Below are 115343 nucleotides of genomic sequence, written 5' to 3'. Positions count from 1 at the left end.
CGCCGAGGCCATGGCTTTGTTGACGAAGAGGGATCGTCACGATAGTTCCCTCTTGATACAGTCTGGTCACGTTCGTCGGCTCTTACTGCCCAAGATAGCGCCTTGCAGCTTGTTCATAGCTCTCTCGGTTGGGGTTTGTAGGCGAGACACCGCGAATCTTGTTGAGGCCGCCGTTCTCTTGTCCGGCTTGTGGGTTCTCGTCGTAGCCGCCACCGTGATGCTGCCCAGTACGCAGATCAAAGCCCTTGAGATCACATTCGCCTTCGAATCGGAACGGGCGCCCACCGAAATACCCTCTTCGACGGGATCCCTTCCTTATCACTGCTCGACCCGAGCCGCGACGCTCGTTCGCACGATGCAGTGGTTCTTCCCCTTCGGGCGCTGATAGCTGGAGCCGGCCTGCTCGAACGTGGTGCGGGTGGCGTTGTACAGGAACGACGCGGACACCTTTTTGCCCGAGGTGTCCTGGGGATAGCTCTCCACGGTTCCGCCACCGGTGGTCGGGATCAGATCGAGCGCACCCTCGACCGCGATCCGCGCGACGCCGCGGCGGCGGTAGAGGCGGTCGACGAAGACGCACGTGATTCGCCAGTCGGGGAAGGATGATCCCTCGGCTTCGACCTCCTTGCGGTGGGCGATACCGGGGAGCTCGTCCGGGCTGCCGTACTGAGCCCATCCGACGGCCTTCTCGCCGTCGAAAACGAGGGCTGCATGCGCGCGGCCGGTCTCGACCAGGTCGCGTTTGAAGGCGCGAGTACGTTCGGCGGATTGCTCCTGGCCGGCGACGGGTGCCGAATGCGTCGGCCGGTGGAACCAGGTGCACCAACAACCACCAAACCTACCGCCGTTGTGCCGTTCGACCAACTCGGCGAACGCGTCCCAGGTCTCGGTGCTCAACGCCCGGATCTCGTACGCGCTCTCGGAGTCGCTCACCTCGCCCGCCACCTCCATCTGATCGTCGCCGACGCTCCACGCGCTGCCCACTGCATCATCGACCTGGCTGTCGAGCGCACAGTCTTCGGACTCGATCGCTCGAAGACGCGCCATCTCTATCGGCACCCTGGGACGCGCGCCGGCACGCGGGAGCAAGAGACCTCGTGGCCTGGAGCCCCGTGCAGGGTCGAGCGCACGAGCGCACGAGCTCACCGCGGCCGTCCGCTTCCTTCACACCGCCCAGTCCTTCAACGGTCCGTGGCGAGCAGTCAGCCGAAACTGCTCGTTCACCCCGCATGCTCAGGGGCACGACGCGTGTCTACCTCACCGCGGCAGCCCGGCGAGCACGGACCGCCCGGGATGAGCCGTGAACCTTTTCTGCTCGGGGAGCCAATACGGGTGTGACTGCTGACAACGAAGTGATCCGGCGCTCGTGGGACAGCCCGCGGATGTTCGGAGAGCTCTTCACCCGCCACGGGCCGGTCGTACACGGCTATCTGAAGCGTCGTGCGGGCCCGGATGTGGCGGAGGAGGTGCTGTCGGAGACGTTCCTGACCGCGTTCCAGCAGCGCGCCACATTCGACACGACGTGGGAATCGGCCCGTCCCTGGCTGCTCGGGATCGCGACCCGGCTGTTGCACGCGCACGGCCGTCGGGAGGCCCGGCATCTGCGCGTCCAAGCGCGCGCGGCGGAGCGGGAGGACCACGACGGCGGCATAGCAAGGGCCGGCGAGCGGGCCGACGCGGTCACCGCCGTCGCCGCGATCCGGGACGCGATCGCCCGTCTCTCGGTCGCGGACCGCGACACCCTCCTGCTGCACGCGTGGGGCGACCTGAACCAGGAGCAGACCGCCGCAGCCCTGCAGGTTCCGCTGGGCACCGTGAAGTCCCGATTGAACCGAGCACGAAGAACGCTGCGCGCGTCCGTCGCCGCGAGCACGACCGATGAGAACACGACCGATGAGAAGGAGGCCCACCGTGGACGAGTTGACGTTGCTGCGGGAGCTTGACCAGGACTCCACCGTCCTCACCGACGGTGCGAAGAGCGACGACCGTGACGCGAGGGCGTTGCTGCGGGCGTCGGACGCCCTGGCGGCGGCGATCGATCGCGAGGAGGCCGGGCGTCGTCCGCAGCACCACGTGCGGCGCGGCAGCCGGTTCCGGCGAGCAGTGTGGGGAACCACTGTGACCGTCTGCGCGGTCGCGGCGGCGACCGGGCTGTTCTTCGGCGACGTGATCGGTGTGGCCGGGCTTCGGCCCGGTGCGACGGCGGAAGCCGCCGAGGTACTGCAGCGCTCCGCGATCGAGGCCATCAGGACCGCCGACCCGCAGGTCGGCCCGGACCAGTACCTGCGGGTCACCACCATCGAGGTGCAAACCGATCGGCAGGGCCGGTTCCGGTGGGCTGAGCGCAGCCGGCACGCCCTGTACCTGCGGGGTGGTCACGAATCCGGCTGGCAGTACGTCACCTGGCCGCAGACGCCGACCGACTTCGCCGACGCCGCCAGTGAACGGGCCGCGCTCCGCCAGCATCGAGCCGACCTCGCTGCCCGCGGCAGCACCCTCCCCCGGCTCTCCCACGCCGACCCCAGCCAGCCCGACTTCAACAGCGGGCTCGAGGAGATCCGTGCGTTGCCGGCCGATCCGCGGATGGCGCTCAACGCGATCTATCGCACCCACCTCGGCCAGGGCCCCACGCCCGACGAGGAGGCGTTCTACACGGTCGGCGACATGCTCCGCACTGCCCAGGTCCCGGCCGCGACCCGCGCGACGCTCTACCGTGCAGCAGCCCTCATCCCCGGCGTCCACATCACCGACCGTGCCACCACTCTCGACGGCCGGACCGGCGTCGCCATCGGCCGCTCGTACCCCAACGGCACGACCCGCGACGAACTCATCATCGACTCCACCACCGGCACCTTCATCGGGGAGGAGACCGTCATGACCCGGGCGTCTGGAGGCTACCCCGTGGGGGCGATCACCTACTCGGCCTCGATCACGACCGACGTCGTCGACTCCGGCCCGAACTTCCCCATCATTCCCCTCGGGGCCTCCGGATGATTCCGAGCACCTCCGCCACCATCCCCACAGCGATCGACCACACGCACACCTACTGGATCCCCATCACGATCCCCGAGGAGCCGGTCCAGTCCGCCGGCGAACCCGGAGGCTCCTTCGACCTGCTCGAACGTCCCCAGCGACCCTCTCGAGCGGCTGGACGAGAACCGTCCGACCCCCTCGGCATGGTGAGTGCTGATTGCTAGCATTCTGCAACATGAAAACGCTGTACCTGAGGAATGTGCCGGACGACGTGGTGGCCCGGCTTCAGGTGCTGGCGGACCGCGACGGCACCTCGGTCGGCGCCGTCGCGGTCCGAGAGTTGGCCGACGTCTCCCGCCGCGCAGGGAATCGCGCGCTGCTCGAGGCGCTTCCCGACCTGGGCGTCGACCCCGTCGAGATCATCGGGGACATCGAACGGGAACGCATCGACCGGTGATCGTCGTCGATGCCTCGACCGCCCTCTCCGGGCTGCTCGCCGCTGGGCCGGCGCGGCAGTGGCTCGCTTCGGAGCAACTCCATGCGCCGCACCTGATCGACTCCGAAGTCGCCAGCGGCCTGCGCCGTCGTGTCAGGGCACGCCTCCTCACCGCCGAACAGGGCTGGGCGACGCTCGACACCTGGCGCCGGATCGGGATCACGCGCTATCCCGTTCCCGGCCTCGTCGAGCGCATCTGGCAACTCCGCGACAACCTCTCCAGCTACGACGCCGGGTACGTCGCGCTGGCCGAGGCCCTCGAGTGCCCCCTCGTCACCGCCGATGCCCGAATCAGCGGTGCTCCCGGACTGCGCTGCTCGGTCACCGTCGTCCCCCGGTAGCCGGACGGCACCTTCGCCACCCCGGCGCGACCTGTCGACTACCGCGAAGCGGCACGACTGCTGCTCTGTACGGCTCGGACGGGGCGTCTCGTCAGGATCACCCGCGCAGGTGATGCCGCCTCCGCGTGCCCGGCCTACGTTGACCGACGAGCTCAACAGTGCAGTTGATCCCGAGGAGAACCACAATGCAGAGTCACGAGAATCGGGTGGCCGTCGTCACCGGCGCCGCAGGCGGGATCGGGCAGGAGGCCGCGGTCCGCTTGGCTGAGCGCGGCGCTCGACTCGTGCTCATCGACATCGCATCATGCGACGAAACAGTCGGCCTGCTCAACGCAGCAGATGTGCACGTCGAACAGTTCGACATCGGCGACAGCGAAGCCTGGCACGGGGTGGCCGACCGCGTGCGGGAGCGTTTCGGTCGGGTCGACATTCTGGTCAACAATGCGGGAATATACCCCAAGGCGACCTGGGACGACCTCACCTACGAGTTGTGGTCTCGAATACTCCGAGTGAATCTCGATTCGCAGTTTCTTGCCGCGAAGGCATTCGTGCCGTTCATGAAAGAGAACGGCTGGGGCGCGATCATCAACCTCACGTCGAACTCGATCTCCACCAACCTGCAGGGGATCGTGCCATACGCCGCGAGCAAGATGGGGATCATCGGCTTCACTCGCGGCCTGTCGAACGAATTAGGACAGTTCGGGATCACCGTCAACGCGATCGGTCCCGCGCTCACCCGAACCCCCGGCACGAGCGCCACGCCTGAGGAGTTCATGGAGAAGATCGCCGCCGGCCAGGCGATCAAACGTGTCGCCGTGCCATACGACATCGTCGGTCCCATTCTCTTTCTCAGCAGCGAAGACGGGCGATTCGTGACCGGACAGACCGTGATCGTCGACGGCGGCATGATGAAGAACTGATCACGCGAACGAGTCGATCCGTAGCAGAAAAGCAGTCAATCCAAACTAAGACCGGCGAATCGGCCGGTCACGCGATGCAAAGGTGCCCGCACATGAGTTCGTCCGCTCTTCCTTCCGTCCCACTGCTCTCGGGTGGCGCACTGGCCGACCCCACATCGGCAGCCGCCCCGAGCTGGGGAACCCCACAGCGGGGTCTCCTCTTCTTCATCGCACTCGCGGCGGTCGGCGGCGGGATGGCGCAACTGGTCCCTGCCGTTCTCACGCTGTCGATCAAGGCCAATGCGATCGATCCTGCGCATGCCACGACCGTGCTGTCGATCGCCTCGGCGATCGGTGCGGCGTTCTCCATCGTCGCGCTGCCCGCGTTCGGGCGGATCAGCGACCGCAGCCTGTCCCGGTTCGGGCGTCGCCGTCCCCTGCTGGTGACCTCGGCGATCCTCATGGCGCTGGGCGCCGTGCTGACACTGCTCGCCACATCGACACTCGTCCTGACCATCGCGTCGACGCTGACGATGGTCGGGTTCAGTGCGGGCGCGGTGGCCGTGACGGCGATCATCCCCGATCAACTCGCTCCGACCAGCCGCGGCCCTGCGTCGGCGATCGTCGGACTCAGTCTTCCGCTCGGTGCAGTACTCGGTCTGTTCATCGCGCAGGCCGTTTCGGGAATGCTGGCGGCGATGATCCTGCTCCCCGCCTCGGTGGGCGTGCTCGGAGCACTCGTCCTGGCCATCGTGCTGCATGACCGGCGTCAGAATGCCGCCGATCGGAGCCCATTCGGGGTGACGGCATTCTTCAGCACGTTCTGGGTCAGCCCACTGACCCATCCTTCGTTCGCCTCGGCCTGGATCAGCCGTATTCTCATCTTCTTCGGCGTCGGCTGCGTGCAGGCATACCAGGCCTTCTATCTGCTGCTGGTACTCCACTTCAGCGTCGCTGAAGTGCCAGGAGCGATCTTCCTCTCGATTCTCGTCCTCACCGGAACCGCACTCGTCTTCGCGCCGATCGCCGCAAAGATCTCGGACCGGGTGAAGCGACGCAAACCCTTCGTCGTCGCGGCAGCCGTGATCTTCGCAACAGGTCTCATCCTGGTGGCCACGGCGACGTCGTACCCGTCGTTCCTGCTCGCGATGGCGGTCGTCGGATTCGGTCAGGGGATCTACTTCGCGGTGGACCTCGCGCTGATCACGCAGATTCTGCCCGACCCGCAGAACCCGGCGAAAGACCTCGGCATCATGAATCTCGCGACCGTTCTGCCGGCTGCCGTCGTGCCCGCCATCGCGCCCGCGGTCTTGGCGATCGGAGCGTCCGCTGCCACCCCGCAGAACTTCCCGGCGCTCTTCATCCTCGGTGCCGTCGCAGGCCTGGTCGGCGCCGCATTCATCCTTCCGATCAAGGGCGTCAGATAGCGCCGGCATCCGCCGGCCGCCGCCCGGATCAGCGGCGCCCCCCGGAGTCACTGATCGGTCCGGGAGGATGGACCCGTGTCCACCGTGCGGCGTTTCGACCATGTCGGCATCACGGTCGCAGACCTCGGCGCGATGACGGCGTTCTTCGTCGGGCTCGGCTTCGAGGTCGAGGGCGAGCGGATGTTCATGGAGGGCGAGTTCCTGGACACGGTCATCGGTATCCCGGACTCCCGCACCCAGATCGTCATGCTCAGGCCGCCCGACGGAGGGACCCGGCTGGAACTCTCCACCTTCGTCCGGCCCGACCACCAGCCCGGATCGCCCTCCGCGATGGCCACCGAGCTGGGCCTGCGCAACGTGGCCTTCGAGGTCGACGACCTGCAGGCGGCGATCGACCGGCTGGCCGCGGACGGCTACGGGCTGGTCGGCGGCATCGGCGAGTACGAACAGCTGTGGCGCATGGCCTACGTGCGCGGTCCGGAGGGGATCATCGTGTCCCTGGCCGAGCGGATCGGTTGACATGCCTCCCGGAGAACCGGACGGTTCCCCCTCCGGCACGATGGGGAGCGTGCTGATCCTTCGGGGCGCGAGCCTGGCCGTCGCCCTGCTGATCGAGCTGGCGTTGCTGGCGGCGCTGGCCATCGTGGCCGCCCGGCTGGAGGCGCCGGTCGCGGTGCGGGTGCTCGTCGCGATCGCGCTGCCCGCCGCCGTGCTGGTGGTGTGGGGGGCGTTCTTCGCGCCGAGGGCAGCGCGTCGGCTGGATCCGGGGCCGCGGCTGGTGCTGGAGTGCGTGCTCTTCGGCCTGGGTGCCGTCGCGCTCGCCGTGAGCGGGCTGCCGGCGGTCGCGGTCGTGTTCGCCGTGATCGTCGCCGCGAGCCTCGGCGGCAGGATCGCCCTGCGCCAGTTCTGAGCGTTGCGTCGGGCAGCGGGGTCTGACCCGGTTCGAGTCATCTGTCCATGCGCGCGCGTGGGCAGGAGTCGCGGATCTGGGCAGTCGGGTCGGCGGTGCCGGACAGCCGCCGCTCAGGAGTCCTTGACGCGGAGGGGGCCCTTCACGAGCTTGGCGGGTGCGGCCTGCGCGACCGGCTTGATGGTGACCAGGTCCAGGTTCACGTGCGCGGGCAGCTCGACGGCGTGCACGATCGACTCCGCCACGTCGTCGGGGCTGAGCGGATCGGGGACGTCCGCGTAGACGGCGTCGGCGCGGTCGCGGTCGCCGCCGAACCGGTTCAGCGAGAACTCCTCGCTGTGCACCAGTCCGGGCGCCACCTCGATCACCCGGATCGGCTCGCCCGCCAATTCCAGTCGCAGCACCGCGACCAGTGCCGCCTCCGCGAACTTGGCGGCGTTGTACCCGCCGCCGCCCTCGTACGGCACGTGGCCGGCGATGGAGGTGATGGTCACGATGTCGGCGACGCCGCCGGACCGGGCGCCGTCGCGCAGCAGCGGCAGCAGTGCGCTCGTGACCAGTTTGGTCGCGATCACGTTCGCCTCGAACATCCACCGCCAGTCGTCGGCGCTGCCCGCCTCGACCGAGTCCAGGCCGCGCGCTCCCCCGGCGTTGTTGACGAGCGCCGTCAGCGGGCCGCCGGCGGCCACCTCGTCGACCAGGCGGGCGACGTCCGCGTCGATCGTCAGGTCGGCGACGACGAAGTCGCAGCCGGTCTCGGCGGCGAGCGCGGCGAGCCGCTGCTGCCGCCGGGCTACGGCGACCACCTGCCAGCCGTGGTCGCGGAACCGGCGCACCGTGGCCGCTCCGATGCCCGTGCTCGCTCCGGTGACGACGACGCGTCGATCGCGCATGGTGCCCTCCTCCGCATGAGGGTCGACAGTCAACCAGCCGACGACGGGACGCGACCGCCGAAGCCGCCCGCCCGAACCTCGCCGGGGCCCGACCGCGCCAGGGTTACGCGGTGTTGCGGCCGCCATTGTCCGTCGGACTGGACGCTCCTACCGTCGCCCCATGACCTCCGACTGGAAATTCGAGACCGAGCAGATCCACGCGGGCGCAGCGCCCGACCCGGTGACCAACGCCCGCGCGACGCCCATCTACAAGACGACCTCGTACGTCTTCAACTCCGCCGAGCACGCGAAGAACCTGTTCGCGCTGGCCGAGTTCGGCAACATCTACAACCGCATCCAGAACCCCACGCAGGCCGTGGTGGAGGAGCGGCTCGCGGCGCTGGAAGGCGGGACCGCGGCGCTGCTACTCGCCTCCGGCCAGGCGGCCGAGACGTACGCGGTGCTGAACATAGCGAAGGCCGGCGACCACATCGTCTCCTCCAGCAGCATCTACGGCGGCACATACAACCTGTTCAAGTACTCGCTCGCGAAGCTGGGCATCGAGACCACCTTCGTCACCGACCAGGACGACCCGGAGGCGTGGCGCGCGGCGGTGCAGCCGAACACCAAGCTGTTCTTCGCCGAGACGATCGGCAACCCGCAGATCAACATCCTGGACATCGAGGCCGTCGCCGGCGTCGCGCACGAGCACGGCGTGCCGCTGATCGTCGACAACACGATCGCGACGCCGTATCTGATCCGGCCCTTCGAGCACGGCGCCGACATCGTGGTGCACTCCGCGACCAAGTTCCTGGGCGGTCATGGCATCGTCGTCGCCGGCGCGATCGTGGACGGCGGCAAGTTCGAGTGGTCCAAGAACGTGGAGAAGTTCCCCGACCTGACCGAGCCCGACCCCTCCTACCACGGCGCCAGCTATACCACCGCGGTCGGCGACGGCATCGCCTACATCATCAAGGCGCGGGTGCAGCTGCTGCGCGACCTGGGGGCCGCGGTCTCGCCCGACACGGCGTTCGCGCTCATCCAGGGCATCGAGACGCTGTCGCTGCGCATCGAGCGGCACGTGCAGAACGCGCAGGAGATCGCGGAGTGGCTGGAGGCGCACGAGGACGTCGCCAGCGTCAACTACGCGGGCCTGCCGTCCAGCCCCTGGTATGCGGCGGCGAACCGCTACGCGCCGAAGGGTGTGGGTGCGGTGGTCAGCTTCGAGCTGAAGGGCGGCGTCGACGCCGGCCGCCGGTTCGTGGAGAGCCTGACGCTGTTCAGCCACCTGGCGAACATCGGCGACGTGCGGTCGCTCGTGATCCACCCGGCGTCGACGACGCATTCGCAGCTGACTCCGGAGCAGCAGCTGACCACGGGCGTGACGCCCGGCCTGGTGCGCCTGTCGGTGGGCCTGGAGCACGTGGACGACCTGAAAGCCGACCTGGAGTCGGGCCTGGCCGCCGCGCGGGCCTTCCAGTCGGTCACGGCCTGACCGCCCGCTTCGCCGGCTGCGTTCGTCACAGTGGGCCGCGACTCCGATCGCGCGGTCGATACTGAGCGAACCATGCCGCCGCTCCCGAACCCCGCCCACCCCCTCCGGCAGCACCTCCACCTTCCCCTTCGCGCGGTACTTGTGGCCGGCCGCGGTACGCATACCTACCGCGCGAAGGCACAGGTACCGCGCGGAGGAGATGTGGGCGCCCCTGAGCCCACGCTGACGTTGGGAACGACGGGCCGGGTCGCAACGCGCGCCCAGGTGGACTACTCAACCCACATCCGGCGCCTGACCTCGGAAACGGGAGGCCGGGTCGCAACGCGTGCCCAGGCGGATTACCTGACCGAGGCCCGGCAGCCGACCTCGGGAACGGGAGGCTGGGCCCCCGCGCGGGCCCAGCCGGACTGCCCACGACTCACGCCGCAGCAGCGGCGACGTGACAAATAAATGGATTGGCAGACCTCGGAGGATTCGCAGGCGGCGCGGTGGATCTCGGATGCGGATGTGTCGTCACTCGCGGGTCTGCCGCCCGCGACGGGGGCGTGGCGGGACGGGGATCCGATCGGCCGGCGGCGGTTCGCGGGGATCGGCCCGCTGACGCTGGAGAGCGGCGTCGTGCTGCCGGCGGTGCGGATCGCGTACGAGACGTGGGGTGAGCGGGCGAAGGACGGTCGGAACGCCGTCCTGGTGCTGCATGCGCTGACCGGCGACGCGCATCTGACGGGTCCGGCGGGGCCGGGGCATCCGACGGCCGGCTGGTGGGAGGGGATGGTCGGGCCGGGTGCGCCGATCGACACGGACCGGTGGTACGTGGTCGCGCCGAACATCCTGGGCGGCTGTCAGGGCACGACCGGGCCGGCGTCGCTCGGGCCGGGACTCGCGGAGTGGGGTGGGCGCTTCCCCTACCTGACGCTGCGCGATCAGGTGTCGGCGCAGGTGGCGTTCACGGATGCGCTCGGCATCCAGAGGTGGGCCGCCGTGCTCGGCGGTTCGATGGGCGGCATGCACGCCCTGGAGTGGGCGATCGGCTCGCCGGAGCGGGTGGAGCGCATCGGCGTGCTGGCGGCGCCCGCGTCGTCGAGCGCGGACCAGATCGCGTTGAACTCGGTGCAGACCGAGGCGGTGCGGGCGGATCCGCGGTTCCGCGGCGGCGACTACTACGGAGCGACGGCCGGCGACGGACCCCATCGCGGCCTGGCGCTCGCGCGGCGGATGGCGCTGCTCAACTACCGCAGTGCCGGCGAGCTGAACGCCCGCTTCGCGCGGTCGTGGCAGAGCGGTATCTCGCCCCTGGGCGACGACGGGCGGTTCGCGGTGGAGTCGTACCTCGACTTCCACGGGAACCGCTTCACCCGCCGGTTCGACGCGAACAGCTATGTGCGGCTGGTCGACGCCATGAGTTCGCACGACGTGGGCCGCGACCGCGGTGGGGTCGCGACGGCCCTCGGCACGGTGACGGCGCCGATGCTGGTGCTGGGCATCGACTCCGACCGCCTCTATCCGGTGGCGGACCAGGAACTGATCGCGGCGGCCGTGCCCTCCGCGATCGACGGGCCGGCCCCGGTCGTGCTGCGCTCGGACTACGGCCACGACGGATTCCTGATCGAACGCGCCGCCGTGGGCGCACAGATCGCACGGCTGCTCGCCGTCTGAGTCGCTGCAGCGGCGGTGGCGCGTCGTCGGCGCCGCCTCGGCCAAACCTTCAACCTGAGGCGCCGAACCTTCAACCTCACCCGGCGCGGCACCCCCTCTCCGGGGCACACCGTATGGAACCATGACGACTCGCGCGGGCAGTCGCCGGCGTCGCCGCCTTCCGCCCATCGGACTCAATGGACCGTATCCTCCGCCAGCGCGACCGCCTGCTGCAGGTCAGCGCGCGCCTGATCGGCCTGACCTCCACGGCGGTGGCGCTGCTGCTGCTCGCCCTGCCGGGCGTGCTGCCGACCGGGTTGCTGCTGCTCACGCTGCCGCTGTTCGCGGCGCTCGCGGGGGCGCAGTTCCGGATGGGGATGACGAAGGCGCTCGCCTGGCCGGTCGTCATCGTGGGGGTGGGCCTCGCCCTGCTGATCCTGCTGCGCCTGGAGGGCGGCGGCGTGTTCGGCGGGTGGCCGGGTGCGGCGCCAAGCAGCGCGGCGATGGTCGGCATCGCCGACGCGATGCAGGTCCTGGCGGCCGGCGCGATCGGGTCGGCGAGCATCCTGCTCACGATCAACCTCGGCCGCATGCTGCTGCTGCTCGGGATGTTCGGGCTCACCCTGATCGTGGTGGTGTCGGTGTTCGCGGGCGACCCCGGCGAGTTGACGGTGCAGGTGCTGTCGACCATCGCCGGGTGGGCCGGTCTGGTTGCGATCGGCTCGGTGCTCTCGGCCGGCCTGCTGCAGGCGGCGCGGCGCATCTCCAGCATCGGCCGCGCCCACCGCAACGAGCGGCACGCCAGCGAGACGGAGGCACAGCGCCGGCAGGGCGCGCGACTGCTGCACGACACGGTGCTGGCCACCCTGACACTGCTCGCCCACTCCGGGGTCGGCGTCGCGACCGGCGCACTGCGGAGCCAGGCCGGCGACGACGCGCGCCTGCTGCGCCAGCTGCGCCTCTCCGCGGTCCCGATGGGCAGTGCGACGGGCGGAGCGACGGGAGGCGCCCCCGTCGCCGAGATCGAACGCGACCAGGCGCCGGCGATCGACCCGCTGGAGTCGGTGAAGACCCGCTTCTCCCGATTGGGCCTCGACGTCAGCTGGCACGGCGCCGGCACGGTGCGGCTCTCCGGGCGCCGCGAGGACGCCTTTCTGGGCGCGCTGTCGGAGTGCCTGGAGAACGTGCGCCGCCACTCCGGGGTCGGCGAGGCGCACGTGACCGTCACCGACGACACCACCATGGTGCGGGCGCTCGTGACGGACAACGGCATCGGCTTCGATCCGTCTGCGGTGGCGTCCGGCCGCCTGGGCTACGAGGAGTCGGTGGTGGGCCGGCTGCGGGAGGTGGGCGGCAACGCCCGCGTGTTCTCGGCGCAGGGCTCCGGCACCACCGTCGTGCTGGAGGTACCGCGGTGACCGTCGCGGAACACGCGCCGAACACCGGTCCCACCCGCGTGCAGCACCGGCACCTGGGCCTCGCGGATGCCCCCGTGCGGCGCGGCCTCGTGCCGCTGCGACTTCCCGGCGAGCACGGACCGGTCACGGTCTCCAGCCTGGGTACCGGCTTCCTCGGCCTGGCCGCAACCAGCCTGGCCGTGCTGCTGCTGTTGTTCGACGTGGTGCACTTCGCCCTGGAGTTCCGCGGCTACCCCTCGGCCGGACCGGCGGTGCTCGCCTCCGCCGCGTGGCTGCTGCTCGCGGGCCTGCTGGTCGCACTGGCACTGGCGTCGCGCGCCGCCGGCGACAAGCTGTCGCCGCTCACCGGCTCCCTGCTGCTCGCCGGCCTGGCCGTGGTCGTCGCGCTCGACATCGCGGCGGTGCTGCCCCGCGGCGACCTGGGCCGCGACCTGACCGCCGCCCCCGCGGTCGGCCTGGTGCTGCTGGCGATGGTCGGGGTGCGCTCCGCGCGCAGCGTCATGGTCGCCGGCAGCGTGCTCGGCGTCGTGATCGTCGTGGGCGGATTCGCATCCTGGGTCGGCCGCGCGATCCCGCCGGTCGGGCTGGAGTCGCTGGCCTCCACCGCCTGCCGCGCCGCGCTGCCACCGATCGTCGCCGCCGTGATCGTCGCCGTCTTCCGTCGCATCGTCGCCCGCGAGCTGGAGCGCACCCTGGTGCAGTCCACGGTCTCCGCGCCCCGCTACGCGGTCGGCATGCTGGCCTCGGAGGAGCTGGCCCGCCTCGACCTGGCCGCCGAGCAGCTGCTGGACGACGTGGCCACCGGGCGCAGCCGGCTGCCGCTGAACCCCGCCTCCGCCCAGGCGGCCGCGTCGCTCGCAACCGAGCTGCGCCTGCACCTGATCGAGGGCCGGCGGCAGACCTGGCTGTACCACGCGATCAGCGAGTCCGACGTGCTGGGGCGCCTGGTCTCCCTCTCCGACCCCGACTCCGTCGCCGGGCTGCTCGACGCCCGCCAGCGCGACGGGCTGCTGCAGACGGTCTGGCTGCTGCTCGGCGACAGCCCCGACCGGTCCAGGCGCAGCGCGACCCGGGTGACGATCGAGGTGACGGTGGGCTCGGCGCAGCCGGTCGGCGGCGACGCAGAGAAGCGGATGCACATCCCGATCACCCTGACGACCACCGGAATACCGCGGAACCGGGTGGACCCGGGCACCTGGAACGCGGTGCGCAAGGTGGGGAGCTACACCGACCTGCAGCGCGGCGGCAGCCTCGCGCTCTCGATCGACTGCACGGTGGAGCGCCCAGTGGAGTGGTGACGCGTCGAGTGGTGACGCGTCGGGCAGTGCGGCTCGGGTCGTGACCGCGCGGGGGACAGTCGATCCGCGACACGGGGGCCGTGTCGAACAGAATTCTGTCCCCCGCGTGCGACAGTGACCCCCGTGACCGATCTGTCCACCCGCACCCCAATCCGACTCGCCCTGGTCGACGACCACCGCATGCTGCTCGGCGCCCTGACCGAGTGGATCCGCAACGCTGCGGACGACATCCAGCTCGTGGCGGCCGTCACCACGTTCCCGGAACTGCTGTCCCATCCGGGCTTCCCGGTGGACGTGGTCCTGCTCGACCTGGATCTGAAGGACAACACCCCGGTGTCGCTGAAGCTCGCTCAGCTGAAGCAGACCGGTGTGTCCACCGTGCTGATGAGTACCTACTCCGAGCCGGGCATCGTCCGTGAGGCGCTCGCCTCCGGGGCGCTCGGCTACCTCGTGAAGAGCGAGGACCCGGGGATGATCGTCGACGCGATCCGCTCCGCGAACCGGGGCGAGTCGTACATCTCCGCCGAACTGGACCTGGCGATCAACTCCGGCGACGTCGGCGGTTCGCCGAAGCTGTCGGCGCAGGAGCGGCGAGTGATGGCGCTCTACGGCGGCGGGGAGCCCGTCAAGACGGTCGCGTACGAGCTGGGCATCTCGGAGGAGACGGCCAAGTCGTACCTGAAGCGCATCCGGGAGAAGTACCGCGTGGCCGGCTTCGACGTGGGCACCAAGGTGGCGCTGCGCAAGCGCGCGATCCAGGACGGCATCCTGCTGCAGACCGACTGAGCCGGGGAGCCGACCGGACGAGCGCCGGCCCACTCAGCGGGCGGTCTGCACGCGCGGGCCCGACCCGGCCGATCGACCGATCGTGCGGTGGGCCGCGATGGTGGCCGGTGCGGGCGGCAGGGTGAGCAGGGCCAGCAGGCACCAGCCGAGCAGCACGAACTCGCCCAGGTCGCGCAGGTCGAGCACCACCAGCCACAGCGGGTCGAGCGAGGTCACCTTGCTGTAGTTCCACGGGTAGATCAGTTGCGTCAGCACGTCCAGGAGAGGGACGAGCACCATCGGCGTGCGGAACCGCCGGGGCGCGGCCAGCATGCCGAGGACCACCGGGGCGACGAACCACGTGAAGTACTGCGGTGAGCCGACTTTGTTCAGCGCCACCGCAGCGGTGACGAGCGCGAGCGCCGTCAGGGCGATCACGGTGGGCGGATCCGCGCGCCGGCGCACCGCAAGCAGGCCGAGGAGGAGGACGACGAGTACGCCGGCCGCGAGCACCGCCGTCATCACCGCCGCCGCCTGCGCAACTCCGGCGCCCTGAACCTGCCAGGTGAGCAGCGCCCGGTCGTAGTAGACGGAGGTGCCGCCGATGCCGAGCGCGGCGTCCCACAGCCAGAGCGCCGTGACCGGCGCCTCGATCTGCAGGCCGCGGCCGGTCTGCTCGCCGATGAACGAGAAGATCTGGCTGCGGGCGCCGGCCGCCAGCGCGGCGACCACGATCACGGCGCTGGTCGTCGCCGCGGCGGTGATGACGATCGCCCGGCGCCGCGCCGCCATCACCATGCCCAGCACCAGGGCAGCCGGCCACACCTTGATCCACGCCGCGACCGTGAACAGCACCGCGGCCACCCCCGGCCGGCGCACCACGTGCAGCACCCCGGCGAGCGCGAACGGCAGCGCGATGGAGTCGATGCGCCCGAGCGCGATCGGCCCGAGGCACGCCGTGGTGAGCAGCCACCACCACGCCACCGCCCGACTGGTGCGGGCCAGCAGCACCAGGGCGGCCGCATCGAGCACCGCGACGAGCAGCAGCCAGACGACCGGGTAGGCGGCGTCGCCGAGCACCGCGGCGAGCATCATCGGCGGCAGGGCGCCGATCGGATAGACCCAGTCGGCGTTCACCCCGACGAGCACACCGTTCGTCTGCCAGAAATCGATCCAGTAGCGGTAGACCCCGGTCACATCGCCCATGGCGTTCAGGTCCGTGTCGAACAGGTTGATCGCCGAGAGCACCGCGTGCACGGCGACGAACGCGACGGTCAGACCTACCGGTCCGGTGACGACGCTGCTCCCCCGGCCCGACGTCACGTCAGCGACGGTAGCCGAGGACCCGACCCCGACGGACCGGGACGGAGCGGAGCGGAGCCGGTCGACCGCGCCGTCCGCTGACGAAGAGGCGCTGATGGAACCCCCGTTCGGGGGCTTACCGAAGTCGCCCCCCGTTCCCTAGCGTTCGTTTCGACCTGGTCACCCGCCAGGTCTCGCTCGGTCACCCCCCCGAGCGTTCGGCCCGGCACCCACCGGGCACTCCCCACCCAGGAGATCCCCCCTTGCTCACCTCCCCCTCGTTCGGCGCGCCCGCGCGCACCCGCCGCCTCGGTGTCGCCCTCTCCGTCTCCGTCGTCGTCGCGACCGTCGTCGCCATGATCGGGACCGTCGCCGTCGTCGCGGCGTCACCCGCCTCCGCCGCCCCGGAGATCCAGTCGTTCACGATCGGCGACACCCCGGTGGCCCTGACTCAGCCCACGGATCCGGGGATGGGCGCGCTGGCCCCGTCCGCCGATGCCGCGGAGAACGGCATGTTCGGCCCCCAGGCCGACTGGCCCCTCATCCCGCTTCACGCCGCGTTGAGCCGTGACGGGCGCATCGTCAGCTATGGCACCCCGACCGGTGGCACGACGCAGAACGGGTTCAACTTCGACGACTGGAATCCCGCAGACGGGCTCGGGGCCGCCTCCCACGTGACGACCGAGTCGATGGACCACTACGACAGCTTCTGCAGTGCGCTCGTCACGCTCCCGGACGGCCGGATGCTGATGGCGAGCGGCAACTCCTACCGGACGACGATGGTCTACAACCCGAGCACGCGGACCCAGACCATGGGGTCCGAACTGAACTACTACCGGTGGTACACCACCGCGCTGCGGCTCACCGACGACCGGATCCTGCTGCTCGGTGGCGCCAACCCCGGCGACGTCGGCAGGAACGCGACTCCGGACCAGCCCTCCGGTATCTCGATCACGCCGGAGATCGGTGACGGGACCGGCGCGTGGACCCAGCTGCTCGGTGCCACGAGCGAGAACCTGTTCGGCAACACCGACGGTCACTGGTGGTACCCGCGCGCCTTCGTCGGCCCGAACGGAGGCGTCGTCGGCCTGTCCGGAGACCGCATCTGGTCCCTTGACCCCACTGGTGCCGGCAGCGTGCAGGAAACCGGCTCCCTCCCGTTCAACCCGCGCACCTCGGGCTCGCAGGTCATGTACGCACCGGGCAAGGTCCTTGTCGCCGGCGGCGGCTCGGCCGGGCCCGCCGACAAGATCATGGGTAACGCGGACGCGGCCGTCGTCGACTTCAACGGCGCCAAGCCGACTGTCACCTCCATCGCACCGATGGGCTCGGCCAGGACCTGGCTGAACCTCACCGTGCTGCCGAACGGCGAGGTGCTCGCCAACGGCGGCACCCGGTACGGCACGGCCGCCGGCGACGACAACTCCGTGAAGCAAGCCGAGATCTGGAACCCGACGACCGGGCAGTGGCGCACCGCCGCCACGGCCCAGCGGACGCGCACCTACCACTCGACCTCGCTGGTCCTCCCGAGCGGTGCGGTGTTCACCGGAGGCGGCGGCGCCGGGGAGTACACCGGCAGCGGCGGCGTCTACGGCCCGGAGAACAACCTGAACGCCGAGTTGTACTACCCCTCGTACCTGTTCGCGAAGAACGGCGACGGGACGGTGCAGTGGGCGTCCCGACCCGCGATCACCTCGATCTCGGGCTCTGCGACGTACGGAGGCGCAGTCAATCTGGGCATCGGGGACGGCCGGGCGATCGCGTCGGCGTCGCTGATCAGCACGGCGTCGGTCACGCACTCGCAGAACACCGATCAGCGCCGCATCCCGCTCGCGATTTCTCAGAACGGCGGGACCGTCACCGCGTCCCTGCCGGCATCCGTGAACGCGATGCCTCCCGGTGACTACGAGTTGACCGTCGTGGACGGCAAGGGCGTCCCGTCGGCCGCTCAGATGATCTCGATCCGCCTGAACGCAGCCGGCCTGGTGACCCTCGCGGCCGCAGCGACGCCTGCGGCGACCGGGGCCGGCACCGATCCGGTTCCGGCTCCCGTGGCGGGCACTGGCGCAGGGACCGGCCCCGGAACCGGTGCGGGCACGGGTACCGGCACGAGCACAGGCACGGGTGCCAGCAGCGCACCCGGCGCGCCCACGGCGGTCACGCTGAAGAAGGGCAGCTCGATCGGGCTGCAGTCCGTGGCTCGCTCCGGCTACCGGGTGGCGCACGTGAAGGCGAAGGTGTCGGTGAAGAAGGCCGGCGCCAAGAGCTCCAAGGCGGTGAGGCGGTCCACCTCGTGGATCGTCAAGCCCGGCCTCGGTTCCACGAAGGGCTACTCGTTCGAGTCCCTCGACAAACCCGGCTACTACCTTGCGGCACCGAAGAAGGGCGGGGGCGCGCTGACTCTCGTCAAGAAGAGCAAGTCGGCCGCGTTCGGGAAGCGCACCACGTTCTCGTCGATCAAGGGCGTGACGGGCCATGACGTCTCGTTCCGTCTCACCGCGGCGCCCACCCTGTACCTCCGGATCGATGGGACACGGTTGCTGGTGAAGACGCTCAGCGAGACGGGCAGCAGCCTCAAGGCGTCGACCTTCACCGTCAAGAAGGGGCTGGCGTCGAAGAAGTGACCCGACCGGCGGGGTCCGGGGCGCTCGCGCCTCGGACCCCGCCTTCCGGTCAGTAGCCGGAGAACGCGTCGACTCGAATGCGACGGACGCCGCAGGCCTTCAGCACGCGTCGGGCGCGGGCGACGAAGCCGGGCGAGCCGGCGATGTAGGCGATCCGCCGGGCCGGTTCGGAGAGCACGCCGCGCAGCGTCTCGGCGTCGAAGCGCTCGGCCAGGTGCCAGTGGTCCGGCAGCCCCACGTCGGCCAGGGTGTGCGCCTGCGGTGTCACGAGCAGCACCCGGGCGCCGCTGGCGGTCAGTACATCCGCGTACGGCAGCTCGTCGGGCGAGGGCAGCCGATCCACCAGCAGCACGTCCCGCGGCGGGGCGCCCCCGGCGACGAGCGCCGCCTCGGCCTGCAGCTGGCTGACGAACGGGGTGATGCCGATACCGCTCGCGACGAGCAGCAGCGGGATGCTGCGGTCCTTCGGTAGCGTGAACGCGCCGCCGACCGTGGTGGCGCGCAGCGGGCTGCCGAGGGGCAGGGCGTCGAGCGCCTGCTTGAACGAGCTGAGCGGCTCCCGCGTGCGCAGCGCCACCTTCACTTCGCCGGAGGGGTCGCCGGGGGCGGAGACGATCGTCAGGGTGCGCCGGATGCCCCGCCGGTCGGCTCCGGCGTGCGGCAGTTGCAGTTCCAGGTACTGGCCGGCTGTGTGGGCGAGGGGCCGCTCGGGCGTGAAGGCGAACTCGGTGCTGGTGGCGGTGAGCGGGCGTCGGCCGGCGAACCGCAGCCGCGCGGCCAGCGGCCGGGCCAGCAGCAGGGAGAGCACGTTGCCGACGAGGATCGCGAGCTCCGGGCTGGGCCCGAAGGTGCCGAGCCGGAAAGGCGCCAAGTAGGGCAGGGCGATGACGACGGCGACCACGGCCATCTCGACCACGCGCTGCCAGGTGCGCACCGGCAGGGTGAACGGCTCCGTCAGCATGAAGCCTACCGCGAAGACCAACGGTGTGCTGACGAGCGCGGTCGCCAGGGCGTCGTTCGGCGCGGCGCCGAACGCGACCTGGCCGACGACCTCCAGCACGGTCGCGACGGCGACGAACAGCAGGCCGGGGCCGACCATGCGGAGGCGGACCAGGATGAGCAGCGCGAACACGGCCACGAACGGCAGCAGGAACAGGGTCGCCACCCACCACGCGCTCGCCCCGAGCCCCGTGACTCCGACCACGAACATGCCCGTCGCCGCTGGGTTCAGCACGTGCCGGCCGCCGAGCACCAGCAGGTATTTGGAGGCTCCCGCGACCAGAGCCGCCGCGGCGACGGCCAGCAGGTCGCCGGCCGCGGTCGTCGGGAACACGATGAAGAACAGCAGCAGACCGGTGATCAGCGCGGAGGAGGAGTGGGCAGGGGTCCGGGCCAGCGCGCCGAAGAGCTTGCTGGCCAGCCAGCTCACACCGACCGCGACGACCAGGGTGGCGAGCAGCGCGGCGGGCGTCTGCCCGATCAGGTGGGTCAGCGAGCCGACGATCGCGAGCACGGCGAGCGCGGCGAGGCTGAGCAGCACCAGGCGGTACATCGGCAACCGGCCGAGGGCCCGGTCCAGGCGCGCGACCGCGCTCATCGGACAGCGCCCAGCCGAACGGCGCCCGTCCGAACAGGGCTCATCGGCACGGCGCTCATCGGAACGGTGCTCATTCGAAGAGCGCTCCGCCCAGGTCGCCGGAGGCGGTCGCCCGGCCATCGGTCAGCATCCGCACCGCTCCGGTGGCGGCGTGCTGCGACGGGCCGTCGACGGAGGCGCCGAGCAGACCGCCGAGCGAACCGCCGAGCAGCGCATCGTCCAGCACCGAATCCGTGTCGAGGAAGAAGAGCGCGGTCGCAAGGGCGTCGGCCACGAGTGCGGTCGGCGCGGCGGCCCAGGCGGCGGCCACTTCGGTGACGGGGGCGCCGGTGCGCCCGTCGAGCACATGGTGCAGCCGACCTCGACCGTCGGGCGCGTCCCAGGACCGGCGGGTGACGGCGGAAGCGCAGAGCGCTCCGTCGCGCAACTCCATCACGCCGATCGCCATGCTCGGATCGTACGGATGCTCCAGCGCCACCCGCACCGGGGCGCCGACGACGCGCAGGTCCCCGCCCGCATCGACCAGCACCGACTCGTGCCCGGCTGCCACCAGCACGGCGACGACCAGGTCGACCAGCTGGCCCTTGCCGGCGGATCCCACATCGATGAGCGCCGGGGCCGTCAGCGTGACCCGGTCGCCGTCGATCCGCAGCACCTCCGCAGCCGGCGGCGCGCGGAAGCCGGGCCGCGGCGTGAGTCGGTAGGCGCCGTCGTAGCCGAGGTGTTCCAGCGGGCGCCCGAGCAGCGGGCTGACCGCCCCTCCGGTCACCTGGGCCAGGCGCAGCAGCAGGCCGAGCAGCGGACCGGCGGTCGGCCCGAGATCCGCGCTGCCGCCGCCCGACAGCCGGCTGACGGCGGAGTCGCTGCGGAACCGCGACCAGATCGCGTCGTAGTCGGCGACGACGCGGGCGACTTCGGCCCGCTCCGCCCGCGCCACCGGCTTCGCGGTGCCGATCGACCACGCGGTGCCGATCGCCTCGAAGCGGTAGTGGTTCAGCGGGGGCGCGACCGCCGGCGCGTCCAGCAGCGCGTCGGTCATGCCTTCGCGGCCGCAGCGATCTTGGCGACGGCCGCGTTGAACCCCTTCGGCGTCAGGGACGAGCCGGCGATAGCACCGACCTTCAAGTCGGCGATCTTCTTGCCGACGACCTGCCCACCCACTCCGCCCGCGAACGCCTCCACGTAGTGCTTGGCGTTCGGGGTCGATTCGCTGCCGGTGACCTTCACCGCGGTGACCGTTCCGGATTTCAGCGTCGCCGTCACGGTGACCGTCTCCTGCCCGCCGGGGGTCTGGTACGGGGCGGTCTGGGTGAACGTGCCGTCCGTGTATCCGCTCGAGGAAGCCCCGCTCGAGGAGGCTCCGCTCGAGGATGCCGCGGAGGAGGACGAAGACGACGCCGAGGACGATGCGGCGGAGGAGGATGCATCGCCCGCGGGCTGCGCGGCCGGGGCCGAGGCGGCGGGCGCGGTGGCCTGCGCGGCGCAGCCGCTGAGCAGCCCGACTGCGGCCAGGCCGACGGCGCCGGCGGTGAGGCGGGCGGCGAACGGGACGGAGGGGGCGACGCGGGTCATTGCACGAACGCTACGGGCCGGCGACCGAGGGAGTGCGCGCCTGCGGGTATGAAGCGCCGATGAATCGTCCGAGGGGCCCGGATGAGGGGTCCCGCAGCCTCATGACGCGCCGAGCAGGCTGCGGAGCACCTCGGGGATCGCTTCGGCGATGTCGAGCGCGGCGATCGGAGCCCCGAGGCTGGCGGCGCGTCCAGCCTCGCCGTGCAGCCACGCTCCGGCGGCGGCCAGGTCGGCGAGCACGCCGGGGTCGGCCTGCAACTGCTGCTCGTGCGTCGCGAGCAGTGCGCCGAGCACGCCGCCCAGCACGTCGCCCGCGCCGGCGGTCGCCACCCAGGGCGGCCCGGCGGTGACCGTGTGCCGCAGGCCGGCCGGGTCGGCGACGAACGTGGTGGAGCCTTTCAGCAGCACGGTCGCTCCCACCGTCCGGGCGGCGCGCGCCGCCCAGCGCGCGGGCTCGCGGGCGATGGTCGCCTTGTCGACCTGCACGTCGTGCCGATCGAGCAGGGCGGCCAACTCGCCGTAGTGCGGTGTCAGCAGAACGGGGCCGGTGGCGTCGCCGGCCAGATCGAGCGCTCCGGCGTCGAGCACCGTGGGCAGCCCCTGGCCCAGGTAGTCCTGCAGGCGGGTCGTAAGCGCCTCGTCGCGGTCGGTCGGCATCCCCGAGCCGATCAGCCACGCCTGCACGCGGCCATCCGCCGTGACCACCTCCGGCCGCCGCTGCAGCACGAAGTCGGCCGCGCGCTGCGGACCCAGGTACCGGACCATCCCGGTGCCGGTGCGCGCCGCGCCCTCCACTCCCAGCACCGCGGCGCCCGGAAACAGGTCGGAGCCGGTCACGATCCCCAGCACGCCCCGCGAGTACTTGTCGTCGCCGGCCTGCGGAACGCCGATCCACCGCCGCGTCTGCTCGGCCCCGAACCGCTCCTGCCCGCCCTCGCGCCCGCCCTCGCGGTCCTCCTCAGCCATGCTCGGCAGCGTACGGCGGCACCCGGAGCACGCGCCGCTCCCGCCACCACCCCGACTACGGAGATCCTGCACAAGTACGGAGATCTGGGGCGACACGCCGAGTTCGACCGCGATTCCTCCGTAGTAAGGGCTTCGGCTCCGTAGTTGGGAGGGGACTCCCTTGTTGGGGAGGGAACTCCGGAGTCGTCAGGGAATCAGTGGGCGCCGCTACCGTCGCCAGGGTGCAGATCGCGATCCCCGGCCGCCTGGTCCTGTTCGACTACGGGGACGTGATCTCCGAACCGCAGTCCGCCGCCGACACAGAGGCGCTGGTAGCGGAGTCGCGGGCCGAGGCCGAGCCGTTCTGGCGCGCCTACCACGCCGAGCGGAACGCGCTCGATCACGGCCTGATCTCCTCCCACGAGTACTGGGCGCGGATCGGGCGGGCGTGCGGGTCCGACTGGGACGAGCCGCGGCTGCAGCGCCTGTGGTCGCTGGACGTCCGCAGCTGGGTCAGCGCGAACGCCGAAGTCGTGCGGATCATCGGCGACCTGCGCGCGGGCGGCACCCGCATGGCGCTGCTGTCGAACGCCGCCGCGGAGTACGGCGGCCTGTTCCGGTTCTCGCCCCTGTCCCGGTACTTCGAGCAGGTCTTCGTCTCCGGAGAGATGGGGCTGCTGAAGCCCGACCCGGCGATCTACGTCTCGGTGGCCGACGAACTCGGAATGCCGCCGGAGCGGATCGCGTTCATCGACAATCGGGAGGCGAACATCCGCGGGGCCGAATCGGTCGGCATGAGCGGGCACGTCTTCACCCACGCCGCCGCCCTGCGCTCCTACCTCGACACCCTCGGAGCCGACGCGACCCGCGGGCGGAACGAGATCCCACCCACCACCTGCGACGCCGACCACCGGCCAGAAGGACAGCAGTGACCTCCGCCCTCTTCCAGTCCATGCGCATCCGCGAGCTGACGGTGCAGAACCGCCTGTGGGTCGCCCCGATGTGCCAGTACTCGGTGGAGCGCGAGGACGGCGCCCCCACCGACTGGCATCTGGTGCACCTGGGTGCGCTGGCGCAGGGCAGGCCGGGTCTACTGCTGACGGAGGCGACGGCGGTGTCCCCGGAGGGACGCATCTCGCCGCAGGACACCGGCATCTGGAACGACAACCAAGTGGCGGCGTGGCGGCGCATCACCGACTTCGCCCACGGCGTCGGCACCCCGATCGCCGTCCAACTCGCGCACGCCGGCCGCAAAGCCTCCACCTATCGCCCATGGGCTGCCGAGCGCGGCACCATCCCGGCCTCGGCCGGTGGATGGCGGGCGGTGGGGCCGAGCGCGGTCGCCTTCCCCCACTACGACGTGCCGCTGGCGCTCGACCCGGCGGGGCTGGCGAAGATCACCGACGACTTCGCGTCGGCCGCCCGCCGGTCGATCGCGGCCGGCTTCGACGCCGTCGAGCTGCACGCCGCGCACGGCTACCTGCTGCACGAGTTCCTGTCCCCGGTCAGCAACGTGCGCAGCGACGAGTACGGCGGCTCGCTGCCGAACCGGGCCCGGCTGCTGCTCGACGTCGTGCGCGCCGTGCGCGCCGCGATCGGCGACGACGTGCCGCTGCTGGTTCGGTTCTCGGCGACCGACTGGCTGGACGACGGCTGGACCGTCGCGGAAACGAGCACCGTGTCACGCTGGGCGGCGGAGGCGGGCGCCGACGTCATGGACGTCTCCTCGGGCGGCAACGCACCGGCGGCCATCCCGGTCGGACCGCTCTACCAGGTGCCGCTGGCGGCGGAGGTGCGGCGTGTCGCCGGGGTGCCGGTCACGGCGGTGGGCCTGATCACCACAGCCGAGCAGGCCGAGCAGGTGGTCGCCTCCGGCCAGGCCGACGCGGTGATGATCGCGCGTGCGGCTCTGCGCGACCCGCACTTCGCCCTGAACGCCGCCGCCGAACTGGGCGGCACCATCACCTGGCCCGCGCAGTACGAGCGCGCGGCGGTCTAGCCGCCGCGCTCCCCTCCGCCTCACCACCCCCTCCGCCCCGCCACCCCGCCACCCCGTTCCGACAGCAGGACCAGGTCCCGACAGCAGGCTGCTGGTCGACCAGGGACCTGCTCACGGGACCCTGTCCTGCTGACGTGCTGTGCTCCCCGGGTCAGCGGCGGCCGGGTCAGCGCCGTTGATGGGACCGGGCGGTCAGCGGCGGGTGGCGTCCTGCACCTCGCCGACGAGTTCCTCGATGACGTCCTCCAGGAACAGGATGCCCCGGGTGCCGCCCTGCTCGTCGAAGACGCGAGCCAGGTGGTTGCCGCTGCGCCGCAGGGTGGCGAGCGCGTCCTCCAGCTCGGTGCCGGCGTAGAGGGAGATCAGCTGCCGCACGAACTTGGCCGGCACGGGGCGGTCCACCTCGTCCTCGTCCAGGTCCAGCACGTCCTTCAGGTGCAGGTAGCCGGTCGGCTCGCCCGCGTCGTTCTGCAGCACGTACCGCGAGAACCCCGACTGGCTGACTGCCCGCTCCAGGTCGGCCGGCGATGCGTGCTGACCGAGCGACACGATCTTCGAGAGCGGGATCGAGACGTCGGCCACCTTCTTCTCCGTGAATTCGAACGCGGCGGAGAGGGTGCCGGATTCGTCGCGCAGGGTGCCCTCGCGTCGGGACGTGTTCACGATCGTCGCCACCTCGTCCAGGGTGAAGGTGCTGTTCGCCTCGCTCTTCGGCTGCACACCCACCAGGCGTACCAGGGCGTTGGTGATCCCGTTCAACGACGCGATGATCGGCCGGAACACCCGGGCGATGAAGACGAGCGGAGGCGCGAGCAGCAGCACGGATTTGTCAGGGGCGGAGAACGCGATGTTCTTCGGCACCAGCTCGCCGAGCACCACGTGCAGGAACGTGACGATCAGCAGCGCGACCACGAAGGACACCGCCTCGACCCCCACCTCCGGCAGCCCGGTCAGGTGCAGCGGGCCCTGAAGCAGGTCGTGGATCGCGGGCTCGGACACCTCCAGGATCAGCAGGGAGGCGATGGTGATGCCCAGCTGCGTTGTCGAGAGCATCAGCGTCGCATGCTCCATCGCCCGGATCGCGGTGCGCGCGCCGCGGCGGCCGGCGTCGGCGAGCGGCTCCACCTGCGAGCGACGCGCGGAGATGACGGCGAACTCCGCCGCGACGAAGAACGCGTTGACTGCGATCAGCACGACCAGGGCGCCGAGGCCGAGCCCGATGCTCATGAGCGGAGCCTGTTCATGAGCCGATCCCGCCCGAGATCGGACCCGGCACCGGCACCTGGGCCGGCACGTCAGGGGCAGGTGCGGTGGGAGTGAAGCGGATGCGGTCGATGCGCCGGCCGTCCAGGCGCAGCACCTCCAGCACCCCCTGGTCGATCTGCACGGTGTCGCCGATCGCGGGCAGCCGGCCCAGCACGCTGACCATGTAGCCGGCAGTCGTCTCGTAGAGCCCGTCCTCGGGCACGGTGACGCCGGCCTGATCGGTCAACTCGTCGGGGCGCAGGATGCCGGGGAAGGTCAGGAAGTCGCGTCCGCGCACCACGCCGGCGCGGGTGCGGTCGTGCTCGTCGACCAGGTCGCCGACCAGCTCCTCCACCAGGTCCTCCAGCGTGGCGACGCCGGCGGTGCCGCCGTACTCGTCCAGCACGATCGCCATCTGGTACCCACGGCCGCGCAATTCCCCGAGCAGCAGGTCGAGCTTCATCGTCTCGGGCACGCGCAGCGCCGCGCCCTCGATCGCCCCGACCGGCACGTGCGCCCGGCGATCCCGCGGGACCGCCATCGCCTGCTTGACGTGTACCACCCCGACCACGTCGTCCACACCGTCGTCGGTGACGGGGAAGCGCGAGAACCCGGTGCGGCGCGCCAACTCCAGCACCGCGTCGGCCGTCGCTCCCCGCGGGACCGCGGCGATGCGCAGGCGCGGGGTCATCACATCGGCGGCGGTGTGCCGGGAGAAGTTGAGCGAGCGCGTCAGCAGGGTCGCCGTATCGGAGTCGAGCACCCCCTCCATCGCGCTCCGCCGCACGAGCGACGACAGCTCCTGGGCACTTCGGGCGCCGGAGAGCTCCTCCTTCGGCTCGACGCCGAGCGCCCGCAGCACCACGTTCGCCGCGCCGTTCAGCAGGGCGACGAACGGCCGGAACACCGCGGTGAAGCCCACCTGGAACGGCACGACCACCCGGGCGACGCGGAGTGGCAGGGCGAGCGCGAGGTTCTTCGGCAGCAGCTCGCCGACGACCATGCTGAGCACCGTCGCGACCAGCACGCCGAGCACCGTGCTGACCGCCGTGCGGGCTCCCTCACTCACGCCCAGGGCGCTGAGCGGCCCCTCCGTCAGATGCCCGAGCGCGGGCTCGAACGTGAAGCCGGTCAGCAGCGTGGTCAGCGTGATGCCGAGCTGAGCGCTGGAGAGGTGCGTCGAGGTCACCTTGAGCGCCCCGATGGTGGTCTCGAGGCCCTTCTCGCCGCGCCCGGCTCGGGACTCCAGGTCGGAGCGGTCCAGGTTGACCAGCGAGAACTCGGCCGCGACGAAGAATCCGGTGCCGATCGTCAGCACCAGGCCGAGCAGCAGGAACCACAGTTCGGTCATAGGGCGCTGGAGCCGTTCGCATGCGGCAGGTCCATGACACCGGCCAGCCTACCGGCCCTTCACCAGCCGACCGGCAGCGGCTTGCCTTCCTCATATCCGGCGGCCGACTGCACGCCGACGGCCGCCCGGTCGTGGAACGCCGCCAGGTCGGCGGCCCCCGCGTAGGTCAGGGAGGAGCGCAGGCCGGTCGTGATCATGTCGAGCAGGTCCTCGACGCCCGGCCGCAGCGGGTCGAGCAGGATGCGGGAGGAGGAGATCCCCTCGGCGAACAGGGTCTTGCGCGCCAGCTCGTACGGATCGAGGCCGCCGAACCGCTCCTGCACCGCCTTCGTGGACGCCATCCCCCAGCTCTGCTTGAACAGCGCACCGCTGGAGTCGGACTCCAGCGTGCCGGGCGCCTCGATGGTGCCGGCGAACCACGACCCGATCATCACCGACTGCGCGCCGGCGGCCAGCGCCAGCGCCACGTCGCGCGGCCAGCGCACCCCGCCGTCCGCCCACACCGACGCGCCCAGCTCCCGCGCGGCCTGCGCCGTCTCCAGCACCGCGGAGAACTGCGGCCGGCCCACCGCTGTCATCATGCGGGTGGTGCACATCGCGCCGGGCCCCACGCCCACCTTCACGATGTCGGCGCCGGCGCCCACCAGGTCGCGCACCGCCTCGGGCGTGACCACGTTCCCTGCGACGATCGGCCGGCCGGTGCCGAGCGCGGCCACCGCCCGGATCGCGGCGAGCATGCCCGCCTGGTGACCGTGCGCCGTGTCGAGCACCAGCACGTCGACGCCGAGGCGCACCAGCTCCTGCGCCCGCGCGGCCGGGTCGCCGGTGATCCCGATCGCGGCCGCAACCCGCAGGCGGCCGTTCGCATCGAGCGCCGGCGAGTAGACCCCTTGGCGCACCGCACCGCGCCGGCTGGCGGTACCCACCACTCGCCCGTCGGCGAGCACGGGCGCGAACTGCGCCTTCGCCGCCACGAGCGCGTCGAACACGGTGCGCGGCCCGTGATCAGCGGAGTGCAGGGACGCATCCAGCACCGGACCGGGTCCGTGCACCAGGTCGCCGAGCCGCGCATGCGGCAGCGCGCCGCGCAGCCGCGACGCCTCGATCGCCCCGCGGAACACGCCGTCGCCGTCGACCAGCACCACCCCGTACCCCGCTGCCGGCGGCAGTTGCAGCAGGGCGTCCGCCACGGTCGCGGCGGGATCCAGCACGAACGGCGACTCCCAGGTCACCGGCTGCGCCTTGACCCACGCGACCGCCTCCGCCAGCGCCGCCGGGGTCAGATCCTGTGGCAGCACGCCCAGCCCGCCCCGCCTGGCGAGGGTCGCAGCCAGTCGCGGCCCCGTGACCGAGTTCATGTTCGCCGACACCACCGGCAGCGACGCACCCGTCCCGTCCTGCGGCGCCAGCGACACGCCCAGCCGACTGCCCAGATCGGAGCGGCCGGGCACCAGGAACACGTCCGAATAGGTCAGGTCGTGCGCGGGCAAGGACCCGAGGAATCGCATGCGCACGACGGTACCGGCGGCCCCGAGCACCCCGTACGCCGGGAGTACCCTTGAGACATTCGAATGCATACATAACGGAAGTGGGCAGACGAGCCGTGTCGAGCCAGATCACCGGAACCGAAGAGAGCGCGTCCAGCGAGTTCGGCGCCAACGAATGGCTGGTGGACGAGCTCTACGAGCAGTTCTGCCACGACAAGGACTCGGTCGACAAGTCCTGGTGGCCGGTACTGGAGAGCTATCACCCGGTCGAGACCGACGGCGTGCTCGACCCCGTCGCACCCGCATCTGCCGCCGCCCCGGCAGCCCCGACCGCGACTGCTCCTGCTGCTCCGGCACCCGCTGCTCCGGCTGCGGCACCCGCTGCTCCGGCACCCGCTGCTCCGGCCCCGGCACCTGCTGCTCCGGCACCCGCTGCTTCGGCTGCGACTCCTGCTGCTCCGGCCCCGAAGCCCGCCGCCGCCCCGGCACCGAACGCGGCCCCGGAGGCTGCCGCCCCCGCCCCGAAGCCCGCGCAGATGGCGCCAGCCGCTCCCGCCGCCACCCGCGTCGCCACGGGTCCGAAAGCGACTCCCATCCCGGCCGACGCGCAGGCCAGCGACCGCCGCGCCCTGGTGGCGAACGAGGACGTGGTCGCGCCGCTGCGCGGTATGGCCAAGACGCTCGCGACGAACATGGACGCCTCGCTGGCCATCCCGACGGCCACGAGCGTGCGCACCATCCCCGCCAAGCTGATGATCGACAATCGCATCGTCATCAACAACCACCTGCGCCGGGCGCGCGGCGGCAAGGTCAGCTTCACCCACCTGATCGGCTGGGCCCTGGTCAAGGCGCTGCTGGAGTTCCCCAGCCAGAACGTGCACTACGCCGAGGTCGACGGCAAGGCGTCGCTCGTGCAGCCGGGCCACATCAACCTGGGCCTCGCCATCGACATCCCCAAGCCCGACGGCACCCGAGCGCTGCTGGTCCCCTCCATCAAGCACGCCGAGACCATGCACTTCGGCGACTTCGTGGCCGCATACGACGAGCTGGTGCGCAAGGCCCGCGGCAACAAGCTGACCGCGGAGGACTTCGCCGGCACCACGCTGTCGCTGACGAACCCGGGCGGCATCGGCACCGAGCACTCCGTGCCGCGGCTGATGGGCGGGCAGGGCGCGATCATCGGCGCCGGCGCGCTGGAGTATCCGGCCCAGTTCCAGGGTGCGGCCGAGTCCACCCTGGTCGACTTCGGCATCGGCAAGACCATCACGCTCACCTCCACCTACGACCACCGGGTCATTCAGGGCGCCGGCTCCGGCGAGTTCCTGAAGATCGTGCACGAGCTGCTGACCGGCGAGCACCGCTTCTACGAAGAGGTCTTCGCCGACCTGCGCATCCCGTACGAGCCGGTGCAGTGGGCCGGCGATATCGCGATCGATCCATCCAGCGACGTCGCCAAGCCCGGCCGGGTACAGGAGCTGATCAACAGCTACCGGGTCCGCGGGCACCTGATGGCGGATGTGGACCCGCTGGAGTACCGGCAGCGCACCCACCCCGACCTCGACGTGCGCACCCACGGCCTCACCTTCTGGGACCTGGACCGCACCTTCGCCGTGGGCGGGTTCGCCGGCCGCCGCTCCATGAAGCTGCGCGACGTGCTCGGCGTGCTGCGCGACTCCTACTGCCGCACCATCGGCCTGGAGTACATGCACATCCAGGACCCGGCGCAGCGGGCATGGTTCCAGCAGAAGCTGGAACTGCGGTACGCCAAGCCCACTCACGACGAGCAGATGCGCATCCTGGGCAAGCTGAACCAGGCCGAGGCGTTCGAGACGTTCCTGCAGACCAAGTACGTGGGGCAGAAACGGTTCAGCCTGGAGGGCAGCGAGTCGCTGATCTCGCTGCTCGACACCATCCTGCGGTCCGCGACCGACGCCGACGCCCTGGACGAGGCCGCGATCGGCATGGCCCACCGCGGCCGGCTGAACGTGCTCACGAACATCTGCGGCAAGACCTACGGCCAGATCTTCCGCGAGTTCGAGGGCACTCAGGACCCGAAGACCGTGCAGGGCTCGGGTGACGTGAAGTACCACCTGGGCACGCAGGGCACCTACCAGTCGGCGGACGGCACGTCGATCCCGGTCACCCTGGCGGCCAACCCGTCGCACCTGGAGACCGTGAACGGGGTGCTGGAGGGCATCGTGCGGGCCAAGCAGGACCGCGACCCGGTCGCGACGTTCCGCGTCCTGCCGATCCTGATCCACGGCGACGCGGCGATGGCCGGTCAGGGCGTCGTGGCCGAGACGCTGCAGCTGTCGCAGCTGCGCGGCTACCGCACCGGCGGCACCATCCACCTGGTCGTGAACAACCAGGTGGGCTTCACCACCCCGCCCGGCGACTCCCGCACCTCCGTCTACTCAACCGACGTCGCCAAGTCGATCCAGGCGCCCATCTTCCACGTGAACGGCGACGACCCCGAGGCCGTCGCCCGGGTCGCCGAGCTGGCCTTCGCGTATCGGCAGGAGTTCCACCGCGACGTGGTCATCGACCTCGTCTGCTACCGCCGCCGCGGGCACAACGAGGGCGACGACCCCTCGATGACGCAGCCGCTCATGTACTCCCTGATCGAGGCGAAGCGCAGCGTGCGCAAGCTGTACACCGAGGCGCTGGTCGGCCGCGGCGACATCACGCAGGAGGAGTACGACCAGGCCCACCGCGACTTCCAGGGCCGGCTCGAGGCGGCCTTCGCCGAGACGCACGCAGCCCAGCAGGCCGCGCCCGAAATCAACCCCGTGCCGGATGCGGACGCCGACTCGGTCGCCAGCCTGGAGCTGCCGGACTCGCAGCGGGGAGCCGAACCGCACAACGACCCGGCCACCGCCGTCGAGGCCGGCGTGCTGGAGCGCATCGGCGACGCGTTCGGCACCGTCCCGGACGGCTTCACGGTGCACCCCAAGCTGCAGAGCGTGCTGAACAAGCGGCTCGAGATGACCCGCTCCGGCGGCGTCGACTGGGCCTTCGGCGAGTTGCTCGCGATCGGCACCCTGCTGATCGACGGCACGCCGGTTCGCCTCGCGGGCCAGGACAGCGGCCGCGGCACCTTCACGCAGCGTCACGCGGTGCTGCACGACCGGGTCAACGGTCAGGAGTGGCTGCCGCTGGCGCACCTGTCGGAGGATCAGGGCAAGTTCTGGATCTACGACTCGCTGCTGTCGGAGTATGCGGCGATGGCGTTCGAGTACGGCTACTCGGTGGAGCGGCCCGACGCGCTCGTGCTGTGGGAGGCGCAGTTCGGCGACTTCGCCAACGGCGCCCAGGTCGTCATCGACGAGCTGATCACCTCCTCCGAGCAGAAGTGGGGCCAGCGCTCCTCCGTCGTGCTGCTGCTCCCCCACGGCTACGAGGGGCAGGGACCGGATCACTCCTCCGCGCGCATCGAGCGGTACCTGCAGCTGTGTGCGCAGAACAACATGACCGTCGCGCAGCCCTCCACGCCGGCGTCCTACTTCCACCTGCTGCGCCGGCAGGCGACCGCCCGGCCGCGCAAGCCGCTGATCGTGTTCACGCCCAAGTCGATGCTGCGGCTGCGCGGTGCGGTCAGCGACATCGCGGCGTTCACCGACGCGCGGTTCGAGCCGGTCGTCGACGATCCGCGGCTGACCGACCCGAATTCCGTCACGCGGGTGGTGCTGCACTCCGGCAAGATCCACTACGACCTGCTCGCGGAGGCGGAGAAGCGGCAGGACACGACCACCGCGCTCGTCAGCCTGGAGCAGTACTACCCGCTGCCCGACACTCAGGTTCGTGCGGTGCTTGACCGGTACCCGAACGCCGAGTTGGTCTGGGCGCAGGACGAGCCCGCCAACCAGGGTGCTGCGCCGTTCGTGCAGTTGGAACTGGCGCCCTCGATCGACCGGACGGTGCGGATCATCTCCCGCGCCGCCTCCGCCTCCCCCGCCGCGGGCTCGGCCAAGCGCCACGCCGCCGAGCAGGCCGGCCTGGTGCAGCGGGTCTTCGCCCGCTGATATTTCGCTCGAACCGCCGTGCGCGGGTTCGGGTCACCTGCCCGTGCGCGCGGATGGGCAGATGACCCGAACCGGGGCAGAAGCCGATAGCAGCGCTCAGCGGTCGGCGTGGCGTCACGAGCTGAACCTGCGACGTCCTCGGCCACTCAGGCGGAGACGGGTTGCTACGCGCGAGCGGACCGCACGGACGCGCCCGTGAGCGCGAGAACGCCGACCAGGACGACGGTCACCAGTCCGTCCTGCCAGAGCGCTGCGGCTCCGACGACGTTCAGCCCCAGGAAGGACGCGACGACCGCGAGGTACAGCACCGCGATGGTCGTGAGCGCCGCCGAGGCATCCCGTAGGACGACCGGCAGCACGCGCCGGAGCACCGTGCAGATCGTCGCTGCGACGGCCGCCGCGAGCAGCAGGTTGCCGACCATCGCCGTGATGAAGGCCGGACCGGCCTCGAGCGGTGGGGCGAGCACCCTCACCGCGAACTGCAGCAGTCCGAGACCGGCCAGGCAGCCGATCACCTGAGCGGCGCCTCGACCGCGCAGCCGCACCCGCCCGAGCGCCGATCGCTGCGCGGCCGTCGCCGCCCGGGCGCCGTCGCGTGCCCGTGATCGACGGTCACGCAACACGGACATCGGGCACCCCTCGGTCGCGGCCCACCGCGATGCGGTGAGCGCAGATGCCGGGTCCGGGGCTGCGGTCAGACTACCCGGTCAGGGTGCGCGCGGAATGTCGGAGTCCGGCTGCGACAGCTGGCCGGCAGGCCGTGCTTTGTGCATCCGAGCGACGTCGAGTCGACGGTCGATGAGTGCGGTGGCCACGCTGCGAAGGCTGAGGTTGTTGTTGCGCGCGAAGGAGCGCAAGGAGGTGAAGGAGTCGTCCATGGAGAGCCCGGTGGCCTGGGCGATCACGCCTTTGGCCTGCTCGATGACGACGCGGCTATCGAGCGCCTGCTGCAGTTGCGCGGTGATCAGGTTGCGCTCCTGTGCCGCGCGGGACGAAAGGATGCCGATCGTGGCGACGTCGGAGAGCGCCTGGGCGGCGGCGATGTCCTGATCGTTCAGCGCGCCGACGCTCGTGTTGAACAGGTTCATGGTGCCGACCACCTGACTGCGCAGGCGCAACGGAGTGGCGTGCACGGCACGGTACCCGCGCTGCAGCGCCGCTTCACGAAAGGCGGGCCACCGGTCGCCGGTCGCCTCGATGTCGCCGATCGTCAGCGGTTCACCGGTCGCCGCGCACTCCCAGCAGGGCCCCGCGGCCGCCCCCAGCTGCACCACCTCGACGAACTCCGCGTCCTCGGTGGTGGAGGCCAGCACCTGCAGCTCACCCATGGCGCTCCGCAGCAGCAGACCTCCCGCCACCGCGTCGAGCAGGTCGGTGCAGGTTTCGACCAGGGTCTGCAGCAGGTCGAGCAGATCGAAGTCAGCGACCAGGGTGTCGGCGAGCATGACGAACGCATTGGAGAGCTTCGCCTCGCGCGTGAGCTCGGTCATTGCACGCCCTTCGCACCCGAACCTGCGCCGGCACGGCCATACCCGCGCCGGTCGCTCGCGTCAGTCATCGACCATCCGAAAGTCGAGCATCCCGGTGACCACGTCGCGCGCCACCATATCGATCGGCCGATCCCGCGAGAAGGCGTACGCGCGAAGCCGCGACGTCGCCTCGGCGATGCTGCAATCCAGTTGCACCATCAGCATGCCGCTGGCCTGATGCACCTCCCGACGCATCTCGGCGGGCAGTCGCTCCGTCGGTCGTGCCTCGTCGGTCGCCGACCGGGTGGCCAGCTGGACCGCGGGCCCGGTAGTGGCCCGGACGAGGCCTGTCGCCGTTCGCACCTCGGCGTCCGACCAGGGCGGCCGTGGCAGCACGCTGTAGAGACTGACCACGCCGACAGTGAACACCCCATTCAGCATCGGGAACGAGAACAGCGCGCGGGCGCCGGTACCCAGGGCTGCGACGCCGAAGACGGGCCAGTCCCGGCGCACGCGATCGTCCGCCAGATCCGGAGTGAGAACGGGGCGTCCCAGCAGCAGCACGTCGGAAGTCGGCCCCTCGCCCAACTCGAACTGCAGCTCGTCGAGCCGAGCGGCGATCAGATCGCTGGTACCGACGGTCGACTGGGACCCGGAGTCGCTCACCACCGAGACCGACAGCCCGGTCACGGGCAGGTGGTCGAGGAACGGCGCACAGAGTGCCGCACCCGCATCACGCCCGCTCACCACCGTCAGGCACTCCTCCGCACAGCATGGGGACCGCTGCCGAGGACTGGAGCAACGCCCTCACCCTAACCACCCCGACCACGCTCGGGCGCCGCTCAGGATGGGCAGCAGCACACAAGGTCCCTCCCCCGCCTCACTCCGGGCGCGTGTTGTTCGAGAGGCATTTGATCGTTGACCGTTCGCTGAACCCGCTCTACCCTGGTCGCGTTGCCCCAGTCCCTGGCGCGGTTGTATTCGTGCCGGGTGAAAAGGGGCCTGCCGTGACACTCGAACTCTCTTCGGCCGTGTCGACCACGTCGCCGCACATCGACTGGCGGGAGATCTCGCACGGCCTCTGGGTCGGTCGGGCCGACGACCTCTATGCCGGCATGATCGAACGCGGACGCCGCTACACCTTCACCGACGCCGCAGGTTCCACGCATCCCGGCTACAGGACGCTGATCGCCGCCCAGGATGCGGTGGCCTGGCCGATCCCGCTCGTGCAACCGGCGCCGCTGTCCAGCGTCGAGACCGCCGCCACCCTCGAGACGGCCGACACCGCCGCCGACGAGACGGTCGAGAACGCCGGGACGGGCTGGAGTCCCTCCAGGACGGTGGTGCTGTCGATCGGATCGGTCGGAGCGGGAACGATCGCGCTCTGCGGATTCGCGCTCACGCTCGTCCGCTGACTCGCACAGACCGCGCGCCGCGCCGATCAGGCCGTCAGTCCTATTTCCCGGGCGAACTCATACGCAGGTGGACGATCCGTGTGTCGAGCCTGTCCTCAACTAGTACACACTTTCTACACTAATGTTCCTCTGCGTGGTAGTCTGTCGAATATGAGCTCTTCGACTTCGGCAGACGACGGGCCGGGCGGGCCAACGCCGGCTCTGGATGTGCGTGAGGCTCTGTTCACGTCGGCGTTGGAGCAGGCGGATCGGGTTGTGAACACGGCCGAGGCGATGCGCTTGCAGGTGATGCTGGCCGGGTTCGACGCCATGCTGCTGGAGGAGCAAGCCGAGACCGGGCGAGCACTGCGACCGGACGATGCGGCCGTGCGGGCGTTCTGCCTCCACCAGGCGAACGTCCTTCGGGTCTCCCGGCATGCAGTGGAACATCGGATCGATGACGGCCGGACCGCGCGGGAGAAGCTCCCCACCACGTGGGCGGTGTTCATCGACGGGCTCACCTCCGAGGAAGCCGTGCGGGCCGCCGCCCGCCAGACCATCGGACTGAAGGCGGGCGCGCTGCCCGAGTTCGACGCGAAAGCTGCGGACCTCGTCCAGACCGTCAAGGCGACCACCGTCGAGAAGCGACTCGGGCTCCTGCGGGACCGACTCGACCCGGATGGGGCGATCGAACGACACGAACATGCAGCGACCCGACGGTGGGTCAGCGCCAGGCCCGACAGCGACGGGATGGCCATCCTCGAGGTGCACTCCACTGCGATCGATGTCGCGGCGATGTACGACGGGATCCGGCAAGCCGCCATCGACCTGCACGGCCGGGACGGGGAACACCGCACCCTCGGCCAGTTGATGGCCGACGTGGCTACCGATGTGGTCCTGCACGGGCTCGCCGTCCCCGCAGCCGAGATGGGCGATCCCGCCTACCCGATGGAACGGATCGGGTCGTTGAAGGCACCGCACCGGAAGGCAGTGCACGCCACCGTCCTCGTCGTCGTCCCCGCCGACACGGCAACCGGTGCCAACAACACACCCGCGGAACTGGCGGGGATGGGAGCGATCGACGCGGAAACCGCACGACAGATCATCGGACACACGAAGAGTTGGACCCGCGTCGAAGTCGACCCCATCGACGACAGCATCCTCGGAATCGACTCCCACGACCGATACATCCCGGCCGGGTTGAAGAAACTCCTGCACCTCCGCAGCCCCACCTGCACCGGCGACGACTGCGGGTTGCCCGCCCACCGGGCGGACATCGACCACGTGATCCGCGTCGAACACGACGGACGGACGAGGCACGACAACCTGCAAGTCCTCTGCCGGAAGAGTCACCAGATGAAAGACGAGGGGTACTTCGACGTCCAGACCCTCCCCGACGGGACCATCCGCTGGCACGACAAATGGGGCGGCAACCGACTCGTCCAACCAGGACTCACCATGAAAACACGGACACCCGTCGCACTCCCCGAAGAGCCACCTTTCTGACCGATCGACGCGGCCGTCGGTAGTTGCGCTCAGTCAATAACATTCGTATAGTTGACCTACCGCAACAATATTCAGGAGCCCGCGTGAGCAGAACATCCGTGTCCCCATCCGCCGTCGACATCGAGGACCGACGACGGCATCGTGAAGTGCTGGAGGCGCTCTCCGGCCTGATCATGGGGATGTTCGTCGCGATCCTCGCGGGCACCGTCGTGTCCACGTCGCTCCCGCGCATCATCTCCGACCTGGGCGGCAACCAGACCGCGTACACGTGGGTGGTCACCTCCACGCTGCTCGCCACGACCGTCAGCACGCCGATCTGGGGCAAGCTCGCCGACCTCGTCAACCGCAAGATGCTCGTGCAGCTCGCGCTCGTGATCTTCGTGATCGGGTCGGCACTCGCCGGGTTCTCGCAGGACACCAACACGCTGATCGGCTTCCGCGTGCTGCAGGGCCTCGGCGCCGGCGGTCTGACGGCACTCGTGCAGGTCGTGATGGCCGACATCGTCAGCCCGCGCGAGCGAGGCAGGTATATGGGACTCATCGGAGCCGTGATGGCCGTGGCTACGATCGGGGGCCCGCTGATCGGCGGTCTGATCACGGACAGCCTCGGCTGGCGCTGGAACTTCTACGTCGCCCTGCCGTTCGCGATCGTCGCGCTCGTGCTGATCCAGCGCACCCTGCACCTGCCGAAGCGCGCCAAGCGCGCCGTCTCGATCGACTACCTCGGCGCCGTACTGATCGCCGGCGGAGTCAGCCTGCTGCTGATCTGGGTCTCGCTCGGCGGCTCCCAGTTCGAGTGGAACTCCTCCACCAGCTGGATGATGCTCGGCGGCGCGATCGCGCTGCTCGTCGCGGCCGTGATCACGGAGCTGCGGGTGAAGGAGCCGATCATCCCGCTCTCGCTGTTCACCAACCGCACCTACCTATTCGCCGTCCTGGCGAGCCTGTCCGTCGGCGTCGCGATGTTCGGTGTGGCGGTGTACCTCAGCCAGTACCTGCAGCTCGCGAAGGGGCACACGCCCACCGAGGCCGGCCTGCTGACCCTGCCGATGATCGTCGGGCTGTTCGGTGCCAGCACGATCGTGGGCGGCATCATCAGCCGCACCGGCATCTGGAAGCGCTACATGGTGACCGGAGCCGTGCTGCTCGTCCTCGGCGTCAGCCTGCTCGGCACGATCAGCGCGGACACCCCGTACTGGATGCTCGCCGTCTTCATGTTCCTGCTCGGCCTCGGGCTCGGCATGACGATGCAGAACCTGGTGCTCGTGACGCAGAACTCGCTGCAGCCAACCCAGTTGGGCGCGGGCAGCGCCAGCATCGCGTTCTTCCGCAGCCTGGGCGGCACGATCGGCGTCTCGGCGCTCGGGGCATTCCTCGGCTCGCGCGTCACGAGCCTGGTCACGGACGGGCTGACCACGCTGGATCCCGCGGCCGCCGCGGCTGCCGGCAGCCGGCTCTCCGGCGGGACCATCCCGGTCGTCTCCTCGCTCCCGGGGCCGATCCGCACGATCGTGGAGCACGCCTACGGCCAGGGTGTCGCGGAGGTCTTCCTGCTCGCGGCTCCGCTGACCCTGGTCACTCTGCTCTTCATCGCGCTGCTGCCCAACAAGCCGCTCGGCACGAAGACGGCCGTGCAGCAGTTGAGCGAGTCGGAGACGCATCAGGGCGTCGCGCTCCAGGCGGAGCGGGTGCTCGAGCTCGGCGCGAACGAGATCGGCAGCACCACCGAGGGCGCCGCAGACGACCGCGACCACTCGCGCGAATCCGTCGCCGACCGTCGATGACCGGCGCGGCTACGGTGGGCGCCGTGACGACCGACGACGCGATCCGTTCCATCAACGAGTCGTTCGATCGTCTGGGCGCCGCGGTGCGCCGCAGCGCCCGGGAGGCGGCGGAGCAGCTGCACCCCGGGCTGCAGCCCGCCGCACTACCCCTCTTCCGCGAGGTGCTTCGCGAGGGTCGCATGCAGCCGCACGTGCTCGCGACGCGACTGGGGATGGACAAGGGGGCGGTCAGCCGGCACCTGAAGGAGCTGCGGGAACAGGGCCTGGTGCAGGCCGAACGGGACGAGACCGATGCACGCGCGATCTGGATCTCCGCCACCCCCGACGCCGTACAGCGGGCCGAGGCCGGCTGGGCGATCCGTCAATCGGCGCTGCACACCCGGCTCGCCTCGTGGGACCCGGACGACCTCGACCGCTTCGCAGTGCTGCTCGACCGCTTCGCCGACCCGGAGTGGCTGCGGGAGCGCTGACCGCGGCGGTCCCGTCGCCCGGCGCCGCGACGGCACTCATCCTTCGGCGACACGGAGGGGCCGCTTCTTCGTAGCCGCGGTCGCGTGACGATGTTCGAGTACCGAGCCCGGTGAAGAATCGGGTGCCGTGACCGACAACAGCACCCTGGTACGGATGGCCGCGTTCCCCGACGGCCGATGCGGCGGCAATCCTGCAGGCGTCGTGCTGGATGCGTCGCGTCTGACGGACGGCGACCTGCAGGCGATCGCGACGGACCTGGGATACGCCGAGACCGCATTCGTGGTCGGCCCCGTCGCCGGAGTCGCCGGCGCACTGCACGTGCGCTACTTCTCACCGGTCGCCGAAGTGCCGTTCTGCGGACACGCCACGATCGCGACCGCGGTCGTCCTCGCGGAACGGCAGGGCACGGGACACCTCGATTTCCACACACCCGCCGGCGTCGTCGCGACCACCACACGGTCGACCGCAGGCGGGATCGTGGCCGAGTTCACGAGTCCCGAGCCGCGCATCACGGCGATCGACCCCGACGTGCTGCGCCGACTCCTGCAGATCCTCGCGCTGCAGCTCGACGACCTGTCCGACTCCTTCCCACCTCGTCTCGCAGACGCCGGCAACGTGCATCCCGTGCTCGCCCTTCGGGAGCGAGACCGCTTCGACACGATCGGCTTCGACCCGACCGTCCTCCGGCGACTGATGGTCGAGCAGGGATGGGCGGCCACGGTCACGATCCTGTTCCCGCTCGACGCGCTCACGCTCGAAGCGCGCAACCTGTTCCCGGTGGGGACGATGAACGAAGACCCGGCCACCGGGTCGGCGGCGGCTGCAGTCGGCGGCTACCTGCGCGCGCTCGACCTGGTCGAGCCGCCCGCCCGCATCGTCATCCGTCAGGGACATCACGTCGGCATCCCGTGCCGACTCGAGGTGGCTGTTCCACCGCACGGCGGAATCACGGTGTCCGGCTCCGCCCGCCACCTCGCTGCCGGAGCGAGCTAGACGTCCAGGAAGCGCAGCACGGCCAGCACGCGACGGTGCGCGTCCGGAGACGCCTCCAGGTCCAGCTTGGTCAGGATGCTGGTGACGTGCTTCTCCACGGCGCCGGGCGTGACGACCAGTCGGGCGGCGATCGCGGTGTTGCTGCGGCCCTCGGCCATCAATTGCAGCACCTCGCGTTCCCGCGGCGTGAGCCGCGCGAGCGGAGCGGTCCTCGCACGAAGCAGGTGCTCGACCAGGAGCGGGTCGAGCACGGTGCCGCCGGCGGCGATCGTCTCGACCGCGTCGTGCAGTTGCGCCAGGTCGGTGACGCGGTCCTTCAGCAGGTAGCCGACCCCGCTCGTGCCGGTCGCGAGCAGCTCGGTCGCGTAGGTGGACTCGACGTACTGGCTGAGCAGCAGCACGCCGACCGACGGGTGGGAGCGGCGCAGCCCGATCGCCGCGCGCACCCCTTCGTCCCGATGCGTGGGCGGCAGCCGGATGTCGAGCAGGACCAGGTCGGGGCGGAGTCGCTCGACCTGCTCGTCCAGCGTCGTGGCGTCCGGCAGTGCGGCGAGCACACGGACGCCGTCCTCCGCAAGCAGCCGGACGAGGCCCTCGCGCAGCAGGGTCGAGTCCTCGACCAGGACCACGCTCGCCGAGCCGCTCACGGCAGCGGGACGATCGCCGTGATCCTGGTCGGCCCGCCCGTCGGGCTCACGACGGTAAGGGTGCCGCCCAGGCCGGCGAGCCGCTCGATCGCTCCGGCGAGCCCGTGACCGGTCGTCACCTGCGCTCCACCGCGGCCGTCGTCCGACACCTCCAGTCGCAGCCGCCGGCCCTCGGCGCTAGATCCGGACGATGGCTCGGCGCCGGACTCGATCACCGCTTCAAGCACGATCCGCCGGGCGTCGGCGTACTTGATCGCATTGCTGGTCAGCTCCGCGGCGACGAAGTACACGCTGCGCTGCACGGCGTCGGAGAGCACAGCGCCGGGGAACTGACCGTCGAATGCCACGCGGGTCTCGATCGGCAACGGCCCGCGCCGGCCGAGCGCCTCGAGCGCGGCCGCCAGTCCGCGGTCCTGCAGCAGCGGCGGGGCGAAGCCCTGGGCGAGGGCGCGCAGCTCGTCGAGCGTCTCGGCGGCCAGCCGCCTGCCGACCTCGATCGCCTCGCGTGCGACGACCGGGTCGTCGTCGAGGCGTCGTTCCGCTGCGGCGAGCTCCATCTGCAGCCGCAGCAGCCGCTGCTGCGCCCCGTCGTGGATGTCCCGCTCCAGGCGCCGCAGGGCGCGGTCCTCGGCGGCGACCGCCGCACGCTGCGCAGCACCCACCCGGGCGACGGTCTCGCGCAGGTCGTCGGACCGGAACCGCGCCAGCAGCAGGCGGGCCAGACCCCAGTGCGCCAGCACGGCACCCCGCGTCACGAACGGCAGCAGCGCGAGCAGCAGCAACCCGATCGCGGTGCAGCCGGCCACGAACCACACGACACCCGCGGTGTCCGCACGCCCGACGAACAGCCAGGAGACGATCTCCGTGAGCGGCCGGCCGTCCACCCGAAGCCGGTCGCCGGATAGGTTCGGCGCCAGCATGGGCCGGCCCGTCGTCGACACCGGCACGAACTGGCCCCATGCCGGCAGACCGACGAGCGCGACCGTGACGACCAGCCAACCGGCCCAGAGCGTCGAGGTGGCCGCCGCGAGCAGCGGGGCCAGCACGAGATACAGCGCGGCGAGCCAGTTGTGCGCATCTGCGACGCCGTCACCGAGCGCCGCCAGCAGGCCCCGACCTCGCTCGCGCCGACGACGAGTCGGAGCGGCGATCGGCGGGGTGCGGGCCCACCGCAGCCGGCGCAGCTCGAACGCTGCGACCGGGCGGGCGACCCAGGTCACGACCGCCACCAGTGCCGCGGCAGCGATGAGCGACCGGACCAAGCCGTTGAACCGCGCGGGTTCGACCACCGCGATGAGCAGCCAGCCCGCGACCGCCGTCAGGGCCAGGTACGCGAGACTCCGCGGCATCCGGGCCCACAGGTTGGCGTACCGCCGAGCGAGAAGCGAGCGGTCAGCGGCTCGGGCAGGGGACGGAGCGAGGAGGGGCGCGGACATGGTTCGAGCCTCCTCGGCAGGACGGACGATGCCCATCCTGCCCGCACCCGTCACCACTCGGGGGTCATCCCCCGCCCGCGAAGCGGGCACCCGACTGGCGTGCGTGACTCGGTGCGCTCGAATCAGCGCGAAGCAGCGATCAGCGGGTGGTGACCAGCCGCAACTGCATCAGGACCTGCTCACGCAACTGGTCCGGGGCCGTGTCACGGCACGCGCGTCGCACGGCGTCGGTCAGAACCAGGCCGACCTTCGCCTCCTCCGCGCAATCGACGCAACCGGCCATGTGCTCGGTGATGTCGCCGTACTCGTCCCGCGCCAACTCGTGGTGCAGGTACTCCTCAAGGTCGTGCTTCGCCTTGGCACAGCCGCAGTCAGTCATTCACTCGCTCCCTTGCGTGTGGTGGTCCTTGCGTATGGTCGTCGCCCGGCGGGACACGGATCCCATCGTGATCCCCCGCTCGGTCGCATAATCGGTCAGCCGCTCGCGCAGCAGTCGGCGCCCGCGGTGCAGACGGCTCATCACCGTCCCGACCGGGGTCTTCATGATGTCCGCGATCTCCTGATACGCGAACCCCTCCACGTCGGCCAGATAGACGGCCATGCGGAAGTCGTCGGGGATGGACTGCAGCGCATCCTTCACCGCCGAGTCGGGCAGGTGATCGATCGCCTCCGCCTCTGCAGACCGGGAGGTGCGCGATGCGGAGGTGGTCGAGGTCGCCTCGCCCAGCTGCCAGTCCTCGAGTTCATCGACCGAGTTCTGGTACGGGTCTCGCTGCTTCTTGCGGTAGTTGTTGATGAAGGTGTTCGTCAGGATGCGGTACATCCACGCCTTCAGGTTGGTGCCCTGCTGGTACTGGTGGAACGCGCTGAACGCCTTGACGAACGTCTCCTGCACCAGGTCCTGCGCGTCGGAGGGATTGCGCGTCATGCGCAGGCCGGCCGCGTACAGCTGGTCGATGAACGGGAGCGCCTGGGCCTCGAACAGATCGCGCAACTCGTCCGGGGACTCCGGCAGCGCGCGGACGGGCTCAGCCGTGACACCCGCCGCGTCTGTGGTGTTCGCGGCGTCTGGAGTGTTCGCGGCGCCGCCGGCCCGGTGCGACTCGGGCGGTTCGGCGCCGGCCGGGGCGGACTCGATCTGGGCTGCCATCACCGCCAAGTCTAGGTCGGCGGGATGCGCGCAACCCGGACGCTGGCGCTGGGCGGCGACGCTTCGCGGGCCACGGAGGTCGGGCAGACCGACGCGCGTCGGACGCTGCAGCAGCGCTGTGCGCATTCGGGCCTCCGATCCGTATCCATGGGTGCGGCTCGCGACCGCTCTAGGGTGAACTGGTGCGGGACGAGGCCTATTCCACGGCGTCTGTTCCGGCCGACGGCGGGCGGGCCGGGAGCGGGTGGGCGGCGCCGCGCGCGACGGGACGGCTGGCGGCCACGGTCGCGCTGCCGGGCTCGAAGAGCCTGACCAACCGCGAGCTGGTGCTGTCTGCGCTCGCGGACGACGTCAGTACCCTGCGCGCACCGCTGCGCTCGCGCGACACGGACCTGATGATCGCCGCACTGCAGTCGCTGGGCACGAGCATCGAGGCGGGTGGCGGGTCGAGTGAGGAGGCGGGCGACGACCTGATCGTCACCCCGGCTGCGCTCGCCGGCGGCGGAGAGGTCGACTGCGGTCTGGCCGGCACGGTGATGCGCTTCCTGCCGCCGATCGCCGCGCTCGCCGACGGTCCGGTGCGCTTCGACGGCGACGCCCGCGCCCGCGCCCGGCCGATGGCGACGACCATCACCTCACTGCGGGCGCTCGGCGCCCGAGTCGAGGACGACGGTGCCGGCACGCTCCCCTTCACCGTCGACGGCGGCGGGTCGGTCGCCGGCGGCCGGGTCGTGATCGACGCGTCCGAGTCCAGCCAGTTCGTTTCCGGCCTGCTCCTGGCGGCTGCGCGGTTCGAGCAGGGCCTTGATCTGGAGCACCGCGGGACGCGGCTGCCCTCGCTGCCGCACATCGCCATGACGCTCGCGTGCCTGGCCGCGCGCGGTGTGCGCGTGGACACCGACGATCTGACCGAGCCGGCGGCCCGCTGGACGGTTCGGCCCGGCCGAATCCGGGGACGGACCGTCGCGATCGAACCCGACCTCTCCAACGCCGCCCCGTTCCTGGCCGCGGCGCTGATCGCGGGCGGCGCCGTCACCGTGCCGGGCTGGCCGCGAGCGACGACGCAGGTGGGCGACCGCCTGCGGGAGTGGCTGCCGGCGTTCGGCGCGGCGGTGCACCTGCACCACGACGGCCTGACGGTCGACGGCGGCGATGGCGTGCTCGGCGGCGGCAGCCTGCAGGCGGTCGACCTGGACCTGTCGACCGGCGGTGAACTGGCGCCGACCCTGATCGGGCTGGCGGCCTTCGGCGACGGGGTCAGCCGGTTCACCGGGATCGGTCACCTGCGCGGGCATGAGACCGACCGGCTCGCCGCGCTCGCCGCCGAGCTGACCGCCGTCGGCTGCGAGGTGCAGGAGTTGGCGGACGGGCTGGTCGTGCATCCCGCTCTGCTGCACACCCCGGAGCGTCCGTGGCGGGCCTTCGGTGATCACCGGATGGCGACCACCGGAGCGCTGATCGGCCTGGCGGTGGACGGACTGGTCGTGGACGACATCAGCACGACCGCGAAGACCCTGCCGGCGTTCCCGGCGCTCTGGCGGGACCTGATCGCATGAGCTGGCTGGGCGAGGATGAGGACGAGCCGTACAGCGAGTACGACGAGGCGCAGATCCGCTCCCGCCCCAATCCGCGCGGCTCCCGGGCCCGCACCAAGCAGCGGCCCGCGTACGAGAGCGCCACTCAGGGTCGCGTGCTCACCGTGGACCGCGGGCGGATGCAGGTGCTGATCGACGAGGGCGGTCCGGCGGAGCGGGAGCTGCAGGCGACGCGGGCCCGCGAGCTCGGTCGCACCGGAGTCGTGACCGGCGACCGCGTGGACCTGGTCGGCGACCTGACCGGCGAGCCGGGGTCGCTTGCCCGCATCATCCGCATCGATCCCCGCACCACGGTGCTCAGGCGCAGCGCCGACGACACCGACGAGGTGGAGCGCGTCATCGTGGCGAACGCGGAGCAGCTGCTGATCGTCGTCGCCGCCGCCGACCCCGAGCCGCGCCCGGCGCTGATCGACCGCTACCTGGTGGCCGCGTTCGACGCGGGGCTCGCGCCCGTACTGCTCGTCACCAAGGTCGACCTGGCGGACCCGACGGAGCTGCTCGCCGAGTTCGCGCCCCTCGACCTGACCGTGCTGGTGACCGCTCGCGGCGCGGATCTGGCCCCGGTGCGCGCTCGACTGCTGGGCCGGACCACGGTCGCGGTCGGTCACTCCGGCGTGGGCAAGTCCACGCTGGTGAACGCGCTGGTCCCCTCCGCGCTGCGGGCGACCGGCGTGGTCAACGCGGTCACCGGACGCGGGCGGCACACCTCGTCGTCCAGCATCGCCCTGCGGATCATCGCGACCGCCGACGAGGTGGCGGTCGGGCTGCCGGCGGCGGGAATCGTGATCGACACCCCCGGCATCCGCTCCTTCGGCCTGGGTCACGTGGATCCGGCGAGCATCCTGCGCTCCTTCGCCGCGACCGCCAGGCCCGTGGCGGACCCACCCGACGGCATTCCGCTGGCGGAGGCGCACGACTGGGAGATCGTCGACCGCGTCGCCGGCGGTGAGTTGGGCGAGGCGGGCAAGCGGCGTCTGGAGTCCCTGCAGCGCCTGCTCGACGCGCAAGGCGGACGAGTGCTGGGCGCGGACGACCCGGCCTGAGCGCTGCCTCCCCACCCCGCTTCCCCTCCCCTCCGACCCCGTTCCCCGGTAGGGCGGCGAGCAGGCCGCGCTCCCTAGGCTTGCGGCGTGCCCGTGGACCTGGACGACGACCTGCATCTGGCCCTCGATCTGGCCGACATGGCGCACGTGCTGGCGCTGCAGCGGTTCCGCGCGACGGACCTGCAGATCGACACCAAACCCGACCGCACGCCGGTGACGGACGCCGACCGGGCGGTCGAGCAGGCGCTGCGGGCGGCGCTGCGAGACGCCCGGCCGAACGACTCCGTGCTCGGCGAGGAGTACGGCGGCGAGCCGACCGGCGGCCGGCAGTGGATCATCGACCCGATCGACGGCACCACCAACTTCCTGCGGGGACTGCCGATCTGGGCGACCCTCATCGCGCTGGTCGAGGACGGCGAACCCGTGGTCGGCGTCGCGGCGGCACCCGCGCTGCATCGGCGCTGGTGGGCGGCGACCGGCCGCGGGGCGTGGGCCGCGGAGGTCACGGCGCGCGGCACCGGCACCGCGCAGCGCCTGCGCGTCTCCGCCGTCCGCACGATCGAGGACGCGCTGCTCAGCTACAACTCCCTGCAGGGCTGGCTGGAGGCCGGCCAGCTGGACGAGCTGGTCGCCCTCGCCCGCCGCGCCTGGCGCACCCGGGCGCTCGGCGACTTCTGGTCCTACGTGCTCGTCGCCGAGGGCCAGATCGACATCGCCGGGGAGCACGACCTGAAGGTCTACGACCTGGCCGCACTCGTGCCCATCGTGACCGAGGCGGGCGGCCGCTTCACCGGGCTGGACGGGGTGCCCGGCCCGTGGCAGGGTACCGCGCTCGCCACCAACGGCCGCCTGCACGACACCGTGCTGGCGGCGATGCGCGGGGCGCGGGCCTGAACCCGACCATCCGGACCAGCCCCTCAGTTATTCAGCGCACCTCACATTCCGACGTCCCCGGCCGTTGACTTGATATGGAGCCGTCCGAACGCGTCGTCGCCGGGCACGGAAGTGCCGTCTGGCGCGTCTGCCGCGGACTGCTGAACGAGCACGACGCCGAGGACGCGTGGGCGGACACCTTCGCGGCCGCGCTCGCCGCCTGGGGACGGAGCGATCAGAACGCGAACGTGCGCGGCTGGCTCGTGACCATCGCGCACCGCAAGGCGATCGATGTGCTGCGGCATCGCGCTCGCGATCCGCTGCCCGTCGAGACGGTGCCGGAACGGCCGAGCCGCTACGGCGTCCCGGGGGCGCGCGACCTGGACCTCTGGGCCGCACTCGCGACCCTGCCGCCCAGGCAGCGCGCCGCGGTCGTGCACCACCACCTGGGCGGGCTGCCCTATGACGAGATCGCCCAGCTGACCGGGACGACCGCCGCCGCCGCCCGGCGCGCCGCCTCCGACGGCGTGGCCCGGCTGCGCGCGGTTCTGGATCCGCGTCCGAACCCGCCACAGCACCCATCACGAGAATCGACCTCACCTGAACCGACCGAGGAGGCACCATGACGATCGACGCATTCCCGGTCGAGCACGTCCCCGACGACAGCGCGCGACTGGAGCGCCTGCACGCGCGCCTGGAGGACGCGGCAGTCGGTGAGGCCGCCCCCGACGTGCACTTCCGCGTCGTGGACTCGCCGCTCGGCGCGCTGTTCGTCGCGGCCACGGAGCAGGGCGTCGTGCGACTGGCCTTCGAGCTGGAGGACGCTGAAGCTGTGCAGCAGCAGCTGGCCGACCGCATCGGCCCGCGCGTGCTGCGCGCCCCGCGGCGGCTGGATCCGGTGGCCCGCTGGCTCGACGCATACTTCGCCGGCGCCGCCGCACCGTTCGACGGCCCCATCGACCTGCGGCTGGCCCGGGGGTTCCGCCTGCAGGTGCTGCAGCACCTGCAGCAGGTGGCGTACGGGCGCCGGATCAGTTACGGCGCCCTCGCCGCCGCCGCCGGCAACCCGGGAGCGGTGCGAGCCACCGGCACGGCATGTGCGACGAATCCGCTGCCCCTGCTCATCCCCTGCCACAGGGTCGTGCGCTCCGACGGCACGATCGGCGCCTACCGCGGCGGTACCGAGGCGAAGGTGCGACTGCTCGCCCTGGAGGCGCCGCCCGCCTGACCGTCCGACCCGACCCACCCGACCCGACCCGACCGGACCCGGACGACGGTCAGGCGCCGCGCGGGTCGCGTCCAGGGCGGCAGAGTGGGATGCACCGCATGCGAGCACTGACATGGCAGCGAGCGGAGCACGTCTCGGTCGAGCAGGTCCCCGACCCGACGATCCTGCAACCGACCGATGTGATCATCCGGGTGACCTCGGCCGCGATCTGCGGCTCGGACATCCACCTCTTCGACCTGTTCGGCCCGTTCCTGTCCAAGGGTGACGTGCTCGGCCACGAGACGATGGGGATCGTGGAGGAGGTCGGCTCCGCGATCCAGACGCTGGCCGTCGGCGACCGGGTCGTGATCCCGTTCGTCATCGCATGCGGGCACTGCTTCTTCTGCTCCCGCGGGCTGCCGACCCAGTGCGAGACGACCCAGCAGACGGAGCACGGCACCGGCGCCGCGCTCTATGGCTACACGGAGCTGTACGGCTCCATCCCCGGCGGCCAGGCGGAGCGCCTGCGGGTGCCGCTCGCCGACTTCAACGCGACGAAGATCGCAACCGACCTGCCCGACCTGCGATACCTGTTCCTGAGCGACATCCTGCCGACGGCGTGGCAGGGCGTGCAGTACGCGAACGTGCCGCAGGGCGGCACGTTGGCGGTGCTGGGGCTCGGTCCGGTCGGGCAGTTCGCCGCCCGCATCGGCAAGTACCTCGGCCATCGGGTGATCGCGGTCGAGCCGGTGCCGGAGCGCCGCGCCCTGGCCGAACGGTGGGGTATCGAGACCCTCGACGCGACCGACGACGTGCTCGACCAGCTGTTGCAGCGGACGGCGGGCCGTGGCCCGGATTCGGTGGTCGAAGCGGTGGGCATGGAGGCGCACGGCCAGGCCGGCCTCGGTGTCGCGCAGAGGGCGGTCGGGCTGCTGCCGAAGCCGGTCGCGCAGAAGGTGATGACCACCGGCGGCGTCGACCGCCTGACCGCGCTCGATCTGGCGATCGACGCGGTACGCCGCGGCGGAACGATCTCGCTGTCCGGCGTCTACGTGGGCACGGCCGACCCGATGCCGCTGATGACCCTGTTCGACAAGCAGGTCGCGATCCGCATGGGGCAGTGCAATGTGCAGGCGTGGCGCGACGAGCTGCTGCCGCTCGTGGAGGACCCGGCCGATCCGCTCGGCACGATGGACCTCGTCACCCACGAGGTGGGATTGGACCAGGCGCCGGAGATGTACGAACTGTTCCGCGACAAGAAGGACGGCTGCATCAAGGTGGTGCTGCACCCCTAGCCGCGCAGCGACGAGGCGGGACCGCCGCAGGTCAGCGGGAGGAGGCGTCGCCACGGGCGATGAAGCCCGACTCGTAGGCGAAGATCACGGCCTGCACGCGATCACGCAGTTCGAGTTTCGATAGCAGATTCGCCACGTGCGTCTTGACCGTCGCCGGGGTGACGACCAGTTCGGCCGCGATCTCGGGGTTCGTCAGGCCGCGCGCCAGCAGGGTCAGCACGGTTCGTTCCCGTTCGGTCAGCTTCTCGACCACCGAGGCGCCGACCGGCGGTGTCGCGGTGCGGACGAACTCGGTGACGATGCGCTGCAGCACGGGTTGCGCGATCGGGGTCTCGCCGGCCGCGACGGCGCGGACGCTCTCGACGAGCACCTCCGGTCGCACGTCCTTCAGCAGGTACCCGCTCGCTCCCGCCCGCAGTGCGCCGACGACGTACTCGTCGAGGTCGTAGGTGGTCAGGACCAGGACGCGGCTTCGCGGCTGCGTCTGCACCAGCAGGCGCGTGGCGTCCAGACCGTTCAGCTCGGGCATGCGGATGTCCATCAGCACGACGTCGGGATCGAGTTCCCGGGCCAGGCGCACGGCATCGGCGCCGTTCGCCGCCTCCCCCACCACGTGCAGGTCGGCGTGCTGCTCGAGGATGATCCGGAATCCGCTGCGCACCAGCAACTGGTCGTCGGCGACGAGGACGGTCGTCACACCCGCTCGCTCTCGCTTGTGCTGTACGGCAGGGTCGCGCGCACGATCCATCCGCCGGCATGCCCACTCGGACCCGCCTGCAGCTCGCCCGCATAGGCGGCGACGCGCTCCGCCATACCGATCAGGCCGCGGCCCGCCCCGACGCTTCGGCCCGGCGCGACGCTGAGATCAGCCCCGCTGCGCAGACGGGGACCATCGGTCTCGACGGTGAGGCCGAGCACGTCGGCGCGCCAGTCGAGCGTCACGATCGCCTTCCGTCCGGGCGCGTGCTTGCGGGCGTTCGTGAGCGCCTCCTGCACCACTCGGAAGGCGGTCAACGAGACGCCGTCCTGCAGTGGCGCGGGCATGCCGTGTTCGACGAGGCTCGCGTCACCGACGGCCACGAGGTCGGCGACCTGGGCGACCAACGGTCCGGGTGCGGTCTGAGCGCTGCCGGCAAGGCCTCGCACGTCCAGCAGCGACCGCAACTCGGCGAGCGCGGTGCGGGCTTCGGCGACGATGTGGTCGACCGGCTGGCGCGCCGGATCGTCGACCGCCACCAACTGCTGCGCCGCCGCGGCCTGCACGGCGATCGTCGTCAGGGTGTGCGCCAGCACATCGTGCACGTCGCCCGCGATCCTCACCCGCTCGGCCTCGGCAGCGAGCGCAGTGTGCCGATCGCGTTCGAAGTCGAGGCGGGCGCGAAGCAGACGAAGCTCGGCCGCGCGCTCCCGGGATCGGCCGAGCAGCACGCCGGCGACGACGGGAGCACCCGCGATCAGGAGCGGCGCGACGATCTTGCCGAGGATCGACGATTGGTCGTCCGGGATGCAATAGGTGCCGGCGAGGACGAGCCCGATGCCGAGCACGGCTCGCCGGCCGCGCAGGCGCACCGCCAGCGAGAAGAAGACGACGAGCAGCGCGGCGAAACCCCAGAGCGGCAGGCTGGCTCGGCTCAGTGCCGACACCACGGGCGCACCGACCGCAACGACCCCCGCCATGAGCAGCGGCGCCGTGGTCCGCAGCACGATCGACCCGGCCACGACGATCGCGATCAGTGCGACCGGCGCCTCCCAACCGGGCCGGACTCCCGGACTCTCGATCCAGGCTGCAAGCACGAGCAGGCCGGCGATCACGATGTCCCACCACGGGGGCCGGAGCGATGCCACGGTGAAGGTCGGTCGCCGGGCCGCCAGGGGCTCGGAGCCCTGCGAGGGCGGCGCGATCGGCTGCGCGCGGCGAGCGAGCGCGAGCAATGACCGCACGTCGCTCATGCCGGCTCGGGCGCCTGAGGAGATCGCGTCGATCGGCGGCCGAGCAGCGGAGGCAGCGGGAACGAGTTGCTCCGCCGCTCCCGACTGCACCGCGATCGTCGTCAGCGTGTGGCCGAGGATGTCGTGCAGATCGCGGGAGATGCGCGCACGCTCCGCTTCGGCCGCCAGCTGCGCCTGATGCCCGCGCTCCTCGACGATCGCCTCGGTCACCTGGCGCAGGCGGACCGTCTGCTCGCGCGCTCGGCGCACCAGCAGCCCGATCGCCGCAGGTCCGCCGACGATCAACAGCGGAGTCACGATCGTCTCGACCAGGTCGGACGTACGGGCCTGCAGCACGATCGTCGCGGCCAGCAGCACGGCGACCGCACCCGCTGCGGCCCGAGGCCGTGCGTGCAGCGGAATGGAGAACGCGATGATCAGCACCGCGGCGAGCAACCACAGCACGCCGTCCACACTCGGCAGCAGCAGCGCCCCCGCCGACGCGATGCCCGCCATCAGGAGCGGAGCGCAGGTGCGCAGGGCGACCGACGCGCTGATCGCCACCCCGGCGGCGATCGCAATCGGATGCGGAGCGGCACGAGCGGCGACGGTCGTTGCGACGTCCGCCGCGGTGAGCGCCACCGCGAGCGCCACGTCGAGCCACGGCACCCGCCCTCGGTGGCGCAGGATCCCGTGGCCGAGCGCCGTCACGCGCCCACCATAGAAGCCACGGCGGATCGAGCGCATCGGCCGGTCGGGCGAAGTTCCCGCCGCCGATCGGGCGAAGTTCCCGCCGCCGATCGGGCGACGACGAGGTCCACGGAATCACGCCCCGGTGCGCCCCGGATCGGCCGGCCGCCCGATCCGGCGCGGGGCTGCTTCTTCCTACCGTCGAGGCATCGACAGCCCGAGAGGACGCTCACCATGCCCGACCTGCCCGTCACCACTCCGCCTCGAACGGCGCTCTTCTGCACCGTGCTCATCGCGGCTCCGCTCCTGGAGGTGGTCGAAGCCCTGATCTCGCCCCTCGCGAACGGCACCACCGAACAGGACATCGCCTCGATCGCCACGTCGCCGACGCGGTTCGTCGTGTCGGTGCTGATCGGCACCCTCGGCACGTTCCTGCTGCTGCCCGCCCTGCTCGGGCTGGCCCGGCGCGCCTCGACCCGCTCCCCGAAGCTCGCCTTCGCGGCCGCGATCGCCGGCGGCACGCTGGCCCTGACGTTCAGCGGTATCCGCCTGGGCCAGGCGGCGGAACTCGCCGCGGCGACCGGCGGGCTCTCGCCGTCGGCAGCGGCGCACCAGTTCGATCAACTGACCGGCAACGCCATCGGAGCGACGTTCCTCACGTTGTTCCTCGTGTCGAACATCGTCGGTGTCGTCCTGCTCGGCATCGCCCTGTGGCGCTCCCGACTGGTGCCGATCCCGGCCATTGTGCTGTTCCTGCTCTTCCCCGTGCTCGACTTCGCGCTGCCGACCCACTTCGGCGCGGCCGCCTCCCACCTGGTGCTGACGATCTCGTTCACGTGGATGGCGATCGCGCTGCTGCGCTCCACGCCGGCACGGCGACCGGCCAAGCGCGACGCGGCACGAGAGGCGAAGAAGAACGCCGAGGCTACAGAGCGCAGTACGGCTCAGCGCAGTACGACAGAGGGCAGTACGACAGAGCGCAGTACGACTCCATCCAGTGCGACAGGGACCCGCGCGTAGGAGTGGAGATGGGGGGAATCGAACCCCCGTCCACTGCTGGAGAACGACGTCTTCTCCGGGCGCAGCCTGTGTCTTTCGTTCTACTCGGCCCCGTCCCTTGCCACAGGCAGGTTACGGACGACAGGCCCAGCCCTGGTTGAAGTCCCGCGGCGACCCAAGGCAGGACGTCCGCAGCGAGCCCCCTAGCTGACGCCGGATACCGGGGCGGAGGCCCACCCGGTCCGACGGCGTCACTCCGGCTGCTTACGCAGCGAGAGCGAACGCGGTGCGAGTCTTACTGGCACCTGTTGTTTGCAGGGAGCATTAACGAGTTGACCCTGCATCCTCGGCCCGCTTTCCGCCGTTGAACAGGCAATGTCGAAACCGATCATCCCCATGGCCGGCGGGCCACTGTCGCACTGTGGAGTTGTGTGCCCGTCGATCACAGAGCGTGTCCGAGGGGCACGTCAGTGTAGAGCAGCCCGATAAGTACTGCCACCCCCAGATGACGGCCCCGCGCCACATGGGACAGATCGCCGGACTGTGCAGTATGTTCGGCCGACGCCGCCCGACTGGACGGGCTGCACTAGAACGAAGGAAACATCATGAGCCTCGGTGCCGGCATCGTCCTGCTCGCGATCGGCGCGATCCTCGCGTACGCCGTGAACGTACAGGTCAGCTTCGTCGATCTGCATACCGTCGGATACATCCTGATGGCCGCCGGCGCGATCGGCATCATCCTCGGGATCGTGCTTATCAGCCGCCGTCGCAGCTCCGTCTCCACCAGCCGCAGCAGCATCGACCCGGCCACCGGCGACCGCGTGCGCCGGGACGTGCGCTCCGACGATCTCTGATCCGAGCCGGCTCCGCGGAGCCGATTTCTCCGGCAGATCCGTCCGACCGGATCGGCAGTCCGGGAAGAGGAGCGTCGCCCGCGCGTTGCAGCACGGGTGAACACATTGATGATCGTCGTCGGCAGCGTCCGCCCCGGCCGAGCGGGACTGCCGATCGCGGAATGGGTGCGGACCGTCGCTACGCAGAAGGGCGACTGGCAGATCGACTTCGTGGACCTGGCCGAACTCGCGCTGCCGTTCATGGACGAGCCGCAGCACCCCCGGCTGCACCGCTACACGAAGCCGCACACGATCGCCTGGAGCGAGCGGGTCGAGCGCGCTGACGCCTTCGTCTTCGTGACGCCCGAGTACAACTACAGCTACTCCCCCGTGCTGAAAAACGCGATCGACTTCCTGAACTCGGAATGGTGGATGAAGCCGCTCGGCTTCGTGAGCTACGGCGGCATCTCCTCCGGCACCCGCGGCGTGGTCGCGCTGCTGCCCAGCATCGTGGGCCTCGGAATGGTGCGGGTCGGCGCGAACGTCGAGCTGTCCTTCGGCATGCGGCGGATCCAGGACGGCGTCTTCCAGCCCGAGGAGCGTGAGTCGACCCTGCTCGACAAGGAGTTGACCGAACTGGCGTCGCTCGCCGACGGCCTGAAGGACGTCCGCGCCCGCGGCTGAAGCGCGGCCGGTCAGTCGCCGAGGTTGCGGCGGCTGGACATCGCTCGGTCGGCTTCGCGGCGGTCCTGCCGCTCCCGCAGGGCCTGGCGCTTGTCGTACTCGCGCTTGCCCTTCGCCACCGCCAACTCCACCTTCGCCTTCCCGTCGCTGAAGTAGAGCGACAGCGGCACCAGGGTGTACCCGCCCTCCCTGACCCGGGAGGCCAGTTTCAGGATCTGCGCCTTGTGCAGCAGCAGCTTGCGGGTACGCCGGGGTGGGTGGTTGGTCCAGGTGCCCTGGTTGTATTCGGGGATGTGCACCGCGTCCAGGTACGCCTCGTTGCCGTCGATGTAGGCGTAGCCGTCGACCAGGGAGGCGCGGCCCTGCCGCAGCGACTTCACCTCGGTGCCGGTGAGCACGATGCCGGCCTCGATGGTGTCCTCGACCGTGTAGTCGTGTCGCGCCTTGCGGTTGCTGGCCACCACACGGCGGCCCTGCTCCCTTGGCACGATGCGCTCCTTCTCTTTCTCTGCTGCGTCCCGTGAAGATCGCCTCATGAGCGAGTCAGGAGCAGGTCGGACAGCCCTCCATCGTACCGGCGGCCCCCGTCTCAGGACGATCGGGATCGACTGAGCGATGATCGCGTCATCGGTATCCACACCCGCTCGCCCCGAAAGGCACTCGTGCAGCCCACCTCGGTCCCCTATCCGCTCGGCGTCTCGATCGTGGGCGGCGGTGACGAGAACAGCGGCGTGAACGTCGCCGTCTACTCCGAGACCGCGGACGCGGTGTACTTCTGCGTCTTCGACGACCACGACCGGGAGACGCGGATCCGGCTCGAGAACCGCTCCGGCCACGTCTTCCACGACCTGGTGCCGGGCATCGGGCCGGGCACCCGGTACGGACTGCGGGTGGACGGCGAGTGGAACCCCGCCGCGGGCCTGCGCCACAACGTGCACAAGCTGCTGCTGGAGCCGCACGCCCGCGCGATCTCGGGCGACTACCGGTGGGATCAGACCCTGTTCGGGCACGACATGAACGAGCCCACGCGCATGGACCGCACCGACTCCGCCGCGTCGATGCCCCGCTGCATCGTCACCGGGTCCACCTTCGACTGGGACGACGGCGGCGCCGACCGGCCGCCCCGGGTCCCCCTGGCCGAGACGATCGTCTACGAGACGCACGTGAAGGGGTTCACGAAGCGGCTGGACGCGGTGCCGCCGGACATCCGCGGAACCTATGCGGGCCTGGCGCACCCCGAGGCGATCCGTCACCTCACCGAGCTGGGAGTCACCTCGATCGAGCTGATGCCGGTGCACCAGTTCGTACAGGACAGCCACCTGCTGGAGGCGGGGCTGCGCAACTACTGGGGCTACAACAGCATCGGCTTCTTCGCGCCGCACGGCGAGTACAGCGCGGCCGGCGACGGCGGCGGGCAGGTCGACGAGTTCAAGGCGATGGTGAAGGCGCTGCACGCCGCCGGCCTGGAGGTGATCCTGGACGTGGTCTACAACCACACCGCCGAGGGCAACCACCTGGGTCCGACACTGAGCTTCAAAGGCATCGACAACGCCTCCTATTACCGGCTGGTGGAGGGCGAGGAGGACGCCTACTTCGACACCACCGGCACCGGCAACAGCCTGAACGTCTCGCATCCGCTGGCGCTCGGCCTGATCATGGATTCGCTGCGCTACTGGGTGACCGAGATGCACGTGGACGGGTTCCGGTTCGACCTGGCGACGACGCTGACCCGGCAGGGCGGCGACGCGGCCCTGCACAGCGCGTTCCTGGACCTGATCGCGCAGGACCCGGTGCTGGCGCCGATCAAGATGATCGCGGAGCCGTGGGACACCGCCGGCTACCAGGTGGGCGGCTTCCCAGCGGACTGGTCGGAGTGGAACGGCAAGTTCCGCGACGACGTGCGGGACTTCTGGCGCGGCGGCGACAGCCTGCTCAGCACCACGTCGCAGCGCATCCTGGGCAGCCCCGACGTGTACGAGGCGGGCCGGCGGGCGCCGCTGTCCAGCGTGAACTTCATCACCGCGCACGACGGCTTCACCCTGGCCGACCTGACCGCCTACGCGGAGAAGCACAACGCCGCGAACGGCGAGGACAACGCCGACGGCGAGAGCGACAACCGATCGGCCAACTCCGGTGCCGAGGGCCCGACCGAGGACGCGGCGGTGAACGAGCGTCGCGGCCGGCAACGCCGCAACCTGCTGGCCACGCTGCTGCTGTCGGCGGGTGTGCCGATGCTGCTGGGCGGCGACGAGATCGCGCGCACCCAGGGCGGCAACAACAACGCCTACGCCCAGGACAACGAGATCTCCTGGTACGACTGGGCCGCCGCCGACCACGACCTGCTCGCGTTCACGAAGCAGTTGATCGCGCTGCGGCGGGCGTATCCCGCACTGCGGCCGCCATGGTTCCGTCAGGCGCCGAACGGCCACTCGGTGAACACGGTGCAGATCCTGCGCTCCGACGCCGCGGAGTTCAGCGACGACGAATGGAACGATCCGAGCGCTCGCACGATCACCTTCGTGTTCGGCTTCGAAGGCGGCGACGCGTTCGCGCTGCTGCTGAACTCGGCGTCGAACGGCGTGGAGTTCACGGTGCCGCCCGCCCCGCACGCGGAGTGGCAGCTGGCCCTCTCAAGCGACGACGAGCAGGTCGTCGCGGGTGCGGTCTCGACGCTGATCGTGCAGAACACGTCGTTCACGCTGCTGCAGTCCCGCGCCGGCTGACCGCCGGGTGGTCTCGCAGGCTCAGACCCGCAGGTACCGGCTGATCGCGATGTTCGCCGACACCGCAGCCAGCACGATGCCGAGCACGATCAGGATCGGGACGACGACGAGCGCATCGGGCACGGTCACGAACGCGATCGACGCCGACTCCGACTTCGCCAGGTAGCCCTGCACGAAGAACTGCACGATCCCGATGGTCGCAAGGCCAGCCAGCACCGATCCGATCAGCGAGGCGAGCACCCCCTCCAGCACGAACGGGGTCTGGATGAACCGGTTCGACGCCCCGACCAGGCGCATGATCCCCAGCTCCTTGCGCCGAGAGAACGCGGACAGCCGGATCGTCGTCGAGATCAGCAGCGCCGCCGCGACGAGCATCAGCGTCGCGATCACCGCCGCGGTCAGACTGGCGGTGTTCAGCACACCGAAGATCTGGTCGAGCAGGCGCCGCTGGTCGGTGACCGCGTCGACGCCGGGCAGGTCGCCGACGGTCTCGCTGATCAGCAGCGACTGCGACGGGTCCTTCAGGTTGATCCAGTACGCCTGGTTCAGCAGGTCGGGGGTGACGATGTCGGCGACCGGGTTGCCCTTGAACTGCGTCTGGAAGTTCTTGTACGCCTGCTGCTGCGTCTCGAAGTACGACCGTTTGATGAACGGCGCCAGAGTCGGCGACTTCAGGGCGGCGCCCACGGCGGCGATCTGCGACTTCGTGGCGCTGGTCTTGCCGCAGTGGGTGCTCGGCACCTCGCCGTTGCAGAGGTAGACCGCGACCTGCGCCTTGTCGTACCAGTAGCTCTTCATCTGGCCGATCTGCATCTGCAGCAGCACGGCCGTGCCGACGAAGGTCAGGGAGACGAACGTGACCAGCACGATCGAGACGACCATGGAGAAATTGCGCCGCAGCCCCTGACCCGCCTCGGCGAGCACCAGTCCCAGCCTCACGAGGACGGCCCCACGGTGCCGGTACCGGTGCTGCTGCCGGTACCGGTGCTGCCCGTTTTTTCGGCGCCGGTCTCCGTGGGCTCCGCGTCTCCGCGCAGGCCCAACCCGGCCAGAAAGTCCAGGTGCTGCGGCAGCGGCTCCCGGTGCTTGGCGGTCGAGCGCAGGCGCGCGTCGACGTCCAGGTCGAGTTCGAGGTCATGGTCGAGGAGCGAGTCGTCATGGGGCGTCGGCGGCTCGGCGGATGCGGGAGGAGCGGGTGCGATTCGGACGGGTGCCGTGGGTGTGCGAGCCGTCGCCCATCGGCGCACCGGCGCCGGGTTCGGCGCGGTCTCGGTCTGGACGGCTGCAGACGGCACTGGCGCGGACTGCACTGCTCCTGACGGCACGGACGCGGACTGCGGCGTGCGCGCAGGAGCGGCGGACCCCGTCGAGGCAGGCGCGGCGGTCGGCTCCATCGGGTCGGGCTCGTCGTCGGTGAGCAGCCAGCGGCTGAGCCACGGCTGCGGGCCCGCATCGGCCATCGCCTCGGTCGGTGACGGCTCGGTCCGGGATGGCTCAGCGTGGGCCAGCCTGGCAGTGGCGGACGAACCCGTCGGGGCGGCCGCCGGCTGCGAGCGGGCAGGCTTCTGGGTGCGCGCCGCCTGCACGGGCACGGCGCTCGTGACGTAGGTGGCCTCCAGCTCGTCGCGCACGATCCGGCCGTCGATCAGCTCGACGACGCGGCGCTGCATGCGGTCCACGATGGTCACGTCGTGCGTCGCCATCACGACCGTGGTTCCGCTCGCGTTGATCGTGGCGAGCACCTGCATGATCTCGTCGCTCGTGGTCGGGTCCAGGTTGCCGGTCGGCTCGTCCGCCAGCAGCACCGCGGGCTTGTTCACCACCGCACGGGCGATCGCGACGCGCTGCTGCTCGCCGCCGGAGAGCTCGTTGGGCAGCGACCGTGCCTTGTCCTGAAGGCCGACCATCCGCAGCACGTCCGGGACCGCCTCCTGGATGAAGCCGCGCGACTTGCCGATCACCTGCAGGGTGAAGGCGACATTGGCGTACACGGTCTTGTTCGGCAGCAGGCGGAAGTCCTGGAACACCACGCCCAGCGTGCGGCGGAAGTACGGCACCTTGCGGGCAGAGATGGTCGTCAGCCGCTGGCCGAGCACGTGGATCTCGCCGGTGGTGGGCCGGTCCTCGCGCAGGATCAGCCGCAGCAGGCTGGACTTGCCGCTGCCCGAGGCGCCGACCAGGAACACGAACTCGCCGCTGCCGATCTCCAGCGAGATCCCGTCCAGGGCGGGACGGGAACCGCCGCGGTACGTCTTGGTGACGGAGTCGAAGCGGATCATGACGCGAGGCAGCCTAGGCAGCGCCGTCGCCGTTTCTGCGCCCGACAGGCCGGGCGGCTGCTCACGGCCGAGGGCGAGTCAGCAGGTAGAGGTGGGCCTGGCCGATCTGCCAGGCGTCCTGCTCGGTGAAGCCCGTGGCGGTGAGCGACCGCCAGTCGGCGGTGGTGGGCACGGGAACGGCGGCGCCGCGCCTGCGGCCTGTCGTACCGCCCACATCCGCCAGGTACCAGACCCGCGAGGTGTCCGCCAGCAGGTCCAGCCGGTCGCTGAGCGGCACGCTGGACTCCCACAGGCTGTCCCGCGCGACCGCAGATCGCTGCAGGGTCAGGTCCGTCATGCCGCGCACCGCGTCGGGGTACGCGACGGTCATGGTGCGGCTGCTCCAGATGCCTCCGGGGTCGCGCACGTAGTCGATCGCGTCGCCCCGATGGCCGGAGGCGCGCAGCACCGCGGCGACCTGGCTGTACGGGGAGCTCTCCTTGACCGTGGTGCCTCGCTCCTGCCACCAGTCCAGGCCGCCGAGCGCCAGCAGTGCGACGAGTCCGGCGGCCGCGAGAGCGCGGGGCCGGACCGTCGTCAGGCCGAGCGCGATCAGCAGGGCCACCGCCGGAGCCGAGGTCGCGACATAGCGCGGCAGGTAGGTGGGCGATTCGACGGCAGAGAGCAGCAGCAGGCCTGTGGTCGGCAGCGCGAGCCAGCAGAGCCCGAGCGCCAGGGGCGGAAAGGGCCGCTCCCAGGTACCGATCGCCGCCGCAGCCCAACCCACGCGGCGGATCGCGAGGGCACGCCGGGCACTGGCGACGACGACCAGGATCACGATGACCCAGGCGAGCAGGGCGTACCCCCACGAGAAGCGGAACCACTGCTGCACGACGACCGACTGCACGGTCGCCCCCGACAGATGCGGGATCCACGAGACCTGGCCCTGCTGACCGCTCGCGAGCAGCGCCAGCGGCGCGACCGCCAGCCCGCCGATCACGGTCGCGGCCAGCCAGCTCTCGCAGACCGCCCGGCCGCGGCCGCCGAGCAGCAGGGTCAGGCCGTGCGCCAGCACGACCAGCACCGCGTAGACGAACACCGCGGTGGTCACGCAGACGAGCACCGCGTAGAGCGCCCACCACGCCACGGCCGGTCTGCCGACACTCCGCTGCGCGCGCAGCAGCACGACCGTCAGCCAGACCGTCAGGGCGACGGCGAGCGCCGTCGAGCGAGCCTCCGTTCCCGCCCAGCTGGTGACCGGCAGGCTCAGGAAGACGATGCCGCTGATCAGGCCGAACCGGCGCGCCGAGCTCAGCGCCGCCTGGGTGGCGAGCGCACGGCCGAGCACCACCATGCCAGCCGTGGCCAGAGCGATGAACAGTGCGCTCGGCGCCCGCAGGGTCCAGGCCGACACGCCCGTCAGGGCGATCCACGGGTGCACCACCGCGTAGTAGGTGGCGTGCACCGCGTCGACGGTCTGCGCCATCGCGACCAGCTCCGGCAGCGACCGGGCGGCCGCCGATGCGGTCGCCCCTTCGTCGAACCAGATGGAGGCGCGCGTGTTCAGCACCAGCGAGGCGATCAGCGCCAGGAACCCCAGCACGGCGGCATCCAGCACGACGGAGGCGCCTCCGACGGCCGAACTCGCGGGCCGCACCGGGCTCGGCGGCTCCGGCAGCACCTCGTCGATCAGACCGTCGTCCTCGATCACGCGGTAGCGAACGACCACGACCCCTCCAACGCCCGGGGCAGCGTCCATCCCCGGTGGCACAGGCTAGGCAGTGGGGCGGCGCGCGGGGTGTCGACGTGCCGCGCGGTGCGCTACCCATGTTCCGACGACCGACGGCCGGGACGGCCGTCGGCGCTGGGGTCGCGGCGGAGCCCAGAAATGGGCTCCGCTCCTAGCTCCACCGCGCTGGGGTCGCGCGGAGCCAAGAAATTGGCTCCGCCTACAGCTCCACCGCGCCCTTGCGCCACCGGATGCCCGCGGCGATGAAGCCGTCCAGATCGCCGTCGAAGACGCTGGAAGGGTTGTTCACCTCGTACTCGCTGCGCAGGTCCTTGACCATCTGGTATGGCGCCAGCACGTAGGAGCGGATCTGGTCGCCCCAACTGGCGGTGATCACGCCGGCCAGTTCCTTCTTCTTGGCCGCCTCCTCCTCCCGCCGCTGGATCAGCAGCCGGGATGCGAGCACGCGCAGCGCTGCGGCGCGATTCTGGATCTGGCTCTTCTCGTTCTGCATCGACACGACGATCCCGGTCGGCAGGTGCGTGATGCGCACCGCGGAGTCGGTGGTGTTGACGCTCTGCCCGCCGGGGCCGGAGGAGCGGAAGACGTCCACGCGGATGTCGCCCTCCGGGATCTCGATGGCGCCGGACTCCTCCAGCAGCGGGATCACCTCGACCGCCGCGAAGCTCGTCTGCCGCTTGCCCGCGGAGTTGAACGGGCTCATCCGCACCAGCCGGTGCGTTCCCGCCTCGATCGAGAGGGTGCCGAAGGCGTAGGGCGCGTCGATCTCGAAAGTCGCGGACTTGATGCCCGCCTCCTCCGCGTACGAGGTGTCCATGACGGTGGCCTTGAATTTGTGCTGCTCGGCCCACCGCAGGTACATGCGCATCAGCATCTCGGCGAAGTCGGCGGCGTCGACCCCGCCCGCGCCGGCGCGGATCGTGACGACCGCGGGCCGCGGGTCGTACTCGCCGTTCAGCAAGGTCTGGACCTCCAGGTCGCCGAGCGTGGCCTGCACGCCGGCGAGCTCGGCCTCAGCCTCCTTGGCGGTGTCGGCGGCCTGCGCCTCATCCGTCTCGGCGTTCACCAGCTCGACCAGCACCTCCAGGTCGTCCAGCCGTTGCTCCAGGCCGGTCACCCGCGCCAAGTCGCTCTGCGCGTGGCTGAGTGCGTGGGTCACCTGCTGCGCCGCATCCGGGTCGTCCCACAGATCGGGCGCCTCCGCTTGGCGCTGCAGCTCGTCGATGCGCGTGCGCAGCCCGGGCACGTCGATCACGGCCACGACGTCGCGCAACGTGGAGCGGAGGGACGCGAGCCGCGCGGCGAAATCGAGCTGAACCATGGCCCGAGCATCGTACCGGCGCCACTTCGGCCGCCCGCCGCCCGGGCTGCCGCCTCGCCCCTCCTCCGCCCAGCTCCGCTCCTCCCACCCGGCGCCGAGGAATTCAGGAGAAATCGAGGTCGCGACGCCGAATCCGGCCCAGCTCGCCTTCATTCCCCGAGATCGCCTGAATTCTTCGGCAGGCGGAGCGGGGCGAGGGCGCGGAGCACGCCCGGTACCGTTGCCGCGGTGACCGTCTCGACGCCGCCGTTCCGGCTGGGCTCGGTCGCACTGCCGGTCTACCTGCCGTCGCTGCTGTTCGCGACGGGCGAGGGAGCGATCATCCCGATCATCCCGATCGACGCCACCCGTCTCGGCGCGTCCCTGGGACTCGCCGGGTTCATCGCCGCCCTGCTGACGGTCGGCCAGCTGCTGGGCGATGTGCCGAGCGGCTGGATCGTGGCCCGCATCGGCGAGCGACCGGCGATGATCGCGTCGGCGACGGCGGCGCTGATCGGGCTCGCCACCTGCCTGCTGGCGCCGGTGCCCGGCGTGCTGGCCGCCGGCGTGCTCGTGATCGGCCTGGCCACCTCGTCGTTCGCCCTGGCCCGGCAGGCGTTCATGACCAGCTTCGTCCCGCTCAGCCATCGCGCTCGTGCGCTGTCCCTGCTCGGCGGGATGTTCCGCGGCGGCTACTTCGTCGGCCCGTTCATCGCCGCCGGAGTGATCGGCCTGACCGGCAGCACCAGGGCGGTGTTCTGGGTGCAGGTCGTCGCCTCGCTCATCGCGATCGCGGTGCTGCTGGCCCTGCCCGATCCCGGTCCGGCGCTCGCGGCCCGGCGGGCGACCGCAGCACCGGCAGCGGCTGCCGATCCGGTGGCGGACGAGGTGTCGAGCGCCGTCGCCGAGCCCACGCGGGTCGGGCTCGCGGCGGCCATCTGGCAGTTCCGTGGCGTGCTGGCACGCATGGGACTGGGCGCGGCGCTGATCGGCGGCCTGCGATCGAGCCGCCAGATCATCCTGCCGCTCGTCGCGGTCAGCCTGCACGTGCCGGAGGGGCAGACCGCTCTGATCATCGGCGTCGCCGGCGCGGTGGACTTCGCCCTGTTCTTCTCCAGCGGCCAGATCATGGACCGCTTCGGGCGCCTGTGGAGCGCCCTGCCGTCGATGCTCGGGCTGGGCGTCGGCCACCTCGCGCTGGCGATGACCAACTCGCTGCCCTCGGCGGTCGGCTGGTTCATCGGCATCGCCATGTTCCTGTCGGTGGCGAACGGCCTGGGCAGCGGCATCCTGATGACGTTCGGCGCCGACCTCGCGCCCCGCCATGACCCCGCCCCGTTCCTCGGCGCGTACCGGTTCACCGGCGACGCGGGCAATGCGGCCGCGCCGCTGGCCGTCGCCGGCCTGACGGCCGTGTTCTCCCTGCCGGTCGCCGCCGCCGCGATGGGCGTCGTGGGCCTGGGCGGCGCGGTCCTGCTCGCCCGCTGGGTGCCGCGCTACATCCCCACCGCGACCAGGCCGGCAACGACCTGACTCAGCCGAGCCGACCCCGGCCCCACCCCTCCATCACCTCGGACCCCACCCCGGCCGTCACCCCGGCCGTCACCCCAGCCCTCACTCCGCCCGCCACCCCTCCGAACCCGAAGCACAACAGCAGGACCACGTCCCGACGGCAGGTTCGTGGTCGACCAGCAGCCTGCTGTCGGGACCTGGTCCTGCTGTCGAGACGGAGTCGTGGGGAGGGGCGCGCGGAGGAGGGGGCGGCGGTCAGAAGGTCAGCGGGCCTCGGTCAGCCGGCGCCGGTCAGCGGAATTCGGCTCGGGCGTCGGAGCGGACCGTGATCGGCAGCGAGAGCGGGACCAGGTCGCCGGCGATCGGCGGGCGCCACGTCGCCGACAGCTGCACGGTCGCCGAGTGGCCGTCCGTGGTGGTCGCCGCGTCGACCCGGAACCCGGCGAACTGCGCTGTCGGCGCGTCGGCGAGGTAGGCATCGACGGCCCGCTGCACGGCATCGGCCCGCAGCGCGGGCGTCACTCGGGCGTCGTCGACCTGCACGTCGTCGAGGCCGAACGACTCCGCTCCGGCGAGGGCGGCACCGTCGGCGACGGTCAGCAGCCGCAGCCGCTCCAGGTGCAGCGCCGTCGCTGCGCCGACGACCACGATCAGCCCGGCGGCGACGAGGAAGAAGACCAGGATCAGCGGCAGCGTCGAGCCCTGCTCGGAGTCGACCCGCAGCGATCTCCAGCCGAATGCCGGCACCGCCTCGCGCCGCCTGCCGACCGTCATCGCGTCGACACCGCGAACGTGGAGACGCGCTGCACCGCTGACGCCTGCACGGCGACCGACCCGGGCGTCGAGCGGCGGACCGCGGGCGGCAGGAAGGGCAGGGCGACCGCGATGCGGACCGTCACGGCGACCGTGCCGCGGGGCGTGCCGCAGTCGTCCGGACGCGGGGTGCACCGGATGTCGGTGCGGGCCGCGCCGGGTTGGACTCTCCAGTCGGCGAGCGCGGTGGCGACCGCCGCCTCGGCCTGCTGCCGACCGAGAGAGGGAGTGGGCGCGAGCGCGGTCACGCGGGCGGCCTGTCGTGCCGCCCCTTCGGCGGCGAACGCGGCGCCCTGCAGCGCTGCCAGCGTCAGCACCAGGTAGACCAGCGGCACGAGCAGCAGCACACCGGCCGTCAGGAACTCCAGCGACGCCGACCCGCGTTCGCCGCCCACGGTCACGGAGCCGGCTCCACGGCGGCATGGCCGGTGAGCTGCAGCGCTCCGGGCAGCCCGATGGGGCCGAGGATCGGCAGCGGCGCGGTGACCGTCACCGCCACCACGGGCCGTCCCTGCCACGTCGTCGTCGCCGCTTGCACGTGCTGGGCGTAGTCGGCGCCGAGCGCGACGGACAGCTCGGATCGCGCTCGCTGCACGCCGTCGTCGGGCGAGTTGCCGGCCAGCGCCGCCCAGCGCGCCCCTTCCGCCGCGGCATCGAGCGCGGTGTTGCGGACCAGCAGGACCGCGCCGAGCTGCAGCACCCCGAGCACCAGGGTGACGAGCAGCACGGCGACCATCACGAACTCGGCGGGCGCCGAGCCCGCCTCGCCGGGCCGGATCGACGGGCGCAGGGATATCACACGCCGGAGACGCTCTGGATCGCCCGGTTGAAGACGCCTTGCAGCGCGGGCGAGGCGATGCCGTAAATGGCGAGCACCAGGCCGGCCGTCATCAGGGTGACCAGCACCCAGCCGGGCACGTCGCCGCGTTCGGGGTCGTCCAGCCGGCTGCGCAGCCGGACGACGGCGGTGGTCGTGAGTATGGAAACGGTCTTCATCGTCGAGCCCTTCGATTGCTCATGGCGGCCTGCGGCCGGTGGTGGTCAGAGTTGTGTCTGCAGGACGAGCAGGCCGGGGAAGACCGCGAACGCGATCGTCACCGGCAGGATCAGGAACACGAGCGGCACGAGCATCGCGATCTCCTTGCGGCCCGCCGCCTCGATCAGGCCCCGACGCGCCTCGTCGCGGGCGTCGCCCGCCTGCGCCCGCAGCAGTTCGGCGAGCGGGGTGCCGCGGTCGAGCGCAGCTACGATGTGGGCGAGGCTGCGCGTGAGGGCCGGGATGCGCAGTTCGTCCGCCACCCGGGCCAGGGCCACAGCGAGCGGGACGCCGACCGCCACCTCGGCCGTCACCCTGCGGAACTCCTCCGCCAACGCCCCGGAGGCGACGCCGGCGACCCGGCGCAGCGCGTCATGGATGCTCTCGCCGGCGGAGACGCTGAGCGCCAGGAACTCCAGCACCGTCGGCAGCTCGCTCTCGATCCGCGCGACGCGGCGCGTTCCCGCCCGCGTCAGCAGTGCGTTCAGCCCGAGGAGTCCCGCTCCCGCCCCGAGCACGGGCAGTGCGATCGCGGTGGCCGCCGGGCCGTGGGCGAGACCGACCGCGACAGCCGCGGCACCGCCGGCCGCCGCGCCGCCGACCGTCCAGAGCATCTGACGCAGCCGGTGCGCTTCCACCGAACGCTCGTCGCCGGCCCGCCGGAGGGCGTACGCAGTTCGGCCGGCGACCCCGAGTACCCCGCCGAACACCGTCTGGAATGCCCGCAACGCCGGCTCGACCAGCACGCCGACGATCGGCAGCGGGTCGACCGAGGGCCGGTAGGTGAAGCGCCGGGCCTCCGCCGAGACATCCAGCAGCGACGGCGCGACGCGAGCCGCGAGGCGTGGCTGGGCGAATCTGGGGAACAGGCTGACGAGGCTCCACAGCCCGAGGCCGATGCCGACGCCGCACGCGACCGCCCAGGCGATCGAGGGCGTCACCGGAACCACCTGCGGTCCTCCGGCAGCCGGCCGATTGCGATCATCATGCGGTAGGCCGCCACGCAGACGCCGAGCGCGACGAGGATCAGCACCGTTCCCTGCGGCGTTGCGAACGCGGCGGCGGCACGCGGTTCGAGCGCGAGCATCACGAGCACGATCCACGGCGCGACGACGCCGAGCTTGGCCGAGTTCGTCACCCACGACTGCCGCGCCTCGGCCTCGGCGCGCAGGGCGAGATCCTGCCGCAGGTGCAGGGCCAGGTCGCGCAGCACCCCCGGCAGCTCGGTCCCGCCCACCTGCCGGGCCATGCGCAGGATCTCGATCAGGCGGTCCGCGGTCGGGTCGGCGAACCGCGCCTTGACCGCATCCAGCCCGGCCCCGACCGTGCCGGTCTCCCGCCACCGGCGCTCGAAGAGCGCGAATCCGCTGCGCAGCGCCACGGGACCGGTTACCGCGAGCCCGGCGAGCGCATCCGGCAGCGGCTGGCCGGCCCGGACCGACGACACCAGGTGGTCGACCACCTCGGGCCAGAGCGCCCGGTTCGCCCGTGAGCGGCTGCGGGAACGGGCGCCGGCGATGGTCCAGGGCCCGAGCGCCCCACCTGCGAGCGCCAGCAGCCCGAGGGCCGGCAGTCCCGTCACCGCAAGGACTACGGCGCCGGCGACCACGCCGATCAGCGCGGAGACGGCGACGAACGCCGCCGTACTGACCTCGGGCAGGCCCGCGCTCGCCAGCCGATCCGCGACTCCCCGGCCGACCCGGCCCGACCCGCGCGGCGCCCCCGACCGGGACCCGGGTCGGAGCAGGGGCGACGCCACCAGCAGCGCCCCCGCGGCCAAGGAGGCGGCTAGGCACCAGACGAGCACGCCGGTCATGCCGCTCCCCGCAGCAGCTCGCTCGGATCGAACCCGGCTGCTGCGAACTTGGTGGAGCGGGGCGGGATGCCGCCGGTCGGTCGGAGGACCCCGTCCTGCAGCGCGAAGATGCGGCTCGCCTCGATGACGCCGCCCTCGGCCGCGGGGGCGCTGAGGGCGCCGCTGAGCGCCAGCACCTCGGTGACGCGCCGGGTGCCGCCGTGCAGCAGCTCGCAGTGCACGACCAGATCGACGCTGGAGGCGACGGTCGGCACGACGAAGGAGGCGTCGATGTTGCGGCCGGCCAAGAGCGGCAGCGTGCACAGCTTGACGAGGGCCTCGCGAGCGCTGTTGGCGTGCAGAGAGCAGGCGCCGGGCACTCCGCTGTTCAGTGCGATCAGCAGGTCGAGCGCCTCGGCCTCCCGCACCTCGCCGACCACCAGCCGATCGGGGCGCATGCGCAGTGCCTCCTTGATCAGGCGCCGGAGCGTCACTTCGCCGGTGCCCTCCAGGCTCGGCTGGCGGCACTGCATGCCGACCACGTCGCGGCCGGGCAGCCGCAGCTCGAAGGTCTCCTCGACCGTCACCACGCGGTCGGTGGGCCGGCCGGCCGCGATCAGCGCGTTCAGCAGGGTGGTCTTGCCCGCCTGGGTCGCACCGGAGACCAGCACGTTCAGTCCGGAGAGCATGGCGACGGTCAAGAAGTCCGCGGCCCGCCGGGGCAGCGAGCCGCGCGCGACGAGTGCGTCGAGGTCGGTGGTGCGACGGGAGAACTTGCGGATGTTCACCACCCAGTGGCGGCGGGTCACATCGGGGATGACGACGTGCAGCCGCGAGCCGTCGGGGAGCGACGCGTCCACGAACGGCGCCGCCAGGTCCACGCGACGGCCGCTGGAAATGAGCATGCGCTCGACCAGGTCGCGCACCTCCTGCTCGGTGAGCACCAGCGGTGTCAGCTCGGCGACGCCGTTGCGGGCGACGAACACGCGAGTGGGCGAGTTGATCCACACCTCCTCGATGTCGGGATCATCGAGCAGCGGCTGCAGCGGACCGAGCCCGGTCAGCGCCGCGACCACCTGCCGCTCGGCCCCGCGTTCGTCCCCGATCAGCGGGATGTCGGAGCCGAGCGCCCGCTCCGCGTACCGTCGCACCTCCTCGTGCACCGCGCCGGCGGCGCCGCCCGGGTCGACCTCGCCGCGCCGGGCGCGCTCGCGCACCGTCTGGGCGATGACCTGCACCGGGGAACTCATGCAGGGCAGTGTGCCGAGGACGAGTCAGGCGGGTGCGAAGTTGTCCACAGGCCGGCGGCCGATGCGGCGTCGCCGGGCGCCGATACACTGACACCGCTCCTGACGCGGGAGTGGTGGAATCGGTAGACACGCAGGATTTAGGTTCCTGTGCTTCACGGCGTGAGGGTTCGAGTCCCTCCTTCCGCACCGAGTGCCCGCGCGTGCGCGGTGCGGGTGCGGACCCGCATGAATAGCACGGCGCATCACCGGTCACGACGGAGCGAGCGGAGGAAGACGGGATGCACACTGCTGCGATCTTCGCCTTCCTGGACCCCGACCACCTCGCCATGTTCGGGCCGTGGGCCATCGCCATCGTCTGTGCGGTCGTGTTCGCCGAGACGGGCCTGCTGATCGGGTTCGTCTTCCCCGGCGACACCCTGCTCATCGTCACGGGGCTGCTCACCCAGAGCGACAAGCTGCATCTGCCGATCTGGGTCGCGGCGCCCGCCATCGCGATCGCGGCGTTCCTGGGCGGTGAGCTCGGCTACTACATCGGGCGCAGGGTGGGTCCGCGCATCTTCGAGCGTCGCGACTCCGGCATCTTCAGCAAGGCCCAGGTGGACCGCACGAACGCGTTCTTCGACCGGTACGGCGCCGGAGCGGTCATCCTGGCGCGGTTCGTACCGGTGGTGCGCACCTTCGCGCCGATCGCGGCCGGCGTCGGGCACATGGACTACCGCAAATACAGCCTCTACAACGTCATCGGCGCGGTGGCGTGGGGGTTCGGGATCACGTTCCTCGGCTACGTGATCGGCTTCATCCCTCCGGTTCGCCACTTCGTCATCGAGTACATCGACCTGATCCTGCTGGCGGCCGTAGCCGTCACCGTGATCCCGACGATCATCCATCTGCTGCGCAACCATTGGTCCGCCAAGCGCAGCGCCGGTCACGCCCCCGCCGACTGACGGCGGCGCAGCCAGTCGCTCGCCAGGGCGCGCCGGTCAGAGCACGCCGGTCTGAGCACGCCCCGGGGTCAGGGAGCGCGCAGCACCTCGGCCAGGGCGCGGAAGGCGCGGGCGCGGTGGCTGACGGCGTTCTTCTCGTCCGCAGTGAGTTCGGCGGCGGTCCGGGTCTCGCCGTCCGGCACGAAGAGCGGGTCGTAGCCGAATCCGCCCCCGCCCCGCTCGGCGCCGAGCAGGTGTCCCGGCCACTCGGCCAGGCGTACCGCTTGCTCCCCGACGGCTCCCCCGGCCGGCACCACCAGGCAGGCGGCGCAGACGAACCGGGCGCGCCGGTCGGCGATCCCCTGCATCCGCGTCAGCAGCAGGGCGCGGTTGTCGGCGTCGAGCCCGGTCCCGGCGAAGCGGGCGGAGTAGAGGCCGGGGGCGCCGCCGAGCGCCTGGACCGCGATGCCGGAGTCGTCCGCGATCGCCGGCAGCCCGCTGCCGAGGGCCGCCGCCCGGGCTTTGATCAGTGCGTTCGCCTGAAACGTGTCGCCGTCCTCCACGGGACTCGGACCGTCGTAGGGCAGCACCTGCAGGTCCGGCAGCAGCGGGGCCAGGATCGCGCGCAGCTCCAGCACCTTGTGCGCGTTCCCGGTCGCCAGCACGACGGCGGGGAACCGCGCCATCACGAGGAGGCGGGAGCGGAGGAGGACGTGGAGGCGGCGGGCGCGGAGGACGATCCAGCGAGCGCCGCCTGCTGCAGCACCGTCAACTGCGCGGTGCCCGCGACGGCCAGATCGAGCAGGACGTCCAGTTCGCGCCGGTCGAACGGCGCTCCCTCCGCAGTGCCCTGCACCTCCACGAACAGTCCGCGGCCGGTGGTGACCACGTTCATGTCCGTCTCGGCACGTGAATCCTCGGTGTATGCCAGATCGAGCATGGGTTCGCCGTCCACGATCCCGACGGACACGGCGGCGACCGAGTCGGTCAGCGGCTGAGCGCGCTGGCCGATCAGCTTGTGCTCTCTCGCCCAGGCGATCGCGTCGGCGAGCGCCACGTAGGCGCCGGTGATCGCCGCCGTGCGGGTGCCGCCGTCGGCCTGCAGCACATCGCAGTCCAGCACGAGCGTGTTCTCGCCGAGCGCCTTCGTGTCGATCACGGCGCGCAGCGACCGGCCGATCAGGCGGGAGATCTCGTGCGTGCGGCCGCCGACCCTGCCCTTGACGCTCTCGCGGTCCATCCGGTCGTTCGTCGACCGTGGCAGCATGCCGTACTCGGCGGTCACCCAGCCGCGGCCCTTGCCCTGCAGCCATCGCGGCACGCCGCCGGTGAACGACGCGGTGCAGAGCACCCGGGTCCGCCCGAACGAGATGAGGGCGCTGCCCTCCGCCTGCTCGCTCCACCCCCGCTCGATGGTCACCGGGCGCAGCTGCCCGGCCTCGCGTCCGTCCTGTCGGGTAGTCATGCGGGTCCTTTCATGGATGCAGCCGGCAGCTGAATCGCGCCGGTGCGCACCAGATCGACCGGCGGCACCTCCAGGCCCAGGAAGCGGCGCGACAGGGCGACGAAGGCGGCTCCGCTCTCGCCGGTCGCCTCGAACACGTGGCGGGGCGGTCCTCCGGCGGTGCGCAGCAGGTCGTGCGTGACGAGCTGCTGATACACGTCGTTCGCGGTCTCCTCCGCAGACGACACGAGCGCCACGTCGGGCCCCATCACGTATTGGATCGCCGCCGACATCAGGGGATAGTGGGTGCAGCCGAGCAGCACGGTGTCGACCTCGGCCGCCTTCAGGGGCGCCAGGTACTCCTCCGCGGCGGCGAAGAGCTCCGGGCCGCTGGTCACGCCGGCCTCCACGAAGTCGACGAATCGGGGGCACGCCGCCTGCACCACGGTGATAGCGGGGTCGGCGACGAACGCGTCGACGTAGGCGAGGGAGTTGACGGTGCCGACGGTGCCGATCACGCCGATCCGCTTGCTGCGGGTGCGCCGTGCCGCCGCCCGCACCGCCGGCAGGATCACCTCGGCCACGGGGATGCCGGCGCCATGGGTGAACCGCTCACGGGCGTCGCGGAAGACCGCCGCGGAGGCGGTGTTGCAGGCGATGACGAGCATCTTGACTCCGGCGCCGGCGAGGTCGTCCATGACACCGAGGGCATACGCTCGCACCTCGGCGAGCGGCTTGGGGCCATACGGCGAGTGCAGGGTGTCGCCGACGTAGACGACGGATTCGTTCGGCAGCTGGTCGATGATCGCGCGGGCAACTGTCAGTCCGCCGACACCGGAGTCGAAGATGCCGATCGGCGCATCGGACCCGGGCGTGACCACAGCGCACGATCCTTCCACGCCGGAGCGTGCGATGGCGGAGCGTGCGGCGATGGGCGGTGCGCTGCCGGCCGCGCGGGCGACGATTCAGTCGAGGTCGTTGCGGCGGCGGACGGAGACGATCAGGGCGACGGCGAGCGACACGATGACGATCGCGACGACGGTGAGGGGGAGGTAATCGATCAGCGTGAACGACGCGAACTGGACGGACGGGTCGAACGCGAGCGTCCCCGGGTACGGGAGCATCGGGTGGGGAGCCTTTCGGGGCACAGGCTGCGGGCGACCGGGTGGGTGGACCGGACGGACTCACGACGGCAGGGGTAGACCGATCGTTGTGTCCCCATCAGCGTAGGGACGCGGCCGGTCGCGCAGCAGTACCCAGTTGGAGGGGGTCGAGCCTGACGGGGTGTCTAGGCTGCGGCACGTGCCGAGCACCGCGCTGCTGACCGACCGCTACGAGTTGACGATGGTCGACGCGGCCCTCGCCGACGGGACCGCCCATCGCCGCAGCGTGTTCGAGGTCTTCGGTCGCCGGCTGTCCGGTGGCCGGCGGTACGGCGTCGTCGCGGGGACCGGGCGCCTGCTGACGGCGATCGCCGCGTTCCGCTTCGGCGACGACGAGTTGGCCTGGCTGGAGCGGGAGCGGGTGGTCGCGGCGCGGACCCTCGCGTTCCTGGCCGACTACCGCTTCTCCGGCGACCTGCAGGGGTATCGCGAGGGAGAGCTCTACTTTCCCGGCTCGCCGCTGCTGACGGTGCAGAGCAGCTTCGCCGAGGGCGTCCTGCTGGAGACGCTCGTCCTCAGCATCCTGAACGCCGACTCGGCCGTCGCGACCGCCGCGGCGCGGATGGTGTCCGCCGCAGCCGGGCGACCGCTGGCCGAGATGGGGTCCAGGCGCACGGGCGAGCACTCCGCGGTCGCCGCCGCTCGGGCCGCCCACATCGCCGGGTTCGGCTCCACCTCCAACCTGGAGGCGGGCCGCACCTGGGGCGTGCCGACGTTCGGCACCGCCGCGCACGCGTTCACCCTGCTGCACGACAGCGAGGAGCAGGCCTTCCGGGCACAGGTCGCCGCCTTCGGGCCGGGAACGACCCTGCTGGTGGACACCTACGACGTGCACGCGGCGATCGAGACGGCCGTGCGGGTCGCCGGCCCGCGACTCGGCGCCGTACGGCTGGACTCGGGCGACCTGGTGCACCTGGTGGGCGAGGTGCGGCAGCACCTGGATGCGCTGGGCGCGACGAGCACCGCGATCACCGTGACCAACGACCTGGACGAGTACGCCATCGCGTCGCTGGCTGCGAGCCCGGTCGACTCCTACGGCGTGGGGACCCGGCTGGTCAGCGGCTCCGGCCATCCGGCCGCGGGCCTCGTCTACAAGCTGGTGGCGCGCACCGACGACGACGGCTCGTGGCGTGACGTCGCCAAGCGCTCCGCCGACAAGGCCGGTACCGGTGGCCGCAAGTGGGCGGAGCGGGAGTCGGATTCAGCAGGTGTCGCGGTCGCCGAGCGGGTCACCGTCGGCGACGCTCCGGTGCCGTCGACGGGGAGACGTCCTCTGATCGTGCCGCTGATGCACGAGGGCGAACCGGACGGCGCGGCCCTCGGCGCGGCGGGTGTGCAGGCGGCACGCGCACACCATACGAATGTGATCGGCGAGCTGCCGCCGGCGGCATTCCGCCTGTCGGGCGGCGATCCCGTGATCCCGACGTTCGTCGAGCGGAACTGAGCCCCGGCGCTACGCGAACTCGTCGTAGATCTTCTTGCAATCGGGGCAGATCGGGAACTTCTCGGGATCCCGCCCCGGCACCCACACCTTGCCGCAGAGGGCGCGCACCGGCTTGCCGGTGACGGCGGATTCGACGATCTTCTCCTTCTGCACGTAGTGCGCGAAGAGGTCGTGGTCGCCGTCCTCCAGCTGCTCGTGCTGGATCAGCTCTTCCAGCTCGCGGTCGAGGGTCGACGTGCCACCACCCGGTTCGGTGGACGAATCCCTGAGCGCCATGGGTTCAGCGTACGCCGCCGGCCGGGCCGGCGGCAGGGCGTCCGGCAGGGCCCCCGGGGGTGCCGCGCGGGATCCCCGGGGGCTCGTCGAGCCGGTCAGACGCGCATCGCCGCGGCGAGGATCTCCGGTCCCCGTCGTCGGAAGACACGGGCGCCGAGCGCCAGCCCGCCGGCGAAGACGAGCACGCCGACAGCCAGCCCGATCGCGAACGACCCGACCGCCGATCCGCCGATTCCGAGTAGGAATCGGCCGCCGAGCAGCACGGCGGGGGCGGCCAGGACGAACTGGGCCAGGAAGGTGATCGACTGAACGGCGACCGTCACGGCGCTCGTGGTGTTGGGGTGCTGGAACGGGGAATCGCCGGGCCGCGGCACGGGGTAGGGGAACAGCGCGGAGGTGACGAAACCCAGTCCGGTGCCGGAGAGCAGCAGGGCGGAGGAGACGCCGAGCAGCGGCAGCACCGCGGCGTGCTGACCGTAGATCGCGGCGGCGACGAAGGAACCGACGATCACGAACGGCACGCCGATCAGCAGCACGGGAACGGCGCGACCCAGGCGGTCGGCGCGGCCGGGCACGCCGGAGGCGACGTGCAGCCAGACGGCGGTGCTGTCGTAAGCGGTGTCGTTGTGCCCGGTCCAGCCGAGGAACAGGGCGATCACGGGCACGGGCAGTAGCGCGAGGGGCCGACCGGGAACGCCGGCCACGAGCAGCGCGACGACGATCAGGATGGGCGTCACCGGCAGCATCACGAGCGCGAGCCGGTAGCGCACGTCGCGGCCCCAGTAGGTCATGCTGCGCGCGGCCACCGCCCAGCCCGGCCCCGCGGGCAGCCGGGCGAACCAGCCGAGCCCGCCGAACGTCCGCACCCGGCCCTGCCGCGCCGGCGTGACGAGCGACAGCCCCACCAGTCCGCGCCAGGCGAGGCACAGCAGGCCCAGGGTCACGAGCGCGATGACGAGCTGCACCAGGCCGAGTGGGTTGCCGGCTGCGATCGACGCGGGGGCGGCCCAGACCGCGCCGAGGGGAGTCGCGGCCAGCACCTGCGACACCCCCGCGACGGCCGCTCCGACTCCCTGTGACGGGCGGAGTGCGGCGAGCAGCACGAACCCCAGGGAGAGCAGCACCAGCAGCACGACGACGATCGCCGACGAGCTCTCGCGGGAGCGGCGCGAGGAGAGCAGCAGCGACGCGGTTGCCGCGCTGATCCGGGAGACGAGTGTGCACGTCAGCACCGCGACCGGCCAGGCGATCAGCGCGACCACGAACGACCCGACGGACCGCGACCACGTCACCAGGGTGGCCAGCACCGCGATGGTCGTGCCGATGGCGGGGATGCTGATCAGGGCGGCCGCGCCCAGCCCGATCGACAGCCGGGTGCGCGGGATGCCGAACAGGGCGAAGCGACGCGGGTCCATCGCGTCGTCGACGCCGAGCAGCAGAGGCACGATCAGGAACGCGACGAGCGCGATCGAGCCGCCGATCACCACGATCTCCGACGCGGTGTCGACGGGGGCGAAGCGCAGGGCGACGAGGGCCACGACGGCGGCGAAGGTGAATCCGGCGCCGTAGAGGAGCGCCACCACCACACCGACGACCTGCCAGGGGCTGCGCCGGAACGCACCTCCGAGCAGGGCGAGCTTCAGACGCAGGAACTGTGTCACGATCTCGGCCGGGGTATCGAGCAAGGTCGCCGGGGCACCGTGCGGACCTGCCGCAGCGGAGCGGTCAGTCCGTGAAGCTGTGCAGCCACTCCAGGCCCTCCGCCGCCTTGCGTCCGCCGGCGAGTTCGACGAAGCGCTCCTCCAGGCTCTGCTCGCCGCGCACCTCGTCGACCGTGCCGGCCGCGAGCACCCGCCCGCCGATGACGACCGCGACGTGGTCGCACACCCGCTGGATGAAATCCATCCCGTGGCTGGACAGCACCACGGTGCCGCCGGAGGCGACATAGCGCTCCAGGATCTCGACGATGTTCGCCGCCGACACGGGGTCGACCGACTCGAACGGCTCGTCGAGCACCAGCAGGCGCGGCGAATGGATCATCGCGGCCGCCAGGGCGATCTTCTTGGTCATGCCGGCGGAGTAGTCGGCGACCAGGCGGCTCGTCGCATCCTGCAGCCCGAACGCCGCGATCAGATCGGCCGTGCGCTGCTTGACCGTACCCGCAGCCATGCCCCGCAGGACGCCGGCGTAGTAGAGCAGTTGCGCGCCGGTCAGGCGGTCGAAGAGCCGCAGCGCATCCGGCAGCACACCGATGATCGCCTTGGCCCGCTCGGGCTGGCGCCACACGTCGATGCCGTGCACGGTGACGGTGCCGGCATCGGGGCGCAGCAGTCCGGTCACCATAGAGAGCGTGGTCGTCTTACCCGCGCCGTTCGGGCCGACGATGCCGTACAGGGATCCGGCGTCGACGGTCAGGCCGACCCCGTCGACGGCCACGGTGCCGCCGAAGCGCTTCGTGAGCGCTTCGATCACGAGGACCGGTCCGGCCGGCTTCGGGGCCGCAGGCGCGGGTGCGGCCTTCGGTGCCGGCGCGGCCGTCGCGATCGGCTGCTGCGGGGCGTCTGCAGCAGGCTCGGGCTTCGGGGTGCGCGGCTTCGGCGCCGCGCGAGTACCCGACGCGGTCCTCGCTGCGGCGTTCACTGAGCCGGTCTTCGCGGTCGCGGATTTCGCGGTGGCCGACTTCGCGGCGGCCGACTTCGGGGCACTGGAAGCGGTCGACTTCGCAGCGCCGGTCGACTTCGCAGCAGCGGTCGCCTTCGCGCCGGTCGACTTCGCAGGCGACTTCGCGGCAGGCGACTTCGCAGCAGTCGTCTGGGTCGGCGGGCGCTTCGCGGCGGCGGACCGCGCAGCGGTCGCCACCGCGGGAGCGGACGTCGGCCGGGACTCTGCGGGCGTGGTGTCTGCGGGCGCTACCTCTGCGGGCGCGACCCCTGCCGATGAAGCCGTCACCGGAGTCGCCGTCGGAGTCGCCGTCGGAGGAGTCGGCATCGCCGCGACCGAGGTGCCCGCCGTCTCCTCACCGGTGTCCGGGATGGGTTCGGCGGCGGGTGCCGGGGTCGCGGCGACGGGCTCGGCGACGACGGATTCATCCGCTCCGGTCGTCTCGGCGTGAGGGGCCCGCACCACGTCGGGCCGGGCGACTTCCGCGGCGGCGCGCCGGGCGGGACGGGCCGGTCGGGCGGCGGCGGGCTTCGGAGCGCTGCTGAACGTCACCCCGGGGGTGGGACGGGGCGTCCGCACACGCCGCGCTGGGCGCTCGTCCACTGGCGGGCCGTCCGACGGCGGGGCGCCAGGATCAGGCGAAGCGGGAACAGTCACTGCGCCGAAGATACCGTCTCGGGCGTTCGGCGGGGCCGGCCGGATCGGCTCCCGCCCGCGTCGCAGACGGACCCGAAGTCGGCGGACGGTTTAGAGTGCACGGACCCGGCTGCGGCGCAGCAGCGCCTCGTGCGACGATCACGGCCGCGCCGGCGCACGAGCGGTGCGCACCCGTGACCGCCCGCATGAAACCGCGCAAGGACCGAGCCCGCACCGTGACCGCCACTCTCGCCCGCCCGGCGTCCGCGCCCGCACGACGCACGACCTACTGGTCGCGGTACCGGCACGCGCTGCTGCTGCTGACGATGCGCGACCTGAAGGTGCGGTACACGACCAGCGTGCTCGGCTACCTGTGGTCGATCATCGACCCGCTGCTGATGGCGGCGATCTACTTCGTGGTGTTCACGTACGTGTTCCACCGCGGGGGCTCCAGCGAGGAGCCGTACATCGTGTTCCTGCTCGCCGGGGTGCTGCCGTGGACCTGGTTCAACGGCAACATCTCGGATGCGACCAGGGCGTTCCGCTCCGAGGGCAAGCTGATCCGCTCGGTGAAGATCCCACGCACCATCTGGGTGCTGCGGCAGGTCTGCTCCAAGGGCATCGAGTTCGTCATCAGCCTGCCGGTGATCGCGTTCTTCGCCCTGATCAACTTGAAGGCTCCCACGTTCGGTTCGCTGATCTACCTGCCGCTGGCGCTGGTGCTGCAGGTCGTGCTGACCGTCGGCCTCAACTTCATCATCGCTCCGATGGCGGTGTTCCTGCGCGACCTGGAGCGCATCGTCAAGCTGACGCTGCGCCTGCTGTTCTACGGGGCGCCCGTGCTCTACCACCTGGAGATCGGCACGCCGCTGCTGCACTTCCTGTACGGGCTGAACCCGCTCGCCGGCATCCTCGACCTCTATCGGGCGTGCTTCTTCCCCGCCGTGCTCGACTGGGGCTACGTGCTGCAGTCGGCAGCGGTCTCGGTGCTGCTCTTCGCCGTCGGCGCCGTGGTCTTCCGCCGCGCCGTGCCGCGCGTGTTGAAGGAGCTGTGACCGTGGCCTCGGTCATCTCCGTCGACGACGTGGGCATCAGCTTCAAGCGCAACCGGCAGCGCCAGCGCAGCTTCAAGGACCTGTTCGCCGACCGACAGCGCCGCGCAGCGCCCGACGAGTTCTGGGCGCTGCGGCACGTGTCGTTCGAGGTGGCGCAGGGCGAGGCGATCGGAGTCGTGGGCCGCAACGGCCAGGGCAAGTCGACCCTGCTCAAGCTGGTCGCGGAGGTGATGCTGCCGGATGAGGGCACCGTCGCCGTGCGCCGCGGGGTTGCGCCGCTGATCGAGATCACCGGCGGCTTCGTCGACGACCTCTCGGTCCGTGAGAACGTCTACCTGTCCGCCGGCCTGCACGGCAAGACCCGCGACGAGATCGACGCGGAGTTCGACGACATCATCGCGTTCGCCGAGATCAAGGACTTCGTCAACACCCCCTACAAACATCTCTCCAGCGGCATGAAGGTGCGGGCGGCCTTCGCGGTCGTGTCGCGCATGGACGAACCGATCCTGCTGGTGGACGAGGTGCTGGCGGTCGGCGACCGCGGTTTCCGCACCAAGTGCTACGCGCGCATCGAGGAGATGCTGGACGAGGGCCGCACGCTGTTCTTCGTCTCCCACAACGACCGCGACCTGCAGCGCTTCTGCACCCGCGGGCTGTACCTGGACAAGGGACTCCTGCAGTTCGACGGGCCGATCGAGGAGACGTTCGAGCGCTACTCCGCCGACTACGCCTGAGCGGGCTCGGGGCGGTCGGGGCGCTCGGAGTGGTAAAAGTGGTCGGAGTGGGGCAGCCCGTCAGGTGCGGGGCAGTTCGAGCGCGTTCCCGGCGCTGACGGGGGCGTGGACCAGGATGTAGTCGCCGCCGCCGGTCGACTGCAGATGCACCTTCTGCTTCAGATGGGTGGCGGGCAGCACGAAGGTGTCGCCGTTCAACAGCTTGCCTGCGTCGCGGATCGGCACGTCGATGCCGTAGCGGTCGCGCAGCTCGCTCTGCAGGGTCTGCCGCTGCGCGTTCAGCGTGGCGAAGCCGGGGAGCGAGGCGAGCGCCGCGCCGACCAGCGCGATCGCGGCGACCGCCACGCACAGGGTGAGGACCGGTCGGCGGCGTCCCCGTCGCGCGAGCGTGGGCCCGAAGAGGATGGGCAACGCGATCACGATCGCGGCGACGAGCACGAAAGCCAGGGCGGGGATGAACACGTCGTTCTGGTGCTCGCGGAAGTAGTCGATGTGCATCCGCGCCTCCGTGCGGCCGGCGCGCACGCACCGTCCGGCCGGAACGCTAACACCAAGGTGATCGCCGGAGGTGGTGCGTCGGGGTGGATCGCCAGCAGCGGTTCCTACACTTGCCGGACCATGGCGCAGCGCACCTCCGACGACGACACACTCGCGACCAAGTGGACCCGAGGCGGGTTCGAGCGGCTGCTCACGGTGCAGCGGCCGGTGGTGCTGGCGCATCTGCGTCAGGTTCGCAGGCAGAAGCCCGCGGCATCGACCGCCGAGGTGGCGAAGATCCTCGAGCAGCGCTACCTGGCGGCGGTGACCACCGGAGGGGCCGCGGTCGGTGCAGCGGCCGTGCTGCCCGGTGTCGGCACGGCGACCGCGCTCGCGATCAGCGGGGTCGAGACCGCCGGCTTCCTGGAGGCGAGCGCCCTGTACGCCCAGTCCGTGGCCGAGCTGCACGGGATCACGGTGGACGATCCGGAGCGGTCCAGCTCGCTGGTCATGGCGCTGATGCTCGGCTCGGCCGGCGGCGACCTGGTTCGGCAGTTCGCCGGCGAGGCTGCGGGGACCGGGCCGGCCCGCGGCGCGTTCTGGGGCGAGGTCGTCACCAAGCGGCTGCCGAAGGCATTGATGAATCGGCTGACGGAACGCATCCGCAAGGTGTTCCTGCGCCGCTTCGCCGCCCGGCAGGGCGCGAACATCGTGTTCCGCGCCGCGCCGTTCGGTATCGGCGCCGTCGTCGGCGGAACCGGCAACCACCTGATGGGCCGCAAGGTGATCCAGGCGTCGCACGACGCGTTCGGGCCGCCCCCGTCGGCGTTCCCGGGTGAGGTGACCATCGGCACGGCTCCCAAGCAGATCGACGCGGGCGAGCCCGGCGACCCTCTGAACGCTGCCGACCCGGTGGACCCTGCCGACTGAATCACACCGCCAGCCAGACGAACTGCAGCGGCTCCAGCTCGACGCCGGTCCACAGGTCGACGGTGATGTCGGCCACCACGTCGTGCGCTGTGGCGGGCAGGTCGGCGAAGAGGTCGGCGGGCAGCGTGCGAGGCGAGTCCGACAGGTTCGCCAGCACCAGCAGCGAGCCCTCGTCGCCGGGGCGCAGGTAGCCCAGCACGTGCCGGTCGCCGGTGGGAAAGGGCACGAGCGACGTCCCCGCCAGCTCGTCCAGCGCGCGCCGAAGGCCGATCAGATGGCGCATGCCCCGATAGATGCGTCCCGCGTCGGTCGCCGGATCGTCTCGCTCGGCGTACCGCAGAGCCGGGTAGGCCGGGCGATGCACCCAGCGGCTGTCGTCGGCACGGTCGGGATCGTCCAGGTAGCCGTAGTCGTTCAACTGGCCCACCTCGTCGCCCAGGTACAGCAGCGGCACGCCGCCGGTGGAGAGCGCGATCGAGTAGGCGAGCAGGATGCGCTCCGCCGCTCCCCGCTCCCCCGTCTCCAGACCGGCGAGCGACGCGGTGGTACCGCAGACCCGATGGTCACCGGTGCGCGGGTTCTCCTGGAACGGCACGCCCTTGGCGAAGCTCCCCGGAAAGCGACCGACGTAGAAGGCGTTCAGGAACCGGCGATGATCGGGGCCGTTGATCCCGTGAGCAGCGGCGTCCTCGTCGGCGAACGTCCAGCTGAGGTCGTCGTGGCTGCGCACGGAGTTCACCCACGACGTCCCGGACGGAACGGCATGGCGTCGCTCCAGCGCATCCGCGAGCAGGGTCGCGTCGCGGGTGGCGAGCGCCTCCCAGGTCAGCGCCGTCTGCAGCGGGTTGGACGCCAGCTGGCACTGCCCCGGTTCGATGTACTGGGCGACCTCGTCGGGGTGCACGAGCGCCTCCGCCTCGAACAGCAGTCCCGGCGCGGCGATGCGGCACACCGCGTTGAAGGCGCCGACCAGTGTGTGCGCCTTCGGCAGGCTCTCGCAGGACGTGCCGAGCTGCTTCCAGACGAACGCGACCGCATCCAGGCGCAGCACGTCGATGCCCAGGTTCGCCAGAAAGAGCATCTCGCCCGCCATGGCGGTGAAGACGGCGGGGTTGGAGTAGTTCAGGTCCCACTCAAAGGAGTGGAACGTCGACCACACCCACCGCCCGTCGGGCAGCGGGATGAACGATCCTCGGTGGTCGTCCGGGAGTACCTCGCGGGTGGTTCGCTCGAATGCGTCGGGCATGGTGCGGTCGGGGAAGATCCAGTAGTACCCCTCGTATTCGGGATCCTTCGCAAGCGCCTGCCGGGCCCAGACGTGCTCGTCGGCGGTGTGGTTGAAGACGAAGTCGAGTACCAGCGAGATTCCGACCGCGCGCAGGTCGTGGGCCAGCGCGCGCAGGCCCGCCATGTCGCCCTGCGCCGGATCCACCTCGCGGTAGCTACTGACGGCGTATCCGCCATCGGAGTCGCGCTCGGGCGCCGCGAACAGCGGCATCAGGTGCAGGTAGGTCAGGCCCAGTTCCCGCAGGTACGGGATGCGGGCGCGGATGCCCTCCAGGTCGCCCGCGTATCGCTCGACGGAGCAGACCCCGCCCACCACGCGGTTGTCCAGGAACCAGTCCGGCTGCGCCTCGCGGAGCGCATCGACCCGTTTCAACTCGTCGGGCCGGTCCGCCCAGCTGCGGGCGGCGACCACGAGCAGGGCGCCCAACTGGTCCAGGCAGTGCTCGTGCTCACCGTACAGCTCGGTGAACCGGGTCAGCAGGCGCGGGAAGTACGTCTGCAGTCGATCCTCGAAGGCCGGATCCGGAGCCACCTGCGCATCGGCCAGCCGAGCCTGCACGTAGCCGAGCGCCGCCTGCACCTGCTGGTCGATCGTGAGCACGGACGGAGCTCCTTCCGCTCCGCCGGAGTCTAGAAGCGCCCTCCTAATGACGGCCCGATCGGCCCCTAGCTCGAGTACGTCCCCAGGGTCACCTTGACGGTGTGGCTCGTGCCGTTCCGGTCGTAGGTGAGAGTGCTGGAGGCGCCGCCGGCCAGAGCACGCACCTGCGCGGTCAGGTCGCTGGAGTCGGCGACCGCCACACCGTTGAACGCGGTGATGACGTCGCCGACCTTCAGGCCGGCCTTCTCCGCCGCGCCGCCCGCGGTCAGCTTGGCGACCGTCGCGCCGGACACCGTGCTGGACGAGGTGGGGTCGCTCGGCTGCACGCCGAGCAGGCCGTGCGTCGCCTTCTTGCCGTCCATCAACTCCATCGCGATGCGGTGGGCGATGTTCGACGGGATCGCGAAGCCGACCCCGATGTTGCCGGACTGCGAACCGGCGGTGGACTGCGAGCCGGTCCCGGCGATCGCCACGTTCACGCCGATGATCTGGCCCTGGCTGTTCAGCAGTGCGCCGCCGGAGTTACCGGGGTTGATCGCCGCGTCGGTCTGCACGACCGAGAGCGCGATCTGCGTCGGCGCGGCCTGGGTGGTACCGCCCTGGCCGTCGGTGCCGCCGCCGAAGTTCCAGAAGTTGAACGGGCTGCCCTCGCCGCTGCCATCGCCGCCGCTGGAGTCGTCGCTGCCGCCCTGCGGCACGGCCGACGAGGCGACGGTGATGCTGCGGTTCAGGGCGCTGACGATGCCGTTGGTCACGGTGCCGGAGAGCCCCAGCGGTGCGCCGATGGCGATCGCGGCGTCGCCGACGTTCAGCTTGCTGGAGTCGCCGAAGCTGGCGGGCTGCAGACCGGAGGCGCCGTTCAGCTTGATGACCGCCAGGTCGTTGGTGGGGTCGGTGCCGACGATCTTGGCGGTGTAGATGCGGCCGGCGTTGGTGGTCACCGAGATGGTCCCGCTGGAGGAGTCGCCGTCCAGCGTGACGACGTGGTTGTTGGTCAGCACGTAGCCGTCGTCGGTCAGCACGATGCCGGAACCGGTACCCGCCTCCGAGCTGGCGGAGACCGAGATGGTGACGACCGACGGCGATGCCTTCGCCGCGACCGCCGTGATCGCCGTGGCGGACGCCGGGTTCGCCGCGATGACGTTGCCGGCTGGGGCGACTGCGCCGGTCGTACCGGCGTCGCCGTGAGACGAGACCGCGACCGCGACTCCGGCCCCCACGCCGCCGCCGATCAGGGCGGCGACGAGCGCGATGGCCGCTGCGGGCAGCAGCAGTCCGGCACCCGAGCGACGCCGGCGGAAGGCGGAGCCGTCGCCGGCGGCAACGGCCGTCCCGGAGGCGAAGTGCTGGGTCGCGCCCAGATGACCCGGATCGGCGGCGACAGGAGCGGTGACATCGCCGTCAGCCTGCGTCCCCGAGGCTGTGGTGCCCGAGGCAGTGGCACCCGAGGTCGTGTTCTCCGAGGCAGTGTCGATGGGCTGGGTCGTGGCGGCCGAGGCCTCGACGGGCGCGTCGACGCGGGGCGGGTTCGGCTGGTCCTGGCCCGACGTGGAACCGGTGTCGGTCATGGCTGCTCCTTTCAAAGCGGAGTGAGCATGACGCAGCAGTCTGTGCGCTTCTTATGAAGCTGCTGTCGCTCACCTACGACGTGGCGTGGACAGTCTCGCCGGTAGCGTGACCCGTCGTGGACGTGAGCGGATCGTGGCGGCGCGCGGCGGCCGGCGCGGGCCTGCTCGGGCCGGACGGTGAAGCCGGCACCACGATCTTCGCCGAGATGAGTGCCCTGGCAGCGCGGACCGGAGCGATCAACCTGGGTCAGGGCTTCCCCGACCAGGACGGGCCGCCCGAGGTGCTCGAAGCGGCGCAACGTGCCATCGCGGACGGCGTGAACCAGTACCCGCCCGGCCTCGGCATGCCGGTGCTGCGTCGGGCGATCGCCGAGCATCAGCGGCACTGGTACGGGCTGACGGTCGACCCGGACCGCGAGGTGCTGGTGACTGCGGGCGCCACGGAGGCGCTGGCCGCGACCCTGCTGGCGCTCGTGGACGACGGCGACGAGGTGGTGACGTTCGAGCCCTACTACGACGCCTACGGCGCGGTGATCGGACTGGCCCGGGGCGTGCACCGCACGGTTCCGCTGAACTGGCCGGACTTCCAACCCGACCTGGACGTGCTGCGCCGCACGGTCACGGACCGCACCCGGGTGATCCTCGTGAACACGCCGCACAACCCGACCGGCACGGTGCTAGGTGCAGCGGCGCTGCGCGAGATCGTGCGGCTGGCGGAACGGCACGACGCGGTGATCGTGACCGACGAGGTGTACGAGCACCTGGTCTTCGACGGCGCGCGGCATGTGCCGATCGCGACGCTGCCGGGCGCCTTCGAGCGGACCGTCACGATCTCCTCCGGCGGCAAGACCTTCAGCACCACGGGGTGGAAGATCGGCTGGCTGACGGCGCCGGCGCCGCTCGTCACGGCGATCCTCGCGGTCAAGCAGTTCCTGACGTTCGTGAACGGAGCGCCCTTCCAGCCGGCGATCGCGGTCGGGCTGGCGCTGCCCGATACGCGCTTCACGAGCATCGCCGCCGACCTGCAGGCCAAGCGCGACCTGCTGATCGCCGGATTGGGCGAGGCGGGCCTGATCGTCAGCCGGCCGGCCGGCGGCTACTTCGTCGTGGCCGACGGAGCCTCCATCGGAGCGGATGACGGCGCGGACCTCTGCCGCAGGCTCCCCGGACTGGCCGGGGTCGTCGCGGTGCCGATGACCGCCTTCTGCGGGCCCGAGCTGGCTGCGCGACACCGCTCCTTCGTGCGCTTCGCGTTCTGCAAGCGGCCGGAGGTGCTGCGGGAGGCGGCCACTCGGCTCGCGACCGCATCGCTGACCAGCGTCGGCTGACGAGAGGCGGCCTCAGCGCGGGACGACCGTGAAGCGCCGGAGCGCCAGCGACGGGTTGCGCTCGCGCACGGCCGCGATGCGCGCCGCCGTCACCGTCGCCACGGCGACCTCGCCGGCCTGCTCGCCGAGCGCGGCGAGCGCGACCCCCATCGGGTCGATCACGGTGCTGCCCCCCACCCCGACCGGCGGGGCGTGGTCGGCGGCGGCGACATACACGGTGTTCTCGATCGCCCGGGCCGCCAGCAGCGTGCGCCAGTGATACTCCTTCAGCGGGCCGCGCACCCACTCGGCCGGGACCAGCACCAGGTCGGCCCCCGCGTCGACGAGGCGGCGCGTCACCTCCGGGAACCGGATGTCGTAGCAGGTCTGCACCCCCACGGTCAGGCCGCCGATACCGAACACCTGCGGATCGGCGATCTCGGCCGCGGTGACGACGTCGCTCTCGCGCTCGCCGAACGCGTCGTACAGGTGCAGCTTGCCGCTGACCGCGACGAGCCCGCCGCCGTCGACCGTCACTGCGGTGTTGGCGACCTTGTCGCCCGCGCGTTCGACCAGGCCGGCGGTGATGTGCACGCCGAGGCGGGCGGCGAGCCCAGTCAGCGCGGTGACGAACGGTCCGTCGAGCGCTTGGGCGTGACGGATCGTGTCCGGTCCCAGCCTCGCTGCGAAGTACGACGAGTACTCCGGGAAGACGACGAGTCGCGCACCACGATCCGCGGCGACCTCGGCGAGCCGCGTGATCTCGGCCAGGTTGCCCACCGAGTCCGCACCCGGCACGAACTGTGCGACCCCGACTGTCAGCGTCCCCCGGTACCGATCGGCAGAGTCGGGCACTGTGGCTCCCCCGGGCGTCCGGGCAGCGTTTGGCATGTTCGCAGCCTGAGACACGTGCGCAGCCTAGGGCGGGTCGCCCGGGCGCGGCGGGTTGCGGTCGAGGAGAAGCTGGTTTAGATTTCACGCAACGACAGCACAAGATCACATAGTCATCACACGAAGTCGTGCCGTGATGACCGCGCGATCGGTGCCGTCGGGGCCTGACGACGACGTCACTTCGGTCGTCGCGGCAGGTCAGCAACCGACGCACCGGCGCCTCCTCCATGACGGGCGTCCGACCCGAGTAGGAGCCCCTTCCGATGCGCGCAGTCGTTTTCGAGTCCGAAGGCAGCCTGATCCTGACGGACCGTCCCGATCCGGCGCCCGGGCACAAGCAGATCCTGATCCAGACCGCCGCGGTCGGCATGTGCGGTACAGACACCCACGTGTTCGACGGGGAGTTCGAGGGCACCGTCTTTCCGCTGGTCCCCGGGCACGAGGCGACCGGCACCATCGTCGAGCTCGGCGAGGGCGTCAACGAAGGCGTCTTCGACTTCCAGGTCGGCGACCATGTGGCCGTGAACCCCAGCACGGTGTGCGGGGAGTGCGAGTTCTGCCTGAACGGCCATCAGAACCTCTGCCGGTTCTGGAACGGGTTGGGCGTCGTCGCGTCCGACGGCGCATCCCAGGAGCGATTCGTCGCGCCGGCCGGCAACGTCTACAAGTTGAAGCCCGAGACCGACCTCTACCAGGCGGCCCTGATCGAGCCCCTCGCCTGCGCGATCCGCGGCTGGGACGTGCTGCCGCGGCGCCTCGGCGACCATGTGCTGGTCTACGGCGCGGGCACCATGGGACTGCTGATGGCGCAGCTCGCCCCGCGTGCCGGCGCCGCCTCCGTCACCGTCGTCGACCTGAACGAGCAGCGCCTGCAGGCCGCAGCCGACGTGGGTGTGCAGCACCGTTTCACCGGCGCCGACGAGGCCGGCGCCGCCCAGGGCCGTGAGAAGTGGGACGTCGTCATCGACTGCACCGGCAGCATCCGGGCGATCGAGGATGCACTGACCCGGGTGAAGCCGGCCGGCTTCTTCCAGGACTTCGGCGTCGCGCCGGCCGACCGCACCGCGAACTACTCCCCGTTCCGGGTGTACCGCGACGAGATCTCGATCGTCGGCACGATGGCGGTGCTCAACTCCTTCGGCCGCGCGGTGGAGCTGTTCGAGGCGGGCGCGATCAAGCCCGAGGCCATGATCAGCCACTCCTTCACTCTGGAGGACTACGCGGACGCGCTGGAGATGTTCCGCGCCGGCACGGGGCGCAAGCTGCAGATCCGCCCGAACGACACCGAGTCCCGGGTGTTCGCATGACCGCCACGACCTCGACGCGTGCGCGTCGTCCGGGTCTCACGCCGACGGTCCGGCGCATCATCACCGCAGCGGTCGTGGTGCTGGTGCTGATCGCGATGTTCTTCGGTACCAAGATCGTGCCGAAGGGCTCGAGCCTGGGCGAAGGGCCCGCCAAGTTCTCCGCCGCCGCCTACGGCAAGAAGCAGTTCCCGGTGCAGGTGAAGTACATCCAGGGCAAGGCTGTCAACGCGACGACGCTGCAGGCGGCGATCGCGAAGGACGCCGCCGCCGCCGGCAAGCAGTACGGCGTGCCGACCGACGGCGGAGCGGGACCGGAGGTACCCGTGAAGTTCACCGGTGTCGTGGGCAAGATCCCCGCCGCCGGCTTCACCCCGGTCACGGTGCCGGGTCTGCCCAAGGACCAGCTGGTGAACGTGCAGCTGGGGCCCGCGATCAACGGCACCGATCTGCGCGACGCGACCGGCAAGATCCGCCTCGGGCAGTTCGAGAACCAGATCGCCTACCAGGACGCCGCATCGGCGATCAACAACCAGTTGAAAGTCGTGCTGACCAAGGCGGGAGCCCCGAAGCTCACCGGGAAGACGATCACGGTCACCGGGGTCTTCCAGCTAATCAACCCGAAGAACTGGAACGTCACGCCCGCGACCATCTCGGTGCAGCAGTGAGTACGACCGATGCGCGTTCCGCGAGCGGGCCGGAGGTGGTCCTGAGCGCTCACGACGTGGTGAAGACCTACGGCGGCACCCGAGCGTTGAAGGGCGTCAACTTCGAGGTGCACCGCGGAAAGGTCACGACCCTGTTCGGCGAGAACGGCGCCGGCAAGTCGACGCTGATGAAGATCCTCTCCGGGGTGGAGCAGCCGACCTCAGGCGGCATCGAACTGGACGGCGAGCACGTGACCTTCGCCGACACCAACGACGCCCGCGACCGCGGCATCTCGATCATCCACCAGGAACTGAGCCTCGCCCCCAATCTGTCGGTGCGGGACAACATGTTCATGGGGCGCGAGCTGCGCACCGCGACGGGCGTCGACTACCGGGAGGAGGCGCGGCAGGCTCGCGAGGTACTGGCGGGTCTGAGCGACGGCATCGATCCGCTGACACAGGTGTCCGACCTGCGGCTGGGGCAGCAGCAGCTGGTCGAGATCGCCCGGGCGCTGTCGGTCAACTCGCGCATCCTCATCATGGACGAGCCCACCTCGGCGCTCTCGGCGACCGAGGTGGAGGTGCTGTTCAAGGTCATCGCCGACCTGAAGTCCCGCGGGGTGTCGATCGTCTACATCTCCCATCACCTGGAGGAGGCGCTGCAGATCACCGACTTCGCGGTGGTGCTGCGGGACGGGACGATGACGGCGAACGCCGACGCAGCGGACATCGACCTGCAGTGGATCGTCCGCAACATGGTGGGCGACAACTTCGACCTGGGGACGCCCCCGACCGGGTACGACTTCGGACCGGTCGCGCTGTCGATCGAGGACGTCAGCGTCGCCGACGCCGAGAACCACGACCGCTTCGTCGTCGACCATCTGTCGCTGCAGGTGAGGGCCGGCGAGATCGTCTGCATCTACGGGCTGATGGGTGCCGGGCGGACGGAGCTGCTGGAGGCGGTGGCGGGCAGGGTGCCGACCTCCGGCGGCCGCGTGATCGTGAACGGCCGCGACTTCTCGCGACTGTCGATCCGCGATCGGATCGAGCGCGGCCTGGGACTGGTACCCGAAGACCGGCAGCGGGACGGGCTGGTGCAGACGATGACCGTAGGCGCCAACCTGTCGCTCGCGAGCGTCACATCGTTCGTGCGGGGCCTGTTCCTCTCCCGCAGCAGCGAGCGGCGCCTGGTCGACGCCGGCATCGCCGATGTGCACGTGAAAACGGCCGGCGGTCAGGCGATGATCGGCTCGCTGTCCGGTGGCAATCAGCAGAAGGTCGTGATCGGCAAGATCGTCTCCACCGAGCCGGCGGTGATGCTGCTCGACGAGCCCAGCCGCGGCATCGATGTGGGGGCGAAGGCCGAGGTGTTCCGCCTGCTGGCCGAGCGCGCCCGCGGCGGCCTCGCCGTCGTCTACTCCACCTCAGAAGTCGGCGAGTGCTTGAGCATCGCCCACCGCATCGTTGTGATGCGTCGCGGTCGCATCTCGGCCGAATTCGGGCCCTCCGTGGCCAAGGAAGAAATCATGGCGGCCTCCGGTGAAGCCGTCGTCGTCTGAACCAGAGGCAGGACACACAGCACCCATGACGACCACTGATCCCGAGTCCACAGGTCGGACCGGCCTGTTCCGCGGCCTCGACCTGCGCGCGATCCTGCTCGAAGGCCGAGCGTTCCTGGCCCTGATCGTGATCTTCGCGATCTTCTCGATCCTCGCGCCCGCCTCGTTCCCCACCGTCTCGAACGTCATCGTGATGTGCGAGCAGGTGTCGGTGTACGCCCTGCTCTCCATCGGCATGCTGATGGTGATCCTGAACGGCGGCATCGACCTCTCGGTCGGCTCCACCCTGGGTCTGACCGGCATGGTCGCCGGCCTGCTGATGCACGGCGTCAAGGCGTTCGGCGCGACCCTGTACCCGGCCGTCTGGGTCGTCGTGATCATCTCGGTCGCGGTCGGTGCCCTGATCGGCTACGTGAACGGCCTGCTCGTGGCCCGGCTCAAGGTCGCGCCGTTCGTCGCGACGCTCGGCATGCTCTACGTGGTGCGCGGCCTGGCCGAGCTCTCCACGAACGGGCTGACGGTGAACGGGCTGGACGGCGACCCGGCGCTCGGGAACACCGGCTTCGACTGGCTGGGCTTCAACTCCCTGCTCGGGATTCCCACCGGCGTCTACGTGCTGGTCGTCGTCGCCGTGCTGGCCAGCCTGCTGCTGAACCGGTCCGTCTACGGCCGCTGGCTGTACGCCTCCGGCGGCAACGAGCGTGCGGCGGAGCTGTCCGGCGTGCCAGTGCGTCGGGTGAAGATCCGCGCCTACGTGATCTCGGGCGTCTGCGCCGCGATCGCCGGCGTCATCCTGACCTCCGAACTCACCTCCGCGGGTCCAACCCAGGGCACCTCGTACGAGCTGACCGCCATCGCCGCGGTCGTGATCGGCGGCGCCGCGCTCACCGGCGGGCGAGGCACCATCCGGGGAACCCTGCTCGGCGCCTTCGTGATCGGCTTCCTGGCCGCCGGACTGACGATCGTCGGCGTCTCCTCCTACGTGCAGACGGTCTTCACCGGCGCCGTCATCGTGCTCGCGGTGCTGCTGAACGCGATTCAGTACCGCGGGCGGAGGAAGGCCGCAGGCACTGCCGCGACCCCTCCCCCACCCGCTTCCCCGAAGGCGGCAAAGGCTGAGCAAGAGCAGTCCGCCTTCGAGAAGACCGCCGGCTGACGAGAAGTCGACCGGCGTCCCACACCGAAAGACAAGGACAATCAGCATGGCTCGCAAAGCAGCAGGGGCGCTCGCGCTCGGGATCGGCCTCACCGTGGCACTCGCCGGGTGCGCGTCCGGCACCGCCGCATCCCCCGGTTCCAGTGGCTCCAGCAGCTCCAGCGCCGGTGGCGCGAAGGCCGGAGGACTCATCTCCATCATCGTGAACGACCCCTCCAACCCGTACTGGCTCACCGAGGGCAACGTCGCAGCGGCAGAGGCGAAGAAACTCGGCTACACCTCCAAGATCTCGGCCAGCAAAGGCGATGTGAACACGGAGGCGAGCCAGGTGCAGACCGCGATCACGAACAAGTCGGTCGCCCTGATCCTCGACCCGGCCAACGCATCCGGCTCCATCGGCAACGTGAAGAAGGCCATCGCGGCGAAGATCCCCGTGTTCCTCGTGAACGCCGAGATCAACCAGACCGGCCTGGCGCTCGGTCAGCTGGTCTCGAACAATGCCCAGGGCGCCTCGATCGGCGCGCAGGAGTGGGTGAAGGACGTCGGTACGAAGTCGACCTACGCGGAGTTGTTCGGTGCCCCGTCGGATAACAACGCCGCCACCCGATCGAACGGCTACAAGACGGTCATCTCGCAGTATCCGGGCGAGAAGCGGGTCGCCCTGCAGGTCGCCAACTGGGACCGCACGCAGGGGCAGCAGAAGATGCAGTCGATCCTGCAGGCGCACCCGGACATCACCGCCGTCATCTCGGGCAACGACGAGATGGCGCTCGGTGCGATCGCCGCGCTGAAGCAGGCGGGCAAGCTGAGCCGAGTCAAGGTCGGCGGCTTCGACGGTTCCCCCGACGCCGTCACCGCGATCAAGGCCGGTGAGTTGCAGTACACGGTGCTGCAGCCGGTGGCGACGTTCGCGGCGAAGGCTGTGGACGAGGCGAACGCCTACATCACGAAGGGGACCAAGCCCGCTCAGGAGAAGCAGTCCTTCGACTGCATCCTGATCAACAAGAGCAACGTCGACAAGATGACGGATCCGTTCACGCTCGGCCAGTAGCCCATCCTTGTTCGTGCCGGCCGCAGCGCCTCTGCTGCGGCCGGCACGAACACGTCTCGTCCGATTCGGCGCCTGCGAGAGGCATCCCGTGCGTTCCCTGTTCAACGACCCGGCTGAACTCGCCGACGCCGCGGTCGGCGGGGCACCCGCCGATGTCCGCCGCCGCCGGCGGGCCGTGTCGTCGTGACCGCCGCAGTGACGCTCGGCGTCAGCCTGAAGATGTACTTCTCCCCCGCCGAGACCGCGACGTGGAGCGGCGCCGTCGCGGCGATCGCCCGGGAGCACGACGCCGTCCTCAGTGGCCGGGTCGAGCTGTTCGTGCTGCCGTCCTTCCCGATGATCCCGGCGACCGTCGCCGCGTTCGCGGGGACTGCGGTCGCAGTCGGGGCGCAGGACCTGATGTGGGAGGACCGGGGTGCGTTCACCGGCGGGGTGAGCGGGCTCGACCTGCGCGCCCTGGGCTGCCGGTACGCCGAGGTGGGGCATGCCGAGCGACGAGGGGTCTTCGGCGAGGACGACCACATCGTGCGCCGCAAGCTCGCAGCCGCGGTGCGCACCGGGCTTGTCCCGGTCTTCTGCGTCGGCGAGCGCGAGCGCACCTCGCCGGACGCCGCTGCTGCCGCCTGCAGCGCCCAGCTGGCAGCGGCCCTCCGTGACGTCCCGGCGAACGATGCCGTCGAGCTCGTCGTCGCGTACGAGCCGGAGTGGGCGATCGGAGCGGAGCAGTCCGCCAGCGCCGACTACATCCGAACCGTCACCGCCGGGCTGCGGGACTGGCTCGCCGTCGCACCAGGACTCGGCACGACCCGGGTGATCTATGGCGGCAGTGCCGGCCCGGGCCTGCTGCCGCAGCTCGACGGTGCAGCGGACGGTCTGTTCCTCGGCCGCTCCGCCCATGATCCGGCCGCCGTCGCCCGGGTGCTCGACGAGACGCTGTCGGTACGATGACTGCGTCCGCCGATCCGTCCGGCGAGGACGAGGAGTTCACCGGAGTGTCCCTCGACCTGCCCACGGACAGCCGGCAGTCCCGGCAGTTAGCCCGGCAGCGAGCCATCACCGAGGCGGTGATGGCCGAGGGCGCCGTGCGCATCGAGCAACTCGCCGAGCGCTTCGACATCAGCCAGATGACAGTCCACCGTGATCTCGACGAGCTGGAGGGTCGGGGACTGCTGCGCAAGTCCCGCGGGGTCGCAACGGCGCTGTCCACAAGCCTCGTGGAGTCGAGCGACGTGTATCGCTCGGGCCGGCAACGGGCGGAGAAGGAGGCGATCGCGCTCGCCGCGATCGAGTTCATCGAGCCCGGCGAGTCACTGATGCTCGACGACTCCACGACGACTCTGCAGATGGCGCGGCACCTGCCGGGCAAGGCACCTCTGACGGTCATCACGAACGTGCTGCCACTGATGAACGAGCTGACCGGGGTGCGCGGGATCACGCTGCTCGCCCTCGGCGGCCAGTACTACAACTGGTGCAGCGCCTTCATGGGCCGGATGACGCAGCAGGCGATCGCCCGGCTGCAGGCGGACACCTTCATCATGTCCACCGCCGCGATCAGCAACGACACCGTCTTCCATCAGACGCTCGAGACGGTCGATATCAAGCGCGCCATGTTCGAGGCCTCGGCCCGCCGCATCCTGCTGGCCGACCACACCAAATTCGGCAAGCGCGCCCTGCACGCGCTCGCGTCGCTGACCGAGTTCGACCTGATCATCGTCGATGGGCGCACGCCGCCCGAGCACGTGGAGCGGATGCGCTCTCACGGCATCGAGGTGGTCGTGGCGTCCCGCCACCATGCGGGCCGCTCGCCGGCCGACGCGAACTGATCACAGAAGACGTCTTTTCGAGAGGAGACCACGATGACCGTGACCACGACCACCACCGTGCTGCCGAAGACCATGCAGTCGAGCGTGCTGCTCGGCGCGCAGCACATCGAACTGCAGGAGCGAGCGGTACCCACTCCGGCCGCCGACGAAGTGCTCGTGCAGGTGACCGCGGTGGGGATCTGCGGCTCCGACGTGCACTTCTGGCACGACGGCTACCTGGGCGATTTTCTCGTGGAGGAACCGCTGGTGCTCGGCCACGAGTCGGGCGGTCGCATCGTGGCCGTCGGGGCGGACGTCGATCCGGCCCGCATCGGGCAGCGGGTCTCGATCGAGCCGCAGCACCCCACGGCCACCTCCCGCGAGACGCTCACCGGCCACTACAACCTCGACCCCGACGTGCGCTTCTACGCGGTGCCCGGCACCGACGGCGCCTTCGCGCAGTACGTCACCATCCAGGCGCACTTCGCCTGGCCCGTGCCGGACTCCCTCAGCGACGACGCGGCGGCGCTGCTCGAACCCCTCTCCGTCGCGATCGCGGCCGCGCAGAAGGGCGGCTTCACGGTCGGCACGCGGGTGCTGATCACCGGGGCGGGGCCGATCGGCATCGTCACCGCGCAGGTGGCGAAGGCGTACGGCGCGGCGGAGGTGATCATCTCGGATGTGTCCGCACCGCGGCGGGAGCAGGCGCTCACGTTCGGCGCGACGCGGGCGATCGATCCGCTCGCCTCGGACATCGCGGCCCTGCACCTGGAGGTGGACGTGTTCGTCGACGCCTCCGGCGCGGCCAGCGCGGTGCAGTCGGGCATCCGCGCGGTGAGGCCCGGCGGCATCGTGGTGCTGGTCGGGATGGGCGCCACCGAGATCGCACTGCCGATCCCGGTGATTCAGAACCGCGAGCTGGTGGTCACCGGCATCTTCCGGTATGCCAACACCTGGCCGATCGCGATCGAGCTGGTCTCGTCGGGCAAGGTCGACCTCGACCGCCTGGTCACGGGACACTTCCCGCTCTCGCAGGTGGAGGCGGCGCTCGCCAGCACCACGCAGCCCGGCGTGCTGAAGTCGGTCGTGACGCCGAACGCCTGAAGCGTGCGCTACACCGCGAGCAGCGCTCCGTCGATCGTGGCGGCGAACGCCCGACGATCGAGCCGCGCGCCGAACACCGGGAATCCGGGCTGGAACGCGCGCCCCGCCGCGAGTGAATCGAAGCGCACCGCGTCGTAACCGAAGGCGTCGATGAGCGCCGCGACGGTCTGCACGGCGTTCGCATCATCGCCGGCTACGCCGAGCGCCTGACGATCCGGGTCGCCCGCGGGTGACCCGTGCTCCTCCAGCTCGTGATAGCCGATGTGGTTGAACGCCTTGACGACCACGGCGCCGGGCAGGTGCGCCTGCACCGTTTCGCTGCTGCCCCGGTCGGTGTCCTCGAACAGCGCCTGCACCCCGTCGATCGGCGCCCAGTAGTTCATGACGTCGACGACGACGTGGCCGGCGAGCATCGCCGGATCGACGCTCGTGAAGCGATGCAGGGGCACCGCCAGCACGACCAGGTCCGCATCGCGCACGGCGTCGGCCGCCCAGTCGGCACGGGCGCCGGGCACGATGATCTGCGTCAGCAGCTCGATGCGCTCGGGATCGCCGGAGGCGGCGACGGTCACCTCGCAGCCTGCCGCGACGAGCAGCCGCGCGATCGTGGACCCCACCCGCCCCACGCCGAGCACCGCGACGCGCTTCGGCAGCGCCGATCGAACCATATCCTCGCTCACGCGACCCACAACCTGCAGCGGTGTGCTCGCATTCCGGACACTCGTCCCTGCGCGCGCATGGTCCGTCGTCGCGGATCGGGGCAGAAGGCGCTCGTGCGGTCAGCGGCCCGCCGCGGTCACATAGGTGAGCACGGCGCGCACCCGGCGGTCGACGAGCTGGTCCTCGGCAAGGCCGAGCTTGCCGAAGATGGCGGTGATGTGCTTGCTGACGGCCGACTCCGAGACGAACAGTGTGCGGGCGATCGCCGCGTTCGTCCGGCCCTGCGCCATCTCGCGCAGCACCTCCAGTTCCCGCGGCGTCAGCGAGTGCAGGGGCGACGCCTCGCTGCGGCGACCGCTCGACATCAGCGCGTCCACGACCTGCGCATCCACCACCGACCCGCCGGTCGCGACGGCGGTCAGGGCGCGGACCAGTTCATCGCGGTCCGCGACCCGCTCCTTCAGCAGATAGGCGAGCGACGCGGTCCCGTTGCGGAAGAGCATGCGGGCATAGGCCGCGTCGGCGTGCTGCGACAGCACCACCACGCCCGTCTTCGGCAGCGCGGCCCGGATGGCGAGGGCCGCGTCGATGCCCTCCGTACCGAGCGTCGGCGGCATCCGGATGTCGGTGAGCACCGCGTCGGGACGATGCGCGGTCGCGAGCGCCACCAGCTGCGGCCCCGTCACCGCCTCGGCGACCACCCGCACGTCGTCGCCGTCCGCGAGCAGGCGGCGCACGCCCTCGCGCACCAGGAAGTTGTCGTCCGCGAGCACGACCGTGAGCGGCGTCATGGCACCGCCGTGAACCGCGCGGTCACCGTCGTCCCGCCGCGGGGGTCGGCCGCGACCGCGAAGTCGCCGCCGAGCGAGACGACTCGGTCGCGCAGCCCGGACAACCCCCGGCCCCGCGCCCAGCCCTCGGCGATACCCGGACCCGCATCCCGCACCTCCACCGCCAGTTCCGTCGGGGTGTCGACCACGCGCACGGTCACCCGGCTACCGGGCGCGTGCTTCAGCGCGTTCGTCACCGCCTCGCAGCCGACGAAGTAGGCGGCCGCCTCGACGGCGTCGTCCCAGCGCGCCGGAGCTGCGGAGGCGTCGAGCAGCACATCCGCGGGCAGCCGCTGCAGGCGGGAGGCGAGCGCCGCGGCGACACCCGCATCCTGCAGCACCGGCGGCCGGATGCCGGAGACCAGTTCGCGCAGGTCGACGATCGCGTCGGACACGTGCCCGGCGATCTCGTCGAGCGTGCCGGCGGCGCTCGGCACGTCGCGCCGCTGCTGCCGCTTGGCCAGCTGCACGAGCGACAGGATCGCGACGAGCTGCTGCTGCACGCCGTCGTGCAGGTCCCGCTCGATCTCCCGGCGCGCACGGTCCTCGGCGGTGATCAGGCGGGTGCGAGAGGCGGCGAGGTCGGCGTCGAGCGCCCGAGTGCGTCGGGCGATGCCGGCCAGCAGCACGACCGGCACGGCGGTGATCGCGAGTTGGAACACCAGCGGGAAGCCGGGATCAGGCACGGCGATGTGGAACAGGATCGCCGCGAGCTGGGCGACGAGCAGCACCGCGAGCAGCGCGATGCCGCCGGCGAGTGGCGCCAGCTCGCGGCGTCCAGCGCGGTCGGCGCGGCGCAGGCGGTCGACGAGCACCACGACGCCGACCAGCGGCCAGACGAGCGTGCTGGTCCAGAACACGTCGACGACCGGCTCCAGCCCGGCGAGCAGCGGAATCGCGAGTGGATTTGCGTGCGTCCGGCCGCCCGGGCCGCTGCCGTCCACGCTGATCCTCGGAGCGACGACGGTCAGCGTCAACAGTGCCAGCGCAGCGACGACGGTCACGACCGCGAGCGCCCGGCCGTACCAGCGGCGGTCTAGCACCCCGCGCGGGTGGATGACGAGCAGGGCGGTGACGCCCAGATCGGCGGCCAAGAAGCCCGCGTTGCTCAGCTGGATCAGAAGCGCACCGGACGGCGTGGGAGGGGCCTGCGCAAGCAGCGGGCCGAGCAGCACGGAGGCGAGAAAGCCGACTCCGACCATCAGCAGCGACTGCGCGGCCCGGTTCTGGGGTGCGGTGACGACCGAGGCGAGCCCGCTCGTCAGCCACGCGAGCATCGCGAGCACGATCACGGGATCGTTCATGCGGAGAGTCTGCCCACTGCCTGGCCGCCGCGGGGTGGGGTGCGCCCCACCCCGCAGGTGGAGCACGCTCCCGGTCGGATGGACGCCGCGGTGCAGCGCGACGGGGATCGCCCTGCAGAGCGCAGCGGCCGTCCGGAGGCTCGGATGGAGGCCGTGCCCGAGAGGGGCATCCCCCGATCCGTCCAGGAAGGACAGTCGCATGTCGACTCGAACACCCGTCATCTTCGGCGCCGCCGCCGTGAGCATCGCCGTCGGCGAGCTCACCGATGTGCAGTCGGTCGGCTTCACCGCGACCGCGCAGGTCCGCAACTATCTGGCCGCGCCCGCGCTGCTCGACGTGGCTGCCGCCGCCTTCATCGTCGGCGCCCTGCTCACGGTGCTGGCCATCGCGTCGTTCTGGTCCGACGTGCAGGGCCGCGGCGGCCGCTTCACCCGCGTCGGGCTCGGCATGCTGGCCGCCGGCGCGCTCTGGTACGCCGGCTTCCGGGCCGCAAGCGACCTGACCGACGTCCTCGTGAGTCACCTGCCCGCCGCAACCCAGGCCACCGTGCTCGACGCGGGAACCGGCTGGGCCGGGAGGCTCGACGTGCTGCTGATGCTCGGCTGGCTGCTCGGTCCGATCCTGCTCTGGATCGGCCTACGCCGCGCCCGCCGCGCGCACTGGCTGCTGCTGGTCGTCTATCTGATCGCGGTCGCGGTCGAGGTGGCCTTCGCCTTCGTCTCGCTCCCCGTCGAGGCCCTGAGCGCGCTCGTCGCAGTCGGCACGATCGCTGTCCTGACGCGTCCGGTCGCCGCCGTCCCCGCGGAGGCCCACCGCCGGGTGCCGGCAGCCGCCTGACCTGCCTCCATCTGGCCGATCCCGGGAATCGACCGGCGGCCCTCGCTACGGGGTTCTCGCTCGCTCGCGAGTTTCCGAACCTGCACTCCGTGCGATCGGGCCGGGCGTCACGCCGGGAACGAACCTCAGCCGCGAGATGTCGCCCGCCCTGCAGTCGATCAGCAAGGCACTCACGCCGTTCGCGCCGCTGAGCAGGCAGGCTGCTTACTGGATTCGCTTCCAGAACGAGAGCGGCTTCCAGTTCCGGGCATCGAACATGAAGTAGCTGCCGAGGCCGGGTTGATCGAGAGTCCGGCTGATTGGAACGGAATCGAGACTGGCCAGGAGCAGGCCGCCAACACCACCGTGCGCGACGAATGCGATCCCATCTTCGAGACCGTCACGCAGATGTCCTCGCACCGCTGTCTCGACGCGTCGCTGAGCATCGATTGCACGCTCCCAGCCGCGCACGGAAATCTCCGGGTGTGCGAAGAACGCGTCGGCGGTCCGCTCGAACTCGTCAGGCGGCAAGTAGCCGGTCGCAGACCGGTTCATCTCTCCCAGCGCCTGATCGATCGACACACTGACGCCGAGTGCCTCAGCCAGAATCGCTACTGTCTCGATCGCTTTCCGCTCCCCACTGCTGACCACGACTCGAATTTCGCCAGCGATGCGGCCGGACAATTGGGCTGCGCGCTCCTTGCCGGCTCGGGACAGGCCCCATTCGTCGATCGGAACTGCAGGATCGACGATGACCTCCGGGTGGGTGATGTAGAAGCACGACATTCGTCGAAGCTACCGAGAAGGCCCCGACGGCTGAACGGGTCGTGGCTATCGAATCATCCGCACTCGAACGGGCAGGTCGAGATCGGCCCAAGCGCGATCGGCCGTCACGACCTCCGGCGGAGAGCTGCGGACGGCGAGCGCGAGGCAGCACCGGTCGCCGAGGGACAGCGAGCGGCCTCCGGGTAAAGCGCGCATCGCGCCTGCAAGCTCAGCGTCCCGCTGGAGGACCGGCTCGACCGTGACACCGGCCGCGCTGAGGAGGTCGTGCAGTCCCCCGACGTCGACATCCGCGTCGACGAGCTTCCCGACGACTTCGGCGAGATTCGCGGCACCGAGGATCGACGAACCCATGTTGGCAGCCACGACCTCGGCGCCGGGCTCGTCGTTCAGCAGCGCGAGGATCGCCGATGCGTCGAGCACACTCATTCCGAAGCTGCGGACGCTCGACGCTCGGCGAGCAGCTCATCCACCAGTGAGCGGCCCTTCGCAGCTTCGGATGCAAAGCCGCGGAGCCTCGACACGGCGTCCTCCGGGCGCCCGAGGATGAGCTGCCGACCGTCCACGCGGATGTGCATCTGATCGCCGGGGTGCAGCCCGAGGGCCGCTCGAACTTCGGCCGGAATGACGAATCGTCCCTGTTGACCCAGTGTCACTGTGGCATCCATGTGTCGAGTGTGGCATGGTCGAGCAGGTAGTGACAGATCTGCATCGAACAGGCATGGCTGGGACCGTGCACACGGATCGATTCCTGCGGCACCGATTCGGCACCCCATGCCACCGAGGCCGGGGGTCCCTCGTCTTCAGATCTAAGCTTGAGACCTTCTGCCGGCGGTCCGAGGCGGCGGGCCCGCCAGTGTTGCACGGTCGCCACCGGTAAGCCCGGGTGGGCGGTGAGCGTCTCCAGGTCGATCAGCTGCTGTAGACCGGCGATCGTCACCGGCGAGGTCGGGAAAGAGTCCATGCCGATCAGGTGCGCAGACCGGCGCAGAACCCGGCGGCGACCCGAGGCATTCGGTCAGAAGGCCCGGCCCGAAGCGGCCACTAGGGGGTTTGCGATGAGTTTTCGATGACCTGAGCAAAATGCACCAAACGAAGAAGGCCGGAAACCCGCGGGTTTCCGGCCTTCGTGCTCTAGTGAGCACATGGTTGCGGGGGCAGGATTTGAACATACGACCTCTGGGCGCCAGGGCTTAGAATCCCTGGTCAAGCACTACTTTTCACCGGTCACTCGCGGTCTTCCCGCGTTGTTGCGGCGGTCCGAATGAACCGTCGAGGCAACCGTACCTCGTTGCCTCCGGTCGTCCACGGGTCATTGAGATGAGTAGACGATGACCACCGGCGCCCATCCTCCACTGCACCGAACACGGCAACCTGCGCCCTCCGTCACTGCGCCGAATCCGAGCTCCGGGCTCTCCCGCGGTGCACGCGACCCAGAGCCGGAGCCGTCGCTTGTCCGCGGAAACAATCAATGGGCCTCACACGCAGAAAGCGCGGGACGCGGCAGCAGGGCATCATGGGCGAAGGAGCAGGAGCGGAGCGGGACCTCGACTTGCGGAAGCCGGCACGACGTATCTGCGCGCTCCTGCGCAGAGCGGCCTCGGCGGACGGGTTGTCGCAGTCTGGCCTCGCCCACGGCACAGCACAGCGGAGGAGGACATCGATGTCGTCGCCGATCACCGACTATCAGGCCAAGTACTACGCGCACGAGCTGCAGCGCAGCTACGCGAACGATCATGTTGGCAAGCTCGCCGGCCTGTTGTTCGACGCCCAGGTGGAGCCGAAGCCGCATCAGATTGATGCTGCCCTGTTCGCGTTGCAAACTCCGTTCTTACCGGGGGTGATCCTCGCTGACGAGGTGGGCCTGGGGAAAACGATCGAGGCGGGCATCGTCATCTCGCAGTACTGGGCGGAGCGACGCCGCACCATCCTGGTCGTTGCCCCGTCGAGTCTGCGCCAGCAGTGGCAGCAGGAGCTGTATGAGAAGTTCCTCATTCCCGCCGCCATCCTCGATTCGAAGTCGGAGGACGGGCTGCTAGCGCAGGCGGGTGGCCGCTCGGCGCAGGTGCTGATCTGCTCATACGAGTTCGCGCTCCGTCACGAGACGTCGCTTCTCAAATCGTGGGACCTCGTGGTCGCGGATGAGGCGCATCGCCTGCGGAACTACTGGACGGGAAAGACCAAAGCTGCCGAGGCAGTCGCACACATCGTGCAGGGTGCGCATAAGACGGTGCTGCTGACAGCGACGCCGCTGCAGAACAAGCTTGAGGAGCTGTATGGCCTGGTGTCGGTCTTCGACCCGGGCTACTTTTACTCGCTCGATGCGTTCCGAGAGCGGTACGTCAAGAACCGTGACCTCGGCGTCGATGACGACCTTGTGGAGCGAGTCGCGACGGTTTCGAAGCGCACGCTACGGCGCGACGGAGACAAGTACGTCCACTTTACCAAGCGGCTGCCGCTGACGGTCGAGTTCACCCCATCGCCAGACGAGGTGCGGCTCTATGACCTGGTGAACGACTACCTGCAGCGAGATGAGTTGTTCGCCTTCGCGGGTAGCCAGCGTCACCTCTCAGCCCTGATCATCCGTAAGCGCCTCGGCTCGTCGACTTACGCCGTCGCCAGCACGCTGGAGAACATCGCGGGTCGTCTCGCGGATGAGGTCGCTACGGGTCAGCGCCGCGACGGCCGCGACGGCCTAGTCGCAGCGGACTTTGCGGCCGACGACGAGATCACGAGTGAGGAATTGGAGGAAGCCGAGGAGATCGAAGGGCCGGGGTCGGGTTCCAGCTTCCGCGCGTCCTCGTTGCCGCTGGACGAGTCGCTATTTGAGGCGATGCGGGCCGAGGTCGCCGAGTTGCGCGAGTACGCCGCGCTTGCCCGCTCGGTTACGGAGAACCAGAAGGCGGTCAAGCTCACAGAGGCACTCGACCTCGGCTTCGAGCGACTCCGTGAGCTTGGCGCCCCGGAGAAAGCCATCATCTTCACCGACTCGACCAAGACGCAGAAGTACATCGCTCGTTCCCTGCGCGAAGCCGGTCGCAGTGACGGGCTCGTCCTGTTCAACGGATCGAACAACTCGCGCGAGCAGACAGCGATCTATCAGAGCTGGCTCAAGGCAAACCAGGACAGCGACCTGATCACCGGCATCGCCGCCGTCGATCGGCGCAAGGCGCTGGTGGATTACTTTCGCACAGAGGGCGCAATCATGATCGCCACCGAGGCAGCGGCCGAAGGCATCAACTTGCAGTTCTGCTCGATGCTCGTTAACTACGACCTGCCGTGGAACCCGCAGCGAGTCGAGCAGCGCATCGGCCGGGTGCACCGCTTCGGACAGAAGCACAACGTCGTAGTCGTCAACTTCTCGAACAAGGGCAACCTCGCCGAACAACGCATCCTGGAACTGCTGACCAACAAGTTCCAGCTGTTCTCCAGCGTGTTCGGCGCCAGCGACGAGGTACTCGGCGCGATCGAGGACGGACTGGACTTCGAGAAGACAATCAGCGACATCCTGACCCGCTGCAGAACCGCCGACGAGCTGGACTCCGCCTTCCGGGAGCTTGAAGGCCAGTACGCGACCGAGATTTCACGCGAGATGGCAAGCGCCAAGGCGAAAGTCTTCGACAACCTTGACCCGCATGTACAGGATCGCCTCAAGGCCTACGACACCCAGTCCGGCGAGGTGCTCAACAAGTTCGAGCGTCTGCTGCTTGCGGTGACCCAGCATGAACTCGCTCGGTTCGCCACCTTCGACGGCGACGGGCGAACGTTCGTGCTTGACGAATCGCCCGTGAAGGGTGCGCCGACTGGGCGGTACTTCTTCAAGTCGCAGCCGCTCGAGAATGCCCACCAATACCGATACGCGAGCCCACTCGCTCAGCACGTCGTCGAGACCTCGAAGTCCCACGACACCCCAGGGCGCGAACTGACCTTCTCGCTCGGCCAGTCGAGTCGTGTCAGCAGCGCAATGAGGGCTCTCGAGGGGGCCAGCGGCGAGCTAACCGTCAGCCTCGCGAATTTCCACACGAAGGCCCGAGACGAGGATGTCTCCGAGTCGTACATGCTCGCCGGCGCCCTGACTGACGACGAGCGCTGGCTCGATGAGGAGTACGTCTCGGACATTCTCGACCTGGCCTGCGTCTCCGTTGGCGAGCAACCGTTGGTGATGAACGAAGGACGGTTCACGCACCACCTTGATACCCGCCGGGCCGAGCTCGCGAAGGAAGTTCAGGGTCGCAACTCCCGCTACCACGACCAGCATGAGGAGCTCATCTATCGCAACCAGCAGGACCAGAAGGCACAGCACGAGGGTGCGATCCGTGACTACCGCGCCAAGGAGAAGGAAGCCCGCAAGCAAGCCCGTCAGGCCAACGATCCGATGGAGCAGCTGCGGCTCAAGAAGGAAGCCCGCAAGTGGGAGCAGCGTGCCGAGGACGCCGACGAGGACTTCCGTGAGACACGCAAGAAGCTTCGGACTGAGGCCGACAAGCACCTCGAACTCATCGAGCAGTCACTTCAGGGAACCCAGGAGACCCGGCACTTGTTCACAATTCGCTGGCGGATCGCTGCCTAGACCACGTCGCATTCTCAAACCCAACACAAATCGTGGAAACCCGAAACATAATCACCCGAATGGATAACGAGATCTACGAGACGCCATCGACTACTCCTAACTTTCAGACCGACTTGGCAGCACAGCTGGCCGATCTAATTCCCGAGGCTATCGCCGACGGTAAGGTGGATATCGAGAAGATCAAGGAATTGCTCGACGGCGACGCGGCCGACAACAGCGAACGGTTTGGGCTCTTCTGGCCCGGCAAGAAGCGCGCGCTTCGTGCCGCGCAGGAGCCGACCACAGCGACGCTCCGCCCCGACTTCGAAAACTCTAAGGACTGGGACACGACTCGGAACGTTTTCATCGAGGGCGACAACCTCGAAGTCCTAAAGATCCTCCAAAAACACTACCACGCAAAGATCAAACTGATCTATATCGATCCTCCGTACAACACCGGCAGGGATTTCGTCTACCCAGACAACTACAAAGAGGGTCTCGAGACATACCTCGAGTGGACGCGTCAAGTCAACGAGGAGGGCAAGAAGGTCACGAGCAATGCCGAGACAGAGGGCCGATTCCACTCCAATTGGCTCAATATGATCTATCCGCGCCTCAAGCTTGCGAGGAATCTGCTCACCGACGACGGAACGATCTTCGTCAGTATCAGCGATCATGAGGTCGACAATCTCCGGAAACTCATGAACGAGGTCTTCGGCGAGTCGAACTACATCGGCCAGATCGCCGTATCCAAGGGCACTACGACAGGACAGGACGCCAACGACATCGGGAGTAGCATCGACTTCCTGCTTGTATACGCCAGAAGCAAAGCGAATTACATACCGAATGGCCTTCCGCTTGACGAAGCCGACATAGCGCGCTTCAACATGGAGGACAATCGCGGCCGGTACAGCGTCTTGCAGTTCCGCAAAACCGGCACGAATGACCGGCGCGAGGATCGCCCAAACCTGTACTACGCGATTACGGCGCCAGATGGCTCAGAAGTCTCTCCGATCGGCCCTGGCGGCTACGACAGTTGTTGGCGTACCGCACGCGAGCAGTTTGAGAAGTGGGACGCAGAAGATATGGTCGTCTGGAAGCACGACACTGATGGGCTCTACAAGCCCTATATCAAATACTACCTTGAAGGCCGAACCAAACAGGTATCCAACTATTGGGACGACATCGAAGGCAATAAGAAGGCCAGCATCACGGTCAAGGAACTGATCGGCAAGAACGTCTTCACCAATCCCAAGCCGGTCGGCCTCATCAAGAAGATCCTGCACATCGCGACCGATAGCGACTCGCTCGTTCTCGACTTCTTCTCCGGATCCGCCACGACAGCGCACGCCGTGATGCAACTCAACCTCGAGGACGGCGGAAGCCGGCGGCACATCCAGGTTCAGCTCCCTGAGCCGACTCCTGAAGATTCGGCGGCTCGCAAAGCTGGCTACGAGACCATCGCGGGTGTTGCGCGTGCGCGTATGAACGTCGCAGGCAACAGAATCGCGTCAAGCCTGTCAAGTCAGCTTGAGGATGGCTCGACGCCCCTCGACGTCGGCTTCCGCTCCTACAGGCTCGCCGATACGAACTTCTCCAAGTGGCAGCTGTCGAGCGATGTTGAGGAGGACGTGCTGCAGCAACACCTGCTCGATCTTCGTGAAAGTGCGACCGACGACGCCACCGCCGATGATCTGCTCACCGAGATCCTGCTCAGGCAGGGCTACTCGCTGACCGAGGCCGTGTCGCCCGCTGAGATTGGCGGCCTCGCCGTTCGGCTTGTTCGTGACCGTGATGGCGACGTCGCCGTGCTGGCGTACTTGAACGAGCACACGAAGCCGACGCTGGAGCAACTCCGTGCGCTCGTCGACGAGTCTCCGACGCGGATCATCGTGCTGGAGGATGCATTCCAGGGCGACGACGAACTGAAGACCAACCTGGCCCAGCTCGCGAAGAGCAACGGCATTGAGCTCTGGACTACGTGATGAGCGGATCAGGGTTCCAGTTCGACGCCAGTCAGTCGTATCAGTTGGATGCTATTGCGTCAGTGGTCGACCTGTTCGACGGGCAGCCGAAGGATGCGGAGAAGCTGGTCACGACGCTGCGTGGCGCGGCAGTGCTGCGTAACTCGAATCAGGCGGCCCTCGATATCGATATCACGCAAGAGGTTGGAGCGGTCGGAAACAGCCTTGTGCTCGATGGTGGTCTAATCCTCGCGAACCTGCAGCGGGTGCAGGACCGCAACGGCCTCGAGGTTGCGCCGAAGCTCGAAGGTGACGCCCTCGAATTCGACATCGAGATGGAGACCGGCACAGGTAAGACGTACGTCTATCTGCGCACGATCTTTGACCTCGCCGTCCGATATAACTTCACAAAGTTCGTGATCCTGGTGCCGAACGTCGCAATCCGCGAGGGCGTTAGCACGAGCATCCGGCTCATGCGGGAGCACTTCGAGAACCTCTACAAGCCTCACGGCATCACCTTCGATTCCTCGATTTACAGCGGCAAGAGCGCCGAGGAGGTGCAGTCGTTCGCAACGTCGACGAACGTGCAGATCCTCATCATGACCATCGACTCGATCCGTGGCAACGCGAACACTCGCATCATCCACCAGACCCGCGACAAGCTGAACGGCCTGCGCCCCATCGACTATCTGAAGGCGACCCACCCGGTTGTCATCATGGACGAGCCGCAGAACATGGAGTCGCAGCTCTCGCAGTCGGCGGCCGGTGACCTGGGCCCCGTGTTCACGCTGCGCTACAGCGCAACCCACAAGAGGCAGCGCAACTTGGTCTATCGCCTCGATCCGGTCGACGCCCACGATCTTGGCCTCGTGAAGCAGATCGTTGTGGCCGAGGTACAGCAGCAGGGTGCGGACGCGACGCCATACATCAAGCTCGTCGAGGTACGGCGAGAGCCGTCGTGGTCAGCTCGTCTTGAGCTGTCCTGCCGCAAAGCCGATGGCTCCCTCGAACGGCGCGTCGTGGGCGTCAGGCGGCACCAAGAGCTGTCGGATGCGCGCGTCACCAACAACCCGGTCTACGAGGGCTGGCGCATCAACGAGATAAGCATCGAGCCCGCCTACGTCGACCTCACCGCGCACGGCTTTCTCTACGAGGGCGAGAGCATTGGCGCCTCGACCGGAGCGATCTACAAGGAGATGATCCGCGAGACCGTTCGTGAGCACCTGCGCAAGGAGTCGATGCTGCGCGCCAAGGGCATCAAGGTGCTCAGCCTGTTCTTCGTCAACAAGGTCGCCAGCTACTTGGGCAACGGCACAAACAACGCCGACGCCAGTGGTGAGTTCGTGCAGTGGTTCGATGAGGTCTTTATCGAGGAGCGGGCGAGGTCCGCGAGATACCAGGAGCTGTTACCGCAGGCGCCGAGCGAGCTTCGCAGAGCCTACTTCTCCCAGATCAAGCGCGGTAAAAGGACGACCTTCCAAGACTCCACCGGCGCGACCCGGGCCGATGACGACGCCTATGAACTGATAATGCAGCAGAAGGAACTGCTGCTCGACGAGACCGAGCCCGTGCGCTTCATCTTCAGCCACTCTGCCCTACGCGAGGGCTGGGATAACCCGAACATTTTCCAGATCTGCACCCTGCGCGAGATGGGTGCAGAGACCGAACGTCGCCAGACCCTTGGCCGCGGCCTGCGCCTCCCCGTCGCAAAGACCAAGGACGGCTACACGCGAGTCGCCGACTCAGGCGTCGCGACGCTCACCGTCGTCGCGAACGAGTCATACACGAAGTTCGCGGACTCGCTTCAGAAGGAGTACAAGGAGGCCGGAGTTGAGATCGGCCGAGTACGCAAAAGCGAATTCTCGAAGATCCCCTTGCCGGACGAGGCCGGTGCGCTCACCGACGACCAATTCGGCTACAAGCGATCCGTAGTTGTATGGGATCATCTTAGTGAAAAGGGGTTCATCGACAAGGACGGTGCGGTTACCCCGAAGTTCCAGCCGAACCAGCTCGGCTTTGACCTGGGCCTGCCAGTCGACTTCGCGTGGGCACAGTCGATCGTCATCGAACTGATCGGGCACGCGAACATCGGAAAGTACGTCAAACCGGTCAGCAAACGTCAGCCGCGCGTACTTAACAAGCAACTCTACGCGACCGCGCAGTTCGAGGAGTTCTGGGAAGCGATCAGCCAAAGGACCTCGTACCGGGTCAAGGTGGAACGCGAGCAGCTGATCGGAAACGCCGTCGGCGCGATCCGCGAGGCACCGACGATTGATGCCTTGCGCATCCAGGTCACGCGCGCGGGCGTCAAAGTACTGCGCGGCGGCGCCAAGGGCCAAGAGCTCGGCACCCGCTCGGCAGATCTCAAGGGCAGCTACGACCTGCCGGACATCGTCACGGAACTGCAGGAGGCGACCTCCCTCACCCGCAAGACCATCGTCGACATCCTGATCGGCAGCGGCCGGCTGGGCGAGTTCATCGGCAACCCGAACGACTTCATCGCAATGGCCAAGCGAGTCCTGCAGACCGAGCTGGCGAAGATCGTGGTCGAAGGCATCCAGTACGAGCGGATCGCCGGTTCCGTCTACGAGCTTCGCGAGCTGCAGAAGGACGGCGAGGATGAGAAGGAACGCTTCCTCGACCAGATGTACAAGGTGCAGCACTCGCAGAAGACGGACTTCGACTATGTGGTCTTCGACTCCGACGTCGAGCGGCAGTTCGCTGCGCTGCTCGACTCGCGCGAGGACGTCAAACTGTTCATGAAGCTTCCCGCGAAGTTCAAGATCGACACTCCCGTCGGTCCGTACAACCCCGACTGGGCGATCATCAAGCAGGAGGACGGCGAGGACCGCATCTACATGATCCGCGAGACGAAGAGCACGCTCGACGGCTCGAAGCTCCGGCCGACTGAACTCTCGAAGATTAAGTCAGCCAAGCGCCACTTCGAAGCCATCGGGATCGACAACTACTCGCGAGCAGTACCGGGAGCGTGGAAGCTATGACGCAGCGTGACGGGGCATCGAACTCACTGATCAAGATCGTCTACTTCGACGAGGAGTCCGCGTCGGACTATCTGGACATCTCGGCGGGGGGCAAGACAGGAACTACGAGCGAGCGGGTTCAGGAGCGGTCTAGGGAAACACACGCCAAGGTTGAGGCGGGCCTGATGGCGAAGTTAAGTTGGCTTCCTTTCCTCGGCGCTTCCGGCGAACTTAGTGCTGGCGCAGGAGCCTCGGCCGCCGGAAAGAGCATCCTTAGCAAAACGCTGTCGAATACGATCCTGACCGACTACCTCGTGAATGCAGATGTGGATCCTCGGGTGGTCCAGTTGCGCGGACTCCGGTTGACCGCTCCCGAGGACTCGATGGCGTACATCAAGATGTTCACTCCCTACATGGTCATGCTCAAGATGGACGACCTCCCGGTCGACCTGGCACGGATGGACGACGTCCTCATTGGAGCCAAGGGCTACTACGAACTACTCGGCCGAGATTCTGGCGGCTCGAAATGCGTGCTGCGGTTTAATATCCAAGCGTTCCGGAACAATTACGGTCTTACGGACTTGGGACGGATGCGCCTAGTATTTCAGGGCGTCCTGGTTGGGCAAACCTCAGAGCATGCGCTCGGTATGCAGGCTGAGATGTCTGGGGGCTCGGGCGAAGCGCAGTTGACAGCTGCCGAACTCGTGGATGGCGCCTCCGCGCAGGACAAGGAGCTTCTCGACGTTTACGATGTCATCCTTGCTGGGGTCGAGCATGTCGGGTGACACAAAGGTCACCATCTACTACGGCCCGCTGTCATGGCTCCAAGAACAGCTTGGTTCGGAGAAGCATAAGTACCTGCTAGACATCATCACGGAGCAGGACGCGGCACGACGCCGCATCACCCATGCCGTTGAGGGTCAGACGCTGCCAGCGGATGAGGAGGTCGAGCGTCGACCGAAGCGGCTTGTAGCCGAATCGGCGGATTACGCGAGCGTACAAGAGCACGCGATCATGAATTTCGTCGGCCTCATTCGCTCGATTAACCCTAAGCAACTGGTGCTACACAACCCGCCCGCGCACATCCACTTGCAACTTGCCCGCGAGTTTTCGATCGAGGTGAAGCGTTACGCCTATCCGGCAGTGACTCGAGACACGCTTGTCAGGTTTCGCGACGGATTTGCAGGCCACCTTGTGGGTCAGTCGGCGGTTAAGGAGTCGCTGCTGGCCGCTATGTACCCTTTGACTACTGACCGACGAACTACGCCCGTCGTTCTCATGTTCTACGGCCCCTCGGGCGTCGGCAAGACCGAAAGCGCTCAGTTCCTTAACGAATTGCTCGGTGGCACACTTCTGCGCAAACAATTCTCCATGTTCCACAACGATAAATTCGCTTCGTATTTATTCGGCGGCACTCACTCCGAGGATTCATTAGCGCGCGATCTTCTCGACCGTGAATCTGGCGTGATCCTGATCGACGAGTTCGATAAGGCGAACCCCGTCTTCCACAGCGCCTTTTACCAACTATTCGATGGCGGAGTGTTCGAGGATAAAAACTATACCGTCGAGGTCGGGCCGTCGTTGATTATCTGCACCTCCAACTACGGCACCGAGGACGCCATCCGGCAGGCACTTGGTGACGCCCTTTACTCACGGTTTGACGCCCTAATTGAGTTCAAGGCGCTCACGAAGGACGAGATTCGAGACGTCATCGAACGTCTCGTGGACGATCGCTTCAGCAATTTGGCCCCAGACGAGCAGGCGCGACTAACGCCGAACGCTCTAAAAACGATCCTGTATCCGCTCGCAGACAAGTCCGGCAATGTTCGAAAACTCGGCAAACTGGTCGACGAGGTGATCTCGCTCCTGCTGGTTCGAGCACTGCTCAGCGAGGTATAGGTCTTATCCACACCCCGTATGAAGCCGGGAAACTGCCAAATTGACGGCCATGTCTTCCCGGCGTGTTGCTCGAACGCGTGTCGTCGCGCGTTCGAGCGCGACGGCGCTAGGTCCTCGCCTCGCGCTCGGCGATCCGCTCGCGCGCGGCGCTCACGTGGGCGTCCACTTCGCGACTGAACTGATCGAGACTCCATCCGGCTTTCGAGCGGACGCGCTCGTGCGTCAACGCGTCGATGCGCTTGTCGAGGTCGTCGAAGCGGTCCAGGAGCAGCAGCAGCTCGCTTAACATGTCCTCGCGCCCCGGCACGGACATGAAGTCCTCCGCGTGCTCCCAGAAGAACGTGTGCGCTAGGCGGTTACGCGCCTTGAGCGCCGCGTTCAGCTCGGCTGCCAACTTCGGATCGTTCTCGACCAGGCGCCGGAACTTCTTGAGCAGCGGTCCGAGGGTGAGCGCGTAGTTAGCCTCCCAAAGCGTGTCGTACAGCTCGGCAAAGCGGTCCGGGTCGCGCTCGCCGGTGATGACCGCTTCGGCGAAGGTGGTGGTGGTGACGATCCCCTTCTCGAGTACCTGCGCTTTATAGACAGTGAGGCCGAACTGCGCGTAAACCTCACGGACCTGGTAGTCCTCGTCGTCGAGGTCGTCCTCACGGCTGATCGGCGGCCTCTCCTGCACACCGCAATTATCCGACCGCCGTTCCTTATGCGCCGACGCTGGCTTTGTCGGCGAGGTTGTGCGGCACCTCGTTTGCCTCAAGTGGCCCCGGGTCGCGCGACGGCCCAGAACCAGGGGATCGGCGGTGCCCGGCACATCGCAGTACTGGGCACCGTCCGAGTGTCACGCAGAGGCGGGAGCCTCGGCACTGGCCCTGACGATGACCAAGCGCAGGCTCAAGAAGTGGTCGCATCGTCAACCCCTTCTCGCCACACACGTCTTTCATTCCCGCGCTGACGCGCGTGAGCCCCGCGCGCTGGGAGCGCCTGCGTACCTCCCTCCTGACGAGACCGCCCGGATCTCGCCTGAGCGGGAGGTCGGCGGCCGTGGTCGTGACGATGCACAAGGTGACGTCGGCGAACGGCGTCGAATACCTGCTCAAGTCGGTTGCCGTCGGTGACGGGGATCGGCGGCTCAGTTCGCCGATGACTCGGTACTACACCGAGGCGGGGACGCCGCCCGGTCGATGGCTCGGCAGCGGCGTCGCGCTGCTCGGGTACCGCTCCACGCCGCGGCTGCGCGTCGGCGAGGTCGTCACCGAGGACGCGCTTCGCCTCCTACTCGGTGAAGGTCGCGACCCACTGACCGGCGAGCAGCTCGGCAGGACGCCCGCCCGCTACGTCGAGCCGCCGCGCCATCGCGGTGATCGCCGCGGTCCGTCCGCCTCCACCGCGCCGCGACGGCAGGCGGTGGCGGGGTTCGACTTCACCTTCTCGCCGCCGAAGTCCGTGAGCGCTCTGTGGGCGGTCGCTGATGCCGGGACGCAGTCGCTGATCGCGCAGGCGCATCACGCTGCAGTCGCTGACGTACTCGATCTGCTCGAGCGGCGGGTCGCCGTCACTCGAATCGGGACGAACGGCGTCGCACGGGTACCGGTGCCCGGGGTGATTGCCGCGGCGTTCGACCACTACGAGTCCCGCGCCGGCGACCCGCAACTGCACACACATGCCGTGATCGCGAACCATGTCCTTGGCCCGGATGGGGTGTGGCGGACGCTGTTCGGGAACCCGCTGCACAAGGCGACGGTCGCGCTGTCCGAGACGTACGACGCAGTGCTGATGGATCGCCTCCACCGTGACCTCGGCGTCGAGTGGGCGCGGGTCGATCGTGGCCGTGACCGGAACGCCGGGCTCGAGATCGCCGGCGTCCCAAAGGAGCTGCGCACAGCGTTCTCCAGTCGCACTACCGGGCGCGGGACGAGTGCGGGGATCGATACCCGGAAGGCGGAGTTGATCGCCGACTACGTCGACCGGCACGGCCGGCAGCCGTCGGCGCGGGTCGTGATCCGGCTGCGGCAGCAGGCGACGCTCGAAACGCGCCCCGCGAAGACGATTCGGTCACTCGCTGACTCGACGCGCGCCTGGCGCGCGCAGGCGAGCGAGGTGCTCGGCGAGGACGCGACCACCTGGGCACAGACGCTTCTCGCTGGAAGCCGCATCGCACGGCAGCTTTGTGGCGACGATCTCGCTCCCGAGGTCCTCGACGATCTCGCAGCGACGGTCCTTCAGGAAGTCGGCGAGAAGCGCGCGGTGTGGGGGCACTGGAACCTCTGGGCCGAAGCGGCACGGCAGACCGCCGAGGTACGCTTCGCATCGGCGATCGACCGCGAGATGGTGCTCGACGCCCTCGTCGGGCGGGCGGAGAACGCGTCGCTGCGCCTCACACCGAAGTACGAGCGAGACTCCCCCGGCGTGTTCCGGCTCGCGGACGGGTCGTCGGCATTCTCGCCGCGCCCGGAGGTGGCCTACTCGTCGCAGGCGCTGCTCGACGCCGAGAGCCGGCTGCTCGACGCGACCACAGCACCATCGACGCAGCTCGGCTTGGACCGGGTCGAGCCGTTCACGCTGCTCCCGGACGCGGACGCGGACGGGTTCGCCCTCTCCGCGGACCAGGCGGTGGCGGTGAACCGGATCGCGACCTCCGGCCGGGCACTCGACGTGCTTGTCGGACCCGCCGGCGCGGGAAAAACGACCGCGCTGCGGGTGCTGCGCGCCGCGTGGGAGGCGTCCCGGGGAACTGGGGCGGTGATCGGTCTGGCGCCGTCGGCCGCGGCAGCGGAGGTGCTCGGCGACGCGCTCGGGATCCCGACGGAGAACACGGCCAAGTGGTCGCACGAGTGCGCCGCCGGCCGGTGGGACCTTCGCCCCGGGCAGCTCGTCATCGTCGACGAGGCGTCGCTGGCCGGGACCCTGATGCTCGACCGGCTCGTCACCCACGCACGGGAGACCGGGGCGAAGGTGCTGCTCGTCGGGGACTGGGCGCAGCTCTCCGCCGTCGAGAGCGGAGGTGCATTCGGGCTGATCGCGCGCACGATCGAGGATGCGTCCGAACTCACCGACGTGCGTCGCTTCCGGCACGAGTGGGAGAAGACCGCGACCCTCGGCCTTCGCACCGGCGCACCCGATGCCATCCAGACCTACGCCCAGCACGGCCGCATCCACGACGCCGACGATCCGACGGAAGCCGCCTTCTCGGCATGGCGGGCCGACACGGAGGCCGGCCGGCGATCTGTCCTGCTCGCGGTCGATTCCGCCACCGTCGCTGAACTCAGCAAGCGGGCACGCACCGAGCGCGTGGCCGCCGGGCACGTGGCGGCCGCAGACCTCCCCCTGCATGATGGCAACACGGTCGGGGTCGGCGACGTGATCGTGACGAGGCGCAACGACCGGCGGCTGCTCGCCGGACGCGGCTGGGTGAAGAACGGCGACCGCTGGCAGGTAGTCCATGGCTTTGAGGACGGTGCGCTGACCGTGCGTCGTATCGCGGGGAACGGCCGGACGGGCGGGGCCGTCACTCTGCCGGCCGACTACGTCGCGCAGCACGTCGAGCTCGGCTACGCCAGCACCGTCCACCGCGCCCAAGGCCTCACCGTCGATACCTCGCACGCCGTCATCGATACCGCCACCGCGACCCGCGAACTCCTCTACGTCGCGATGACCCGCGGCGCCGACGCCAACCACGTCTACGTCGCGACGGACTCCCCCATCGACGACCATCTGCCGCGCGAGCCTGCACGATCCGCGGAAGCCAGGCTGGCCGAGGTGCTTGCTCGGGTCGGCGCCGAGCCGACCGCGACCGAGACGCTGCACCTCGCAGTCCGCGAATACACGTCGCTGTCCACACTGATCCGCGAGTACGAGACCATCGCCGCGCACGCGGTCTCCATCGGCATCGCTCGCTGGCCGCGACACTCCGGCTTGCACCGCACCCGCATCGCGGACCTCATCACGATTCCCATTGGGACGCTGCCCGCGGACTACGCGACAGCTCTGCAACAGCGGGAGCGCGCCATCCTCGCCGCCGCCCGGCAGACGTCGACCGCAGCGGTCGACGCTCGAGAACCGTGGACGCGCGGAGCCTCACCGCGAATGCTCGAGACCATGGCGATCTACCGCGCCAAGTACGCGATCACCGACCCGACCTCGCTCGGCACGCCGCCGCAGCCCGGCGATCGCCTGCAGGCGCGGGACTATCAACTGGTCCGGCGCGCTCGCGTCACCTCGCCCCGCAGCGCCTCCGCTCCGCACAGCCCTGCGGCCGCGGGCCGAGGACTCGAGCGGTAGAGGGCTCCATGTTGCCGACGACCCGCAACGAGCAATCGTTCCGCGCGATCGGATCAGTGACTACGCCGGGCCCATAGTTACAGTTCGGCGCAAAGTATTACCAAGCGCAGGGGTTTGCTAGCTCGCGGCGAGTTCGAGACGCTGCACCCGGTC

General features: G+C 70.0%; 105 protein-coding genes, 1 tRNA gene and 1 other RNA gene. 56 read left to right on the top strand and 51 right to left on the bottom strand.

Translation table 11 applies throughout. From position 1 onward, the window contains the following. Positions 1 to 318: 318 nt before the first annotated feature. On the bottom strand, positions 319 to 1047 hold the full coding sequence (locus tag ACFE7H_RS04650; protein WP_375400051.1) for a GNAT family N-acetyltransferase: 729 nt from the start codon (positions 1045 to 1047) through the stop codon (positions 319 to 321). A gap of 287 nt (positions 1048 to 1334) precedes the next feature. Between ACFE7H_RS04650 and ACFE7H_RS04645 the strand changes: the two genes are divergently transcribed. From ACFE7H_RS04645 to ACFE7H_RS04610, 8 genes are all read left to right on the top strand, one after another. Further along, positions 1335 to 1943, top strand: a complete 609-nt coding sequence (locus ACFE7H_RS04645; RefSeq protein ID WP_375400050.1) for an RNA polymerase sigma factor — start codon at positions 1335 to 1337, stop codon at positions 1941 to 1943. Next, positions 1912 to 2994 (top strand): CU044_5270 family protein, encoded by a 1083-nt coding sequence (locus ACFE7H_RS04640; RefSeq protein ID WP_375400049.1) that lies wholly within the window; start codon positions 1912 to 1914, stop codon positions 2992 to 2994. Before ACFE7H_RS04645 ends, ACFE7H_RS04640 begins: the two co-directional genes overlap by 32 nt. Positions 2995 to 3208: 214 nt before the next feature. Continuing rightward, positions 3209 to 3430, top strand: a complete 222-nt coding sequence (locus tag ACFE7H_RS04635) for a hypothetical protein (protein WP_375400048.1) — start codon at positions 3209 to 3211, stop codon at positions 3428 to 3430. Beyond that, positions 3427 to 3810, top strand: coding sequence for a type II toxin-antitoxin system VapC family toxin (locus tag ACFE7H_RS04630; protein WP_375400047.1), 384 nt, complete (start codon positions 3427 to 3429; stop codon positions 3808 to 3810). Before ACFE7H_RS04635 ends, ACFE7H_RS04630 begins: the two co-directional genes overlap by 4 nt. 206 nt (positions 3811 to 4016) lie before the next feature. Continuing rightward, positions 4017 to 4730 carry an SDR family NAD(P)-dependent oxidoreductase gene (locus ACFE7H_RS04625; protein ID WP_375400046.1) on the top strand — a complete coding sequence of 238 codons (714 nt, stop codon included), beginning with the start codon at positions 4017 to 4019 and terminating at the stop codon, positions 4728 to 4730. A 92-nt stretch (positions 4731 to 4822) separates the two neighbouring features. Next, complete coding sequence (locus tag ACFE7H_RS04620) at positions 4823 to 6136, top strand: MFS transporter (RefSeq protein ID WP_375400045.1); 1314 nt, start codon at positions 4823 to 4825, stop codon at positions 6134 to 6136. A 75-nt stretch (positions 6137 to 6211) separates the two neighbouring features. Continuing rightward, a complete protein-coding gene (locus ACFE7H_RS04615) occupies positions 6212 to 6655 on the top strand; it encodes a VOC family protein (protein ID WP_375400044.1) in 444 nt (147 codons plus the stop codon). Between the two features lie 49 nt (positions 6656 to 6704). After that, positions 6705 to 7046 (top strand): YrdB family protein, encoded by a 342-nt coding sequence (locus ACFE7H_RS04610; protein ID WP_375400043.1) that lies wholly within the window; start codon positions 6705 to 6707, stop codon positions 7044 to 7046. Between the two features lie 113 nt (positions 7047 to 7159). On the opposite strand, the gene ACFE7H_RS04605 is transcribed toward ACFE7H_RS04610, so the two are convergent. Continuing rightward, the gene (locus tag ACFE7H_RS04605; RefSeq protein ID WP_375400042.1) at positions 7160 to 7939 is read right to left on the bottom strand and encodes an SDR family oxidoreductase; all 780 of its coding nucleotides are present in this window, start codon (positions 7937 to 7939) and stop codon (positions 7160 to 7162) included. A 160-nt stretch (positions 7940 to 8099) separates the two neighbouring features. Here ACFE7H_RS04605 and ACFE7H_RS04600 point away from each other — a divergent pair, with 160 nt between their 5' ends. The 5 genes from ACFE7H_RS04600 (at position 8100) to ACFE7H_RS04580 (ending at position 14550) form a co-directional block, all read left to right on the top strand. Beyond that, positions 8100 to 9413, top strand: a complete 1314-nt coding sequence (locus ACFE7H_RS04600; protein WP_375400041.1) for a bifunctional o-acetylhomoserine/o-acetylserine sulfhydrylase — start codon at positions 8100 to 8102, stop codon at positions 9411 to 9413. A 450-nt stretch (positions 9414 to 9863) separates the two neighbouring features. Further along, positions 9864 to 11069 carry a homoserine O-acetyltransferase gene (locus tag ACFE7H_RS04595; protein ID WP_375400040.1) on the top strand — a complete coding sequence of 402 codons (1206 nt, stop codon included), beginning with the start codon at positions 9864 to 9866 and terminating at the stop codon, positions 11067 to 11069. Between the two features lie 176 nt (positions 11070 to 11245). Next, positions 11246 to 12466: a sensor histidine kinase gene (locus ACFE7H_RS04590; RefSeq protein ID WP_375400039.1), complete on the top strand. Its 1221-nt coding sequence runs from the start codon at positions 11246 to 11248 to the stop codon at positions 12464 to 12466. Beyond that, positions 12463 to 13764 carry a hypothetical protein gene (locus tag ACFE7H_RS04585; protein ID WP_375400038.1) on the top strand — a complete coding sequence of 434 codons (1302 nt, stop codon included), beginning with the start codon at positions 12463 to 12465 and terminating at the stop codon, positions 13762 to 13764. Before ACFE7H_RS04590 ends, ACFE7H_RS04585 begins: the two co-directional genes overlap by 4 nt. 132 nt (positions 13765 to 13896) lie before the next feature. Beyond that, the gene (locus ACFE7H_RS04580) at positions 13897 to 14550 is read left to right on the top strand and encodes a response regulator (RefSeq protein WP_375400163.1); all 654 of its coding nucleotides are present in this window, start codon (positions 13897 to 13899) and stop codon (positions 14548 to 14550) included. 33 nt (positions 14551 to 14583) lie between these two features. On the opposite strand, the gene ACFE7H_RS04575 is transcribed toward ACFE7H_RS04580, so the two are convergent. After that, complete coding sequence (locus tag ACFE7H_RS04575) at positions 14584 to 15852, bottom strand: glycosyltransferase 87 family protein (RefSeq protein ID WP_375400037.1); 1269 nt, start codon at positions 15850 to 15852, stop codon at positions 14584 to 14586. Between the two features lie 242 nt (positions 15853 to 16094). On the opposite strand from ACFE7H_RS04575, the gene ACFE7H_RS04570 reads away from it, so the two are divergent. After that, the gene (locus tag ACFE7H_RS04570; protein ID WP_375400036.1) at positions 16095 to 18455 is read left to right on the top strand and encodes a galactose oxidase-like domain-containing protein; all 2361 of its coding nucleotides are present in this window, start codon (positions 16095 to 16097) and stop codon (positions 18453 to 18455) included. A 49-nt stretch (positions 18456 to 18504) separates the two neighbouring features. On the opposite strand, the gene ACFE7H_RS04565 is transcribed toward ACFE7H_RS04570, so the two are convergent. The 4 genes from ACFE7H_RS04565 to ACFE7H_RS04550 form a co-directional block, all read right to left on the bottom strand. After that, positions 18505 to 20052, bottom strand: coding sequence for an FAD-dependent oxidoreductase (locus ACFE7H_RS04565; RefSeq protein WP_375400035.1), 1548 nt, complete (start codon positions 20050 to 20052; stop codon positions 18505 to 18507). 70 nt (positions 20053 to 20122) lie between these two features. Beyond that, a complete protein-coding gene (locus ACFE7H_RS04560) occupies positions 20123 to 21091 on the bottom strand; it encodes an FAD:protein FMN transferase (RefSeq protein WP_375400034.1) in 969 nt (322 codons plus the stop codon). Continuing rightward, entirely contained in the window at positions 21088 to 21624 is a 537-nt protein-coding gene (locus ACFE7H_RS04555; RefSeq protein ID WP_375400033.1) for an FMN-binding protein, read from the bottom strand. The genes ACFE7H_RS04560 and ACFE7H_RS04555 overlap by 4 nt, the downstream gene beginning before the upstream one ends. Positions 21625 to 21723: 99 nt before the next feature. Further along, the gene (locus tag ACFE7H_RS04550) at positions 21724 to 22590 is read right to left on the bottom strand and encodes an NAD(P)H-hydrate dehydratase (protein WP_375400032.1); all 867 of its coding nucleotides are present in this window, start codon (positions 22588 to 22590) and stop codon (positions 21724 to 21726) included. 221 nt (positions 22591 to 22811) lie between these two features. On the opposite strand from ACFE7H_RS04550, the gene ACFE7H_RS04545 reads away from it, so the two are divergent. Continuing rightward, the gene (locus tag ACFE7H_RS04545; protein WP_375400031.1) at positions 22812 to 23501 is read left to right on the top strand and encodes an HAD family hydrolase; all 690 of its coding nucleotides are present in this window, start codon (positions 22812 to 22814) and stop codon (positions 23499 to 23501) included. 20 nt (positions 23502 to 23521) lie between these two features. After that, positions 23522 to 24568, top strand: coding sequence for an NADH:flavin oxidoreductase/NADH oxidase (locus ACFE7H_RS04540; RefSeq protein WP_375400162.1), 1047 nt, complete (start codon positions 23522 to 23524; stop codon positions 24566 to 24568). A gap of 192 nt (positions 24569 to 24760) precedes the next feature. On the opposite strand, the gene ACFE7H_RS04535 is transcribed toward ACFE7H_RS04540, so the two are convergent. Genes ACFE7H_RS04535 through ACFE7H_RS04525 form a run of 3 tightly spaced genes read right to left on the bottom strand, consistent with a single transcriptional unit; the run spans position 24761 to position 28672 of the window. After that, the gene (locus ACFE7H_RS04535; RefSeq protein ID WP_375400030.1) at positions 24761 to 25795 is read right to left on the bottom strand and encodes a hemolysin family protein; all 1035 of its coding nucleotides are present in this window, start codon (positions 25793 to 25795) and stop codon (positions 24761 to 24763) included. Between the two features lie 13 nt (positions 25796 to 25808). Further along, on the bottom strand, positions 25809 to 27164 hold the full coding sequence (locus ACFE7H_RS04530) for a hemolysin family protein (protein WP_375400029.1): 1356 nt from the start codon (positions 27162 to 27164) through the stop codon (positions 25809 to 25811). Positions 27165 to 27223: 59 nt separating this feature from the next. Beyond that, positions 27224 to 28672, bottom strand: a complete 1449-nt coding sequence (locus ACFE7H_RS04525) for a GuaB1 family IMP dehydrogenase-related protein (RefSeq protein ID WP_375400028.1) — start codon at positions 28670 to 28672, stop codon at positions 27224 to 27226. Positions 28673 to 28767: 95 nt separating this feature from the next. Here ACFE7H_RS04525 and ACFE7H_RS04520 point away from each other — a divergent pair, with 95 nt between their 5' ends. Further along, a complete protein-coding gene (locus ACFE7H_RS04520) occupies positions 28768 to 32673 on the top strand; it encodes a multifunctional oxoglutarate decarboxylase/oxoglutarate dehydrogenase thiamine pyrophosphate-binding subunit/dihydrolipoyllysine-residue succinyltransferase subunit (RefSeq protein ID WP_375400027.1) in 3906 nt (1301 codons plus the stop codon). Between the two features lie 164 nt (positions 32674 to 32837). Here ACFE7H_RS04520 and ACFE7H_RS04515 read toward each other — a convergent pair whose 3' ends face one another. The 3 genes from ACFE7H_RS04515 to ACFE7H_RS04505 form a co-directional block, all read right to left on the bottom strand. After that, positions 32838 to 33302: a hypothetical protein gene (locus ACFE7H_RS04515; protein ID WP_375400026.1), complete on the bottom strand. Its 465-nt coding sequence runs from the start codon at positions 33300 to 33302 to the stop codon at positions 32838 to 32840. Positions 33303 to 33380: 78 nt separating this feature from the next. Then, positions 33381 to 34163, bottom strand: a complete 783-nt coding sequence (locus ACFE7H_RS04510; RefSeq protein ID WP_375400025.1) for an ANTAR domain-containing protein — start codon at positions 34161 to 34163, stop codon at positions 33381 to 33383. Between the two features lie 60 nt (positions 34164 to 34223). Further along, entirely contained in the window at positions 34224 to 34889 is a 666-nt protein-coding gene (locus ACFE7H_RS04505; RefSeq protein WP_375400024.1) for a GAF and ANTAR domain-containing protein, read from the bottom strand. A gap of 284 nt (positions 34890 to 35173) precedes the next feature. Between ACFE7H_RS04505 and ACFE7H_RS04500 the strand changes: the two genes are divergently transcribed. The 5 genes from ACFE7H_RS04500 (at position 35174) to ACFE7H_RS04480 (ending at position 40290) form a co-directional block, all read left to right on the top strand. Continuing rightward, on the top strand, positions 35174 to 35557 hold the full coding sequence (locus ACFE7H_RS04500; protein ID WP_375400023.1) for a hypothetical protein: 384 nt from the start codon (positions 35174 to 35176) through the stop codon (positions 35555 to 35557). 150 nt (positions 35558 to 35707) lie between these two features. Beyond that, the gene (locus tag ACFE7H_RS04495; RefSeq protein WP_375400022.1) at positions 35708 to 37042 is read left to right on the top strand and encodes a DUF222 domain-containing protein; all 1335 of its coding nucleotides are present in this window, start codon (positions 35708 to 35710) and stop codon (positions 37040 to 37042) included. Between the two features lie 83 nt (positions 37043 to 37125). Further along, positions 37126 to 38826, top strand: coding sequence for an MDR family MFS transporter (locus tag ACFE7H_RS04490; protein WP_375400021.1), 1701 nt, complete (start codon positions 37126 to 37128; stop codon positions 38824 to 38826). 23 nt (positions 38827 to 38849) lie between these two features. After that, positions 38850 to 39296, top strand: a complete 447-nt coding sequence (locus tag ACFE7H_RS04485; protein WP_375400020.1) for a MarR family winged helix-turn-helix transcriptional regulator — start codon at positions 38850 to 38852, stop codon at positions 39294 to 39296. Between the two features lie 127 nt (positions 39297 to 39423). After that, entirely contained in the window at positions 39424 to 40290 is an 867-nt protein-coding gene (locus ACFE7H_RS04480) for a PhzF family phenazine biosynthesis protein (protein WP_375400019.1), read from the top strand. On the opposite strand, the gene ACFE7H_RS04475 is transcribed toward ACFE7H_RS04480, so the two are convergent. The 4 genes from ACFE7H_RS04475 to ACFE7H_RS04460 all read right to left on the bottom strand — a co-directional run bounded on the left by ACFE7H_RS04475 (position 40287) and on the right by ACFE7H_RS04460 (position 43523). Then, a complete protein-coding gene (locus ACFE7H_RS04475; RefSeq protein WP_375400018.1) occupies positions 40287 to 40937 on the bottom strand; it encodes a response regulator in 651 nt (216 codons plus the stop codon). The two genes, ACFE7H_RS04480 and ACFE7H_RS04475, sit on opposite strands and share 4 nt — an antisense overlap. Beyond that, positions 40934 to 42286 carry a sensor histidine kinase gene (locus tag ACFE7H_RS04470; protein ID WP_375400017.1) on the bottom strand — a complete coding sequence of 451 codons (1353 nt, stop codon included), beginning with the start codon at positions 42284 to 42286 and terminating at the stop codon, positions 40934 to 40936. Before ACFE7H_RS04470 ends, ACFE7H_RS04475 begins: the two co-directional genes overlap by 4 nt. Positions 42287 to 42512: 226 nt before the next feature. Beyond that, a complete protein-coding gene (locus ACFE7H_RS04465) occupies positions 42513 to 42752 on the bottom strand; it encodes an alpha-ketoglutarate decarboxylase (RefSeq protein WP_375400016.1) in 240 nt (79 codons plus the stop codon). Next, positions 42753 to 43523, bottom strand: a complete 771-nt coding sequence (locus ACFE7H_RS04460) for a sigma-70 family RNA polymerase sigma factor (RefSeq protein ID WP_375400015.1) — start codon at positions 43521 to 43523, stop codon at positions 42753 to 42755. A gap of 182 nt (positions 43524 to 43705) precedes the next feature. Here ACFE7H_RS04460 and aroA point away from each other — a divergent pair, with 182 nt between their 5' ends. From aroA to ACFE7H_RS04430, 6 genes are all read left to right on the top strand, one after another. Beyond that, the gene (gene aroA / locus ACFE7H_RS04455; RefSeq protein ID WP_375400014.1) at positions 43706 to 45079 is read left to right on the top strand and encodes a 3-phosphoshikimate 1-carboxyvinyltransferase; all 1374 of its coding nucleotides are present in this window, start codon (positions 43706 to 43708) and stop codon (positions 45077 to 45079) included. Next, entirely contained in the window at positions 45076 to 46161 is a 1086-nt protein-coding gene (gene rsgA / locus ACFE7H_RS04450; RefSeq protein ID WP_375400013.1) for a ribosome small subunit-dependent GTPase A, read from the top strand. The genes aroA and rsgA overlap by 4 nt, the downstream gene beginning before the upstream one ends. An 87-nt stretch (positions 46162 to 46248) precedes the next feature. Further along, a complete protein-coding gene (hisN, locus tag ACFE7H_RS04445; protein WP_375400012.1) occupies positions 46249 to 47055 on the top strand; it encodes a histidinol-phosphatase in 807 nt (268 codons plus the stop codon). Between the two features lie 74 nt (positions 47056 to 47129). Continuing rightward, positions 47130 to 47660 (top strand): RNA polymerase sigma factor, encoded by a 531-nt coding sequence (locus ACFE7H_RS04440; RefSeq protein WP_375400011.1) that lies wholly within the window; start codon positions 47130 to 47132, stop codon positions 47658 to 47660. Then, positions 47657 to 48262 (top strand): methylated-DNA--[protein]-cysteine S-methyltransferase, encoded by a 606-nt coding sequence (locus ACFE7H_RS04435; RefSeq protein WP_375400010.1) that lies wholly within the window; start codon positions 47657 to 47659, stop codon positions 48260 to 48262. The genes ACFE7H_RS04440 and ACFE7H_RS04435 overlap by 4 nt, the downstream gene beginning before the upstream one ends. A gap of 98 nt (positions 48263 to 48360) precedes the next feature. After that, positions 48361 to 49536 (top strand): alcohol dehydrogenase catalytic domain-containing protein, encoded by a 1176-nt coding sequence (locus tag ACFE7H_RS04430; RefSeq protein WP_375400009.1) that lies wholly within the window; start codon positions 48361 to 48363, stop codon positions 49534 to 49536. Positions 49537 to 49567: 31 nt separating this feature from the next. On the opposite strand, the gene ACFE7H_RS04425 is transcribed toward ACFE7H_RS04430, so the two are convergent. Both ACFE7H_RS04425 and ACFE7H_RS04420 read right to left on the bottom strand, forming a co-directional pair. Continuing rightward, a complete protein-coding gene (locus tag ACFE7H_RS04425) occupies positions 49568 to 50233 on the bottom strand; it encodes a response regulator (protein WP_375400008.1) in 666 nt (221 codons plus the stop codon). Next, entirely contained in the window at positions 50230 to 52176 is a 1947-nt protein-coding gene (locus tag ACFE7H_RS04420) for a sensor histidine kinase (RefSeq protein WP_375400007.1), read from the bottom strand. The genes ACFE7H_RS04425 and ACFE7H_RS04420 overlap by 4 nt, the downstream gene beginning before the upstream one ends. Positions 52177 to 52389: 213 nt before the next feature. Between ACFE7H_RS04420 and ACFE7H_RS04415 the strand changes: the two genes are divergently transcribed. Beyond that, entirely contained in the window at positions 52390 to 53175 is a 786-nt protein-coding gene (locus tag ACFE7H_RS04415; RefSeq protein ID WP_375400006.1) for a hypothetical protein, read from the top strand. Here ACFE7H_RS04415 and ssrA read toward each other — a convergent pair. After that, positions 53176 to 53550, bottom strand: a transfer-messenger RNA (tmRNA) gene (ssrA, locus tag ACFE7H_RS04410). A 209-nt stretch (positions 53551 to 53759) separates the two neighbouring features. On the opposite strand from ssrA, the gene ACFE7H_RS04405 reads away from it, so the two are divergent. Continuing rightward, positions 53760 to 54008, top strand: coding sequence for a DUF6458 family protein (locus ACFE7H_RS04405; protein WP_375400005.1), 249 nt, complete (start codon positions 53760 to 53762; stop codon positions 54006 to 54008). A 96-nt stretch (positions 54009 to 54104) separates the two neighbouring features. Continuing rightward, positions 54105 to 54671, top strand: a complete 567-nt coding sequence (locus ACFE7H_RS04400) for an NADPH-dependent FMN reductase (RefSeq protein WP_375400004.1) — start codon at positions 54105 to 54107, stop codon at positions 54669 to 54671. Positions 54672 to 54682: 11 nt separating this feature from the next. On the opposite strand, the gene smpB is transcribed toward ACFE7H_RS04400, so the two are convergent. Beyond that, positions 54683 to 55159 carry an SsrA-binding protein SmpB gene (gene smpB / locus ACFE7H_RS04395; RefSeq protein ID WP_375400003.1) on the bottom strand — a complete coding sequence of 159 codons (477 nt, stop codon included), beginning with the start codon at positions 55157 to 55159 and terminating at the stop codon, positions 54683 to 54685. A gap of 174 nt (positions 55160 to 55333) precedes the next feature. Between smpB and glgX the strand changes: the two genes are divergently transcribed. After that, on the top strand, positions 55334 to 57394 hold the full coding sequence (gene glgX, locus ACFE7H_RS04390) for a glycogen debranching protein GlgX (RefSeq protein ID WP_375400002.1): 2061 nt from the start codon (positions 55334 to 55336) through the stop codon (positions 57392 to 57394). Between the two features lie 21 nt (positions 57395 to 57415). On the opposite strand, the gene ftsX is transcribed toward glgX, so the two are convergent. The 4 genes from ftsX to prfB form a co-directional block, all read right to left on the bottom strand. Continuing rightward, positions 57416 to 58333, bottom strand: a complete 918-nt coding sequence (ftsX, locus tag ACFE7H_RS04385; protein WP_375400001.1) for a permease-like cell division protein FtsX — start codon at positions 58331 to 58333, stop codon at positions 57416 to 57418. After that, a complete protein-coding gene (gene ftsE, locus ACFE7H_RS04380; RefSeq protein WP_375400000.1) occupies positions 58330 to 59673 on the bottom strand; it encodes a cell division ATP-binding protein FtsE in 1344 nt (447 codons plus the stop codon). The genes ftsX and ftsE overlap by 4 nt, the downstream gene beginning before the upstream one ends. A 61-nt stretch (positions 59674 to 59734) precedes the next feature. Next, the gene (locus ACFE7H_RS04375; protein WP_375399999.1) at positions 59735 to 61411 is read right to left on the bottom strand and encodes a hypothetical protein; all 1677 of its coding nucleotides are present in this window, start codon (positions 61409 to 61411) and stop codon (positions 59735 to 59737) included. A gap of 190 nt (positions 61412 to 61601) precedes the next feature. Beyond that, the gene (prfB, locus tag ACFE7H_RS04370; protein ID WP_375399998.1) at positions 61602 to 62723 is read right to left on the bottom strand and encodes a peptide chain release factor 2; all 1122 of its coding nucleotides are present in this window, start codon (positions 62721 to 62723) and stop codon (positions 61602 to 61604) included. A gap of 228 nt (positions 62724 to 62951) precedes the next feature. On the opposite strand from prfB, the gene ACFE7H_RS04365 reads away from it, so the two are divergent. Further along, positions 62952 to 64235 carry an MFS transporter gene (locus ACFE7H_RS04365; RefSeq protein WP_375399997.1) on the top strand — a complete coding sequence of 428 codons (1284 nt, stop codon included), beginning with the start codon at positions 62952 to 62954 and terminating at the stop codon, positions 64233 to 64235. Positions 64236 to 64505: 270 nt separating this feature from the next. Here ACFE7H_RS04365 and ACFE7H_RS04360 read toward each other — a convergent pair whose 3' ends face one another. From ACFE7H_RS04360 to ACFE7H_RS04330, 7 genes are read right to left on the bottom strand one after another with little or no spacing between them, the layout of a single operon-like run. Next, entirely contained in the window at positions 64506 to 64988 is a 483-nt protein-coding gene (locus tag ACFE7H_RS04360; RefSeq protein ID WP_375399996.1) for a pilus assembly protein TadG-related protein, read from the bottom strand. Further along, positions 64985 to 65428 (bottom strand): hypothetical protein, encoded by a 444-nt coding sequence (locus ACFE7H_RS04355; RefSeq protein ID WP_375399995.1) that lies wholly within the window; start codon positions 65426 to 65428, stop codon positions 64985 to 64987. Before ACFE7H_RS04355 ends, ACFE7H_RS04360 begins: the two co-directional genes overlap by 4 nt. Then, positions 65425 to 65826: a TadE/TadG family type IV pilus assembly protein gene (locus tag ACFE7H_RS04350; protein WP_375399994.1), complete on the bottom strand. Its 402-nt coding sequence runs from the start codon at positions 65824 to 65826 to the stop codon at positions 65425 to 65427. Before ACFE7H_RS04350 ends, ACFE7H_RS04355 begins: the two co-directional genes overlap by 4 nt. Beyond that, positions 65823 to 66023, bottom strand: coding sequence for a hypothetical protein (locus ACFE7H_RS04345; RefSeq protein ID WP_375399993.1), 201 nt, complete (start codon positions 66021 to 66023; stop codon positions 65823 to 65825). The genes ACFE7H_RS04350 and ACFE7H_RS04345 overlap by 4 nt, the downstream gene beginning before the upstream one ends. A 45-nt stretch (positions 66024 to 66068) precedes the next feature. Next, positions 66069 to 67004 carry a type II secretion system F family protein gene (locus ACFE7H_RS04340; RefSeq protein WP_375399992.1) on the bottom strand — a complete coding sequence of 312 codons (936 nt, stop codon included), beginning with the start codon at positions 67002 to 67004 and terminating at the stop codon, positions 66069 to 66071. Beyond that, positions 67001 to 67879, bottom strand: coding sequence for a type II secretion system F family protein (locus tag ACFE7H_RS04335; protein ID WP_375399991.1), 879 nt, complete (start codon positions 67877 to 67879; stop codon positions 67001 to 67003). The genes ACFE7H_RS04340 and ACFE7H_RS04335 overlap by 4 nt, the downstream gene beginning before the upstream one ends. Continuing rightward, positions 67876 to 69108 (bottom strand): CpaF family protein, encoded by a 1233-nt coding sequence (locus ACFE7H_RS04330; protein WP_375399990.1) that lies wholly within the window; start codon positions 69106 to 69108, stop codon positions 67876 to 67878. The genes ACFE7H_RS04335 and ACFE7H_RS04330 overlap by 4 nt, the downstream gene beginning before the upstream one ends. Positions 69109 to 69212: 104 nt before the next feature. On the opposite strand from ACFE7H_RS04330, the gene ACFE7H_RS04325 reads away from it, so the two are divergent. Both ACFE7H_RS04325 and ACFE7H_RS04320 read left to right on the top strand, forming a co-directional pair. Then, positions 69213 to 69294: transfer RNA gene (locus ACFE7H_RS04325), tRNA-Leu, on the top strand. A gap of 92 nt (positions 69295 to 69386) precedes the next feature. Continuing rightward, positions 69387 to 70052, top strand: coding sequence for a DedA family protein (locus ACFE7H_RS04320; RefSeq protein WP_375399989.1), 666 nt, complete (start codon positions 69387 to 69389; stop codon positions 70050 to 70052). Positions 70053 to 70120: 68 nt separating this feature from the next. Here the strand turns inward: ACFE7H_RS04320 and rdgB are convergent, their stop codons facing one another. From rdgB to ACFE7H_RS04300, 4 genes are all read right to left on the bottom strand, one after another. Continuing rightward, entirely contained in the window at positions 70121 to 70717 is a 597-nt protein-coding gene (gene rdgB, locus ACFE7H_RS04315; protein ID WP_375399988.1) for an RdgB/HAM1 family non-canonical purine NTP pyrophosphatase, read from the bottom strand. After that, the gene (gene rph, locus ACFE7H_RS04310) at positions 70717 to 71496 is read right to left on the bottom strand and encodes a ribonuclease PH (RefSeq protein ID WP_375399987.1); all 780 of its coding nucleotides are present in this window, start codon (positions 71494 to 71496) and stop codon (positions 70717 to 70719) included. Before rph ends, rdgB begins: the two co-directional genes overlap by 1 nt. Beyond that, on the bottom strand, positions 71493 to 72356 hold the full coding sequence (murI, locus tag ACFE7H_RS04305; RefSeq protein WP_375399986.1) for a glutamate racemase: 864 nt from the start codon (positions 72354 to 72356) through the stop codon (positions 71493 to 71495). The genes rph and murI overlap by 4 nt, the downstream gene beginning before the upstream one ends. Positions 72357 to 72440: 84 nt before the next feature. Next, positions 72441 to 72599 carry a hypothetical protein gene (locus ACFE7H_RS04300; RefSeq protein WP_375399985.1) on the bottom strand — a complete coding sequence of 53 codons (159 nt, stop codon included), beginning with the start codon at positions 72597 to 72599 and terminating at the stop codon, positions 72441 to 72443. Between the two features lie 178 nt (positions 72600 to 72777). Here ACFE7H_RS04300 and ACFE7H_RS04295 point away from each other — a divergent pair, with 178 nt between their 5' ends. Next, complete coding sequence (locus tag ACFE7H_RS04295; protein ID WP_375399984.1) at positions 72778 to 74082, top strand: nicotinate phosphoribosyltransferase; 1305 nt, start codon at positions 72778 to 72780, stop codon at positions 74080 to 74082. Between the two features lie 9 nt (positions 74083 to 74091). Here ACFE7H_RS04295 and ACFE7H_RS04290 read toward each other — a convergent pair whose 3' ends face one another. From ACFE7H_RS04290 to ACFE7H_RS04280, 3 genes are all read right to left on the bottom strand, one after another. Continuing rightward, entirely contained in the window at positions 74092 to 74358 is a 267-nt protein-coding gene (locus ACFE7H_RS04290; RefSeq protein WP_375399983.1) for a DUF3039 domain-containing protein, read from the bottom strand. Positions 74359 to 74453: 95 nt separating this feature from the next. Further along, positions 74454 to 76043 carry an ABC transporter permease gene (locus ACFE7H_RS04285; RefSeq protein ID WP_375399982.1) on the bottom strand — a complete coding sequence of 530 codons (1590 nt, stop codon included), beginning with the start codon at positions 76041 to 76043 and terminating at the stop codon, positions 74454 to 74456. Between the two features lie 40 nt (positions 76044 to 76083). Next, complete coding sequence (locus ACFE7H_RS04280) at positions 76084 to 76830, bottom strand: ABC transporter ATP-binding protein (protein ID WP_375399981.1); 747 nt, start codon at positions 76828 to 76830, stop codon at positions 76084 to 76086. Between ACFE7H_RS04280 and ACFE7H_RS04275 the strand changes: the two genes are divergently transcribed. The 3 genes from ACFE7H_RS04275 (at position 76814) to ACFE7H_RS04265 (ending at position 79444) form a co-directional block, all read left to right on the top strand. Continuing rightward, positions 76814 to 77470, top strand: coding sequence for a hypothetical protein (locus tag ACFE7H_RS04275; RefSeq protein ID WP_375399980.1), 657 nt, complete (start codon positions 76814 to 76816; stop codon positions 77468 to 77470). The two genes, ACFE7H_RS04280 and ACFE7H_RS04275, sit on opposite strands and share 17 nt — an antisense overlap. Before the next feature lie 421 nt (positions 77471 to 77891). Then, positions 77892 to 78710, top strand: coding sequence for an ABC transporter permease (locus ACFE7H_RS04270; RefSeq protein ID WP_375399979.1), 819 nt, complete (start codon positions 77892 to 77894; stop codon positions 78708 to 78710). 2 nt (positions 78711 to 78712) lie between these two features. Next, positions 78713 to 79444 (top strand): ABC transporter ATP-binding protein, encoded by a 732-nt coding sequence (locus tag ACFE7H_RS04265; protein ID WP_375399978.1) that lies wholly within the window; start codon positions 78713 to 78715, stop codon positions 79442 to 79444. Between the two features lie 60 nt (positions 79445 to 79504). Here ACFE7H_RS04265 and ACFE7H_RS04260 read toward each other — a convergent pair whose 3' ends face one another. Further along, complete coding sequence (locus ACFE7H_RS04260) at positions 79505 to 79942, bottom strand: hypothetical protein (RefSeq protein ID WP_375399977.1); 438 nt, start codon at positions 79940 to 79942, stop codon at positions 79505 to 79507. Between the two features lie 120 nt (positions 79943 to 80062). On the opposite strand from ACFE7H_RS04260, the gene ACFE7H_RS04255 reads away from it, so the two are divergent. Next, a complete protein-coding gene (locus tag ACFE7H_RS04255; protein ID WP_375399976.1) occupies positions 80063 to 80851 on the top strand; it encodes a hypothetical protein in 789 nt (262 codons plus the stop codon). A gap of 1 nt (position 80852) precedes the next feature. On the opposite strand, the gene ACFE7H_RS04250 is transcribed toward ACFE7H_RS04255, so the two are convergent. Together ACFE7H_RS04250 and ACFE7H_RS04245 are read right to left on the bottom strand one after the other, a co-directional pair. Then, positions 80853 to 82739 (bottom strand): alpha-amylase family glycosyl hydrolase, encoded by a 1887-nt coding sequence (locus tag ACFE7H_RS04250; protein ID WP_375399975.1) that lies wholly within the window; start codon positions 82737 to 82739, stop codon positions 80853 to 80855. A 65-nt stretch (positions 82740 to 82804) separates the two neighbouring features. Further along, positions 82805 to 84307, bottom strand: a complete 1503-nt coding sequence (locus ACFE7H_RS04245; protein WP_375399974.1) for a S1C family serine protease — start codon at positions 84305 to 84307, stop codon at positions 82805 to 82807. Between the two features lie 116 nt (positions 84308 to 84423). Between ACFE7H_RS04245 and ACFE7H_RS04240 the strand changes: the two genes are divergently transcribed. Further along, positions 84424 to 85635 (top strand): pyridoxal phosphate-dependent aminotransferase, encoded by a 1212-nt coding sequence (locus ACFE7H_RS04240; protein WP_375399973.1) that lies wholly within the window; start codon positions 84424 to 84426, stop codon positions 85633 to 85635. Positions 85636 to 85647: 12 nt separating this feature from the next. Here ACFE7H_RS04240 and ACFE7H_RS04235 read toward each other — a convergent pair whose 3' ends face one another. After that, a complete protein-coding gene (locus ACFE7H_RS04235; RefSeq protein WP_375399972.1) occupies positions 85648 to 86469 on the bottom strand; it encodes a carbon-nitrogen hydrolase family protein in 822 nt (273 codons plus the stop codon). Positions 86470 to 86768: 299 nt separating this feature from the next. Here ACFE7H_RS04235 and ACFE7H_RS04230 point away from each other — a divergent pair, with 299 nt between their 5' ends. The 8 genes from ACFE7H_RS04230 (at position 86769) to ACFE7H_RS04195 (ending at position 95128) form a co-directional block, all read left to right on the top strand. Next, positions 86769 to 87812, top strand: coding sequence for a zinc-dependent alcohol dehydrogenase family protein (locus ACFE7H_RS04230; RefSeq protein WP_375399971.1), 1044 nt, complete (start codon positions 86769 to 86771; stop codon positions 87810 to 87812). Then, the gene (locus ACFE7H_RS04225) at positions 87809 to 88477 is read left to right on the top strand and encodes a DUF2291 family protein (RefSeq protein WP_375399970.1); all 669 of its coding nucleotides are present in this window, start codon (positions 87809 to 87811) and stop codon (positions 88475 to 88477) included. The genes ACFE7H_RS04230 and ACFE7H_RS04225 overlap by 4 nt, the downstream gene beginning before the upstream one ends. After that, complete coding sequence (locus tag ACFE7H_RS04220; protein WP_375399969.1) at positions 88474 to 90015, top strand: sugar ABC transporter ATP-binding protein; 1542 nt, start codon at positions 88474 to 88476, stop codon at positions 90013 to 90015. The genes ACFE7H_RS04225 and ACFE7H_RS04220 overlap by 4 nt, the downstream gene beginning before the upstream one ends. 25 nt (positions 90016 to 90040) lie before the next feature. Then, positions 90041 to 91171, top strand: coding sequence for an ABC transporter permease (locus ACFE7H_RS04215; protein WP_375399968.1), 1131 nt, complete (start codon positions 90041 to 90043; stop codon positions 91169 to 91171). 46 nt (positions 91172 to 91217) lie between these two features. Continuing rightward, positions 91218 to 92222: a D-ribose ABC transporter substrate-binding protein gene (locus ACFE7H_RS04210; protein WP_375399967.1), complete on the top strand. Its 1005-nt coding sequence runs from the start codon at positions 91218 to 91220 to the stop codon at positions 92220 to 92222. 183 nt (positions 92223 to 92405) lie between these two features. After that, positions 92406 to 93170 (top strand): triose-phosphate isomerase family protein, encoded by a 765-nt coding sequence (locus ACFE7H_RS04205; RefSeq protein WP_375399966.1) that lies wholly within the window; start codon positions 92406 to 92408, stop codon positions 93168 to 93170. Then, complete coding sequence (locus ACFE7H_RS04200) at positions 93167 to 94045, top strand: DeoR/GlpR family DNA-binding transcription regulator (protein ID WP_375399965.1); 879 nt, start codon at positions 93167 to 93169, stop codon at positions 94043 to 94045. Before ACFE7H_RS04205 ends, ACFE7H_RS04200 begins: the two co-directional genes overlap by 4 nt. A 33-nt stretch (positions 94046 to 94078) precedes the next feature. Further along, on the top strand, positions 94079 to 95128 hold the full coding sequence (locus ACFE7H_RS04195) for an NAD(P)-dependent alcohol dehydrogenase (protein ID WP_375399964.1): 1050 nt from the start codon (positions 94079 to 94081) through the stop codon (positions 95126 to 95128). A gap of 8 nt (positions 95129 to 95136) precedes the next feature. On the opposite strand, the gene ACFE7H_RS04190 is transcribed toward ACFE7H_RS04195, so the two are convergent. The 3 genes from ACFE7H_RS04190 to ACFE7H_RS04180 all read right to left on the bottom strand — a co-directional run bounded on the left by ACFE7H_RS04190 (position 95137) and on the right by ACFE7H_RS04180 (position 97922). After that, positions 95137 to 95808, bottom strand: coding sequence for an NADPH-dependent F420 reductase (locus tag ACFE7H_RS04190; RefSeq protein ID WP_375399963.1), 672 nt, complete (start codon positions 95806 to 95808; stop codon positions 95137 to 95139). 99 nt (positions 95809 to 95907) lie between these two features. Next, entirely contained in the window at positions 95908 to 96579 is a 672-nt protein-coding gene (locus ACFE7H_RS04185; protein WP_375399962.1) for a LuxR C-terminal-related transcriptional regulator, read from the bottom strand. Further along, positions 96576 to 97922: a sensor histidine kinase gene (locus tag ACFE7H_RS04180; protein ID WP_375399961.1), complete on the bottom strand. Its 1347-nt coding sequence runs from the start codon at positions 97920 to 97922 to the stop codon at positions 96576 to 96578. Before ACFE7H_RS04180 ends, ACFE7H_RS04185 begins: the two co-directional genes overlap by 4 nt. 199 nt (positions 97923 to 98121) lie before the next feature. On the opposite strand from ACFE7H_RS04180, the gene ACFE7H_RS04175 reads away from it, so the two are divergent. Continuing rightward, positions 98122 to 98760: a hypothetical protein gene (locus tag ACFE7H_RS04175; RefSeq protein ID WP_375399960.1), complete on the top strand. Its 639-nt coding sequence runs from the start codon at positions 98122 to 98124 to the stop codon at positions 98758 to 98760. A 204-nt stretch (positions 98761 to 98964) separates the two neighbouring features. Here the strand turns inward: ACFE7H_RS04175 and ACFE7H_RS04170 are convergent, their stop codons facing one another. The 4 genes from ACFE7H_RS04170 to ACFE7H_RS04155 are packed head-to-tail and all read right to left on the bottom strand — an operon-like array spanning position 98965 to position 100486. Continuing rightward, on the bottom strand, positions 98965 to 99525 hold the full coding sequence (locus tag ACFE7H_RS04170; RefSeq protein ID WP_375399959.1) for a histidine phosphatase family protein: 561 nt from the start codon (positions 99523 to 99525) through the stop codon (positions 98965 to 98967). 45 nt (positions 99526 to 99570) lie between these two features. Next, on the bottom strand, positions 99571 to 99951 hold the full coding sequence (locus tag ACFE7H_RS04165; RefSeq protein ID WP_375399958.1) for a type II toxin-antitoxin system VapC family toxin: 381 nt from the start codon (positions 99949 to 99951) through the stop codon (positions 99571 to 99573). Beyond that, positions 99948 to 100190: an AbrB/MazE/SpoVT family DNA-binding domain-containing protein gene (locus tag ACFE7H_RS04160; protein WP_375399957.1), complete on the bottom strand. Its 243-nt coding sequence runs from the start codon at positions 100188 to 100190 to the stop codon at positions 99948 to 99950. The genes ACFE7H_RS04165 and ACFE7H_RS04160 overlap by 4 nt, the downstream gene beginning before the upstream one ends. Continuing rightward, entirely contained in the window at positions 100175 to 100486 is a 312-nt protein-coding gene (locus ACFE7H_RS04155) for a hypothetical protein (protein WP_375399956.1), read from the bottom strand. The genes ACFE7H_RS04160 and ACFE7H_RS04155 overlap by 16 nt, the downstream gene beginning before the upstream one ends. Before the next feature lie 699 nt (positions 100487 to 101185). Between ACFE7H_RS04155 and ACFE7H_RS04150 the strand changes: the two genes are divergently transcribed. The 5 genes from ACFE7H_RS04150 to ACFE7H_RS04130 all read left to right on the top strand — a co-directional run bounded on the left by ACFE7H_RS04150 (position 101186) and on the right by ACFE7H_RS04130 (position 110915). Beyond that, the gene (locus tag ACFE7H_RS04150) at positions 101186 to 104092 is read left to right on the top strand and encodes an SNF2-related protein (protein ID WP_375399955.1); all 2907 of its coding nucleotides are present in this window, start codon (positions 101186 to 101188) and stop codon (positions 104090 to 104092) included. Positions 104093 to 104151: 59 nt separating this feature from the next. Continuing rightward, positions 104152 to 106056, top strand: a complete 1905-nt coding sequence (locus tag ACFE7H_RS04145) for a site-specific DNA-methyltransferase (protein ID WP_375399954.1) — start codon at positions 104152 to 104154, stop codon at positions 106054 to 106056. Positions 106057 to 106118: 62 nt separating this feature from the next. Then, positions 106119 to 109037, top strand: a complete 2919-nt coding sequence (locus ACFE7H_RS04140) for a DEAD/DEAH box helicase family protein (RefSeq protein ID WP_375399953.1) — start codon at positions 106119 to 106121, stop codon at positions 109035 to 109037. Then, the gene (locus tag ACFE7H_RS04135) at positions 109034 to 109801 is read left to right on the top strand and encodes a DUF6414 family protein (RefSeq protein WP_375399952.1); all 768 of its coding nucleotides are present in this window, start codon (positions 109034 to 109036) and stop codon (positions 109799 to 109801) included. Before ACFE7H_RS04140 ends, ACFE7H_RS04135 begins: the two co-directional genes overlap by 4 nt. After that, on the top strand, positions 109776 to 110915 hold the full coding sequence (locus ACFE7H_RS04130; RefSeq protein WP_375399951.1) for an AAA family ATPase: 1140 nt from the start codon (positions 109776 to 109778) through the stop codon (positions 110913 to 110915). Before ACFE7H_RS04135 ends, ACFE7H_RS04130 begins: the two co-directional genes overlap by 26 nt. 106 nt (positions 110916 to 111021) lie before the next feature. On the opposite strand, the gene ACFE7H_RS04125 is transcribed toward ACFE7H_RS04130, so the two are convergent. Continuing rightward, entirely contained in the window at positions 111022 to 111588 is a 567-nt protein-coding gene (locus ACFE7H_RS04125; RefSeq protein WP_375399950.1) for a hypothetical protein, read from the bottom strand. Positions 111589 to 111953: 365 nt separating this feature from the next. On the opposite strand from ACFE7H_RS04125, the gene mobF reads away from it, so the two are divergent. After that, positions 111954 to 115190 (top strand): MobF family relaxase, encoded by a 3237-nt coding sequence (mobF, locus tag ACFE7H_RS04120; RefSeq protein ID WP_375399949.1) that lies wholly within the window; start codon positions 111954 to 111956, stop codon positions 115188 to 115190. Positions 115191 to 115343 lie beyond the last annotated feature (153 nt).

Origin of the sequence: uncultured Amnibacterium sp. (genome assembly GCF_964250715.1) — a bacterium.
Taxonomy (GTDB): domain Bacteria; phylum Actinomycetota; class Actinomycetes; order Actinomycetales; family Microbacteriaceae; genus Amnibacterium.
This window is presented reverse-complemented; position numbering and strand designations above follow the sequence as displayed.

Excerpts from the sequence above, each read along its gene's own strand:
- ACFE7H_RS04650 (WP_375400051.1), bottom strand. The coding sequence starts at position 1,047 with ATGGCGCGTCTTCGAGCGATCGAGTCCGAAGACTGTGCGCTCGACAGC.
- ACFE7H_RS04635 (WP_375400048.1), top strand. The coding sequence starts at position 3,209 with ATGAAAACGCTGTACCTGAGGAATGTGCCGGACGACGTGGTGGCCCGG.
- ACFE7H_RS04620 (WP_375400045.1), top strand. The coding sequence starts at position 4,823 with ATGAGTTCGTCCGCTCTTCCTTCCGTCCCACTGCTCTCGGGTGGCGCA.
- ACFE7H_RS04605 (WP_375400042.1), bottom strand. The coding sequence starts at position 7,939 with ATGCGCGATCGACGCGTCGTCGTCACCGGAGCGAGCACGGGCATCGGA.
- ACFE7H_RS04600 (WP_375400041.1), top strand. The coding sequence starts at position 8,100 with ATGACCTCCGACTGGAAATTCGAGACCGAGCAGATCCACGCGGGCGCA.
- ACFE7H_RS04595 (WP_375400040.1), top strand. The coding sequence starts at position 9,864 with ATGGATTGGCAGACCTCGGAGGATTCGCAGGCGGCGCGGTGGATCTCG.
- ACFE7H_RS04590 (WP_375400039.1), top strand. The coding sequence starts at position 11,246 with ATGGACCGTATCCTCCGCCAGCGCGACCGCCTGCTGCAGGTCAGCGCG.
- ACFE7H_RS04565 (WP_375400035.1), bottom strand. The coding sequence starts at position 20,052 with ATGAGCGCGGTCGCGCGCCTGGACCGGGCCCTCGGCCGGTTGCCGATG.
- ACFE7H_RS04560 (WP_375400034.1), bottom strand. The coding sequence starts at position 21,091 with ATGACCGACGCGCTGCTGGACGCGCCGGCGGTCGCGCCCCCGCTGAAC.
- ACFE7H_RS04555 (WP_375400033.1), bottom strand. The coding sequence starts at position 21,624 with ATGACCCGCGTCGCCCCCTCCGTCCCGTTCGCCGCCCGCCTCACCGCC.
- ACFE7H_RS04550 (WP_375400032.1), bottom strand. The coding sequence starts at position 22,590 with ATGGCTGAGGAGGACCGCGAGGGCGGGCGCGAGGGCGGGCAGGAGCGG.
- ACFE7H_RS04540 (WP_375400162.1), top strand. The coding sequence starts at position 23,522 with ATGCGCATCCGCGAGCTGACGGTGCAGAACCGCCTGTGGGTCGCCCCG.
- ACFE7H_RS04535 (WP_375400030.1), bottom strand. The coding sequence starts at position 25,795 with ATGAGCATCGGGCTCGGCCTCGGCGCCCTGGTCGTGCTGATCGCAGTC.
- ACFE7H_RS04530 (WP_375400029.1), bottom strand. The coding sequence starts at position 27,164 with ATGACCGAACTGTGGTTCCTGCTGCTCGGCCTGGTGCTGACGATCGGC.
- ACFE7H_RS04525 (WP_375400028.1), bottom strand. The coding sequence starts at position 28,672 with ATGCGATTCCTCGGGTCCTTGCCCGCGCACGACCTGACCTATTCGGAC.
- ACFE7H_RS04515 (WP_375400026.1), bottom strand. The coding sequence starts at position 33,302 with ATGTCCGTGTTGCGTGACCGTCGATCACGGGCACGCGACGGCGCCCGG.
- ACFE7H_RS04510 (WP_375400025.1), bottom strand. The coding sequence starts at position 34,163 with ATGACCGAGCTCACGCGCGAGGCGAAGCTCTCCAATGCGTTCGTCATG.
- ACFE7H_RS04495 (WP_375400022.1), top strand. The coding sequence starts at position 35,708 with ATGAGCTCTTCGACTTCGGCAGACGACGGGCCGGGCGGGCCAACGCCG.
- ACFE7H_RS04470 (WP_375400017.1), bottom strand. The coding sequence starts at position 42,286 with ATGCCGCGGAGTCTCGCGTACCTGGCCCTGACGGCGGTCGCGGGCTGG.
- ACFE7H_RS04465 (WP_375400016.1), bottom strand. The coding sequence starts at position 42,752 with ATGACTGACTGCGGCTGTGCCAAGGCGAAGCACGACCTTGAGGAGTAC.
- ACFE7H_RS04460 (WP_375400015.1), bottom strand. The coding sequence starts at position 43,523 with ATGGCAGCCCAGATCGAGTCCGCCCCGGCCGGCGCCGAACCGCCCGAG.
- rsgA (WP_375400013.1), top strand. The coding sequence starts at position 45,076 with ATGAGCTGGCTGGGCGAGGATGAGGACGAGCCGTACAGCGAGTACGAC.
- ACFE7H_RS04440 (WP_375400011.1), top strand. The coding sequence starts at position 47,130 with ATGGAGCCGTCCGAACGCGTCGTCGCCGGGCACGGAAGTGCCGTCTGG.
- ACFE7H_RS04435 (WP_375400010.1), top strand. The coding sequence starts at position 47,657 with ATGACGATCGACGCATTCCCGGTCGAGCACGTCCCCGACGACAGCGCG.
- ACFE7H_RS04430 (WP_375400009.1), top strand. The coding sequence starts at position 48,361 with ATGCGAGCACTGACATGGCAGCGAGCGGAGCACGTCTCGGTCGAGCAG.
- ACFE7H_RS04415 (WP_375400006.1), top strand. The coding sequence starts at position 52,390 with ATGCCCGACCTGCCCGTCACCACTCCGCCTCGAACGGCGCTCTTCTGC.
- ACFE7H_RS04405 (WP_375400005.1), top strand. The coding sequence starts at position 53,760 with ATGAGCCTCGGTGCCGGCATCGTCCTGCTCGCGATCGGCGCGATCCTC.
- ftsE (WP_375400000.1), bottom strand. The coding sequence starts at position 59,673 with ATGATCCGCTTCGACTCCGTCACCAAGACGTACCGCGGCGGTTCCCGT.
- ACFE7H_RS04375 (WP_375399999.1), bottom strand. The coding sequence starts at position 61,411 with ATGGACGCTGCCCCGGGCGTTGGAGGGGTCGTGGTCGTTCGCTACCGC.
- prfB (WP_375399998.1), bottom strand. The coding sequence starts at position 62,723 with ATGGTTCAGCTCGATTTCGCCGCGCGGCTCGCGTCCCTCCGCTCCACG.
- ACFE7H_RS04360 (WP_375399996.1), bottom strand. The coding sequence starts at position 64,988 with ATGACGGTCGGCAGGCGGCGCGAGGCGGTGCCGGCATTCGGCTGGAGA.
- ACFE7H_RS04345 (WP_375399993.1), bottom strand. The coding sequence starts at position 66,023 with ATGAAGACCGTTTCCATACTCACGACCACCGCCGTCGTCCGGCTGCGC.
- ACFE7H_RS04335 (WP_375399991.1), bottom strand. The coding sequence starts at position 67,879 with ATGACCGGCGTGCTCGTCTGGTGCCTAGCCGCCTCCTTGGCCGCGGGG.
- ACFE7H_RS04330 (WP_375399990.1), bottom strand. The coding sequence starts at position 69,108 with ATGAGTTCCCCGGTGCAGGTCATCGCCCAGACGGTGCGCGAGCGCGCC.
- ACFE7H_RS04320 (WP_375399989.1), top strand. The coding sequence starts at position 69,387 with ATGCACACTGCTGCGATCTTCGCCTTCCTGGACCCCGACCACCTCGCC.
- rdgB (WP_375399988.1), bottom strand. The coding sequence starts at position 70,717 with ATGGCGCGGTTCCCCGCCGTCGTGCTGGCGACCGGGAACGCGCACAAG.
- rph (WP_375399987.1), bottom strand. The coding sequence starts at position 71,496 with ATGACTACCCGACAGGACGGACGCGAGGCCGGGCAGCTGCGCCCGGTG.
- ACFE7H_RS04300 (WP_375399985.1), bottom strand. The coding sequence starts at position 72,599 with ATGCTCCCGTACCCGGGGACGCTCGCGTTCGACCCGTCCGTCCAGTTC.
- ACFE7H_RS04290 (WP_375399983.1), bottom strand. The coding sequence starts at position 74,358 with ATGGCGCTCAGGGATTCGTCCACCGAACCGGGTGGTGGCACGTCGACC.
- ACFE7H_RS04260 (WP_375399977.1), bottom strand. The coding sequence starts at position 79,942 with ATGCACATCGACTACTTCCGCGAGCACCAGAACGACGTGTTCATCCCC.
- ACFE7H_RS04255 (WP_375399976.1), top strand. The coding sequence starts at position 80,063 with ATGGCGCAGCGCACCTCCGACGACGACACACTCGCGACCAAGTGGACC.
- ACFE7H_RS04245 (WP_375399974.1), bottom strand. The coding sequence starts at position 84,307 with ATGACCGACACCGGTTCCACGTCGGGCCAGGACCAGCCGAACCCGCCC.
- ACFE7H_RS04230 (WP_375399971.1), top strand. The coding sequence starts at position 86,769 with ATGCGCGCAGTCGTTTTCGAGTCCGAAGGCAGCCTGATCCTGACGGAC.
- ACFE7H_RS04225 (WP_375399970.1), top strand. The coding sequence starts at position 87,809 with ATGACCGCCACGACCTCGACGCGTGCGCGTCGTCCGGGTCTCACGCCG.
- ACFE7H_RS04215 (WP_375399968.1), top strand. The coding sequence starts at position 90,041 with ATGACGACCACTGATCCCGAGTCCACAGGTCGGACCGGCCTGTTCCGC.
- ACFE7H_RS04210 (WP_375399967.1), top strand. The coding sequence starts at position 91,218 with ATGGCTCGCAAAGCAGCAGGGGCGCTCGCGCTCGGGATCGGCCTCACC.
- ACFE7H_RS04200 (WP_375399965.1), top strand. The coding sequence starts at position 93,167 with ATGACTGCGTCCGCCGATCCGTCCGGCGAGGACGAGGAGTTCACCGGA.
- ACFE7H_RS04195 (WP_375399964.1), top strand. The coding sequence starts at position 94,079 with ATGACCGTGACCACGACCACCACCGTGCTGCCGAAGACCATGCAGTCG.
- ACFE7H_RS04185 (WP_375399962.1), bottom strand. The coding sequence starts at position 96,579 with ATGACGCCGCTCACGGTCGTGCTCGCGGACGACAACTTCCTGGTGCGC.
- ACFE7H_RS04180 (WP_375399961.1), bottom strand. The coding sequence starts at position 97,922 with ATGAACGATCCCGTGATCGTGCTCGCGATGCTCGCGTGGCTGACGAGC.
- ACFE7H_RS04175 (WP_375399960.1), top strand. The coding sequence starts at position 98,122 with ATGTCGACTCGAACACCCGTCATCTTCGGCGCCGCCGCCGTGAGCATC.
- ACFE7H_RS04170 (WP_375399959.1), bottom strand. The coding sequence starts at position 99,525 with ATGTCGTGCTTCTACATCACCCACCCGGAGGTCATCGTCGATCCTGCA.
- ACFE7H_RS04165 (WP_375399958.1), bottom strand. The coding sequence starts at position 99,951 with ATGAGTGTGCTCGACGCATCGGCGATCCTCGCGCTGCTGAACGACGAG.
- ACFE7H_RS04160 (WP_375399957.1), bottom strand. The coding sequence starts at position 100,190 with ATGGATGCCACAGTGACACTGGGTCAACAGGGACGATTCGTCATTCCG.
- ACFE7H_RS04155 (WP_375399956.1), bottom strand. The coding sequence starts at position 100,486 with ATGGACTCTTTCCCGACCTCGCCGGTGACGATCGCCGGTCTACAGCAG.
- ACFE7H_RS04150 (WP_375399955.1), top strand. The coding sequence starts at position 101,186 with ATGTCGTCGCCGATCACCGACTATCAGGCCAAGTACTACGCGCACGAG.
- ACFE7H_RS04145 (WP_375399954.1), top strand. The coding sequence starts at position 104,152 with ATGGATAACGAGATCTACGAGACGCCATCGACTACTCCTAACTTTCAG.
- ACFE7H_RS04135 (WP_375399952.1), top strand. The coding sequence starts at position 109,034 with ATGACGCAGCGTGACGGGGCATCGAACTCACTGATCAAGATCGTCTAC.